Origin of the sequence: Acinetobacter pittii ATCC 19004 = CIP 70.29 (assembly GCF_000369045.1) — a bacterium.
Lineage (GTDB): Bacteria > Pseudomonadota > Gammaproteobacteria > Pseudomonadales > Moraxellaceae > Acinetobacter > Acinetobacter pittii.
The window spans coordinates 1,047,963-1,154,382 of record NZ_KB849786.1 but is presented as its reverse complement, the minus strand read 5'-3'; the positions used below and the strand labels follow the sequence as shown (position 1 = coordinate 1,154,382).

At 37.9% G+C, this 106,420-nt stretch carries 105 protein-coding genes and 1 other RNA gene (1 of these 106 running past the window's edge); 55 read left to right on the top strand and 51 right to left on the bottom strand.

The features are described 5' to 3' along the window. From F928_RS0103725 to F928_RS09515, 13 genes are all read left to right on the top strand, one after another. A partial coding sequence (locus tag F928_RS0103725; RefSeq protein WP_005074052.1) for a hypothetical protein occupies positions 1-300 on the top strand: 300 nt, incomplete at its 5' end. An 11-nt stretch (positions 301-311) separates the two neighbouring features. Beyond that, positions 312-1,121, top strand: a complete 810-nt coding sequence (locus F928_RS09565) for a hypothetical protein (protein ID WP_005074050.1) — start codon at positions 312-314, stop codon at positions 1,119-1,121. A 118-nt stretch (positions 1,122-1,239) separates the two neighbouring features. Beyond that, a complete protein-coding gene (locus F928_RS09560; RefSeq protein WP_005074048.1) occupies positions 1,240-1,617 on the top strand; it encodes a hypothetical protein in 378 nt (125 codons plus the stop codon). 7 nt (positions 1,618-1,624) lie between these two features. Next, positions 1,625-1,966 carry a hypothetical protein gene (locus tag F928_RS09555; RefSeq protein WP_005074045.1) on the top strand — a complete coding sequence of 114 codons (342 nt, stop codon included), beginning with the start codon at positions 1,625-1,627 and terminating at the stop codon, positions 1,964-1,966. A 35-nt stretch (positions 1,967-2,001) separates the two neighbouring features. Further along, the gene (locus tag F928_RS21925) at positions 2,002-2,181 is read left to right on the top strand and encodes a hypothetical protein (protein WP_080632648.1); all 180 of its coding nucleotides are present in this window, start codon (positions 2,002-2,004) and stop codon (positions 2,179-2,181) included. A gap of 3 nt (positions 2,182-2,184) precedes the next feature. Continuing rightward, positions 2,185-4,269, top strand: a complete 2,085-nt coding sequence (locus tag F928_RS09550; protein ID WP_005074042.1) for a hypothetical protein — start codon at positions 2,185-2,187, stop codon at positions 4,267-4,269. A 71-nt stretch (positions 4,270-4,340) separates the two neighbouring features. Further along, positions 4,341-5,513, top strand: a complete 1,173-nt coding sequence (locus F928_RS09545) for a DNA circularization protein (protein ID WP_005074040.1) — start codon at positions 4,341-4,343, stop codon at positions 5,511-5,513. Next, on the top strand, positions 5,503-6,558 hold the full coding sequence (locus tag F928_RS09540) for a phage baseplate assembly protein (RefSeq protein WP_005074038.1): 1,056 nt from the start codon (positions 5,503-5,505) through the stop codon (positions 6,556-6,558). Before F928_RS09545 ends, F928_RS09540 begins: the two co-directional genes overlap by 11 nt. Further along, complete coding sequence (locus F928_RS09535) at positions 6,555-7,034, top strand: phage baseplate assembly protein domain-containing protein (RefSeq protein WP_005074036.1); 480 nt, start codon at positions 6,555-6,557, stop codon at positions 7,032-7,034. Before F928_RS09540 ends, F928_RS09535 begins: the two co-directional genes overlap by 4 nt. A gap of 2 nt (positions 7,035-7,036) precedes the next feature. Next, positions 7,037-7,399 (top strand): phage GP46 family protein, encoded by a 363-nt coding sequence (locus F928_RS09530; RefSeq protein WP_005074033.1) that lies wholly within the window; start codon positions 7,037-7,039, stop codon positions 7,397-7,399. A 1-nt stretch (position 7,400) separates the two neighbouring features. Continuing rightward, entirely contained in the window at positions 7,401-8,447 is a 1,047-nt protein-coding gene (locus F928_RS09525) for a baseplate J/gp47 family protein (protein ID WP_005074031.1), read from the top strand. Next, positions 8,444-8,980 carry a putative phage tail protein gene (locus F928_RS09520; RefSeq protein WP_005074028.1) on the top strand — a complete coding sequence of 179 codons (537 nt, stop codon included), beginning with the start codon at positions 8,444-8,446 and terminating at the stop codon, positions 8,978-8,980. The genes F928_RS09525 and F928_RS09520 overlap by 4 nt, the downstream gene beginning before the upstream one ends. Further along, positions 8,977-10,515, top strand: coding sequence for a hypothetical protein (locus F928_RS09515; RefSeq protein WP_005074026.1), 1,539 nt, complete (start codon positions 8,977-8,979; stop codon positions 10,513-10,515). Before F928_RS09520 ends, F928_RS09515 begins: the two co-directional genes overlap by 4 nt. Positions 10,516-10,558: 43 nt before the next feature. Here the strand turns inward: F928_RS09515 and quiA are convergent, their stop codons facing one another. The 16 genes from quiA to chuA all read right to left on the bottom strand — a co-directional run bounded on the left by quiA (position 10,559) and on the right by chuA (position 28,628). Then, positions 10,559-12,982 (bottom strand): glucose/quinate/shikimate family membrane-bound PQQ-dependent dehydrogenase, encoded by a 2,424-nt coding sequence (gene quiA, locus F928_RS09510; protein WP_005074022.1) that lies wholly within the window; start codon positions 12,980-12,982, stop codon positions 10,559-10,561. Between the two features lie 82 nt (positions 12,983-13,064). After that, positions 13,065-14,384 (bottom strand): carbohydrate porin, encoded by a 1,320-nt coding sequence (gene quiX / locus F928_RS09505; protein ID WP_002120967.1) that lies wholly within the window; start codon positions 14,382-14,384, stop codon positions 13,065-13,067. Between the two features lie 69 nt (positions 14,385-14,453). Further along, positions 14,454-15,908 carry a right-handed parallel beta-helix repeat-containing protein gene (gene quiC, locus F928_RS09500; RefSeq protein WP_005074020.1) on the bottom strand — a complete coding sequence of 485 codons (1,455 nt, stop codon included), beginning with the start codon at positions 15,906-15,908 and terminating at the stop codon, positions 14,454-14,456. A gap of 19 nt (positions 15,909-15,927) precedes the next feature. Then, positions 15,928-16,755: a type I 3-dehydroquinate dehydratase gene (gene aroD, locus F928_RS09495; protein ID WP_080632679.1), complete on the bottom strand. Its 828-nt coding sequence runs from the start codon at positions 16,753-16,755 to the stop codon at positions 15,928-15,930. Between the two features lie 69 nt (positions 16,756-16,824). Further along, positions 16,825-17,454 carry a protocatechuate 3,4-dioxygenase subunit alpha gene (gene pcaG / locus F928_RS09490; protein ID WP_001067208.1) on the bottom strand — a complete coding sequence of 210 codons (630 nt, stop codon included), beginning with the start codon at positions 17,452-17,454 and terminating at the stop codon, positions 16,825-16,827. A gap of 14 nt (positions 17,455-17,468) precedes the next feature. After that, positions 17,469-18,194 (bottom strand): protocatechuate 3,4-dioxygenase subunit beta, encoded by a 726-nt coding sequence (pcaH, locus tag F928_RS09485; RefSeq protein WP_000077913.1) that lies wholly within the window; start codon positions 18,192-18,194, stop codon positions 17,469-17,471. A 10-nt stretch (positions 18,195-18,204) separates the two neighbouring features. Then, entirely contained in the window at positions 18,205-18,618 is a 414-nt protein-coding gene (pcaC, locus tag F928_RS09480; protein ID WP_004701356.1) for a 4-carboxymuconolactone decarboxylase, read from the bottom strand. Between the two features lie 15 nt (positions 18,619-18,633). Continuing rightward, positions 18,634-19,989: a 4-hydroxybenzoate transporter PcaK gene (locus tag F928_RS09475; RefSeq protein WP_005074015.1), complete on the bottom strand. Its 1,356-nt coding sequence runs from the start codon at positions 19,987-19,989 to the stop codon at positions 18,634-18,636. A 42-nt stretch (positions 19,990-20,031) separates the two neighbouring features. Next, positions 20,032-20,817: a 3-oxoadipate enol-lactonase gene (pcaD, locus tag F928_RS09470; RefSeq protein WP_005074013.1), complete on the bottom strand. Its 786-nt coding sequence runs from the start codon at positions 20,815-20,817 to the stop codon at positions 20,032-20,034. Next, a complete protein-coding gene (gene pcaB / locus F928_RS09465; RefSeq protein ID WP_005074011.1) occupies positions 20,814-22,172 on the bottom strand; it encodes a 3-carboxy-cis,cis-muconate cycloisomerase in 1,359 nt (452 codons plus the stop codon). The genes pcaD and pcaB overlap by 4 nt, the downstream gene beginning before the upstream one ends. A 2-nt stretch (positions 22,173-22,174) precedes the next feature. Continuing rightward, on the bottom strand, positions 22,175-23,386 hold the full coding sequence (gene pcaF, locus F928_RS09460; protein ID WP_005074009.1) for a 3-oxoadipyl-CoA thiolase: 1,212 nt from the start codon (positions 23,384-23,386) through the stop codon (positions 22,175-22,177). A 12-nt stretch (positions 23,387-23,398) separates the two neighbouring features. Beyond that, positions 23,399-24,052 carry a 3-oxoacid CoA-transferase subunit B gene (gene pcaJ / locus F928_RS09455; RefSeq protein ID WP_005074007.1) on the bottom strand — a complete coding sequence of 218 codons (654 nt, stop codon included), beginning with the start codon at positions 24,050-24,052 and terminating at the stop codon, positions 23,399-23,401. Positions 24,053-24,070: 18 nt separating this feature from the next. Beyond that, a complete protein-coding gene (locus F928_RS09450) occupies positions 24,071-24,742 on the bottom strand; it encodes a 3-oxoacid CoA-transferase subunit A (protein WP_005074004.1) in 672 nt (223 codons plus the stop codon). 346 nt (positions 24,743-25,088) lie between these two features. Next, on the bottom strand, positions 25,089-25,805 hold the full coding sequence (gene ispD, locus F928_RS09445) for a 2-C-methyl-D-erythritol 4-phosphate cytidylyltransferase (protein WP_005074002.1): 717 nt from the start codon (positions 25,803-25,805) through the stop codon (positions 25,089-25,091). Beyond that, positions 25,771-26,160, bottom strand: coding sequence for a cell division protein FtsB (gene ftsB / locus F928_RS09440; protein WP_005069056.1), 390 nt, complete (start codon positions 26,158-26,160; stop codon positions 25,771-25,773). The genes ispD and ftsB overlap by 35 nt, the downstream gene beginning before the upstream one ends. A 275-nt stretch (positions 26,161-26,435) precedes the next feature. After that, a complete protein-coding gene (gene chuA, locus F928_RS09435; protein WP_005074001.1) occupies positions 26,436-28,628 on the bottom strand; it encodes a TonB-dependent siderophore receptor in 2,193 nt (730 codons plus the stop codon). A gap of 374 nt (positions 28,629-29,002) precedes the next feature. Here chuA and F928_RS09430 point away from each other — a divergent pair, with 374 nt between their 5' ends. Further along, entirely contained in the window at positions 29,003-29,683 is a 681-nt protein-coding gene (locus tag F928_RS09430) for a hypothetical protein (RefSeq protein ID WP_005073998.1), read from the top strand. 365 nt (positions 29,684-30,048) lie between these two features. Continuing rightward, the gene (locus F928_RS09425; RefSeq protein ID WP_002121037.1) at positions 30,049-30,726 is read left to right on the top strand and encodes a DUF421 domain-containing protein; all 678 of its coding nucleotides are present in this window, start codon (positions 30,049-30,051) and stop codon (positions 30,724-30,726) included. 83 nt (positions 30,727-30,809) lie between these two features. Here F928_RS09425 and eno read toward each other — a convergent pair whose 3' ends face one another. The 3 genes from eno to pyrG all read right to left on the bottom strand — a co-directional run bounded on the left by eno (position 30,810) and on the right by pyrG (position 34,688). Beyond that, positions 30,810-32,099 (bottom strand): phosphopyruvate hydratase, encoded by a 1,290-nt coding sequence (gene eno, locus F928_RS09420; RefSeq protein WP_002121066.1) that lies wholly within the window; start codon positions 32,097-32,099, stop codon positions 30,810-30,812. A gap of 63 nt (positions 32,100-32,162) precedes the next feature. Further along, positions 32,163-33,020 (bottom strand): 3-deoxy-8-phosphooctulonate synthase, encoded by an 858-nt coding sequence (gene kdsA, locus F928_RS09415; protein ID WP_002121042.1) that lies wholly within the window; start codon positions 33,018-33,020, stop codon positions 32,163-32,165. Positions 33,021-33,050: 30 nt separating this feature from the next. After that, positions 33,051-34,688 carry a CTP synthase gene (gene pyrG, locus F928_RS09410; RefSeq protein ID WP_002121060.1) on the bottom strand — a complete coding sequence of 546 codons (1,638 nt, stop codon included), beginning with the start codon at positions 34,686-34,688 and terminating at the stop codon, positions 33,051-33,053. A 223-nt stretch (positions 34,689-34,911) separates the two neighbouring features. Between pyrG and F928_RS09405 the strand changes: the two genes are divergently transcribed. Continuing rightward, positions 34,912-35,355, top strand: coding sequence for a hypothetical protein (locus F928_RS09405; protein WP_005073995.1), 444 nt, complete (start codon positions 34,912-34,914; stop codon positions 35,353-35,355). Positions 35,356-35,596: 241 nt separating this feature from the next. Then, positions 35,597-36,442 carry a metal-dependent hydrolase gene (locus tag F928_RS09400; protein WP_005073993.1) on the top strand — a complete coding sequence of 282 codons (846 nt, stop codon included), beginning with the start codon at positions 35,597-35,599 and terminating at the stop codon, positions 36,440-36,442. A gap of 62 nt (positions 36,443-36,504) precedes the next feature. Here the strand turns inward: F928_RS09400 and F928_RS09395 are convergent, their stop codons facing one another. From F928_RS09395 to F928_RS09380, 4 genes are all read right to left on the bottom strand, one after another. Further along, positions 36,505-37,599 (bottom strand): YheT family hydrolase, encoded by a 1,095-nt coding sequence (locus F928_RS09395; RefSeq protein ID WP_005073992.1) that lies wholly within the window; start codon positions 37,597-37,599, stop codon positions 36,505-36,507. Positions 37,600-37,618: 19 nt separating this feature from the next. Continuing rightward, positions 37,619-38,335, bottom strand: coding sequence for an SGNH/GDSL hydrolase family protein (locus tag F928_RS09390; protein ID WP_002121091.1), 717 nt, complete (start codon positions 38,333-38,335; stop codon positions 37,619-37,621). Positions 38,336-38,372: 37 nt separating this feature from the next. Then, entirely contained in the window at positions 38,373-38,780 is a 408-nt protein-coding gene (locus tag F928_RS09385) for a nuclear transport factor 2 family protein (RefSeq protein WP_005073989.1), read from the bottom strand. Between the two features lie 71 nt (positions 38,781-38,851). Continuing rightward, positions 38,852-40,876: an NADPH-dependent 2,4-dienoyl-CoA reductase gene (locus F928_RS09380; RefSeq protein WP_005073986.1), complete on the bottom strand. Its 2,025-nt coding sequence runs from the start codon at positions 40,874-40,876 to the stop codon at positions 38,852-38,854. A gap of 135 nt (positions 40,877-41,011) precedes the next feature. Here F928_RS09380 and F928_RS09375 point away from each other — a divergent pair, with 135 nt between their 5' ends. Together F928_RS09375 and F928_RS09370 are read left to right on the top strand one after the other, a co-directional pair. After that, positions 41,012-41,572: a PadR family transcriptional regulator gene (locus F928_RS09375; RefSeq protein WP_005073984.1), complete on the top strand. Its 561-nt coding sequence runs from the start codon at positions 41,012-41,014 to the stop codon at positions 41,570-41,572. Positions 41,573-41,574: 2 nt separating this feature from the next. Continuing rightward, positions 41,575-42,492: an alpha/beta fold hydrolase gene (locus F928_RS09370; RefSeq protein ID WP_002120883.1), complete on the top strand. Its 918-nt coding sequence runs from the start codon at positions 41,575-41,577 to the stop codon at positions 42,490-42,492. Positions 42,493-42,540: 48 nt separating this feature from the next. Here F928_RS09370 and F928_RS09365 read toward each other — a convergent pair whose 3' ends face one another. The 6 genes from F928_RS09365 to argC all read right to left on the bottom strand — a co-directional run bounded on the left by F928_RS09365 (position 42,541) and on the right by argC (position 48,986). Beyond that, on the bottom strand, positions 42,541-43,596 hold the full coding sequence (locus F928_RS09365; protein ID WP_005073981.1) for a 3-deoxy-7-phosphoheptulonate synthase: 1,056 nt from the start codon (positions 43,594-43,596) through the stop codon (positions 42,541-42,543). 425 nt (positions 43,597-44,021) lie between these two features. Then, a complete protein-coding gene (locus F928_RS09360) occupies positions 44,022-44,384 on the bottom strand; it encodes a YnfA family protein (protein WP_005069026.1) in 363 nt (120 codons plus the stop codon). 3 nt (positions 44,385-44,387) lie between these two features. Then, complete coding sequence (gene clpA / locus F928_RS09355; RefSeq protein ID WP_005073979.1) at positions 44,388-46,664, bottom strand: ATP-dependent Clp protease ATP-binding subunit ClpA; 2,277 nt, start codon at positions 46,662-46,664, stop codon at positions 44,388-44,390. A 9-nt stretch (positions 46,665-46,673) separates the two neighbouring features. Further along, a complete protein-coding gene (gene clpS / locus F928_RS09350) occupies positions 46,674-47,087 on the bottom strand; it encodes an ATP-dependent Clp protease adapter ClpS (RefSeq protein ID WP_002121129.1) in 414 nt (137 codons plus the stop codon). Between the two features lie 9 nt (positions 47,088-47,096). Further along, entirely contained in the window at positions 47,097-47,855 is a 759-nt protein-coding gene (locus F928_RS09345; RefSeq protein WP_014206946.1) for a DUF6776 family protein, read from the bottom strand. A 75-nt stretch (positions 47,856-47,930) separates the two neighbouring features. After that, positions 47,931-48,986 carry an N-acetyl-gamma-glutamyl-phosphate reductase gene (gene argC / locus F928_RS09340; protein ID WP_016805956.1) on the bottom strand — a complete coding sequence of 352 codons (1,056 nt, stop codon included), beginning with the start codon at positions 48,984-48,986 and terminating at the stop codon, positions 47,931-47,933. A gap of 184 nt (positions 48,987-49,170) precedes the next feature. Here argC and F928_RS09335 point away from each other — a divergent pair, with 184 nt between their 5' ends. Further along, entirely contained in the window at positions 49,171-50,691 is a 1,521-nt protein-coding gene (locus F928_RS09335; RefSeq protein ID WP_005073976.1) for a hypothetical protein, read from the top strand. Here the strand turns inward: F928_RS09335 and F928_RS09330 are convergent. After that, positions 50,688-51,368 carry a YgjP family zinc-dependent metalloprotease gene (locus F928_RS09330; protein WP_005073973.1) on the bottom strand — a complete coding sequence of 227 codons (681 nt, stop codon included), beginning with the start codon at positions 51,366-51,368 and terminating at the stop codon, positions 50,688-50,690. The two genes, F928_RS09335 and F928_RS09330, sit on opposite strands and share 4 nt — an antisense overlap. Beyond that, positions 51,368-52,039: a ribose-5-phosphate isomerase RpiA gene (gene rpiA / locus F928_RS09325; RefSeq protein ID WP_002046900.1), complete on the bottom strand. Its 672-nt coding sequence runs from the start codon at positions 52,037-52,039 to the stop codon at positions 51,368-51,370. Before rpiA ends, F928_RS09330 begins: the two co-directional genes overlap by 1 nt. Before the next feature lie 101 nt (positions 52,040-52,140). Between rpiA and ilvA the strand changes: the two genes are divergently transcribed. The 3 genes from ilvA to ntpJ all read left to right on the top strand — a co-directional run bounded on the left by ilvA (position 52,141) and on the right by ntpJ (position 55,839). Next, the gene (gene ilvA / locus F928_RS09320; protein ID WP_170814121.1) at positions 52,141-53,688 is read left to right on the top strand and encodes a threonine ammonia-lyase, biosynthetic; all 1,548 of its coding nucleotides are present in this window, start codon (positions 52,141-52,143) and stop codon (positions 53,686-53,688) included. A 144-nt stretch (positions 53,689-53,832) separates the two neighbouring features. Then, entirely contained in the window at positions 53,833-54,483 is a 651-nt protein-coding gene (trkA, locus tag F928_RS09315; RefSeq protein ID WP_005069007.1) for a potassium channel family protein, read from the top strand. Positions 54,484-54,501: 18 nt separating this feature from the next. Continuing rightward, positions 54,502-55,839: a TrkH family potassium uptake protein gene (ntpJ, locus tag F928_RS09310; RefSeq protein ID WP_005073970.1), complete on the top strand. Its 1,338-nt coding sequence runs from the start codon at positions 54,502-54,504 to the stop codon at positions 55,837-55,839. Positions 55,840-55,878: 39 nt separating this feature from the next. On the opposite strand, the gene pldA is transcribed toward ntpJ, so the two are convergent. Next, positions 55,879-57,033 (bottom strand): phospholipase A, encoded by a 1,155-nt coding sequence (pldA, locus tag F928_RS09305; protein WP_005073968.1) that lies wholly within the window; start codon positions 57,031-57,033, stop codon positions 55,879-55,881. Between the two features lie 21 nt (positions 57,034-57,054). Continuing rightward, positions 57,055-59,994 (bottom strand): insulinase family protein, encoded by a 2,940-nt coding sequence (locus F928_RS09300; RefSeq protein WP_005073967.1) that lies wholly within the window; start codon positions 59,992-59,994, stop codon positions 57,055-57,057. A gap of 382 nt (positions 59,995-60,376) precedes the next feature. Between F928_RS09300 and F928_RS09295 the strand changes: the two genes are divergently transcribed. The 8 genes from F928_RS09295 (at position 60,377) to F928_RS09260 (ending at position 66,053) form a co-directional block, all read left to right on the top strand. Continuing rightward, the gene (locus F928_RS09295) at positions 60,377-61,381 is read left to right on the top strand and encodes an adenosine kinase (protein ID WP_005073965.1); all 1,005 of its coding nucleotides are present in this window, start codon (positions 60,377-60,379) and stop codon (positions 61,379-61,381) included. Positions 61,382-61,397: 16 nt separating this feature from the next. Beyond that, positions 61,398-61,706, top strand: a complete 309-nt coding sequence (locus F928_RS09290) for a Rieske (2Fe-2S) protein (RefSeq protein ID WP_002121079.1) — start codon at positions 61,398-61,400, stop codon at positions 61,704-61,706. Between the two features lie 25 nt (positions 61,707-61,731). Beyond that, on the top strand, positions 61,732-62,340 hold the full coding sequence (locus F928_RS09285) for an OB-fold-containig protein (protein WP_002121106.1): 609 nt from the start codon (positions 61,732-61,734) through the stop codon (positions 62,338-62,340). Positions 62,341-62,718: 378 nt separating this feature from the next. Further along, complete coding sequence (gene cydP / locus F928_RS09280) at positions 62,719-62,913, top strand: cytochrome oxidase putative small subunit CydP (protein ID WP_005073962.1); 195 nt, start codon at positions 62,719-62,721, stop codon at positions 62,911-62,913. Further along, entirely contained in the window at positions 62,913-64,499 is a 1,587-nt protein-coding gene (gene cydA, locus F928_RS09275) for a cytochrome ubiquinol oxidase subunit I (protein WP_005073960.1), read from the top strand. Before cydP ends, cydA begins: the two co-directional genes overlap by 1 nt. Further along, positions 64,496-65,641, top strand: a complete 1,146-nt coding sequence (gene cydB / locus F928_RS09270) for a cytochrome d ubiquinol oxidase subunit II (protein WP_005073959.1) — start codon at positions 64,496-64,498, stop codon at positions 65,639-65,641. The genes cydA and cydB overlap by 4 nt, the downstream gene beginning before the upstream one ends. A 10-nt stretch (positions 65,642-65,651) precedes the next feature. Continuing rightward, positions 65,652-65,753, top strand: a complete 102-nt coding sequence (gene cydX / locus F928_RS09265) for a cytochrome bd-I oxidase subunit CydX (protein ID WP_002120988.1) — start codon at positions 65,652-65,654, stop codon at positions 65,751-65,753. Next, positions 65,754-66,053: a cyd operon YbgE family protein gene (locus F928_RS09260; RefSeq protein WP_004791954.1), complete on the top strand. Its 300-nt coding sequence runs from the start codon at positions 65,754-65,756 to the stop codon at positions 66,051-66,053. Positions 66,054-66,065: 12 nt separating this feature from the next. Here F928_RS09260 and F928_RS09255 read toward each other — a convergent pair whose 3' ends face one another. The 6 genes from F928_RS09255 to F928_RS09230 form a co-directional block, all read right to left on the bottom strand. Continuing rightward, complete coding sequence (locus F928_RS09255) at positions 66,066-66,590, bottom strand: GNAT family N-acetyltransferase (RefSeq protein ID WP_005073957.1); 525 nt, start codon at positions 66,588-66,590, stop codon at positions 66,066-66,068. 78 nt (positions 66,591-66,668) lie between these two features. Then, positions 66,669-67,340: a YccT family protein gene (locus F928_RS09250; protein ID WP_002120898.1), complete on the bottom strand. Its 672-nt coding sequence runs from the start codon at positions 67,338-67,340 to the stop codon at positions 66,669-66,671. A 219-nt stretch (positions 67,341-67,559) separates the two neighbouring features. Beyond that, positions 67,560-68,156, bottom strand: a complete 597-nt coding sequence (locus tag F928_RS09245; RefSeq protein ID WP_002121011.1) for a nitroreductase family protein — start codon at positions 68,154-68,156, stop codon at positions 67,560-67,562. Between the two features lie 189 nt (positions 68,157-68,345). Next, positions 68,346-69,458 (bottom strand): signal recognition particle-docking protein FtsY, encoded by a 1,113-nt coding sequence (gene ftsY, locus F928_RS09240; protein WP_005073955.1) that lies wholly within the window; start codon positions 69,456-69,458, stop codon positions 68,346-68,348. A gap of 120 nt (positions 69,459-69,578) precedes the next feature. Next, on the bottom strand, positions 69,579-69,905 hold the full coding sequence (locus tag F928_RS09235; RefSeq protein WP_002120920.1) for a hypothetical protein: 327 nt from the start codon (positions 69,903-69,905) through the stop codon (positions 69,579-69,581). Positions 69,906-70,004: 99 nt separating this feature from the next. Next, a complete protein-coding gene (locus tag F928_RS09230) occupies positions 70,005-70,364 on the bottom strand; it encodes a hypothetical protein (protein WP_002120892.1) in 360 nt (119 codons plus the stop codon). A gap of 216 nt (positions 70,365-70,580) precedes the next feature. Here F928_RS09230 and F928_RS09225 point away from each other — a divergent pair, with 216 nt between their 5' ends. The 3 genes from F928_RS09225 to F928_RS09215 all read left to right on the top strand — a co-directional run bounded on the left by F928_RS09225 (position 70,581) and on the right by F928_RS09215 (position 71,995). Further along, complete coding sequence (locus tag F928_RS09225) at positions 70,581-70,814, top strand: SEL1-like repeat protein (protein WP_002121063.1); 234 nt, start codon at positions 70,581-70,583, stop codon at positions 70,812-70,814. Between the two features lie 231 nt (positions 70,815-71,045). Continuing rightward, positions 71,046-71,420 carry a DUF2750 domain-containing protein gene (locus F928_RS09220; RefSeq protein ID WP_005802084.1) on the top strand — a complete coding sequence of 125 codons (375 nt, stop codon included), beginning with the start codon at positions 71,046-71,048 and terminating at the stop codon, positions 71,418-71,420. 143 nt (positions 71,421-71,563) lie between these two features. Continuing rightward, positions 71,564-71,995, top strand: a complete 432-nt coding sequence (locus tag F928_RS09215) for a CBS domain-containing protein (RefSeq protein WP_002121094.1) — start codon at positions 71,564-71,566, stop codon at positions 71,993-71,995. Positions 71,996-72,050: 55 nt separating this feature from the next. Here the strand turns inward: F928_RS09215 and argD are convergent, their stop codons facing one another. Then, a complete protein-coding gene (gene argD, locus F928_RS09210; RefSeq protein WP_005073951.1) occupies positions 72,051-73,259 on the bottom strand; it encodes an aspartate aminotransferase family protein in 1,209 nt (402 codons plus the stop codon). Between the two features lie 227 nt (positions 73,260-73,486). Between argD and grxD the strand changes: the two genes are divergently transcribed. Next, positions 73,487-73,828: a Grx4 family monothiol glutaredoxin gene (gene grxD / locus F928_RS09205; RefSeq protein ID WP_002120913.1), complete on the top strand. Its 342-nt coding sequence runs from the start codon at positions 73,487-73,489 to the stop codon at positions 73,826-73,828. A 47-nt stretch (positions 73,829-73,875) separates the two neighbouring features. Here grxD and F928_RS09200 read toward each other — a convergent pair whose 3' ends face one another. Further along, a complete protein-coding gene (locus F928_RS09200; protein ID WP_005073949.1) occupies positions 73,876-74,199 on the bottom strand; it encodes a hypothetical protein in 324 nt (107 codons plus the stop codon). 241 nt (positions 74,200-74,440) lie between these two features. Between F928_RS09200 and F928_RS09195 the strand changes: the two genes are divergently transcribed. Then, positions 74,441-75,340 (top strand): LysR family transcriptional regulator, encoded by a 900-nt coding sequence (locus F928_RS09195; protein WP_002120927.1) that lies wholly within the window; start codon positions 74,441-74,443, stop codon positions 75,338-75,340. A gap of 44 nt (positions 75,341-75,384) precedes the next feature. Here the strand turns inward: F928_RS09195 and map are convergent, their stop codons facing one another. Further along, positions 75,385-76,179: a type I methionyl aminopeptidase gene (gene map, locus F928_RS09190; protein WP_005073947.1), complete on the bottom strand. Its 795-nt coding sequence runs from the start codon at positions 76,177-76,179 to the stop codon at positions 75,385-75,387. A gap of 352 nt (positions 76,180-76,531) precedes the next feature. On the opposite strand from map, the gene brnQ reads away from it, so the two are divergent. The 3 genes from brnQ (at position 76,532) to F928_RS09175 (ending at position 78,955) form a co-directional block, all read left to right on the top strand. Continuing rightward, positions 76,532-77,833, top strand: coding sequence for a branched-chain amino acid transport system II carrier protein (brnQ, locus tag F928_RS09185; protein WP_005073945.1), 1,302 nt, complete (start codon positions 76,532-76,534; stop codon positions 77,831-77,833). A 189-nt stretch (positions 77,834-78,022) separates the two neighbouring features. Further along, on the top strand, positions 78,023-78,442 hold the full coding sequence (locus tag F928_RS09180; protein ID WP_005073943.1) for a GlcG/HbpS family heme-binding protein: 420 nt from the start codon (positions 78,023-78,025) through the stop codon (positions 78,440-78,442). A gap of 258 nt (positions 78,443-78,700) precedes the next feature. Then, complete coding sequence (locus tag F928_RS09175; protein ID WP_005073940.1) at positions 78,701-78,955, top strand: hypothetical protein; 255 nt, start codon at positions 78,701-78,703, stop codon at positions 78,953-78,955. Positions 78,956-78,980: 25 nt separating this feature from the next. On the opposite strand, the gene F928_RS09170 is transcribed toward F928_RS09175, so the two are convergent. Further along, positions 78,981-79,436: a hypothetical protein gene (locus tag F928_RS09170; protein WP_005073937.1), complete on the bottom strand. Its 456-nt coding sequence runs from the start codon at positions 79,434-79,436 to the stop codon at positions 78,981-78,983. 141 nt (positions 79,437-79,577) lie between these two features. Here F928_RS09170 and F928_RS09165 point away from each other — a divergent pair, with 141 nt between their 5' ends. The 8 genes from F928_RS09165 (at position 79,578) to uspA (ending at position 91,254) form a co-directional block, all read left to right on the top strand. After that, on the top strand, positions 79,578-80,438 hold the full coding sequence (locus tag F928_RS09165; RefSeq protein WP_005073936.1) for an alpha/beta hydrolase family protein: 861 nt from the start codon (positions 79,578-79,580) through the stop codon (positions 80,436-80,438). A gap of 316 nt (positions 80,439-80,754) precedes the next feature. Beyond that, the gene (gene ptsP, locus F928_RS09160; RefSeq protein ID WP_005073934.1) at positions 80,755-83,607 is read left to right on the top strand and encodes a phosphoenolpyruvate--protein phosphotransferase; all 2,853 of its coding nucleotides are present in this window, start codon (positions 80,755-80,757) and stop codon (positions 83,605-83,607) included. A 15-nt stretch (positions 83,608-83,622) separates the two neighbouring features. After that, positions 83,623-84,570 carry a 1-phosphofructokinase gene (pfkB, locus tag F928_RS09155; protein WP_005073931.1) on the top strand — a complete coding sequence of 316 codons (948 nt, stop codon included), beginning with the start codon at positions 83,623-83,625 and terminating at the stop codon, positions 84,568-84,570. Further along, on the top strand, positions 84,557-86,275 hold the full coding sequence (gene fruA / locus F928_RS09150) for a fructose-specific PTS transporter subunit EIIC (RefSeq protein ID WP_002121001.1): 1,719 nt from the start codon (positions 84,557-84,559) through the stop codon (positions 86,273-86,275). Before pfkB ends, fruA begins: the two co-directional genes overlap by 14 nt. A gap of 843 nt (positions 86,276-87,118) precedes the next feature. After that, the gene (locus tag F928_RS09145; RefSeq protein ID WP_002121027.1) at positions 87,119-87,583 is read left to right on the top strand and encodes a MarR family winged helix-turn-helix transcriptional regulator; all 465 of its coding nucleotides are present in this window, start codon (positions 87,119-87,121) and stop codon (positions 87,581-87,583) included. A gap of 194 nt (positions 87,584-87,777) precedes the next feature. Beyond that, entirely contained in the window at positions 87,778-87,993 is a 216-nt protein-coding gene (locus tag F928_RS09140; protein ID WP_002120955.1) for a hypothetical protein, read from the top strand. A 579-nt stretch (positions 87,994-88,572) separates the two neighbouring features. Further along, positions 88,573-90,663, top strand: a complete 2,091-nt coding sequence (ykoW, locus tag F928_RS09135) for a putative bifunctional diguanylate cyclase/phosphodiesterase (protein WP_002120960.1) — start codon at positions 88,573-88,575, stop codon at positions 90,661-90,663. 147 nt (positions 90,664-90,810) lie between these two features. Beyond that, positions 90,811-91,254 carry a universal stress protein gene (uspA, locus tag F928_RS09130; protein ID WP_002120966.1) on the top strand — a complete coding sequence of 148 codons (444 nt, stop codon included), beginning with the start codon at positions 90,811-90,813 and terminating at the stop codon, positions 91,252-91,254. A 54-nt stretch (positions 91,255-91,308) separates the two neighbouring features. Here the strand turns inward: uspA and gdhB are convergent, their stop codons facing one another. Beyond that, entirely contained in the window at positions 91,309-92,745 is a 1,437-nt protein-coding gene (gene gdhB / locus F928_RS09125) for a glucose/sorbosone family PQQ-dependent dehydrogenase (protein ID WP_002121021.1), read from the bottom strand. Positions 92,746-93,138: 393 nt separating this feature from the next. Here gdhB and F928_RS09120 point away from each other — a divergent pair, with 393 nt between their 5' ends. Continuing rightward, positions 93,139-93,771, top strand: coding sequence for an SOS response-associated peptidase family protein (locus F928_RS09120; protein WP_005073926.1), 633 nt, complete (start codon positions 93,139-93,141; stop codon positions 93,769-93,771). A 225-nt stretch (positions 93,772-93,996) separates the two neighbouring features. Then, on the top strand, positions 93,997-95,451 hold the full coding sequence (ybaR, locus tag F928_RS09115) for a SulP family inorganic anion transporter (RefSeq protein ID WP_002120970.1): 1,455 nt from the start codon (positions 93,997-93,999) through the stop codon (positions 95,449-95,451). A gap of 45 nt (positions 95,452-95,496) precedes the next feature. Here the strand turns inward: ybaR and aprA are convergent, their stop codons facing one another. The 5 genes from aprA to kynU form a co-directional block, all read right to left on the bottom strand. Continuing rightward, a complete protein-coding gene (aprA, locus tag F928_RS09110) occupies positions 95,497-96,675 on the bottom strand; it encodes a S8 family peptidase (protein ID WP_002120963.1) in 1,179 nt (392 codons plus the stop codon). Between the two features lie 560 nt (positions 96,676-97,235). Further along, complete coding sequence (locus F928_RS09105; RefSeq protein WP_005073920.1) at positions 97,236-97,517, bottom strand: ubiquitination-like system serine protease family protein; 282 nt, start codon at positions 97,515-97,517, stop codon at positions 97,236-97,238. A 605-nt stretch (positions 97,518-98,122) separates the two neighbouring features. After that, entirely contained in the window at positions 98,123-98,869 is a 747-nt protein-coding gene (gene afmid, locus F928_RS09100; protein ID WP_002115660.1) for an alpha/beta hydrolase, read from the bottom strand. 7 nt (positions 98,870-98,876) lie between these two features. Then, positions 98,877-100,283: an amino acid permease gene (pheP, locus tag F928_RS09095; protein WP_005073918.1), complete on the bottom strand. Its 1,407-nt coding sequence runs from the start codon at positions 100,281-100,283 to the stop codon at positions 98,877-98,879. A gap of 40 nt (positions 100,284-100,323) precedes the next feature. Further along, positions 100,324-101,574, bottom strand: coding sequence for a kynureninase (gene kynU, locus F928_RS09090; protein ID WP_005073915.1), 1,251 nt, complete (start codon positions 101,572-101,574; stop codon positions 100,324-100,326). A gap of 147 nt (positions 101,575-101,721) precedes the next feature. On the opposite strand from kynU, the gene gigD reads away from it, so the two are divergent. Next, positions 101,722-102,171, top strand: a complete 450-nt coding sequence (gene gigD / locus F928_RS09085; protein ID WP_002115591.1) for an Lrp/AsnC family transcriptional regulator GigD — start codon at positions 101,722-101,724, stop codon at positions 102,169-102,171. Positions 102,172-102,200: 29 nt separating this feature from the next. Continuing rightward, positions 102,201-102,740, top strand: a complete 540-nt coding sequence (locus F928_RS09080; protein WP_005073913.1) for a GNAT family N-acetyltransferase — start codon at positions 102,201-102,203, stop codon at positions 102,738-102,740. 33 nt (positions 102,741-102,773) lie between these two features. Here F928_RS09080 and F928_RS09075 read toward each other — a convergent pair whose 3' ends face one another. Next, the gene (locus tag F928_RS09075; RefSeq protein ID WP_005073911.1) at positions 102,774-103,067 is read right to left on the bottom strand and encodes a hypothetical protein; all 294 of its coding nucleotides are present in this window, start codon (positions 103,065-103,067) and stop codon (positions 102,774-102,776) included. A gap of 423 nt (positions 103,068-103,490) precedes the next feature. Here F928_RS09075 and yrfG point away from each other — a divergent pair, with 423 nt between their 5' ends. The 4 genes from yrfG (at position 103,491) to recX (ending at position 106,323) form a co-directional block, all read left to right on the top strand. Further along, entirely contained in the window at positions 103,491-104,177 is a 687-nt protein-coding gene (yrfG, locus tag F928_RS09070) for an HAD-IA family hydrolase (RefSeq protein ID WP_002115736.1), read from the top strand. Continuing rightward, positions 104,161-104,589: an RNA-binding S4 domain-containing protein gene (gene hslR, locus F928_RS09065; RefSeq protein ID WP_002115687.1), complete on the top strand. Its 429-nt coding sequence runs from the start codon at positions 104,161-104,163 to the stop codon at positions 104,587-104,589. The genes yrfG and hslR overlap by 17 nt, the downstream gene beginning before the upstream one ends. A 145-nt stretch (positions 104,590-104,734) precedes the next feature. Then, a complete protein-coding gene (gene recA / locus F928_RS09060; protein ID WP_002115680.1) occupies positions 104,735-105,781 on the top strand; it encodes a recombinase RecA in 1,047 nt (348 codons plus the stop codon). Positions 105,782-105,840: 59 nt separating this feature from the next. After that, complete coding sequence (gene recX, locus F928_RS09055) at positions 105,841-106,323, top strand: regulatory protein RecX (RefSeq protein ID WP_005068912.1); 483 nt, start codon at positions 105,841-105,843, stop codon at positions 106,321-106,323. A gap of 13 nt (positions 106,324-106,336) precedes the next feature. On the opposite strand, the gene ffs is transcribed toward recX, so the two are convergent. Beyond that, an RNA gene (gene ffs / locus F928_RS21920) (signal recognition particle sRNA small type) lies at positions 106,337-106,420 on the bottom strand (it continues 13 nt past the right edge of the window).

Here is a 106,420-nt window from a genome sequence, read left to right as displayed (position 1 = left end):
AATGAAATCAGTAGGCCATTAATTGGTTGTTCAGTATCAGGAAAGATTTTTGTTGTTTATCACACGTCAAATATGAATCGTGAAAATGATATTCGTATTATTGATGTCACAACAAAGAATCGTCCGAAAGATTCATGTCTTGCAAAATTTAATACGTATTTGCTGGAGCTTACGTTTAATCCAGACTACATGCTGTTAGATAATGAGTTAGTCATGCTTGCATCAAAAGGCACTGGCGGTAGTAGTGCAGATGCTTTTGCAAATCAACCAATGTATTTACTTACAGCGCCATTACCTTAAGGATCAACATCATGACTCTTCAAAATACACTCGATACCATTGCACCGCTCGGCCACACAATCATTGCTGTATCTGCTCCTCCAGCAACTGGAACTGATACAGCTGCATGGATTGATCACTTAACATCTGTAAGTGATGCAATCAACAAAAAGCCAGCAATTTTGGTGGTTCCATTTACTGACATCGTTGCAGCTGAAACTTTTGCAGATCAGGCTCCACTGAAAACTTGTTACCGTGTGGTGGTGGTTTGCTACCACGGTGCAACAGGTCAAGAACCTGAATTAGCAGCAGCTATGGCCGCAGCTTTGGCAGACTCAAACGATCCAGCATTACCATTCAATGGTGTAAACCTTGAAGGTGTAACGCCTGTTTCAGATGAGTACAAACTGAAGTTTGAGCGTATCAATGCGGCTTTAAACAAAGGCGTTTGCATGATCGAAACTGGAGCTGACGGAAAGCCTGAAATTGTTCGCGCAATTTCTACATTCCGTGTTAATCCAGACTCAGGCGATGCAGATGACATCATGCTGGATATTAATGGCGCTTTGGTTATCGATTACACACGTAAAGTGATTCGCACGGCCTTACGTAAAGAACGTCGGCGCAAAAACACCGCAGCTGCGCGTCGTAATGTACGCTCGGTTATGTTGGCTGAACTTCTTAAACTTGATCGTGCTGAAATCCTTGAAAACGTTGAAGCGACTAAGGATCAGTTAACTGTTATTCAGAATGAAAATAACAAAACTTGGGCTATCGGAAAAATCCCTGCACATTGGGTGCGAGGTATGCACGTAGTTGATGCACAGTTAGACGTCTACTAAACAAATCACTTTAAAAAGGTCGCATTTGCGGCCTTTTTTATTGGGCGGAAGTATTTCCGCCTGATCTTATTTAAATAGTTATTTGACAATGGGTCATCGTTAAAAAGAGAGACACACAATGTCTGAAGCAGCAGTTGGCTCAATTGTAATGAGCTTTAATGGGTTGGATTACGATGTTTCGCGGCTTGGTACAAGTATTACGACTGGGAACCGCCCAATCGCTACGATGAACCGTCAACAGCGTGTGAAGTATAAATCAAAAGGTATTACGACTTATGAACTCACTGCAACTGTAGTTATTCCAGATGGAAAGGACACGGTGCAATGGCTTCAAGTGGATGATGCCCGAATTTCAATCGAATCCCCTTCAGGGAATTACCGTGAAACTTTCATTGACTGTAATGTCACTTCTGTTGGTGCTACTTATGACTTAAATGGCGAAACAGTCCGTGAGCTTCAGTTGTTCTGCTTAGACTATATTGACGAAACATTGTAGGTAGAAGATGAAACAAATCAAAATTGAAGGTTTATTGCCAGTTCCACTAAAAAAATTGGTTGGTCAAACAGATATTAAAAGCCAAAAAGTGGTGATGCGTCAGCTTACAGCAATCGAGTATCTCGAAAGTCAAGCTTCAATTGAGGCAGGACATTTTGTAGCCATTGCAGATTTGGCTTCAATGACAAAGCTTATCGACGATGATGGTGATGAGCATGAAATTACTTACGAAATGCTTGGACATTCATCTCGTGCTAATTTGAAATATTTAGATGAATTGCGTAATCAGCTAGATGCAAAGGAAGCAGCCGAGAGTTCATCCGACGAGCAAGAATCATCAGAAAATTAACAGAAGCTGGTGTTCCTTATGATCAAGCGGCAAATATGCCGCTTGATGTAGTTGCAGCACTACTCAACGATGAGCGGCTTGAAAATACTCATCAAAAGACCCCTTCACAGCAACCGTCATCTTTCACAACTCAATCTCAATCGAATGGATCAAGTTCTACAGTCACAAAAACGTATGTGACCAATGTTCGCAAACATTCAAAACCAAAGGGTTAAGCTATGGGTGGAAGTAATTCAACTGTATCACTGACCTTACAAATAAAAGGTCAACAAGCTGCTCAAGAGCTGAAGCGCATCTCAGATCAGCAAATTCAAGCAACAACAAAAATTAATACTCAATGGACGCAAATTGGTTCAGCTCAAGCCAAATTTGTTAATACAGCTAAAGTTGGTACAAGAGAAACGCTCAATACTGCGCGGGCTGGGGATCAATTGTTACGTACTAATAGGATGCTGGAAGGTGTATTGCGCCAGCAGTCTATACAAACAAAATTGCAAAGCCAGCTATTAAAACAACAAGTTAGTTCTGCCCAGCAATTGGTTAGTTCTGCGAAACAGGTTGAACAATCTAGCAAGCGTACTTATCAATCTACTCAACAGACGATGTCGTTATGGCAGAAAGGTACTGCTATTGGTGGAGCTGTAATTGGTGCTGGATTTGCTCTACAGCAACCAATTAAGCGTACCGTAGATTATGACCGTGATTTGCATTATGCAGCTCAAACCTTTGCTGATCGCCCAGAAGATTGGGGGCCAGCAAAACAATGGATTAATAAAATTGTCACTGGGAATGCTATTAATGGCGGAGTTAAACGGGATGATGCATTTTTAGCAATGGAGGCATTAATTGCCGATGGTTCATATTCTCAAGGAAGTGATTTAAATAAAAATAAAGCAGCATTAGCCAAAGCTCACTTTGATGCTGCTCGTGCGGCATTGGCTTCAGGTGGTGATATGCTTGATTTTGCCAATGTTGGTCTAACTGCACGAAAGCGTGGTCTTGATGAAAAGCTTGTTCAGGCTATGGTGATTCAAGGTGATGCAGAAGGAAGTATGCGGGCTAAAGACCTTGCAAAGGTTATTAACCCTCAATTAGGTTTATTGCCAAAAGATCCAGCAAATAATGCCCGCTCAGTAGCTCAATTGGTAGCATTGAACGAAGTTGCTATGACTACAGCGGGTGATGCAAATGATGCTGGAACTAACGTCAAGAACTTAATTAGTAAATTGTCTTCCAGCGATACTACCAATCGTTTAGCAAAAGAATATGATATTGATTTAACGAAAAGAACTGCCCTAGATAAAGGTAAAGGTAAAACTTCTTTAGATACCTTTCTTGATATCACTGAAGAAATTATTAGTAAAAACCCTGAAATGCGACGAGTAAAAGCTAATTTAGCGAAAGCTAAAAATAGTCAAGAGACTCAAGCAATTTGGGAGAGCCAGAAAGGTGTATTTGAGCAGTCAGGCTTGGCAGGTATTATGCCTGATATGCAGTCTTTATTGGCCTTGGTAGCAGCTACTAACAATCGCAAACTGATGGATCAAATTACTCAGAATGCGATGAATAAAGGTATTGGAACTCTAGACCTCAAAGCTAATTATAATAAAACCCAATTGGCTTCAGTTGGGCTGAATGCATTCGATGTAACCAGACAAAATGCTGAATATCAAACCCTTCAAGACTCAACTAAATTACTCGGTGAAATGGGTCAAAAAGTAGCAGAAGTTACTGAAAAATATCCAAAACTAATCACAGCAATGGGGACAACAGAACTAGCATTAAAGGCTCTTGCCTTTACAGCTGGAGGTGCAGCATTAGCTCAAATGGCCGCTAATAAAAAAGTAGATTTACCTAATTTACCTACTTCAACAAAAGGCGTAGCAACCAAAGCTGTCGGAGGTGCATCAGCTTTAGGTGGTGTTGTAGCTGCTTATGCTGGCTCACAATTAATTAAGCCAATCGATGATGCTGGTTATAACTTTGTAAGCGGGCTTTTAGCGAAAATCGGTATTGGCTCAGGTGGCGAGCGTCCAGACTTTGTGCAGCAAGCCATTGAACAAGGCAAAGCTCAACAAGCTTCAGCTGAAGAAAAAAGCAGCCAATTAATTGCTGAGCAACAAAAGCAAAATCAATTGAGCCAAGAAATGATCAATCGGATTAATGCTTTAATTAATGTCACTGGGCAAAATAAGCCCATGGTATTTAATGGTGGTGGTTCTCTCCTTGATGCCATTTCTCACAATGCAACAACTCAAGAAGCAAGACATGGTGCTCCGCCATTCTATCTTCAGAAAAGATAAGCGGAAGCGTTTCCGCCTTATATCAAAGTCTGACATTTCACAGAATAGCCTCACAATAGTGAGGTTTTTTTATGGGCTGGGATACTGATCTTCAAGACGCAAGTTTTCGTGGTGTTCATTTTGAATGCACGTCTGTGGAAGATGCTATGTCTAAAACGCTTGCAACTAAACAGGCTCCATATTCAAACAAAGCATCAATTGAAGATATGGGTAACGAACCTCTTCGATATTCAGTTAATGCTATTTATTCTGGAACTGACTATAAGCAATCGATGGATGCATTGGTTGCTGCACTCAGGGCAACTGGTGCTGGGGAATTAATTCATCCCGTTCACGGCATTATGAATGTTTATGTGAATACATACCGTTTTCAACATGATGCTAACAACGTTGATTTCTGTGGTATTGCGATTGAATTTGTTGAAGCTGAATCTGAAGAAAAACCTCTATTTATTCCTGTTTCTACCCCTGCAACTATTGCACCAACCAAGATTGTTGATACACCGACCAGCGCGTTAGAAAAGGCACTGGATAAGCTTAAACTCTCTGATAACAACAAACTATTTGAAACAGTCAATCATATCCGCAATGGCCTAGAAACTGCCCGTAAATACATGGGTATTGTCAAAGAAGGCGTAGAGGATATTTTATCGCCTAAAGATTGGGCGGTTGGATTGGTTGATGACATCACTAAACTGGTCACTTTCGACACCAATATTTCTGCCATTTCTCAGTGGCGCGATGTCATTAACCGTGTGAACCGTTTTGAAAAACTTTTTCAAGATGATGAGTCTCCAGAATTACAACAGACATGGCGTGCCACATATATCGCCAGCAATATTGCTGTTGCTCAACAAGTCGTAAGCACTACACGTAAAGAAATGGCTGAAAACAGCACGATAAGCTTCAATCCATTGGAGCTTGCTGTGGTTCGTCAAAGCGTCCGTAAAGCTCTACAACAGGCTATTAATGAAGAGCGTGAAGGTTCTACATTTGAAAATATTGCTCAGATTCAGGTCTATAAAGAAGCTGCTGACCAGATCCATCTTCAAATTCAAGAATTAATAGAAACACGTCCACCAATTACTAAAGTCCGCGTACCTGTTCCATGTACCTTGCATTGGCTTGCTCATTATTTGTATCAGGACATGAGCCGTGCAGATGAAATCTTGCGTTTAAATCAGGATTTGATTAATCCAGCTGTCCTTCAAGTAGGTATGGAGGTCACAGTCTATGCAAGATAACCAAGGCAATGAAATCAAGCTGGTCATTGGTGGATACGAGATTGCAGGCTGGAATAATGCTGTTGCAGACAGCCAGATCGATACTCCAGCTGAGAACTGGAGCCTTAATCTTTTTCATAAAAACGGTCAGCCTTTACCTGAGGGTATTTCTGGTGGTAGTCATGTTCAGCTTTATTTTGCGAATCAACTGATCCTCACATCAATTGCAGACCGTGTGCAGGAAGGAATTAACCGTGATGGCTATGGCCTTGAAATATCTGGTCGTGATTTAGTTGGTCAATTAATCGATTGCTCAGTTCCTATCTTTAATGGCCGTCAAATTACGCTTGAAGAGCTTATTGGTCGTTTTATTTTGAATGGTGACCTTGGTTCACTCTTCCACGATGTTTCTATTCAAAATAATGCTTGGCTGAAGAACAAAGTATCAATAGAGCCTTCAGAATCCTTATGGGATGCACTTATTAAAGCTGCACAGGTCACAGGCCAACACGTTTGGTTAGAGCCAGACGGCAAGTTGGTGGTTGGCGATCCATTCGCAAATCCTTATTACGTTAAAACATCTTTAAAACTGATTAAGCCTTTAAACAACGATAACAACGTTTTAAGCCTGCAATACACCAATGACGTTTCTAATGTTTTTAGTGAAATCAAGGTGCTTAGTCAGGATGGTAACGGTCAGCACATTCTTTCAGAAACCACTGCGAAAACTCAATACAGCTTTAATCGTCTGAAAATCGTCACTTTGAGTGATGTTGAAACCCAAGCTGAAGCTGATGCGGCCCTTGAGAAAATTAAAAAAGACAATGATTTTGAAGCCAACACTATGATTGCCGTTGTTCCTGATTGGCAGATTGATGGAAAGGTTTGGGCTACTGGCTGGTATGTAAACATTGAAACTAATGCTTTAAGCCGTGCCACAGCAAAATGGGCTGTGGTGGGTTGTACTTTTAATTTATCGCGTCAAGAAGGCAAAACCACCAAGCTGCTGCTAAAGCGCCAAGGCGACTGGGCAAATCCTTTAATTTTAAAGGAGAAAAACAAATGATTCAGATGGTGCAACGCCAAATTAACAAGGCTTTAGGCCAAATCAGACAGTCATTTCAAGGCATTGTGGCGCGTGGTGGTTCAAAAGTACTTCAGTTGACAGGTTTACCTGACGAGACCCTTCAGGAAGTCGAATTATTTCAACAAGTCGGTCTTAGCTCTTATATCCCTGAAGGCTCACGTGTTGTGGTGTTACCGCTTCAGGGAAAAACTTCGCGTTCAATTGTCATTGCAACTACGGGTGGCCCTGTAGTTATCAATGTTTCTGAAGGTGAAACCTGTCTTTACGATCAATTCGGTCATTCAATCTGGCTCAAAAAAGACGGCATCAAAATGAAAGGAAATGTCGATGTAGATGGCTATATCAAAGCCACAGAAGACATTTCAGATAAAACAGGATCAATGCAAGAAATGCGTGATGCCTATAACCCTCATACACATGGCAATAGCCCACCACCATCAGAACCTATGGAGTAGTTATGGGAACTATTAACTTAGAAACAAAAGATTATGTGCTACTCAGCCTTGATGAGGCATTTAAAGATGATGTGGTACAGGCTGTTTGTCAGCGTTTAAACATACATCGTCGCAAGTATTGGAAGGATAAAAACATAGGGAGCCGTTCTTATACATTACGTCGTTCAAAGGATGTGCCACGTATTGTCCAGTTAGAGCAGCAATATGCTGAAGAAGCTTTAGCTGACTTAGTGCCAGATCGTCTTGCTTCAGTAGTAGTAAAGGCCACTCAAACGATGCAAAGCCAAGTTGATTTGCTTATTGAAGTAACAAAGCTAACTGGTGAAAAGCAAACAATTCCATATTTTGTGGCTGTAGGTGGTTGATATGGCGTTTTCAATAAAAAGTTTTTCTCAGCTTCGTCAGGATATTGTTCAGGAAATCAGAAACAGGACTGGTTTAACGATTAATGATGATTCCGATGCAGCGATCCGTGCAGATGGTACCGCCTCAGTAGTAGAAGGTTTGTACCATCATCAACTCTACATTCAAAAACAGATGTTCGTTGCTACAGCTGATGAACCTTTCCTTTATTTACATGCTGTACGTCTGGAATGTCCACGCAACGGTGGTTCTAAAGCTACGGGACGTGTCAAAGCCATTTCAAATACTGCTGTAACTATTCCAGCTGGTACAAAACTTACAGATGGCAAAGGTCGTTATTGGCTCACCTTGTACAAAGAGCAACTGAGTGCAAATAAAACAAGAGAAATTCAAGTCATTGCTGAACAGGCTGGCGTGAGCTGGAACTTTGATGGTCAACAGTTGTTATGGGTTAGCCCTTTAGCAGGTGTAGCCGCTCAGGTCGATGTTATTGAAATGTCGGGTGGCATTGATGTTGAGGAAGTAGAAGCTTGGCGTCAACGCATGCAGGCAAAGGAAGCGCTTGGTTTAATTCGTGATCGTGAAGCTGATCTAGAACGAATTGTTAAAGATGTATCAGGCGTTGCAGATGTTTTTATTTTTCCCAAACGTCGTGGCCTTGGTTCATTAGATGTTGCAGTTACAGCTGCTGGTAATCCGCCTAACTCACCAAGTAGTGCTTTATTAGCTGCTGTTCAGGCAGTTTTAGAAGAATATTCAGGTTTCTGGGCTGATGTAAGAGCTTATGCACCAACCAAAGAATATATAAACCTTAGTGTTCTGGTGACAGGCTCTGTTGGGCTGGAAGTTGTTGAGCAAGTTGTACGTGAATATGTCGGGCAATTAAAGCCAGCCGAACCTTTTGTAATAACAACTCTAATCAGCCGTATTAAAGAGTTAGCGGGCGTGGCTGATGTACAGATCACGCCTAATACCAATCTAGCGCCAATAAATACCAACCTTATTACTGGTTGGCTTCGTATTGGTAATTTGACGGTGGATTACGCATGACATTTGATCAAACTGTTGAGCTATATGCTTCAGTACTTCGTCAATTATTACCTGTAGGTGGTTATGACACTTCACCAAATACAAATATTGCAGATGACATCTATGCACACGCAAAAGTACTTGCACAAGCGGATTTGGACGCAAAACGATTGCTTTCATTTATAGAAGGTATTTCTGTTGAGCTACTGGATGAATACGAGCAGTCGTTAGGTCTACCACTCAAATGCACAGTAAATGGCTCAAAAACTATTGAAGAAAGATTACAGATCATTCAATGGGTTCAGAAAACTAAAAACGTCCTTAATCGGACTTATCTAGAAGAACTTTTAGCGCTGTTTGGTGTGGAGTTAATTGATTTAGTACGTTACACGCCAATGCAATGCACAGCACCATGTACGTCTCCAGTCAACACAGAAAGCCTACGGTTTAAAGTCAAACTCATCTTAAAAGCGCCAGTTAAAGCTGACATGGGCTGCATTATTGAAAACTATTTACCAGCATATTTGCGGTATGACATCAAGGAACAAGTATGAAACGAATTGATAGCGTAAACGCACGTCCAGACGTAAACGGAGCTGGTAAAACGGGCTTTCATGACAATTCAGATTTAAGTGGACAAGATGCAACTTATCTCACGCCAGATTTTCTCAATACCATACAAGAAGAATTGGCAAATCTACTTGAGCTTAGAGGCATTACTTTAGATCCAGAGAAACGTCGTCAATTGTTTGATGCATTGGCTGGTAAAGATGATTTAGATGCTGCGGTGGATATCGTTCAATCAATAATTGATAACGAACGTAATGCGCGTATTAAAGCAGATCAAGATCACTTAGATACGTTAAATCCACATCCCCAATATGTAATGAGAAAGGATTTTCGACTTCTATATAGGACTCTAACACCTGAGACCACTGTAAACCCAAAGATTTATACAGATGATCCGCAGAATTGGCAGATTAAACATACAGTAGAAAATATTAGTGCTCATATCATGCCAAATGGTGTTGTTAAACAGACTATTAAAGTTCGCACTGTCTACGGTGACTATAATGCTCAAGTCTATTTACCTATAGGCTTATCTAATATTTTAAATGTCTCTGCACTCTATCAAGGTCAAAGAGAGAATAATGATGCCGAAGACGATTCAGCCATTCGTTTATTAGATATCTATAATGAGATAGTCCCACTGGAAGATGGCTTACAGGAATGCAGAACGGTCATCAATTTCCGTTTTGACTATGTCAGTGCTAACACCCCTGGTCAAAGAGAACGTTTTGCGTATTTAGAAATTACAGGTTTTGGGGCTTCAAATACTGATCTTGAGAACTTAAATAACTACCCATATCCGTATTACAGCAATCAGAATGATTTAGATGGTCAAGTTGTTTATATTGATCAAAATCTTTCTAGTGTAAGCCTACTGGAGCTATTCACTCAGACTTATGGCGCACCAACAGCAGCAACAAGAGCTATTTTTGTTATTGCTTCAGGTGTGACATTGGTTGCCGTTACTTCAGGCAATTGGTTAGCTGGTTCAAGCCGTCAAATCATTAACTATGGTCATATATATGGTACTGGCGGTTCTGGCGGCTATTATGATGACGATACAGCTATGGTCGGTGATGGCGGTACAGCAATCATTGCTCAGAATGCTAGTAGCTTTATTGATGTACGCAATTATGGCCTAATTGCAGGCGGTGGTGGCGGTGGCGCAGCTGGTACATCAGAATATACAATTGGTGCTCAACAGTATTATGCGGTTGGCGCAGGCGGTGGTGGTGTTCCACTCGGCACTGGTGGCAGTAATATCAATCAAACTGCACCTGAAGGCAAAACACTTGAGAACATTGCTGGTACGAATGCAACGCTATCTGTTGTGGGTAGTGGTGCAGATGGAACAGGCTTAGCAGCTGGCGATGGTGGAAACGTTGGTGAGAATGGTAAAGCTAGTGAATCAACTCTTGGAAATGGTGTTGCTGGTTTAGCTGGGTTTATTTACCAAGGTAATGTTACGATCACAAACATTGCAGGTGGACAGGTGAAAGGTAGAACACCTTCTAATTGAAATAATTTTGCATAATGTGCAACGAGATGATGAGGCAATTATCTCAAAAAAATGCCGAATTTATCTCGTCGCGCATCACAGGTGATTGACGTGCTCCACCTGCGGTAACAACCACATACTGTTTACCTGTTTTAGGTGAAACATAGCTTATTGGTGTTCCTTGGCTACCTACTGGCATGCGTGATTTCCACAGTTCCTTACCTGTAGATGAATCAAATGCACGTAAGTAGTAATCTTGTGTTGCAGCAAAGAAAACCAAGCCACCTTGAGTTGCCATCGGCCCGCCAATTGTTGGCATACCAATCGGTGCCTTTAAGCCCATCTTAATACCCATCGGCCCAGTATCTTCCACTGTACCTAATGGTACTTGCCATGCAACTTGACGAGTTTTCATGTCAATTGCAGTCATGGTGCCAAATGGTGGTTTTTGACAAGGAATACTTAGAGCCGACATAAAGCGGTTTTTATTCACTTTATATGGTGTACCTTTCATTGGTACAGCTCCCATACCTGTGTTTACTTTCTCTCCACCATTGGCCTGAATCTTAATATCTTCAGGAGTTTGCTCCATCAATTGAATCCACAAACCAAGGCGCATATCGTTCACGAACATATAACGATGAGTCGGGTCAAAAGCGATGCTACCCCAGTTCATACCACCCAACGAACCTGGGAAGCTTAATGAAACATCAGTACCTGGTGCAGTAAATAAGCCTTCGTAACGCATTGACTTGAAGTTAATACGACACATCAGTTGATCAAACGGCGTTGCGCCCCACATATCTGATTCAGTTAAAGTCTGATTACCAATTTGAGGCATTTCAACTGAACGAGGTTGAGTTAAGCTGTATTGTTCACCCGGAATATTGGCAGGTTTAACTGGTTGTTCAATCACTTTAGTCAGTGGTTTACCCGTTACACGGTCAAGAACAAAGAATTGGCCTGATTTGGTTCCAATGACAACAGCTGGTTTAGTCGTACCATCTTTTAATGGGAAGTCGACTAGACTCGGTTGCATTGGTAAGTCAAAGTCCCATAAATCGTTATGAACAGTTTGATATACCCACTTCTCTTTACCTGTTGTCGCATCAAGTGCTAACACAGAAGTATTGTATTTGTGATCTAATGGATTACGGTTACCCCCCCAAATGTCGACAGATGAACTACCCATAGGTAAGAACACCGTATTCATTTGCGGGTCATATGACATTGCAGCCCATGAGTTTGCCGAACTACGTTTATAGGTTTCACCCGGTTTAAGAACATAGTTAGGATTTGGATTACGCGGGTCAAATGCCCAGCGAAGTTTACCCGTAATCACGTCATAACCACGAATAACACCACCTGGCATATCTGCGGCTACGTTGTCGGCAATACGGCTACCCACCACAATGGTTGTACCCGCAATAGTCGGTGCAGAAGTTACTTCAAAACGTGGCGCTTTTGTTCCAGCCCCAAGACCTTCTAGCAAATCAACCGTTCCATTTACACCAAAATCAGCACAGCGCTGACCGTTATCTGCATTCACTGCAATTAAACGACCATCAGGTGTATTGGTATATACACGGCGTGGACATGCCGTATTGGTTGCAACCGCAGTTACTGCATTTGCACCAGCTAAAGTTGGTTGTACAAGCGGTTTTGTTGAATCAAAGTATGCAACACCGCGGCAACGTTCCCAAGCATCGGCTGTAGAGTTCACCTCAGCTTTCCAGAGTTGTTTGCCCGAGTCGGCATCTATCGCAAAAATGTTGTTATGTGGTGTACATAAAAACACTTTATTTCCAACTTGTAGCGGAGTCATTTGGTCTTCGGCACCATTACCGCTACCCGTTGTAAAGTCGCCCGTTCTAAAGCGCCAAGCTTCTTTTAATTTATGAACGTTATCTCGGTTAATTTGATCGAGAGCAACAAAGCGGCTACCACCTGCATCATTACCATAATTTTCCCAATTTACCTGTTTTTTTGCAGGATCAACTGGTACTAGAGGTAGTTTTTCACCTGAACTTGCTACTGTTGGATGTGGTTGGAACATTTGATAGAGCGCAATCAACATTCCCACAACAACTAATCCACCTACCGCATAGGATGAAGATGCCAAACTCGTTTGAAATTGGTAACGTCGGATTGAAGGCAAAGTAAATAGCAAGGCAGCAAAAAGACCAGCAGGAAACATTAAGCGCGAAAATAACGGCCAAAATTCCCATCCAGCATCAACAAATGACCAAATTACGGTACCAACAAAAACAGCCGCAAAAATCCAGACACCCAGCGCTTTTTTTCGGAAAATACTAATTGCAGAAATGGTAATAAATAATCCTGCTATAAGGAAATACCAAGAACCAGCAAGAGATACTAGCTTTCCACCACCTACGATGTAAAAAACACCAGTAGCCAATAAAACTAGACCTAATATAAAACACCATATTTTGAATAAGATATGAAACTTAGAATCTGACTCAGACATAGATCCTACTCCACATATACTGAACCCGAATAGTTCAAGCATTTGGGCCAGTTAAACTATGTCTAACCAGCCATCAATATTGTTAAAAATTGACTTTCACACTAAGACCAGCCACCCAAGCATCATCAACCTCTTTTACACCAGCAGGTTGATGAATATATTGAATGTTTGGACGTAACATGACGGCCGGAGACCATTGATAGGTATAGTTCAACTCGACATTTAGTTCGTCGTCTTGAATTGGAATATAGTCAGATGCAATCGAATCATAGCTGTAATATCCACGACTTTCGTTTGTTGCGATCTGTTTATCTTTAGCACGGTCATTAACTACATAATTAGCTATACCAAAACCAATCGAATCATTTGGACGGCTATCAAATGGTCCCTTATACCAAAGAGCAAGCTGTTGCGTACTTTGAACAAAAGTTGTTGCCTTATCATTTACAACGCCATTAAAACTTACATATAAACCGCGTTTCGGATCTTGGCCGTTATTCGTCAGTTGTTGTTGTGCATTAATCCAGAAACTTTGTTTTCCGTCATGAACTTTACCCGCGGTTTTAATATCATTCGCTTCTGCGGTTGAATACAGCGCACCTACTTTATATTCACCCGGTAAACCATTAAAAGCAGCAAGTTTTGGTTTCCATGCGAGCTCAACTGGTATGGTTGCACCCTTCACGTTGTTCATATCCAGATTAAAACCATCACTATTTGATTCGGTTTTAATGTTGTCTGGATTTACTTCATAAACACCGACACCCAAAGTCCACTCAGGCGCAAATTGATATTTAACGTTTGCAGCCCAAACACCAACTGGTGAGTTGTACCAAATTGAACCAATTGATTTTCCTAGCTGCCCACCGCAAAGCAATAAGTTCTGAAACTCACATTGAGAACTATTGAAGTCTTCTGACATTCCCATACGGCCAAATTTGACCTGTACAGTATTATCGATAAAGCCCTTCTTCACCCATGCTTGAGATAAACGCCAGATTTTACCGCGACCATAAATCTCTTGAGCATTACCCAATTGGCTAGAACGTGGATCTTTAATACGCTCCAAAGTAAGCGCATTTCCATCACGTTTGGTCACGACTAGGCTCGCTGTTGTATCTTTCCATCCAGCAATTTTTTCTAAATCTAGGTTTGCACCTAAAGAAAGTTGTGCAGCATTTTCAAAAGTATTGCTGTCGTTGTAACCACCATCTAAATTTGTAGCACTTTGGCTCATAATAGAAGCTGTAAATTTATAGCCCTGCTGCTCTAATTGCTGGCGTTTTCCATTCCAGTCACCTAGCAACCATTGACGGTCTTGTGACCAAGGCTCATTCGCGAGCGCAAATTGGCTACCTAATACAGCGAGCGTTAAAACACTCAATTTCATTAAATTTGGCATTTCAAGTCCCTTTTATCATTTCTATATTTCTATGCTGCGCCTCAGTTTGAGGCGCTTTCCTTATTGTTATTATTTAGTTTGCAAGGCCGAACTCAGTTCAGACGTCGCTCCAAAGCGATCAGTTACATTCGCCGTAATTGAGGCAACTTTTACAGACAGCTTCCAATTCGCTTTTGCTTTACCTTGTGCATCTGTAGCTACTGTTATTGTTCCTAAATATTGCTCAGCTTCTTTTGATGCTGCATTTTGGTTGCCAAAAAACTCAACTTGATAGCGTTGATTTGGTAAACCATTGACTTCTACCGCAACTAAACCTTTATTTGCAGTTAATTTAGGCGCTTTAATGCCCTGATTAGGTTGAGCATTACAGCCTTGTTCATTTGGCTGAGTACATGTTTTTTGTTGCTTAGATGGGTCGACAATCACACCACCACCACGAGAACCTACAAATCCGGCATGCTCAAGTGCAGGCACAGCAAATACAATTGCACCCAAACGCTGATCTGGTACACATGAACCACCCGCTTCACAGCGTTTAATATCTTTACCATTGTCCCAAATCAGGTTTTTAGTCAATGTAATTCTTGCATTTGCATCTTTTTCAGAACGGATGGCTACACCAATACGGTTACCATGTACTTTATTGCTATCAAGAATATTGCCATCACCCGTCATGTTGAAACCAATCGAGTTATTGGTCATTTCGTTGTAGGCAATGTAGTTACGCTTACCCCAGTTGATCTGTAAGCCATCGGAGTAGTTTTCGAATTTATTACCAACCACAGCATTGTCATTACCCCACAAGATTTCAATACCTTGTGATGGTTCTGGGTTTGCTTTGGTTGAAACAAAATGGTTATTCGCAATTAAGTTAAACGCAGCACCACGTGTCAGCTCTAGACCATCACCATTGTCTTGGAAAATATTGTCTAAAACTTTGTTGTTATTGGTGGTGGTTGCGGTTGGGTTACCTTGACCATCATCACCCGTCAACATAACACCAGCACCACCGTAGTTATTACTAATACGGTTGTGTTGAATAAGGTTATTGCTTGAACGGTTAATCAATACCCCAATACAGAAGCGATGAATGTCTAAACCTTTTAAAGTGACATTGTTGACGTCACGCAGTACCAATCCCGGTAAAGTCATCGTACGTACATTGGTGCCGTACTGTTCAGGGTTTGCACCAGGGCAAGCTTTTGCACCTTCGCCTTTAATATAATTTGAACCATCAATTGCGATGTATTCGCCAGTTTTATCCCACTGGGTACCAATGATTTTGACAGGTGCTTTAATTTCAGGAAGTGCACTATTTAATTTAATCGCATAAGGCGCCTTGCCTACTGCTTGAATCAAAATGTCGCTAGCTTCGCTTGGGTTTGCATTGGCTTGTTCAATTGCCCAGCGTAAAGAGCCTTTATTGCTATCGTCTTGATAACGGTCAACCACATAAGTTTGAGCCGCAGCTATGCCTGAAACCATCAAACCTAATGCAAGAGTAGTTAAACGTAATGTATTCATTTCATCATATCCTTATGATTTATGGGTTTGTTGGTTGAACTGTTTGTAAAATCTGTTTGAGCTTGGTCACATCAATTTGACCCGGTGCAGAAGCCTGACCAATCATGCCAAAGCTATAACTTCCGCCCATATTGGCAGTCGCAACACGAGAAATCGTACCTAATTGTCCCATTGACATCGTCAATAAAGGTTTAGTGCTTTGCTGGCTTACCTTTAAAGTTGCGTTCATTAAAGTGAAAACATCTTGTTTAGATTTTGGCATTACGGCAATTTTGAGAATATCTGCACCCATTTGATCTTGTTTTAATAAGCGTTTTTCAATTTCATCTTGGCTTGGTGTTTTTTGAAAGTCGTGATTAGACATGACAATCAGCACTTTCTTTTGATGTGCTTTTTGAACAATTTCTGAAACTACTTTTTGATCACGTAACATTTCAACATCTAACCAATCCATGAACGGATTCTTTAAGTAAGCTTGATAAGTCTTACCATAATCCACATCACTAATTTCAAGCTGGCCGCCTTCGTTTTTGGTACGAATGGTGGCAATCATTGGCTTATTGCCCAAAATCTTTTTCAACTCATGGCCCAAAGCAATCACTTGTTTTGTATCACTCGCAAAACTAAGTAAATCGATACGAAACTCTGCCAAATCAGCATCTGCTGTATTTGCAATGACTTGAGCTTGTGCCAAAGCTTGTTCTTTGGTTTTTGCGGTAATCGGAACAATCGTTTTAACGGCTGTATTAGCAGGTTGTGTTTGAGCAGCTAAAGCAACAGGTTCAGCATTCACCTGTGCAGTAAAAAATGGGAGTGCAAGCAAACTTAGGCTTAATAATGTTTTCATGTTCATATCGTTCATCCTTAAAAAGGCTACACGCATCCTTGAATAATCAGGTGTAGCCTTAGGTGTTTCTTAAATATCAAAAAATACAGTTTCGTCATCACCTTGAATACGAATATCAAAGCGGTAAACAACTTCACCATTTTCTTCAAAACGTTTTGCAATAAGTGTTTGGCGACGTGGTGCCCATTCAATGCTATTTAGAATTGGGTCGTTAGCATTTGCTTCAGCTTCATCTTCAAAATAAACACGTGTATGAAGACCTAAGTTAATACCGCGAGCGAAAATGACTAATGCAATATGAGGTGCTTGAGTTGAACCTTTACGGCCTGCTGTCGCGCCCGGTTTAATCGTATTGAAACTCCAAACACCCGTTTCAAAGTCAGCACCTGTACGGCCCCAACCTTGAAATGCTGGGTCAGCTTTTTGCTCACGCGTATCTGCCTGACTTGGATAAATACCGTTCGCATCAGCTTGCCAAATCTCAATCAGCACATCGCGTAGCGGTAAACCCAACCCGTCAAACACTTGGCCTTCAAGACGAATACGCTCACCTTTGGTCTGATCTTGTACTAGCTGGTTATTAAAGTTGTTTTCAAACACTTCAATATTTGCTTGTTGTGGCAATAGCCCAATGTGAACGTAAGGACCACCTGTTTGAGATGGAGTTTCTTTTAGTTCCTGAAAATTCCAGTTATTCATGCTAGTGCTCCCGATTAAGTCAATTCGTTTTCGAAGTAAGTCGCTCGACGGCCACGTAAAGTGATGTCAAAACGGTAACAACGGCTATCTGCTTCGATAAAGTTGTTTTTATCTTCTAGTGCAATCAAGGCACGACGTTGATCTTCAGAAGGAATCGTTTTTAAGATCGGGCAAGTATCAATGAGCGTATCGCCTTCAAAATAAAACTGCGAAATCAGACGCTGAGCCCAACCATCAGCAATTAAAGAGAAATGAATATGTGCAGGACGCCATTCATTAATACGGTTACGCCATGGGTACGGACCCGGTTTAATGGTACGGAAAATATAAAAACCGTTTTCATCAGTTAATGTACGACCACAACCACCAAAGTTAGGATCCATTGCACCAATAAACTTGTCGTTTGGATGACGGTAACGGCCAGAAGCATTGGCTTGCCATACTTCTAGAAGTGCATTTTTCACAGGACGACCAAATTGGTCACGAACATAGCCATGGACAATGACACGCTCACCAATTGGTAAACCATCTTTGGCATAGTTCAAAATCAAATCGTTATCTTTTGGGCCAAACAAATTTGAAGAAAAATGCGGTGCAGTAACTTCAGTTAAAGTCTCATTAATTGAGATCAATGCATTTTTTGGCGAACGTAATACACTTGTTTTATAACCTGGCGTATACGCTGGTGGATGATCATCTGTATTACGTTGGGCATAAGCACCCCAGCTATGTTGTGACATCTTTATCTCCTTAATCCTGTTCTTTCGCTGCAATTGGGTTTACTTCTATCCCCAACTCTTTAAAGACTTCTTCAGCCATATGCATTGCAGCGTTTGCAGCAGGTAAACCTGCATAGAGTGAACTGTGTAAGATCAGCTCTTTTAAATCTTCTTTAGTTACGCCATTGTTAAAACAAGCACGTAAATGCATGCGTAGTTCGTCTTCACGGCCAAGCGATAATAAAATTGCGATAGTGACTAAACTACGTGTATGACGTGGTAAGCCCGGACGAGACCACACCTCACCCCATGCGTAACGGCTAATAAAGTTTTGAAAATCTTGGTTAAAGTCATTTAAGTTCTGCAAAGACCGACCAACATGCTTTTCACCCAAAACTTCAGTCCGCACTTCAATGCCTTGTTTATAGCGTTGTTCATCATTCATTGTGATAGACCTCTATTAAGTTGCATCGGTATGCGCAACAAGTGATTTAACAAATACAGCAAGAGCCGCAGCAGTCGCTGGAATTAGTAATAAACTAAGAATGGCGGTAAACGACCAATCATTGCCGAGTAACACAGCCCCAATCCAAGCACCAAATACCGCACCGAAACGACCAATCCCCGTCATCCAAGACACGCCAGTTGCACGGCACTGAGTTGGGTAGAAACGAGCGCTTAACGCTGGCATTGAAGATTGCGCACCGTTAATTGCGATACCCGCACAAAGCACCAATACTGCAAGTAATGTTGAGTTTCCTAAGCTTTGACCAACAGCAATCGCAAATAGACCAGCAGCAAAGTAGAAAATAGCAATCACTCGGTTCGGGTTGAATTTGTCCATCGCCCAACCAATAAATAAGGCACTTACCACACCACCGAACTGGAACAATCCACCGATAAATGCAGCACGCTCCATTGACGCACCTGTTTCACGCATAAGTGTTGGCAACCAGCTTGTAAGCAAGTAAACAACCACGAGTCCCATGAAATAGGTCAACCAAAGTAAAAGCGTTCCTTTCGCATATGGTTTAGAAAACATAATTCCAAAGACATTTTTCTTTTGAGCTGTCTCAGTTTTCTCTTCAGGTACGTGGAATGCGGTCGCATTTTGAACTTGAGTTGGCGCAATATGATTTAAGATTTTGCGTACTTTTTCAGGATTCTTACCTTTCACAATTAAAAAGCGGTAAGACTCAGGTAAAACCAAAATCACTAAAATCATTAAAATCAAAGGTGACCAGCCACCAAGTAAAAATAGACTGTGCCAACCATAAGTCGGGATCAGCCAACTACTGATAAAACCACCTGTAGCCATACCTAAGTTGTAGCCACAGAACATACAGGTCACGAGTAATGAACGAATGCGTGTTGGACAGTATTCAGAGAATAATGTGGTGGCATTTGGCATCGCTGCACCAAGTCCAATACCTGTCAAAAAGCGTAAAACGACAAGGCTATCTAAGTTGGTTGCATAAGCAGATGCCAAGGTGAACCCACCAAATACAAGCATCGAAAAAGCCAGTACGATTTTGCGACCAAAACGGTCAGCTGTCGGACCAGAAACCAAAGCTCCAATAATCATTCCACCAAGTGCAGCACTCATCACTGGCCCTAACTGAGAGCGATCAACTCCCCAGTCTTGTGCCAAAGCTGGAGCAATAAAACCCATTGCAGCAGTATCAATACCATCAGTAAAAATAATTAAGAAACAGATGATTGCGATCATCCATTGATACTTACTGAGTGGAGCATCATTAATTAATGCTTGAGCATCGATACTTTTATTTGGTGCAGCGTAATCCTGAGACGCCATATTTGCCTCCTTAAGGCCAATTCCTTTTAAATCACTAAGCTATTAGATTTGCTGAATAAACCTAGTCAATTCCTGAGTAAATCTTTGCGGTTGCTCAATATTAGAAAGATGAGATGCTTCCAATTTAGCAATCTGACTATTGTTGATAGCGCACTGCATAAACTCAGCATCTGCTACTGTAGTTACTGGATCTTCTGTTCCCGCAACCAGCAGTACCGGAATTTGGATTTGTGCAATTTCATCTCTTAAATCGGCATACGCTAAAGCACGACATGCATTTGCATAACCTTGTGCCGGTGTGTTTGCAAGACTTTGAATCGTCGTTTGTGCAACCACATTATGTTGATAGTCGAATTTTTCGCTAAACCAACGTGTGTGCGTGGTTTTAACTAATTCAGCCAGTCCATTTTGTTCTACTGATTCTGCGCGACTCAACCACGCTTCAGCCTGTCCAATTTTTGCCGCCGAATTTGCGACAGTAATACTTAGAAAGCGCTCTGGGTAATGGATAGCTAACCAAAGCCCTGTAATTCCGCCCATTGAAATGCCACAAAAATGAGCTTTTTCAATATCTAAGGCATCTAAAATATCAGCAACATCTTCACCTAAATTTTGTAAAGATGTTTCAGCGATCACATCACTTTCGCCATGACCACGTGTGTCGTATGTAATGACATTAAAATGACTTTTAAGCTCATCTACTTGCGGCTGCCACATTCCATGATTTGTTCCTAAGGAGTTAGATAACACAAGTGTTGGAGCATCTTTTAATCCGTCAGTGTATACAGCGAGCTGTTTACCTTGTCGATTGGTTATAAGCTGTTTCACTTTATGTCTCCTCCTTGTGCTTCTTGCAGAACAGCATCAATTTGAGCTTGAATGTTGCCCAAATAGTTTTCTGCTTTAAATATTTCCAAAATTTCTGTTTCACTAAAATTTTCTTTTACTTCATCTAACTGACTAACAACTTCAGATAAATGCTGCTTTTGAGCCACGGCTGTTTTACAAGCTGCTTCAACAACATGATGTGCATTTAAACGTCCAATTTTTGGAGCAAGCGCCATCATCACAGCTTCTGCCATAATCAGCCCGTTGGTACAGTCAAGGTTCTGCTGCATATGCTCAGCATTAACTTCGAAACCTTGTAAAACTTCACCAGTACGAGTTAATGCTCCAGCACAAAGCTGAAAAATTTCAGGGATAGCTAACCATTCTGCATGCCATGCGCCTAAGCTACGCTCATGTTCCTGCACCATGCTTTGATAGATGCTAGACATAAGTGCTGGTACACGATTTGCTGCTGCAAGTACTGAAGCTGCTGCAACTGGATTACGCTTATGAGGCATAGTCGATGAACCACCACGACCTTTCGCGGTTGGTTCAAACAACTCTGCAATTTCAGTTTGCATCATGAGTGACCAATCCCGTGCCATCTTGCCCGTATTCCCGACAATCATGCCAAGCACACTTGCGATTTCTACAATACGGTCGCGCTCACCATGCCATGTGCTTGTCGGTACAGTCAGATTCAGTTGCTTCGCAAATGCATTAACCACAAGTGAACCTTGATCTTGCAAAGAAGCTAATGAACCCACAGCACCACCTAACTGAGCAGTCAGTACACGTGACTTCATTGCTTGAATACGGTCTAAATCACGTTTAAATGCAGAAGCCCAACGAGCAAGTTTATGCCCCAAAGTAATGGGTAAAGCTTGCTGTAACCATGTACGCCCAATCATGACTTGATGGCGATATTGCTTGGCTTGCTGTAATGCAGTCGCATAGCATTGTTGAAGTTGAGCTTCCACAATGTTCAACGCATCACGACATTGCAAAATACAAGCTGTGTCTAAAATATCCTGACTCGTTGCACCCCAATGCACATAACGCGAAGCATCTTCATCAACATCTTTAACAATTGCTGTAAGCTGTTTTACAAATGGAATTGCGATATTTCCAGCTAAGCCAGTTGCGACAGCCAAAGCTGAAAAATCAAACTTTTCTATTGCCTGCTCAGCTACTTGGGCAATTGTATTAGCCGCATTTTGAGGAATCACACCAACTTTTGCCTGTGCTTGAGCTAACGCAACTTCAACCTGAATCATATATTTGATTAAAGATGAGTCACTAAAGATGTCAGTGACGTCTTTTTGATAAAACAAGCTGGCATATAACTGGCTCATGATTAGACTCTCTCAATAATCAAAGCAATGCCTTGGCCCACACCAATGCACATTGAACACAAGGCATAACGACCACCTGTTTGCTCAAGTTGGTTCAAGGCTGTGGTCACAAGGCGTGCACCTGATGCACCAAGTGGATGGCCTAATGCAATTGCACCACCGTTTGGGTTTACCTTATTGCTATCATCTGGCAAACCTAAATCACGGGTCACTGCCAAAGCCTGTGCAGCAAAAGCTTCATTGAGCTCAATTACATCCATCTGCTCTAAAGTCAGGTTGGCTTGTTTAAGTAATTTCTTAATGGCTGGTGCTGGAGCAAAACCCATAATGCGTGGTTCTACACCCACTGCTGTTGAAGCAATAATCTTGGCACGGGGTTTTAAGTTATAAGCCTGAACCGCTTCGTCAGATGCAATCAGTAGAGCTGCTGCGCCATCGTTGATGCCTGAAGCATTCCCCGCAGTCACAGAACCCTCTGCTTTAACCACAGGTTTAAGTTTGCTTAAAGCTTCAAGGGTGGTCGATGCACGTGGATGTTCATCGGTATCAATCACAACAGCATCACCCTTACGCTGAGGGATTTCAACTGCCACGATTTCTTTAGAAAAAAAGCCTTTGGCTTGCGCGCTTGCGGTGCGTTGTTGGCTCACCAAGGCAAACTGGTCTTGATCTGCACGATTGACGTTAAACTGTTCAGCAACGTTTTCGGCAGTCTGGGGCATGGTATCTACACCATACAATTCTTTAAGTTTAGGGTTAATAAAGCGCCATCCCATAGTGGTGTCTTCAATCTTCTGGCTACGGCCAAAAGCACTGTCTGACTTACCCATCACATAGGGTGCACGGCTCATACTTTCTACACCACCGGCAATCACCAAATTCGCTTCACCTGCTTTAATGGCACGGGCAGCAATGGCAATCGCATCGAGTGAAGAACCACACAAACGGTTAACGGTAGTTGCCGGTACCTGATACGGTAAACCTGCAAGCAGTGCTGACATACGGCCGACATTACGGTTATCTTCACCGGCTTGGTTGGCACAGCCATAGATCACATCATCGACCTGTTCCCAATCTACACTTGGGTTACGCTGCATGAGGGCTTTAATCGGCACAGCACCAAGGTCATCGGCACGGACGGGTGCAAGGCCACCGGCATAACGGCCAAATGGAGTACGGATGGCATCGATGATATAAGCATTTTTTAATGTCATTTCCCTACTTCCTTACTCTTGAGTCGCATCAATCAGAGTTGCACCCGTTAAAGCCTGTAACTCATCAAAGCTAAGACCTTCAACTTTCTCAATCACCTTTAAACCATCTTTAGTCACGTCAATCACACACAGGTCCGTGTAAATACGGTCAACACATTTTTTACCTGTTACTGGATAAGTTAGCTCAGCCACAATCTTCGGTTCACCTTGTTTGGTCACATGATCTGTAGTGATAAATACTTTCTTGGCACCCACAGCCAAATCCATCGCACCACCTACCGCAGGAATCGCATCCGGTGCTCCCGTGTGCCAATTTGCCAAGTCACCATTCGCGGCAACCTGAAATGCACCAAGTACTGCAATATCAAGGTGACCACCACGCATCATCGCAAATGAATCACCATGGTGGAAAAAGCTGCCGCCTTCAAGCATGGTCACAAATTCTTTACCCGCATTAATCAGTTCAGGGTCTTCTCCACCTGCAGCTGGCGGTGGGCCAAAAGCCAATAAACCATTTTCAGAATGAAGAAAAATATCTTTATCGTTAGGTAGGTAGCTGGCAATTTTGGTTGGTAGGCCAATACCCAAGTTCACATAGGCGCCATCTGGAATATCTTGTGCCACACGTTGTGCAATCTGGTCACGGCTGAGTTTCTGGTAGCTCATGTTATTTCTCCTTATTGCTTACTGTGCTGGCGCTACTTGTACAACGTGCTGTACAAAGATACCCGGGGTGATAATGTGCTCAGGGTCTAATCCACCTAGCTCTACCACTTCAGAAACCTGAGCAATGGTGACATCAGCAGCCATCGCCATAATCGGGCCAAAATTACGTGCAGATTTACGGTAAACCAGATTGCCCCAGCGATCGCCTTTGTAGGCTTTAATCAAGGCAAAGTCAGCCTTGATTGGATATTCAAGTACGTAATCTTTCCCATCAATCTCACGGGTCTCTTTACCTTCGGCCAAAAGAGTTCCAAAGCCTGTTGGGGTAAATACAGCGCCTAGACCCATACCAGCTGCCTGAATACGGCAAGCCAGATTACCTTGCGGGACCACTTCAAGCTCGATCTTTCCAGCACGGTACAATTCATCAAACACATAAGAATCTGACTGACGTGGGAAAGAGCAGATGACTTTTTTAACCGAACCAGCTTTAAGTAGTTTCGCCAGACCATAATCGCCATTACCGGCATTGTTACTGACGATGGTTAAATCTTTAACACCGAGTTCAATAAGACCGTCAATGAGTTCAGCGGGTTGTCCTGCGGTACCGAAACCACCAATCAGAATGGTTGCACCATCTTTAATCTGCGATAGAACCTCGCTTAGTGAGGACTTACTTTTGTCAATCATTAGACAACTCCATTGTGCTCATTGAAGAAGAGAGATAAGAGAGTTAGGCACACTGAGGCGAGAAGAATAGATAAATATTTCACTCAATCCCGAGTGTTTCCCTTAGATTTCCCTTTTAAACATTTTTGATAATTTTCGTATTTTGATCTAGTAAGCTACATACAGTTTTGTTCGGTATAAATATATTTTGTTCGATGATCGAACATTATCTAAGTAAATTACTCAACTAATCTTATAGACTTGGGATGTAAAAAAACATTAATTCTTATAAATAGATATGTAGAAATGAAATATTTACTTAGGCTATTTTAGAATTAAAACTACAACCTATTATTCGATTTTTATCTTAAGACTGTGATTGTAAAATTAAACGTGCAAGCTCTAAATCATCAGGATAAGTAATTTTAATATTATCAGAACGCCCCATCACAACCTGCACAGTTTCACCCATATATTCGAGTGCGCTTGCCTCGTCGGTAATAGCAATGTTATTTTCTAAAGCGTATTCAATTGCTTTTTTGAGCTTCCCAATTTTAGAAATTTGAGGCGTTTGAGCCTGCCATAATGAATCCCGACTTACCGTTTTATTAATATGATTATTTGCCTCAACCTGTTTTAAAGTGTCACGAACAGGAATCGCTAAAATAGCACTATGATTTGATTCAATTGCATTTGCCACAAGCGCATTTAAACAATCAATTGTTACACAAGGCCGAGCTGCATCATGCACAAGTACCCAATCATTTTCATCAGCAAAAGTTAAAAGATGATTTAATGCGTTTAATACCGAATGGACTCGTTCCGCCCCACCCATACAAAAATGGGCCTTATCTATATCTTGAAATGCGAGAGTCTGAGCAAAAGTATCTTGGGTACCAATTGCCAGAACATAACCATTTAATGGAAGTTGACTTATGCGCCGAACAGTATGTTCTAAAACAGTCGTATTCTGAATATATTGATACTGTTTCAATTCAGTTTTAGAAAATCGACTTCCTGACCCTGCAGCTGGAATAACTGCCCATAATTTAGTCTGGGATATCTGGGGATGCAGGTGTCTCATTCGTTTCCAAATCAACTTTAGCGTTCGGGTCAATATAAATAGGCTTGTAATGGGTACTGATGGTACTCATTTGAACAAATGTCTCATGTGGTTTAACCAAACCAAGATCAAGGCGAGCATGTTCTTCTATTGCTTCTGTACCATTTTTCAGGTCAAAAACCTCTGCTGCCAAAATACGGTTTCGTTCTTTAAGCTCTTCATTTACTTCAGCTTGTTGCTGAATTTGTTGCATGAGAGCTTGATGAGGGAGATAACCACCCTCACCTAACCAAAATTGATATTGCAGTATGGCTACTAAAACAATAACCAGTAGCAATATCAGTTTGCTTGAAGTGGATCGAAATACTTCTAACATATCATTAAGATTTTTAATTAAAAACTTTCGTTAAGAGATTGTATTGTATAGTAATTAAGAAGTAGCATGCGAAATTCCTGCAAAAATTTAAGCAAAATTATTAATGGGCATATTACTTTAATTGACCATTGTGACATGTTTCATTTTGTCAAAAATGAATGGAATTTGAAAGGGAAATAATATTTATAAGTACAACTGCTTATAAATCAATCTACGCACAAAAAAGCCCTCTTTTGAGGGCTTTTATAAATCGGTTACTTATGAGTATGTCTATATCAAAAATTATAACGAACACTCAGCGTTGCATTTCGTGGTGTTCCCCAGTTCATTGAGTTTTCACCAATACCTTCATAATATTTCTCATCAAAAATATTATCGATGTTAAATTGAAGTTTAATATTTTTATCTACTTGATAGCCAAGCATCGCACTTGCTAAAACATAAGCATCTTGCTCAATGCGAGAGCTTCCACTACCCGTATAGTATTTACTCTTATAATTTAAGCCAAGTCCTGCACTCCACTGATTAACTTTGTACTTAACAAATAAATTTGAAGTTGTTCGAGAGTTTGTCGTATTAACCTTCGTACCCTTTGCATCTTTTGCTTCAAAATTAGCAATACCGAAATTAATAGCCCAGTTATCGTTAATTTCCCCATCAGCTTCAAACTCAAAGCCTTTACTTTCAACCCCATCTACAGCGCGATAGGCCTGTTCTGTAGTTTGTATACCATTACGGACAATAAATACTCCAGGTATCAATTCAGCAAAATTAGACTGTTCTATTCGAAATACTGACAATGCTGTATTTAAACGCCCTCCAAACCACTCACTTTTTAAGCCGGTCTCATAACTCTTACCTTTAATCGGGTCAATATATTGATCATTTACATCTTTACGATCTTGAGGTTTGAAAATTTCTGTATAACTCGCATAGACAGAATGATCTTGGGCAAAATCATAAATAGCGCCAATATATGGTGCTAATTCATTGTTAAATTCACGGTTACCTTTGTCATTTTCAGATTTATATTTCCAGTTAGATAAACGTGCACCAGCAATAATTTTCAAAGGGTCCAGAATTTGAAATTTACCCGCAATATATGCAGCAGTTTGTGTGGTTTCATTGAGTGCATTTTTGCCGTTTAAAACAACAGGCTGAAGCAACTCTTGAGCTATATCATTATAGTTAAGCGGACCACCTAAATATTTTTCAATGTCTTGGTTTTTGTTAGATCCACCAAAAAGATCTTTGGTCTTTTCATTCTTATTCCAAGATCCGCCAATAATGATTTCTTGTGGATGATTAAAAAGCGTAAATGGGGCATTAATAAAAATATCAATATTGTTTTCTTCACTCGCAGCTTTTGCTCCATATACAGAAACATAATCAGTTTTATTCTCAGAATTATCATTTGGATTTTCTAATGGACTGGTGTTGGTTGCCTTGTCTACTCTTCCAGCTGTATATAACAACATTGAGTCCGTATCTTCTTTGCGGAAGGTATAAGCAATATTTAAATTAACGTCATTAAATAAATTCTGCTTTAAGTTCGCAAACACTGCCGTTGTATTCACATCCCAATATGTCCAAGGCGCACTTACTGTTAAGCTTCTAGAAAAATTGGTACGGGTCCCATCAGTATAAAAAGCAGGTGTACCACCCCAGCGGATACCATCACGATGCAATTCTTGATAAGTAGCTCCAAGTGACATACTTGTTTTATCGCTCAGATCATAATCAAGGGCACCATAAAATACATTCCGTTCTTTCTCATAAAAATCCATAAATGAATTTTCATCAGAATGCTTCACAAACATACGTCCACGCAATGAACCATCAGCGTTAAGCGGTGCAGAAATATCTGCCGAACTACTCCAAGAGTTCCATGAGCCTAATGATGTACTGACATTACCACTAAGTTCTTTTGAGTTTGCATGTTTACGAATCATGTTCAGCGCCATCGCTGGATTTCCCGCACCTGTGGTTAGGCCATTAGCACCTTTCACCACCTCGACGCGATCATAAATATCTAAATCAAGGTCCCCTGTACCTAAATTGATCGTGCTCGGTATTCCATCTATTAAGTAATAATCTACCTCAAAACCACGCGCATAAACTTTCTGACGCTCATCAGTACGTGACGTCGAAACACCCGTAATATTGTTCATTAAATCTTGAAAAGAATCGATTTTCCGATCATCTAAATATTCACGGGTTAAAACCTTCACCGACTGTGGTGTTTCACGAAGAGATAAATTTAATTTTGTAGAAGTATTTGTGCTTTTTGCTGTATAGCTGCCCGAACCTTCGGTAACAGCGGAATCTTCTTCTGCTTGCACTTTTATCGTTTCTAAAGTGGCTGTTCCATTTGTCTCATCTGCATAAACAATTGAAGGAGCAATTAAAGCCATAGCAAGTGCTAAGGGATGAGATGTAAACGCTTTTCTAAAGGGCGGAGTGTACATAAGAAAATTCCATAATAACCAATGTGCTGTGCGAGATTCCTTAGCCTTTTGCTACTTTGGTCCTTGTTACACAGCAGCAAAAGTCGGCACAAAAATTAACATGAATGATAATTGTTATCAACAATATATTAATAATTATTCCTATTTGTTTAAATTAAATTATCAATGGTTCTAATCACTTATATATTTTCACTCTCTTTAAACCTTGTTTGGTCATCACATCTTTTAAATTTATTGCTCTTTCAATTAGCCAATAAAATGTTATGCACTAGTTTTATGATTAACTCAAAAAATAATAAACTAAACAGTATTTTCTTTTATATTTTATTATTCTTCTCAAACCTCTTAAGAGAGAATAAAAGGTACAAGTTGTAGTGCATAAAGTTTTAGCATTTTCTTTAGTAAGCTTAGGTTTGAGCGCTTGTAATAACCATACTGATGATAGTCCTTCAAAAATAATTAATATGAAGGATAACCATAAGCAACATGAAAAAATTAATACTTATATATATGAATATAATGAAATTATTTGCAAATTAAATACAGAACAAGACCAAACAACTGCTCACTTAAGATTTAAAAAATTATTGAAAAAGATACCTTCTAACGAGAACAACCTAAATATTTTAAAAACTAAACGCAAAATACTTGTACATTTAGGTTGTCTTAATGAAGCATATAGTGTTACCGAAAAAATACTAGCTAAAACAGATAGTTCAAAGCTACAAGAGATGCAATGTATTTTTTTAAGCAAAATGAAAAGAGACCCTTATCAAATAAAAGAATGCTATGAAAAAACTGCAAATAGTTATTTAACCGAGATAAATTTGATCCCAAAAGCTGCTTTAAGATATCAATATGCTTTATGGGGACACTATGCAGCGATGTTCAATGCTGGCCATATAGAATACAAAGACAAACTCCAAGAAATTATCGACTATCATAATATTGAAGATCACAAAAAAACTTATCAACAAATGTATAAAAATATTATGGATCCTCATGCTTTTCAAAAACGTTTAGATGCCATCCCCTATACCTCTAATTGTCGTTAAACTATCTTATTAAATATAATAAATTTTTGATTATTAATCATATTCATATCTTTCTTAAGGAGAATTTATTTAATAATAAGAAATAACTCACAAAGTATATCTTTTATATTTTTTATCTCTCATGTAAATGCAAGCTCATATAAAGTAAAAGTACCTTTTTAATAGATCTACTTTGCAACAAATCAGCTTGGTCACGCTATCAACAGTAAACTTCTTCGTAGAGAATTAGTTGAAATAAATTTATAAAAAGTCACATATATTTCGAGCTTTTAACTAATAACTACCTAAAAAGTATATTTTTTTATTTTTTACTTTGTTAAGAATTTATAAGGATCTCTTCTAACTATTTTAATAAGGAGAAAAAAATGGATTTTTTTAATATTTTCATTGGTGACACGACTTGGAAATTTGTTTTAGAAATTTTGGTTCGATGTACCGTAATGTTCATCATCATTATTAGTTTTTTAAGATTATCCGGTAAACGAGGTATACGTCAGCTCTCCCTTTTTGAACTCGCCATTATTTTATGTTTAGGTTCAGCCGCCGGTGACCCGATGTTTACCGAAGACTTACCTATTGCCCATGCCTTCGTCGCGTTTGTTGTTATTCTTTTTCTTTATCGCTTTGCTACATGGAGTATGGTAAAGCATAAAAAAATTGAAGATTTACTAGAAGGAAAAGCGCTTTGTATTGTTAAGGATGGCCTTGTAGTCTACAAAGATTTCCAAAAACAATCATATTCGCATGATGAGTTTTTCTCAGAAATGCGTCAACAAAATGTTGAGCACCTTGGACAAGTAAGAACAGCCTTGTTGGAGTCGGACGGTATTCTCAGTCTGCTTTATTTTGAGGATGAAGATGTAAAATGGGGCTTGCCACTATTCCCTGATGCCTACATTAAAGCCGATGTACTGAAACTTAATACTTTTTATTCATGTATGAAATGTGGTGAAACAAAAATTTTAAATAAGATCGATCAAGAATGTACCCGCTGTAAACATCACAGTTGGGCTGAGTCTTTAAAAACACGCCGATTAGGATAATAAAAAAGGTGCTATTTCCTATTAAAAACAGAAAATAGCACCTTCAAATGTTAAAAAATTAATTTTAACTTTTTATTTAAAGATTAGTTTAAACCTTTAAATTCAGCTTTACCGCGGTAAGCAGCTTTAGTCAATTCTTCAATACGAAGTAATTGGTTGTACTTAGACACACGGTCAGAACGGCAAAGTGAACCAGTCTTGATTTGACCAGCAGCTGTACCTACTGCTAAGTCAGCAATAGTAGAATCTTCTGTTTCACCAGAACGGTGAGAAATAACAGTCGAATAACCATTTGCTTTAGCAAGATAGATTGCATCTAAAGTTTCAGTCAAAGTACCGATCTGGTTGTATTTGATTAAGATTGAGTTACCAACTTTTTCATCAATACCACGTTGTAAAATCTTAGGATTAGTTACGAACAAGTCATCACCAACCAATTGGATTTTATCACCAAGGATTGAAGTCAAGTAGCTCCAGCCTTCCCAATCAGACTCATCAAGACCATCTTCGATTGAGATAATTGGATATTGATTTACAAGACCAGCTAAATAATCTGCAAACTGATGGCTTGTAAATGCACGGTTACCTTCACCTTCTAAAACGTATTGACCGTTTTTGTAGAATTCTGAAGATGCGCAGTCAAGTGCAAGCATCATGTCTGAACCAGCTTTGTAACCAGTCAATTCAATTGCTTGTAAAATGATTTGAATTGCTTCTTCGTTAGAACGTAAGTTAGGAGCAAAACCACCTTCATCACCCACCGCAGTATTCAAACCTTGTTTCTTTAAAACTGATTTTAAAGAATGGAATACTTCAGCACCAGCACGTAAAGCTTCAGCAAATGAAGTGAAACCTACAGGCTCAATCATGAACTCTTGAATATCAACAGTGTTGTCCGCATGCTCACCACCATTTAAGATGTTCATCATCGGTACAGGCATTGTCAAAATTGTTTGACCACGAAGATCTGCGATGTATTGGAAAAGAGGAAGTTTCTTTTCTTCAGCAGCAGCGCGCGCAGCAGCCAATGACACAGCTAAAGTTGCGTTAGCACCTAATTTCTCTTTGTTTTCAGTACCGTCAAGCGCGATCATTGTATTATCAATGTCTTTTTGCTCAAAAACTGATTTACCCAACAAAGCATCACGAATCAACGTATTAACGTTATTAACTGCTGTACGAACGCCTTTACCTAAGTAACGCGATTTATCACCGTCACGTAGTTCTAAAGCTTCACGAGAACCAGTTGAAGCACCAGATGGTGCACATGCACGACCAACAACCCCAGATTCTAAAATTACGTCTGCTTCGATGGTTGGGTTACCACGAGAGTCCAAAATTTCACGTGCACGAATGTCAACGATTTGGCTCATGAACAATTCCTCTTTGAATGAATATGAGCTGCGGTTAAAGCAGCGTAAGGGTTATAAAACAACTCAATGGGTGTCTAACTTTTTGAATCCTTTAACTAAAGTATCCAATTCTTTGATTTGTGCCAAGAACGGTTCAAGTTGCGACATACGTAATGCACAAGGTCCATCACATTTTGCATGTTCTGGGTCTGGGTGTCCTTCCAAGAACAATCCAGCCAAACCAGTTGCCATTCCAGCGCGTGCTAAAGTTGTAATTTGAGCACGACGACCACCTGCTGAGTCAGAACGACCACCAGGGGTTTGTAATGCATGTGTCACGTCAAAGAAAACTGGCACATTCATTTCTTTCATTGTGTCAAAGCCAAGCATATCTACAACAAGATTGTTATAACCAAATGCTGAACCACGTTCACAAAGAATAAGTTTGTCGTTTCCTGCTTCTAAACATTTGTGCAGGATATGGCGCATTTCATGAGGTGCTAAAAACTGGGCTTTCTTAATATTAATAATAGCCTGTGTTTTCGCCATCGCCTCGACAAGATCAGTCTGACGACTTAAGAAAGCGGGTAATTGAATAATATCGGCTACTTCTGCAACTGGTGCAGCCTGATATGGCTCGTGCACATCAGTAATGATAGGAACATTAAAATGTTTTTTAATATCACCTAACCATTCGATACCTTTTTCAAGTCCAGGACCACGGAATGAATGCAGACTAGAACGATTTGCTTTATCGAAACTCGCTTTAAATACATAAGGAATATCTAAGCGTTTGCAAATATCAACATAGGTTTCTGCAATTTCAAAAGCTAAATCTTTTGATTCAAGTACGTTCATTCCGCCAAATAATACAAATGGCAAATGATTTGCCATTTGTATATCGCCTAAACGTACAACTTCTTGTGGTTTTAATTGTGACATTTAAACTTTCCCAGTTTATTTAAAATCGCATTATTTACTTTTTTGATGCTGTGTTTTTGCAGCGTCAATAAAACTAGCAAATAATGGATGTCCATCACGTGGTGAACTTGTAAATTCCGGGTGGAATTGTACAGCAATAAACCAAGGATGTTCAGGAATTTCTACAGTTTCAACTAAATGTTGTGCTGAAGAGTAACCTGAAATCTTCATACCAGCTTGTTCAATCGACTCGATGAAACGGTTATTCATTTCATAACGGTGACGATGACGCTCAGTGATTTCAGCTTTACCGTAGACTTCACGTGTTTTTGTGCCTTCAACCAATTCAGATTTTTGAGCACCTAAACGCATAGTTCCACCTAGGTCAGACTCAAGGCTGCGTTGTTGTAATTCACCGCGCTCATCTAACCATTCAGTAATTAAACCAATGAGTGGATATTTTGTAGAACGGTTAAATTCTGTAGAAGAAGCTTCTGGCATACCTGCAACATGGCGAGCGTATTCAATAACAGCCAATTGCATGCCTAAACAAATACCCAAGAATGGGATTTTGTTTTCACGTGCGTATTGAATAGCTTTCATTTTGCCTTCAGTACCACGTTCACCAAAACCACCTGGAACTAAAATTGCGTCAGCTGTACTTAAAATAGATACGTCTTGGCTTTCAAGTTCTTCAGCGTTGACATAATCAATTTGTACTTTTACGCGATTTTTAATACCTGCGTGTAATAACGCTTCATTCACAGACTTATAAGCATCTGGTAATTCAACATATTTACCAACCATAGCTACACGTAAAGTGTATTCAGGATTTAGTAATGCTTCGACTACATTATCCCAATCTTCTAGGTTTGCTTCTGGAAGATCATTAAATCCAAAACGCTCACAGATCAAATCATCAACGTTTTGTTCATAGAATGTACGTGGAATTTGATAAATCGTTTTCGCATCTTTACATACCACTACAGCACGCGCTTCTACGTTAGTGAACAATGCAATTTTGCGTTTAGTGTCAACATCCACATCATATTCAGTACGGCAGATAAGAATATCTGGCTGAATACCAATCGAAAGCAACTCTTTTACAGAGTGTTGAGTTGGTTTTGTCTTAAGCTCTGCTGCAGATTTGATATATGGCAACAAAGTTAAATGCATAAGCATGGTTCTTTTATGACCAAGCTCAACCATTAACTGACGAACTGACTCCATAAATGGAAGTGATTCGATATCACCTACCGTACCGCCAATTTCTACGATAGCAACATCGTAGCCTTCACCTGCGCGAAGTACGCGTTCTTTAATGTTGTCAGTAATATGAGGAATAACTTGAACTGTACCACCAAGATAGTCACCACGACGTTCTTTATTTAAAACGTCCTGATATACACGACCACTGGTAAAGTTATTAAGTTTGGTCATTTTCGCACGACGTAAGAAACGTTCGTAATAACCCAAGTCTAGATCAGTTTCGGCACCATCCTCTGTGACAAAAACTTCACCATGTTGGAAAGGGCTCATTGTCCCTGGATCGACATTAATGTAGGGATCCATTTTAACCATTGTGACTTTTAAGCCACGGGCTTCCAAAAGTGCAGCAACTGAAGCAGCAGAAATACCTTTACCTAGCGATGAAACTACACCACCAGTGACAAAAATAAAATGGGTCATTAAGTTTCTCGTACAATCAAGCCGAAATCGGCCTACAATGTTTGGCAATTTTACTGTACTCTGCCCCTATAAAGCAAAGTCAAACCGCATCAATTCAAAGATCATTAAACAACTGGCTATTCTATCAGCATTTTTAATAAAAATTTAGGTCAATCTCACATGATTTTTTCATTCTCTTTTGCTGTTATAATGCCAGCTCCTCAATTAAATGTTGTTTAGGACAATGGCAAATAAAAAACTTTTAATCTGTGCTGCAATTGCTGCTGGACTATTGTTAACCGCATGTGTCAAAAAAGAAACACCTAAAGAAGAAGAGCAAGAAAAGGTTGAAACTGCTGTTTCAGAACCTACACCTGCTGAACCTGCAAAATTTGAGTCTCTAGAAAGTGTTCAAACTGAAGAAGCTCAAACTCAGGAACCAACGCAAGTTGAGGTGCATCGCGAAGAAACAGCAAATACGACAACTGAAATTCGCCGTGAAACTCGCCCTGCGCAAGCTGAGCAAAATTCACAAACAAATGTTTCTGAGCAACCTAAAGCAGAACCGAAGCCAAAACCTGAACCAAAAGCAGAGCCAAAACCATCTAAGCCAGCTGAACCAGCTCAAAGTGAAGATGATGCTGTTGCTGCTGCAATTGCGGCTGCTACTCCAGCGCTTAAGAACTAAGTTCGTATGCGAATATGCCCAAATTGAACCATCAGTTTGGGCTTTTTAAATATTATTTAAATTATCAACACAATAATAAGTTTTACTTTTCTTTCTATTTATCTTTAAAGTTTTCTTAGTTATCAATTAGGGACAATCTACTTTTTCTGCCAAAAAAAGCATTGACGATAGATATAGGGCGATGTAGTTTTTGATCAAGTTCCTTTTTGGAACTTTAATTAAAAGAAGATTGGAGCCTAGAATGAATACAGTATCAAATCGTGCCCCCGCCTCATTTCCAGTCCGTCGTATGGACTATAATTTTGAAAACGTACCTCGCTACTGGTGTAATAACGAGCCTACTTTTACACATTATTTTACTGGTTTATCAACATTGTTCCCTGAAGGTGAATCATATTTTGTTCGCTCTGTTCGAGCTTTACGCGCCAAAGCAAAGTCGAATGAAATTTTAGATCGGGAAATCAGTGCTTTTATTGGCCAAGAAGCAATGCACTCTAAAGAACATCATGCTTTTCATGTAAGTGCACAGCAATATGGTTTAGATCCTCAATCTTTAGAAAAAGTAACTGGCATCGTTTTAAAAACTATTGAAAAAGTTTTTAGTAAAAAATGGAATTTGCTTGTAACAGTAGGTCTAGAACATTACACAGCAGTACTTGTGGTTAGTATGATGCAATCCGTTAATGAATTGATGACGGACTCAACTATTCGCAATTTATGGCTATGGCATAGTATTGAAGAAACTGAACATAAAGCTGTGGCCTTTGATCTCTATCAACATTTATATGGAAGCGGCTTAAGTGCATACCTTCCTCGCATTACAGTCTTTACTTTAAGTCTATTTTTGATTACCGGTTTTTCAACAATTTATCAATTTGTTCTTATGAAACGGGATCATCAACTTTTAAATTTCAAATCTTGGCGTAAGTTCTTTAGTTTTGCGAATAAACAATATAGAACATTGATCCCCCAATTTTTTGATTATTATCGCTTTGACTTTCACCCCAACCAAACAGATGAAAAAGACCTCGTGGCTAGCACAAAAATCAAAATTGGATTAAAAGATCCCACATTGCTTTTATCTTGATCTAATAAATTATAAAGCCCATCTGTTGAATGGGCTTTATTTAACTTATTGCAAAGTTACCGTTATTGCTTATGTTCGACCAAAAAATAATTTGATATTAATTTGGCTGCCCATGAAGTACTTTTCCAACCTTCGTAAAAACCACAATGACTTCCTTTTTTTGTGGTGATTACCGCAATATTACTCATTTGCTGAATCGTTTCTTTGTAAGGCTCCAAATTTTTAATAGAGCAAACAGGATCATCCTCAGCATTAAGAATCATTAATGGTATTTTTACATTCTCAAATACATAAATTGGATTAATGGCTTGGCAATAACTTTGATAATCCTCAAAGCCAGCCATTTCAAAATATTCTTTCTCAAACTCTTCCAGACTTGTGGTCGCCAGAACTTTTTCAATAGAAGAAAGTTGGTTCCATGTATTTTGATAAGGATGAATAAAATACTTGAATAACTTTTTGGTCATCATTTTGCTATAAAACGGATGAACATTTTTAAAGCCAATCTCTGTGTTGTAGCCTGGACACATTGCAAAAGCAGCTTTAAATGGCGTGTCAGTACCTTGCTCTCCTAAGTAGCGAACCAGTAGTCCTGTTCCAGCAGAGGAACCTACGGCGTATAAATCCGATTTAGGGAATAATTTTTGAATATGCTCAAGTTGCTCTTTAAGATCGCTTGTTGACCCAAAAAGAGAAATCTGTGGTACAGGCATAGGTAAGCCAGCATGCCCACGGCGTAAGCATAGAGCTATTCTCCATCCTGTATAGTGATGTATATCTTTTACAAGTTCACGCATACTTTCAGGTGTCCCTGTAATGGTATGCATAATGACAACTGTTGGAATGTCTGAAGGAAGATCATAGCCATACCACGTGATCGCAGTTACGCCACCATCTTTCATGGTGAGCTGATCAATACGATCGTATTCAAGCTTAATGGTTTTTTTTCTAATAATATCAAAATATAAAAGATGCACGTGATTGTTGCTTAACCACGGTGTGGGCCGATATTTTTGCTTGAGCTGGGGCAATTTCTCCAGAATATCTTTTATTTTCCCATTTGGGTCATAATAGATTTTTGGCTGTTCGGCACCTAATACCGAATCGAACAATTCTGAACCGAAAGCTTTAATTTTATTTAAAGTAGATATGCCCATTTCCAATCACTACCTCTGATTATGAGTTAAATGATTGCCGCACTAATGCTGCAACCTGTTGTCCCCAAATTGCATAAATTTCCTTACTCGGATGAAAGCCATCACTTGCCATAGGCAGATTCATCGCTTGAAAATGCCCAATATCATATTGAACGAATCTAAATTGGTTTTGTGATTCTAACCATTTATCTAATGTCTGATTCATTTGTTCCGCATATTTTCCAAACAACCAAGCCAATGGATTTGGTAACGCTGGAAAATGCTGCATAGGTGGTACACCAGAAACAATAATGAGCTTAGGCTGAAAACGTGCCTGTATATATTGAAATAATTGTTTTTGTTGTTTTATCCATGAACTTGCTGAGGTTAATTTTGTTACATCATTAACACCAATCGACGTAACCACCACATCGTAATTTTGTTGCTCTAAATGCTGTACTGCTTGAAAAACCTGCTTAGTTGTATCACCTGTTTTTGCATGTAGTTTCCAGCGTATCGAATATTGATCTTGCAACTCAGAAATGATTGCACCAGATAAAGCATCTTTTTGGTTTTCTACCCCAACACCTGCTGCGGCAGAGTCTCCTAAAATAAGTAATGATAGAGGTCTTCCCTTGCCAACGATGCCTTCTCTATCACCGCTTGCTTCTAGCAGTCGTGGTGTATTCTTACGAACCTTTGTTCCTTGTACAAACAGTACTGGAAGCAATGCTAGAGTTGAAAGCTTTAACCACATTTTATTGATCTCTATCTTACCAGACTATTTACTAAAATTATTGAGGTTGAAACTTAGCAATTCTTATACCCATTTGTTCAGCCAATGCAGCTAAGCCACTCATTGGACGTATCATTACTTCAAAATCAATAATTTTGCCTTGTTCATTAAAACGAATCATATCAATACCTTTTAATGATTTACCACTGACATTCGCACTGAACTCAAGCACTACATTTTCACCGTCTTCTGTGTAGAACTCACGATGATAAGTAAAGTCTTCGAACACCTGAATCACATTGGTAAGAATGAAGAAAACAACCTGCTTTCCTTCATAAGGTTTGTAGGCAACTGGTGAGCGAAAAACTACTTCATCCGCCAACAAATCATTTAGCTCGGACAAGTTACCAGCCTGAACCATTTCATGCCATTTTTCTAAAGACTGTTTTGTTGTTTCGAGTGTCATTGTTTTTATATCCTATAATTTAACCAAAGAAGTAACGGGCATTTCTCTTTAAAAGAAATGCCCATAAAAATTTATAGTGTCGCTGCTAATTCAGCGCCTTGGCGTATTGCACGTTTTGCATCCAGTTCACCCGCCTCTTTAGCACCACCAATTAAATGAACATTTTTTCCATCTGTTTTTAATTGATCATACATTGCAGTAAATGACTCTTGGCCTGCGCAAATCACCACATGATCAACCTCAAGTACACTTGGTTTCCCGTCCACAGTAATATGTAAACCTTGGTCATCCACTTTGTCATATTGCACTCCTGCAAACATTTTGACCTGACGGTTTTTAAGCCCTGTACGATGAATCCAGCCTGTTGTTTTACCTAAACCAGCACCTACAGCAGCAGTTTTACGTTGCAGTAAATAAATTTCTCGTTCAGATGCCTCAACTTTTGGCTGTTTTAAACCACCTACATGTTCATATTGAGTATCGATTCCCCATTCTTCATAGAACTTTTCTGGATTTAAACTGCCACTTTCACCTTCATGAGTAAGATATTCAGCTGTGTCGAAACCAATACCACCCGCTCCAATAATGGCAACACGTTGGCCTACTGGCACACGCTCTTTTAAAACCTGCAAATAGCTCAGCACTTTAGGATGATCAATTCCCTCAAACTGTAATTGACGAGGTGTTACACCTGTTGCAACCACAATTTCATCAAAATTTGCCTGGCTTAATTCTTCGTAAGTTGCTTGATGGTTTAATACAAGTTCAATGTTTGGTCGCAATTCAATTTGACGACTAAAGTAGCGTAAAGTTTCGTAGAACTCCTCTTTTCCAGGAACTGTTTTTGCAATATTAAACTGACCACCAATTTGATGACTTGCTTCAAAAATTTTAACTTGATGCCCGCGATCAGCTGCATATACCGCAAAACTTAAACCTGCCGGACCTGCGCCAATAACAGCGATACTCTTTTTCACCTGAGCTTCTTTAAAGATCAGTTCAGTTTCATAACATGCACGCGGGTTTACTAAACAAGTTGCAATTTTCATTGAGAAAATATGATCTAAACAAGCTTGGTTGCACCCAATACACGTATTAATTTCATCACTGCGGCCTTCACTTGCTTTCAAGACAAATTCAGCATCCGCTAACATTGGTCGTGCCATAGACACCATATCAGCATGACCAGATGCCAATACATGTTCAGCCATTTCAGGCGTATTGATTCGGTTAGAAGTAATTAAAGGGATAGAGACTTCACCTTTAAGTTTTTCAGTTACCCAAGTAAATGCAGCACGAGGAACTTTGGTTGCAATTGTAGGAATACGTGCCTCATGCCAGCCAATACCTGTATTGATAATTGTTGCGCCTGCTTTTTCAATTTCTTTTGCAAGCTGAATCACTTCATCAAAACTTGAACCGCCTTCAACTAAATCAAGCATAGATAAACGATAAATAATGATAAAATTTTCACCAACTAAAGCACGCGTGCGCTTTACAATTTCAATTGGAAAGCGGATACGATTTTCGTAACTACCGCCCCATTCATCATCACGATGATTCGTTCGAGCTGCAATAAATTCATTAATTAAATAACCTTCAGAGCCCATGATTTCTACGCCATCATAACCCGCATACTGAGCAAGTTTGGCGCAGTTGGCAAAGTCATCAATGGTTTGTTGTACTTCGGCAGAACTTAAAGCTTTAGGCTTAATCGGGTTAATAGGGGCTTGAATTGCTGAAGGTGCAACGTTATTTGCCTGATAAGAATAACGACCCGTATGTAAAATCTGCATAGCAATTTTACCCCCAGCTTCATGCACAGCTTGGGTAATCACTTTATGTTTTTCAGCTTCTTCAACTGTATCTAGTTTGGTCCCGTGGCTAAATACAACACCATCATCATTTGGAGAAACACCGCCAGTTACAATTAACCCCACATCACCTTTCGCACGCTCAGCATAAAATGCAGCCATGCGCTCATATCCTTGCGGTGCTTCTTCTAATCCAATGTGCATCGACCCCATAAGCACACGATTTTTTAAAGTAGTAAAGCCTAAATCAAGTGGCTTTAATAAATGTGGATAAGCTGACATATTTTCTCCTATGGCTAGCAATAAGCTTGCTAATGCAACTTGTTGCATAAATTTATAATCAAATTTTGACTTTTATGCAACATGTTGCATAATCTCATGAGTCACACTTTACTTTTGCTTACAAACTGGATTGCCATGTCACTTCCTCATGTTTTATTGACCAGCTTGCTTGAACGTCCAAGTACAGGGTTTGAACTTGCCCGCCGCTTTGACCGCTCAATGGGCTTTTTCTGGAATGCCACTCACCAGCAAATTTATCGTGAACTCAATAACATGCTTAAAAAAGGCTGGGTTTCCACTTTAGAAAATGAAATGGATAATGGCCGAAAAAAAACCTATCAGGTCGAACAACTGGGTCGTATAGAACTAGCCTCATGGATGACGCAACAAAGTGAACCTGCACAGCTTCGTGATGATTTAATGGTTAGATTGCGTGCAGAAGCACAATTGAGCAATAATCAGATATTACCTGAACTGTTAAGGCATCTTGGTTTACATCAAGAGAAGCTCAAACTTTATCAAAGTATTTATGATAAAGATTTTAAAGACAGTGATGATCTAAATGACCGTGTGTTATACATCCACAAAATGATCTTAGAACTTGGAATTACGATGGAAAGTGAATGGATCAAATGGTTGGAACAAGTCATCCCTCAATTAAAACTCTTTGCCCAAGATAACCCATCTGGAGAATAGCCATGCCGTATTACACCATGCCCGATCGGGAAAATTTATTTGTACGCCGTGTTGGTCGTGGTGAGCCTGTTTTGGTTTTATCTGGCCTTGGCATGCAAAGTTGGCAGTGGCTACCGTTTATTTATGCAAACCGTAAAGAATATGAGTTTATTATTCCAGACTGGCGTGGTTTCGGTGGGTCAAAGAATTGTGCAATTCCCGAGCAAGATGCCATTTCTAGTCATTGGCAAGATGTTGCTCATTTGATAGATCAATTAAAACTCGATAACTTTATTTTGATGGGTTATTCAATGGGCGCGACAACTGCCATGCATGGCATGAAACACGCTCAACTGGCACAGCAGTTAAAAGCCTATTTACATATTGATCAGACACCCAAAATATCAGTAGATTCAACTTGGGAATATGGTTTATTCGGCCCTCTTCACACTCAGTTCAAACAACTATTAAATGATATTTATCAATTATTGCTAAAGCATAAAAACGCCAAATATCTTTATGAACTATCTCTTCCAGATCGACAAGAACTAGTCCGTCTATGGGTAGATTTTATTGAGTTACAAAGTAGCAATCCATTTAGTCCACTAGTTTTTAAAACAGCTTTAAAACAGCCTTTTCTACAAAAATACTTATTACCTATTCAACGTTTGGATTACTTGTTTTGGTATGTTGAAAACTATCTTTATCATAATGAAGATTATCGAGAAGCAATTCAGCAGTTAGCATGTCCTACCACTTTCTTTATTGGTCGTAATTCGACACTTTATCCAGAAACTGGTCAGACACTAATTGCACATAGCGTTGAGCATGCAAAAGCAATATATTTTGAACGTTCAGGCCATACACCTTTATTAACCGAGCCTAAAAAGTTTGGGCATGAAATCACTACATTCTTATCCGAACTCAAGCATGCTTCTTAAAAAACAAAGGGATCTATTTACAGATCCCTTTTTAAAGCCCATAAATAATTAAGCGGAATGAGCTAATTCTTTTGTCTTTAATTGCTTCGAGACATTTAATAAAAGCTGCTCTGTTTTTTCCCACCCTAAACAACCATCAGTTACTGACTGGCCATAGGTCATATCACAAGAAATCTTTTGGTTACCATCAACCAAATGACTTTCAATCATGACACCTCGAACTTGTGTTTTTAAACGTTCAGCAACGATTTGCTGTAAAACTTCTGGCTGACGCAACGGATCTTTCCCACTATTACCATGACTACAATCAATCACCAGTGCAGGTAAATTCTGTTTGTACTTTTCGCGTATAGCCTGAATTGAAGCCAAATCGTAATTTGGCCCATGATTCGCACCACGCAAGATCAAGTGAGGTAATGGATTTCCAGCACTCTGAATCACTGAAGGCAAGCCTTGTTGATTCATTCCTAAAAATTGATGTTCATTTTGCGCGGATTGAATCGCATCTAGTGCAATCTGAATAGAACCATCAGTACCATTCTTGAAACCAATACTGTATGGCATATGACTAGAGATTTCACGGTGAATCTGAGATTCGCTTGTGCGAGCTCCAATTGCACCCCAAGCCAATAAATCATCAAAATAGCCAGTTGCCATTGGGCTTAAAATTTCACTCGCAATTGGCAAGCCCTTTTCAATAATTTGTAGGTACAGTTCACGAGATTTTTCTAAACCAAGTTGTAAATTTGATGAGCCATCTAAATTCGGATCATACATGAACCCCTTCCAACCAACTGTGGTACGTGGTTTTTCAATGTATGTACGCATCACGATAAAAATCTGATCTTTAACTTTTTCTTGTAATTTTTGTAGTTTTTCAGCGTATTCAAGTACTGCAACTGGATCATGAATTGAACAAGGCCCTGTAATTACCATTAGACGATGATCTTTGCCGTTAAGAATATTTTGAATAATTTGGCGGTGTTCGGCAATTTGACGTGCGAAAGAGTGTGCAAGCGGGTATTTCGCTTTTAACTGGATAGGTAAACTAACTGGTGTTTCTTTTGTATTGGTTTGAGTCAGTAAAGTATTTAGGGCATTCATTGGTTTTTTCCTTGGGACTGCAATCTACTCAGTCCGATCATTTATTTGAGCGTTTTGGATCTATTCGTTGGTAAAGGTAAGCAAAAGTAAAACCAATAAAAGTTGCTAAAGTACGAATAAGTCATGTTGTTCATTTTAAGTTCCTCGATTCTAAAAAGATAAAGCATAAAAAAACCTGATCGGGGTTGCCGATCAGGTATTAACTGTGATGGGCAACTTTCTCATGCCCGAATACGCTCAGGCAACTATCTAAATTGCCAAAAGTAATAATAAGCGTTAGTGTTCACAGATTGATTTAACATCTTTATCTCAAATATTAAAAAATGTTCCTTAAATCTAAAATACGCATTGTTGATGAGTTTGACAAGTCTTTTTTTTGAAAAAAACTTCTTATTTTCTCGCTTAAGATTTGATTCAATGATGCATTAACGAATCAACCCTTGAGGTTGCAAAATAATTAAACCAGCTCCACAAAGCACAATTAGACCACCTAATATATCCCATCTTGTTAATCCCACCTGATCAACAAAGCGTAGCCACATAAGCGCAGTAAAAATATAGATACCGCCATAGGCCGCATAAATGCGCCCAGAAGCTGCCGGATGTAAAGTCAACAACCATACAAAGATAGCCAGACTTAAGACCGTAGGTAGCCACAGCCAAGCCGACTTACCCTCTTTTAAAATCAGATAAGGAAAATAACAACCAAGAATTTCAGCAATTGCCGTGATAATAAATAACCCGAATACACTGAGTATTCGGGTTATAGCAAGACTATCAATTAACATAAGTTATGCTGGTTCTGCCGTATGATGATCTTCAAACACTTCAAGTTTTAAGCCGACAGCTTTGCCATCTTCTTTTTTCACCGATACAGCCACGTTACCACCATGATCTGCAAGTTCACCAAACAGAATCATTTCAGCGAGTGGTTTCTTCAAGTGTTCTTGAATGAGACGTTGCATTGGACGAGCACCCATCAAACGGTCATAACCATTTGTAGCTAACCAATCTCGTGCACTTTGATCAACATCAAGAACAACTTGTTTTTCATCCAATTGCGCTTGTAATTCTGTCAAGAATTTGTCGACTACAGACTCAATCACAGTTGTTGGCAATGCTTTGAATTGAATAACACCATCTAGACGGTTACGGAACTCTGGAGAGAAAGCACGTTTCATCGCTTCTTGGTTATCAGAACTATGATCTTGTTCCGTGAAACCAATGCTCGCGCGAGAAATACTTTCTGCTCCAATATTCGTAGTCAGAACAATAATCACATTTCTAAAATCTGACTTACGTCCATTGTTATCCGTTAAAGCACCATGATCCATGATTTGTAGCAATAGATTAAACACATCTGGATGTGCTTTTTCAATTTCATCAAGCAACAAGACACAATGTGGATTTTTGTGAATCGCATCAGTAAGCAAACCACCTTGGTCATAACCCACATACCCTGGAGGTGCACCAATTAAGCGTGAAACTGCATGACGTTCCATATATTCAGACATATCGAAACGTACAAGCTCTACACCCAATAATTTAGCGAGTTGCTTAGTAACCTCAGTTTTACCTACACCTGTTGGACCAGCAAAAACAAAACTACCCACTGGTTTATCTGGTGACTTCAATCCAGCACGAGATAACTTAATCGCTGAGCCTAATGCAGTAATTGCTTCATCTTGACCAAACACCACACGTTTCAAATCACGCTCAAGATTTTCAAGCACTGACTTATCATCTTTAGACACAGTTTTTGGTGGAATACGAGCAATCTTAGAAACGATATCTTCGATATTCTCTACAGTAATCAAGCTATCATCACTTTCAGCTTTCAAACGGCGTTGAGCACCTGCTTCATCAATGACATCAATTGCCTTATCTGGCAAGAAACGATCATTAATGAACTTAGCAGAAAGCTCTACAGCTGATACCAAAGCCTTATCGTCATATTGTACGTGGTGAAAATCTTCAAACTTAGTTTTCAATCCACGTAAAATATCAATCGTTTCCGAAATACTTGGCTCATTAACATCAATTTTTTGGAAACGACGTGATAACGCATGGTCTTTTTCAAAAACCTGACGATATTCTTGGAAAGTCGTTGAACCAATACAACGTAAAGTACCATTAGCTAAAGCTGGCTTAATAAGATTTGAAGCATCCATTGTGCTGCCCATACTTGAGCCTGCACCAATGATCATATGAATCTCATCAATGAATAAAATCGCATTTGGATTTTTCTTCAATGCATTAAGCAACTGTTTTAAACGTTTTTCAAAGTCACCACGATATTTAGTTCCAGCAACTAATGCACCAATGTCCAGACTATAAATTTCAGCCTGACTTAAAGGTTTAGGTGCTTTACCATTCACAATTAACCATGCCAAACCTTCAGCAATCGAGGTTTTACCCACACCTGGATCACCCACAAGCAATGGATTGTTTTTGCGACGGCGACACAGAATTTGAGCTGTACGCTCAATTTCTTTTTCACGACCAATCAATGGGTCAGTTTTGCCTTTTTGCGCTTCAACATTTAGATTCAGCGTATAAAGCTCAAGTGGCCCTGCATTGCTTGCGCTAGTTTCACCTTCAATATCTTCAACTTCTTCTTCAACTTGTACTTCGTCTTTACGTGTCCCATGAGACAAGTATTGAGTCAATGTCAAACGATTGATTTGATGACGTTTAAGTAAATACACAGCAAAAGAATCACGCTCTGAATACATTGCGACCAAAACATCTGCACCTTCAACAGTACGATCGCCGCCACTTGATTGCACGTGAAAAATAGCACGTTGCAAAATGCGGTCGAAACTTTCTGTTGGATGAGGCGCTTGCTCGCTATTTTCGCCAAGCTTAGGAGTATGCTGTTCTACATATTCTTCTAATTCTTTACGCAAAGAAACTATATCAGCCCCACATGCTTTTAATGCATTCACGGCTGAATCGTTGTCGAGTAGTGCTAATAATAAATGTTCAACTGTAAGAAACTCATGTCTCTTTTGACGAGCCATGCTAACAGCCAAACGTAATGATACTTCTAATTGACGACTGAGCATGTAACCCCCTTATGCTTTAGGCTCAATCTGGCAAAGTAATGGATGACCTTGCGATCGAGCGTAATTATTAACAAGGTTTGCCTTAGTTTCCGCGATGTCTCTTGGATAGACTCCGGCAATACCTTTACCTTCATAGTGTACTGTTAGCATTACTTGAGTTGCTTGGTCAAGATTCATTGCAAAGTATTGTTGTAAAATTTCAATTACAAAGTCCATTGGAGTGTAATCGTCATTCATTAATACGACTGCATATAATGGGGGACGCTTGAGTTCAGGAGGGGCTGTTTGTACAACAACCTCTCCATCATGATCTTCGTTTTGCGAATCACTTAAGCGTGGGTGGAAGTGCCAATCGACATAGCCAGACTGCTGAAAAGAAGCCTTGATATCTTTTAAGTTTGTTTGACGCTTATTTGTTCGCATAGGATGTTACTATTGTGAATTTGCTTCAGCTTGAGGAATTTCTGCCACGAAAGCAGAAGATGTTTCGACAGGTTTACCACGCTGCCAACTAAAACGTTTAATAATCGGTGTATCAGAGCCACCAGTTAAACGCACTTCAATAAATTGAGGCGTGAAACCTTTAGGCATTGTCCAACGACCTGTTAAGCGCTCAAAGTCAGTAAAGTTAAAGTTCTTCGCTTCAAGTGGTACGACTAAAACCTCAGTATCTTTGATCAATCTGATTTCAACCGATCCTAAAGCACGGCGCTTACTTGGACTTACTTGAACTAAATCTAGTTGATATTCATAAGCATTTTCAGGTAAAGGCTTAATTGCCAGATTTTGGATTGTTAAGCTCAAACCACCGCGCTGTCTCAAAATCTCACGGTAGATATTACTCATACCTTCTTGCTGAGTCTTATCGGCGTTCGCTTGATTAAGCGCTTCAAATAGATCATTTGCATTCGTCACAGCCACATCACGCTCTTGCACCGCTGCATTAAGGCTTTTGTTAACTGCATCTAAGGCTGTTTTTTGCTTTTGCACCACTTCAACCAATTGCTCCGCATCTGCATCGTAACCAACAACAGTTAAACCTTGACGGTGCCCAATTGTATAGCCGAGCGCAAAACAACCACTCATTAAAATAGCAGCACCAATAAACAAAGGCTTATTGGTGTTTAAAAATTTTTTCTTTTGCAACGAACTTTCTGCTGAAGTCGTCTGTCCAGAGTTTTGCATCGTCATCTCAGTGTTCAAGATCAGAGTCAAGACACACATTTAAATCGAAATTTAAATGTGTGTGAAGCAAAAAAGAGTTTTTTATGGTAATAAACCAATCCCTTGTAAGCCTTCATCTTCATTAAAGCCAAACATAAGGTTCATATTTTGTACAGCCTGACCAGATGCACCTTTTACAAGGTTATCTTGAGCCGCCAAAATAATCAGTTTATTTGGTTGTGGTTTATATAATGCAATACGAAGTTCATTCGCACCGCGTACACTACGTGTTTCAGGTGAACTATTTGCAGGCATAACATCTACGAATTTTTCATTAGCATAGAAGTTTTCATACAAAGCTTGTAAGTCTGTCTGCTTACCAGCTTCTGTCAAATCTACATAAATTGTACTCAGCATACCGCGAATCATAGGTACTAGATGAGGAACAAATAAGAGTCCATCAAACCCGCCCTTTTGTCCTGCAATATTTTCTAAGGCTTCTACAATTTCTGGATGGTGACGATGACCTGCAACACCATATGCTTTAAAGTTATCAGCGTTTTCACTATAAATCATGCCCAAGCTTGCTTTACGGCCAGCACCCGAAACACCAGACTTCGCATCAATAATAATATTTTTGGTTTCAATGAGTGCTTGTGCTGATTTTAATAGTGGCGCTAAACCTAATTGAACAGTCGTCGGATAGCAACCAGGGTTACCAATAACTTGAGCTTGTTTAATTTTTTCGCGGTTTAACTCAGTTAGACCATATACAGAATCTTTTAGTACATCTGGGCAAGCATGCTCCATACCATACCATTTTTCAAATTGTTCAAGATCTTGTAAGCGAAAGTCTGCTGCTAAATCAATAACTTTAGTTCCAGCTGCAATTAAATCTTTGGCATGTTGCATGGCAACACCATGTGGCGTTGCAAAAAATACAACATCACACTCTTTTAATGCATCAATGTTTAAATCTGAAAATTGAAGATCTGTATGTCCACGTAAATTAGGGAACATATCTGCAACTGGTTTGCCCGCTTCTGTACGTGAAGTAAGAACTCGAACCTGCGCTTTAGGATGTCGTAATAAAATACGTAATAGTTCAACGCCTGTATAACCTGTTCCACCAACAATTCCGACAGAAATCACGTGCATTACCTCAATTTTTGAATCTATACTTGGGCAGTAGTATGACAGGATGTCCAAGCTTACAAAACCATTTCATGCTTGGTAATTTTAATTTTTTTAATTTTAGCGACAATCAGATAACACTTACTGGACTGTCATAACCACATAAATATCAGCAAATAAATACCAGATTAATTTTTGGAGAGCTAGGATGCTTCAACAATCAAAAGAAACAAAATTACGCACATACCTTGGCTTGAGCACATTCATTTTAAGTGTAGCCCTTACTGGTTGCGGAGGTGGAGGTAGTAGTGGAGGCAGTTCACCCACTACACCAACGCCCGTTGACCCTACACCTGAAGCAACAACTGAGGTCACTTTAAAAACCCCTGTAGAAATGCGTAATATCCAGCTTAAAGTATATGACAACACCAACAACGCTGTTCTAGTGGATACTCCAATTGCGAGTTTAAATAGCTTTAATGTCAAAATTCCTACTGCAAAATTGAATCGTTTATATCGCGTAGAAATTACAACTCAAAGCTCATCTCAAGTGTTTGACCCCATTACTCCACAATACCAAACCTTGTCAGGTATTTATCATGCATTTATTACACCAAACAGTGTAAGTGGCAGAATCCAATTCATTAGCCCAAGCAGTGAAGCAGTTTATCAACGAGCTGCCATACGTTCGGGACAACTCCCTCAAGAAACGATTGACCCAACCCGTATTGAGCAATTACATGTAGATTTAGCTTCTCAAGATGTCTACAAATCGTTAATGAATGCGTTTAAAGATGGTGACATTCCAAGTTTAAGTCCAGCTAATTCCCTTCTGAATTTAACTTTGTTGCGATACTCAACTACTAAACCTAGTACATATGTAGATAGTTATCTTAGCTTTGGTTACTTACAATATTGGTCAACCATTCATGGCGGAGCAAATACCTACCAAGAACTTGTTAAAAGTTTAACAACTGATTTAAAAGATGGCTTTTTGGATGGGAAAAAACTTCATGGGGATCAAACATCCTTCACTCCTATTTTCACACCTGCTCCAGATAATATTGATCCAATCAAAAACACCCTGTTAGATATTGCAACCAATCAAAAGGCGACACGTGATTATTTTGCTACCAATCTACGAGCAGCCACCTTACAACTAGCAGTTTTGCAAGACCAACCTCGTCTTGACCAAATAGGATATGATCTTTTAAAAAATAAACAGTACTCAGGAATTGTTCCTACTGTAAATTCAACAACATTCATTCGCATTGACGGTGCTGGAGATTATCGTAGAGCTGTTGGATTTACTACCACAGCGATTTGTAATGGATCAACCTATCCATGCAAACAAGGCTTAACCAGCATCAATCTATCAGATCCAAACCTACCAGCTACAGACTATTTAGTGGGTCACTATGAAGACACCTCAACTGGATGTCAGCTTAATTTTCGCGCGAACGGTCAAATCGACTTAAGTAAAGGTTCACAAATTTATCGTGCTGCTTTAAGTGCTGATAGTACCGATAATTTATTGCAAACAGATGCTGCTAGTTCAAGTTATTTACTCAATTCAAGTTCAGCCGAACCAAATAACACGACGCAACAATACAACTTTATCCAATTATCTATTAAAGCAAATAAAATTATTAGTGCTAAAGCAGGTTTAGATAGCCGGAAAGCACCCGATAGCTTACAAACGCCTCAACTAGAATGTACCTTTAGTTAAGCTGAAACATACCACCATGCAGGCAATGGATTTGATTTAAGTTGTCTGCGGTGTTTTTGAAAATATGGATCGTATTTTTCAACTTCTGCCCAAAATGCAGGACTATGGTCAAAATGTTTAGTATGCGCCAACTCATGAATAGCCACATAGCGAGCAATTTCATGTGACATAAGCACCAGTCCTGCATGTAGCATAATATTATGCTGACTACTACAACTTCCCCATCGAGTTTTCGGGCGACGAATTGTACACTCCCTATAAGCCAAATGAGTGTGCTCACTTAATTCTTTCAAAAGCTCTGGTAATTCTTGTTTCGCATAAGCAATAACTGCGTTTTGCAATGCCAAATATGGCTGTGTGTCTTTAATAAATAAAGAATTGTTTTCCCAGTCGAATTGAAAAACACGATGCTGCTTTTGAACAACGACTTGAAATGGCTGTTCTTTATTAAAGAAATAAATTTCCGAAGGAATTTCAATGGATGCCGATTGGACGTTTTGTTGCTTATTCCATGTCTCGGTTAACCATTGTTCAGATTGTGCTAAAAAATGCTGAATTTGTTTTTTACTACAAAATAAAGGAACCGTAAGACGGATTGAAGCAGGCTCAACACGTAAGCGCAATTTTCGTGCTCTTACGTGTCGAACGATTTTAATCTCTGGCATTTTTGCAGACATTACTGTGCTGTACGCTCTTCAATACCATTATTCGTTGCAACAATTGCAATCGTTGCAGGATTTAAGGCGAAGATACCGTTAGTTACCACACCAGGAATATTGTTAATTGTTTTTTCCAGTTCAATAGCATTTAAAATATTAAGATTGAAAACATCCAAAATAACATTACCGTTATCTGTAACTACACCCTCACGATAAACTGGGTCACCACCTAAACTTACCAATTTACGAGCTACAGCCGAACGCGCCATTGGAATAACTTCTACTGGAAGTGGAAAATCACGTCCAAGTTGATCAACCCATTTTGAATCATCAACAATACATACAAATTTCTTAGCGATTGATGCAACAATTTTCTCACGTGTTAATGCAGCACCGCCACCTTTAATCATATGCATATGACGGTCGATCTCGTCTGCACCATCAACATAAGCATCTAGGCTACCTACATGGTTCATATCAACCACTTCAATACCAAGTTTTTTAAGACGATCAGCAGTTGCTTGAGAACTTGCCACAGCTGCTTCTAATTGTAACTCAGGGAGTAAATCAATTAGAAAATTTACGGTACTTCCAGTCCCAACACCCAAAATGCCACCTTTGGGTAAGTGTTTTAAAGCAGCTTTCGCAGCAGCTTGTTTCTTTTCATCTTGGGTTGCATATAGGCTCATTACATCACTCAACTATTTTTTGACATTTATGCGCCAATAAACGGCGCAAATGCACAAGGGTTTGCTACAATAATTTCCTATTTTAAACTGTTATAGGGAAGATGAACATGCTGTCTCGTGTGGTACGACAAATTTTACAAGCAACGGTTTATGATGTTGCAATTGAAACACCTCTCGAAGCAGCTCCACGAATTAGTCAAAAATTAAACAATACAATTCGTTTTAAGCGTGAAGATTTACAACCCGTTTTTTCTTTTAAATTACGCGGTGCCTATAACCGTATTAGTCAATTACCAAAAGAACAACTTGAACGCGGAGTAATTTGCGCCTCTGCTGGTAACCATGCTCAAGGCGTAGCTTTGTCAGGACAAAGATTAGGAATTCCCGCTATTATTGTTATGCCAAGCACAACACCTGACATTAAAGTTCAGGCTGTTAAACGCTTAGGTGGTCAAGTCGTATTACATGGCGATAGCTTTGATATTGCAAATAAATATGCTCAACAACGTGCAGAAGTTGAAGGTCTTGTATTTATTCCACCCTATGACGACGAACTTGTCATTGCAGGTCAAGGCACTATTGCCAATGAAATATTACGTCAATGGCGTGATGTAGAGTACGTGTTTGTTGCCGTAGGTGGTGGTGGTCTTATTTCAGGCGTAGCAGCTTACCTTGGAGAAGTTGCACCGCACGTAAAAGTTATTGGCGTTGAATATGAAGAGTCAGCTTGTTTAAAAGCAGCTTTAGAAGCAAATGAACGTGTAATTTTGCCACATGTAGGCCTATTTGCAGATGGTACAGCTGTTGCCCAAATTGGTGCTTTACCATTTGATATTATTCGTTTGCGCAAATCTGATAACTCAGGCCCGATTGTTGACCCTGATATTGTCACTGTAAATACAGATGAAATCTGTGCAGCAATTAAAGACACATTTGATGAAAACCGCAGCATTGTTGAACCTTCTGGAGCAATGGCATTAGCGGGTATCAAAAAATATATTCACGAACATAAAATCAGTAATAAAAATATGGTGTCGATTGTGTGCGGCGCCAATATGAATTTTGATCGCTTACGTTATATTGCTGAGCGTACGGAGTTAGGTGAGCAACGCGAAGCGATTTATGCGGTTACCTTATCTGAAGAAAAAGGCGCATTCTTAGGCTTCTGCCGTGCTTTACAAGGTCGTAATATCACTGAGTTTAACTACCGCGCAAACAATACAGACGAAGCGCAAGTATTCGTCGGTATTAGTTTAAAAGGTGGAGATGCAGAGCGCCATGAAATTTTGGAACAATTAAAACAGCAAAATTATGTAGTTGATGATCTCTCTGACGATGAGGTTGCCAAATTACATATTCGTTATTTAATTGGTGGTCACGCAAACCTAGATGATGAAAGATTGTTCCGTGTTGAATTCCCTGAACGTCCGGGTGCGCTCTTAACCTTCTTAACTCGTTTAGGTCCAACCCACAACATTACCCTCTTCCATTACCGTAACCACGGCGCTGCTGAAGGTCGTGTACTAGTTGGCTTACAAGCAACAGATGCTAAACAAAACCCTGATGGATTGATTGAGACTCTCGAGCAGATTAATTATCCGTATGCAGAAATTACTGATAACGTCGGCTATAAACGCTTCTTAAAATAATCTTTAATTTTGATGAAGAAGCCGACAAAGTTGTCGGCTTTTTTATACAATCTTTTTATATTTCTATCATCTTTACATTGCATCTCTTTATCTTAAAGAAAATATCCTTAAAAATAATGATCTAACTCGGAAAAAAGGACCAACATGGCACAGTTCGCAGTCATTGGCTTAGGTAGTTTTGGAGCAACGGTAGCTCAAGAACTCACAAAATTAAATCATGATGTTATTGGCATTGATACGGTAAAAAAGAATGTCGAAAATCTTGCTGACGTTTTAACTCATGCCGTCATTGCTGACGCTACTGACGAACATGTGCTTGATGAATTAAACATTCAGAACTGTGATGCGGTCGTTGTTGCAATTGGTGAAGATATTGAAGCCAGTATTTTGTGTGTGCTGAACTTAAAAAATCTCGGCATTGATAAAATTTGGGTAAAGGCAAAAACCAAAGCTCATCACACCATTTTGTCACACCTTAATATCAATAAGATTATTCATCCTGAAGAAGATATGGGAGTAAGAGTTGCTCAAGCCCTGAATTACCCAATGGTAAGTCGCTATATGTCTTTAGAAGATGATCATTACATTATCAAAATTGAGATCCCAGATAAGCTTAATGGCATCAATTTATATGGCATTATGCAGCAAGCTCCTCAAGTCAAAACATTGCTCGTGAAAAGACAGCAACAAATTTTGTTTGAGACTGAAGAAAATTTCACTTTGCAAACACATGATATTCTTATTTTAGAAGGTCATTTATCACAGTTAAAGAAACTTTCTAATTGCTTCTTATAAGAAAACGAACTCTAGAATATGTCCATATATCCCAAGCCTCATAAAACGTTAAATTTAAGCCCTCCTTCTCTTTTAGCGCTAGGGTTTTTAGGCTTTATTACTTTTGGCACTTTATTGCTTAAATTGCCATTTGCGAATACAGGCAATGTCAGTTGGATGGATGCGCTTTTTACAGCCACCTCAGCAGTTACCATTACCGGTCTATCCGTTTTAAATATTCATGAGTCTTTTACCCTCTTTGGGCAAACTATTATTTTATTGCTGATCCAGTCTGGCGGTTTGGGATTTATGACTTTTGCGATATTGGCAGCATTAAGTTTGTCACCAAAAGTTGGTCTTAAACAGCAAATGATGGCTCAAGATAGTCTCGGGCAAACGAGCCTATCTAAAGTTACTTTTGTTGCTAAAGGCGTTGTCACCTATACTCTTATTTTTGAGCTGATTGGTACAATTATCCTCACGACTGCTTTTACACCAACATACGGGTTTGCACGTGGTTTATATTATGCAGTTTTTTATAGCATTTCCTCATTCAATAATGCTGGTTTTTCATTATTTTCCAATAGTTTAATGAATTTCCAAAGTAACTATATTATTTGTATAACCATTAGCATCCTTTACACTTTAGGTGGTCTTGGTTTTTTAGTACTCATGGATATTAAACAAAACAAAAAATGGAAAAAACTAACACCCAATAGCAAGCTTATTCTTACCACTATTGCAATTATCAACCTCGTTGCGTTTATTTTAATATGGGCCTTAGAAGCTCAAAATCCCGCGACTTTAGGGACATTAAACTCAGGTGAACAAGCCTTAAACGCTTGGTTTCAAGCAACAGTCCCTCGTTCCTCTGGTTTTAATACCATTGATACAGGTGCAATGACCAATAGTAGCTCCTTACTCATGATGTTATTGATGTTTATTGGTGGTGGCTCACTGAGTACAGCGGGTGGAATCAAAGTTGGAACCTTTGTCATTTTAGTACTTAGTGTAATTTCATTTTTACGCCGTACAGATGAAATTAGAATATTTAACCACTCTGTATCTCACGAAACGACCTATAAAGCATTAGCAGTGACTGCTATTACGAGCATACTGATTTTTATAGGCTTCTTTACTCTTTTGCTCTTAGAACCTAAAGCAGATTTTATGAACTTGCTTTTTGAGGTTGTTTCAGCGGCATGTACAGTGGGTCTCTCTCGTGGAATCACACCAGATTTACATAACGGTAGTTTATTCATTTTAAGCCTACTCATGTTTGCTGGAAGGCTTGGACCTTTAACACTCGCCTATTTAATCGCTACTCCGAAAAAGAGTCGACTCAAACATCCTCAAGCCAATATTCAAATTGGATAATAAAAAAGCCGCTTTAAAAGCGGCTTTTCTTATAGCTTCTTAGTACCAATTCAAGAGCGATACACCCAAACCAGCATAAGTTGCTCGATGGTTATAATCAATTAGGCTTTCACCATAACCGTTAAACAACTGGAAATGTCCGCGTAACTTGCCACTGATTGGAAAAGCCCAATCAAATTGCACAGCACCATGAGAGTCATCACCACCTTTCAATGAATGACGCAGCATTAAAGAGAAGTCATTCTGCTTCCACTTATAAAACGCTGTTAAATCACCACGACCAATGTAATCTTCCATATCCGGATTATTATCATCTTTACTATCTTCTTCAAGACGAATCCATGGACGAAGCATTAAAGCAAAATTACCACGCTCCAATCCAACATTAAAGATTACACGGTTCCAGCTACGAGATAATGGATCTGAGCGACCATTTGACTGATGGTTTAAGGTAACTCCAAGCAAACGCCCATCTAAACCAAGCAACTCGTAGTTCGTTCTAAACATTAAACTTGCTTCTGGCTCATAGTTCGTTTCACGGAATGGGCGAGATTCTTCAGCATTGAACGTCTGCCAGCGTGAAGATTGTGTATACCCTACCCACAAATCACCATTATTTCCAAAAATATTTTCCCAAGCTTTGGTTTTCAAAGAAATCTGAAACTTACTTTCTGTTGATTTCAGATTCTGAGCATCCGTTACAGTGTTATTTGGATTTGGACTACTCGGGAATTCATTCTTGTCACTAGTCCAAAATACAGGTAGTAAATAGACTGGCTGATAAGCACGAATATTCCAAACACCGAGTTTACTTTTTTCAGATAACTCCCAACGTTGATCTAGCAAAGAAGTAGTAGGCTCAAGTGTAGGTGCTTTACCAATCACTTTAATATTACTAACTGTCTCTACCACCTTCTCTTTAAATGTTTCTGGTTGAACAGCAGGCTGATCGATTTTTTTAACAGGCTCAGGTACTACTACAGCGGCTTGCACAACAGGTAGAGCTGCTGGTTTAAATACAGAGTCGTAACAAGCCAGACGATCGGCATTCGAAGCAAGAGCAACACATGCATCAACTGTGGCAGGGTTTGCTGGAGCTAAGGTATCAGCATATGTTACAGACGCACATAAACAGCTAAGCACGATTCCCATGCTTAGCTGTAAAGATGTGCGTTCAAATTGTTTGAACGCCATGTTCAATCTCCAATTTTTATTTTAATTAACTTGTTGAATGGTAAAACCTAATTGCTGCAATTCATCACGCTTAGCAAATGGCGCAACTACAGCTTTTACAGGAGTTTGCTCTACTAAATATTGACGAGCAACACGTTTTAAATCATCCAATGTTACATGCAACAATCTTTCACGCAAAGTACGACGGAAAGCTGGTGTTCTCGCATGCAACAATGCATAACATGCTGTAATCGCTTCACCCGCTGGAGAGCCTGGTTTATCCATACTTGCCACTAAACCAAGAATCGCTTCTTCAAGCTGATGAGGTTGTTGCTCTGTATTTAATAACCATTGCACGCTTGCCTCAAAGTCTTTAAACGTCTCTGCTAAACGTGGGTCACGATAGCTAAAGAAACGGAATGAGCATGCATTTCCATCATAACTAGCACCGCCGCCATAAGCACCACCTTTTTCACGGATAGCGCTGTGCAAGAATCCGTTACGTAAATAAGCTGCCAATACCATTAATGGAGCCGCATCTGGATGCGATACTTCTACAGCTTGATATGCAGAAGCACAGAATTGAACATTGGCCTGAATTAACCAAGCTTCATGATTATTATCATTAGCTTGTTCTACTTGAGTTAACTCAGTTGTAGCTGTATCAACATTCAATTTATCCCAAACATTCTGGATTTCTTCAACCAAACGTTCAGATTGATGTTCTTCACACACTAGTAAGAACTGTTTAGGTGCTTGCAACAACTTACTATGAATACGTTTTAATTCTGCAATCAGCTCATCGTAAGCGGCATCATCTTGAGTAATTTTAGTAACAAGCTCACCCAGCCAGTTCAATGCACCTAAACCTGTGTTTTGATAGTCACGTTGAGCCAAGGCACTCATGTTACGAGAAGCAATCTGCATCGCATAGCTATGACCTGATCCAGAGAGACGAGATTGCCAACGTGTTTTACGTTGTTGCAGTAACTCGATAATTCGTTCTTTCTCATCAAATCGTAGATGTTCAAATGCTAATTTTAATAAATGAATTGCATCAAATTTCTGAGTCAACGATTTAGTCGTTAAAGTCAACCAAGCACTAATTTTATCTTTATCATCAACTTTACTACGTAAAGAAGCGCCCATTCCTAAACCACCACTTACAGCAGTTTGTAAGTTTTGTAGTTCAAGATAGCCATATTCGCCTGCACCTACTTCACCCATCAAAATAGAAAGCAAATTGAAGTAAGGTGACTTCACAATATCTTCAGGGATCTGGATAAGTACTTGTTGATAGTAAATGCCGTTAGTACCCGCATGGTACAAGTTCAACGGCGTATCCATACGATTACAAATAATTTCGCGTAACTGACCTTGCACAATATGCAAGTCAGCAGGTACATCTTCCAAACCTACTTTTGGCAATAACTCAAGATTATCAGGAGTGTCCTGACGTTCCTCTAAAGCCTTAGTCTTAGCAATGATTTCAGCCTTATCAGCATCTGTTAGCTTTTCACCAATAGCCGCTAAACGAGCTTTTTCCGCTTCCTGCTCTTTTACAGACTTGGTCGGGTCTGGAACTAAAGTCATTTGTACGCGATGAGGGTTGTCGAGCAAATGTGTTTGAATCAGATTTGATAACCACATTGGGTCTTTCAACTCTTCTTTAACTTGTGCAATTGCGCTGTCAACATCCCAAATTTGGATTGGATCATTATGGTGAATCGCACCACTTAAGCCATTTAAAATTAGACTTAAACCATAAGGTGTGCCGTCACCATTAATTTCACGTTGATGTAACTCGATTTGATGCAAAATTGCATCGACTAAATTACTGTCAATTGGTTTAGCAGCAACATCACGCAGAATATTTAAAACACCATCTCTAAAGCTTTGCGCATGTTCAGGATTTGAACCTTGAACACCACAGTAGAAAGTCATTTCAAAATTACTATCGTCTACGCCCATTAATGGACCTGTAGATTGAGCATAACCACAAGTTTCTAAGTAATGACGAAGTGGCGAAGCCGAATTTTCTAATAAAATTCCTTCAACTAAACGCATTCCTAAACGCAATTTAATGTCATTTGCTTCTGGTAATAACCAAGATAGAACATGATAAGTTTTATCTTTTAAATCATCACTATCAACACCGTAGTTCTCTGTTACTTCAATTGGTGCAGCTAAACGTTTTTCAGGCTTAGAGTATAAAGTTGTTCCCGCAGAAAACTTGTGTAGAGCTAGTTTTTCAAATTGCTCTTGTAATTCATATGCTGTCTGATTACCAAAGGTCATGAATACAGCATTACTTGGATGGTAATGTACTTTATAAAAATCGACTAACTGCTCATACGTTAAATCAGGAATATCTTTCGGGTCACCGCCTGAGTTGTAATGGTAAGTCGTTTCAGGAAATAAATGATGGGCCAACTGATGATAAAGTTGGTCAGACGGCGCACTCATCGCACCTTTCATTTCATTAAAAACAACACCTTTATAAACAGGTTGACCATTTTCCAGTTCAATACGAATACCTTCTTGAGCAAAATCAAGTGGATTCAAATTGGCAGCAAATGCCGCATCAAGATAAACAGAAAGTAAGTTTTGAAAATCTTTTTTGTTTTGAGTAGCGAATGGATATGCTGTCCAATCTGCTGCGGTAAATGCGTTCATAAAAGTATTTAAAGAACGACGAATCATTAAAAAGAATGGATCACGTACCGGAAACTTTTCAGATCCACACAAAGCCGTATGTTCTAAAATATGTGCCGTGCCTTTAGAGTCCATAGGCTGGGTTCTAAAAGCAACAAGAAATACATTTTCATCATAATCAGTTGCCAAGTGATAATGCACCGCACCTGTGACTTTATGCTTATATTCAGACACTAAAATATCTAATGCTTCTACATGGTGCTGACGTAGCAACTGAAACGCAGGGTGAACAGTTTGAGAAATGGTTTCAGTGACATCTACAGTCATGTGATCTCCTAACATATCGGATAAGTGAATAAGTCTCATTATAGCCTGAGTCAGCTTGAGATTGGCGAACAAAAGCCAAGTAAAATACTATGTTTTTGTTGAGTATTAGTTTTCATTGGCACAGCTTTGATATCAAACACATAGCCATGAATGTTTTATCCTAACAGAACAAAAGCTTTTAATTCTATGTATATGATAGACATTGAATTAAAAAGCTTATCAATTTTATCTTAACGAGCTATTTTCGAATCTAAAGAATATTCACACAACAATATTTTTCCACTAATTTTTGATTTAACTGAATTTTATTCAACAAACTACAGCAAATCCAAGCAATGGTGTAAACTTAGCAACCTGATTTTTTTATTTTGTGACAACACATATGGCAACTGTAGATCTTTTTGCAATTGGTAATGCATTAATCGACCAAGAATTTAAAGTGTCTGATGATTTTCTTAGTCAACAAGGTTTGCAAAAAGGCACCATGCAGTTGTCCGATGGCGACACTCAATCTGCTCTTTATGGGGAGTTAAAACAGCATCAAGATTATAAAGGTCAAGCAAGTGGTGGTTCTGCTGCGAATACTACTGTAGCCTTTAGCGCATTAGGTGGAAGTGCTTTTTATGGTTGCCGCGTTGGTAACGATGATTTGGGTTCAATTTATCTGCAAGGTTTAAATGAAGCTGGCATCCAAACCACTCCAAAATCAATCAGTGAAGGCGTGACAGGTACCTGCATGGTACTCATTAGTCCTGACTCTGAACGTACAATGCATACTTATTTAGGCATCACTGCTGAACTTTCTCAAGATCAAATCGACTTTGAACCGTTAAAAACAGCAAAATGGCTTTATATTGAAGGTTATCTTTCTACAAGTGAAACAGCGCGCAAAGCTGTAAAACAAGCCAGAGAAATTGCAAAAGCAAATGATGTTAAGATTGCTTTATCTCTTTCAGATCCTGCCATGGTGCAATACGCTCGCGAAGGCTTAGAAGAGCTCATGGATGATGGCGTAGATTTACTATTTTGTAATGAACAAGAAGCCTTAATGTATACAAATACAACAACTGTTGAAGATGCTCTTGCTCAATTACGTTTTAAAAATCATACAGTAGTCATTACACAAAGTGCTAAAGGTGCTTTAGTTTCTAACTCTACTCAACATTTCCATGTGGCAGGTCGCCACGTAGAAGCCGTTGATACCAATGGTGCGGGTGATGCATTTGCAGGCGCATTCCTATACGCCCTAAACCATCATCAAGATTTGAATGCTGCTGCACAGTTAGCTGTCTTAATTTCTAGTGAAGTTGTTTCTCAATTTGGCCCACGTTTAGCAATTAATGATTATACTAAACTTCTTGAAAATTTTCAGAAGGAATGTGCTTGAAATGGAAAGGATCTGTATGACGGAAGAAGTTCCTGAGCGTGAAGCTAGAGCTTTTGACACTTTACAAGGAACGACTATTTTCATTACGCAACGTGATGGCGCATTCTATGCTTACCAAAATTTATGCCCTCACTTGCAAACAGAGCTTGAATATTTAGAAAATCAATTTCTTGATCAAGACCAAGAATATATTCAATGTTCTACCCATGGTGCTTTATTCACTGTGGAAACAGGCGAATGTATCTCAGGACCATGTTTAGGTGATTTTTTAAATAAAGTTGAGATTAAAGTACATTCAGATGGCGGTATCTATATCGTAGACTGAAGCGATCAACATTAGAGTTTCTGCCATGGCTGATTTCTTTTTCAATTATTATCTTATGCCATTTCACTTAAGTGTAGTGGCTTTGATATTACTCAGCGTGGTAGAAACCATTGGGATGTATATTGGTCTTCGTCCAAGTCAATTACTCAAAAAAATTGCGCCTGTTTGGCTTTCTAATTCACCACTACTTAACGTTAAATTTTCTAAAGCTTTAATTTTCGTTTTTTTACTTATCAATTTTAGTTTTGCAGGCTATTTTTTACAGCTCTCTTTCTTTGCAATCCAGCATTATTTTATTTCACCATTTTATTTAATCGTACCAGCCCTTGTCATCGCAATCTTTTTTACTGTGTTCATGATTCACTGCCTTGACCAAGTAATTAAACCAAAGCTTACTCATACAAACTATAATCTTTTAGGACGATTAGCGACGGTTTCCAGTGGTAATGCTAGACCTGGGTTTTCTGCCCAAGCGCGAGTGCGTGATGAATTTGGCCAACTCCACTACGTTCAAGTCGAACCAGAATACGGTGAACTCGAATTATACTCTCAGGTTATCCTTGTCAGAGTGCATAAAAGCCATTATGTAGCCAAGAAAATTTCTGTATCAAACGATCTTTTCGCCCCCGATTAAATTCTCACTACTATTCTATTTACTTGCTGCTTTTTGCAGACTTTATTACGTCTATATTTTATTATTTTCTTTTTAATTAATTATTTATTATTCCAACTTTTTTAGTTTGAAATAGTATTTATAAATATAATATACAACCATTTTAGTTGGTATTAAATTAAAACAAACTATTTTAATCAACTTAATATTTTTATTTACAAGTGTTTTAGTAGGATTTAATAATTAATTCAAACTATTTTAGTATAGTATTTATTTTAAAATATTAAGTAATTGTTTTATATAAATTAATTATTTAAATATTCATTTAAAATATATTTAATGTTTATTTTTATTATATTTTGATTAATAATAAAATTAATATCAAATTAGGTTTAATTTATGAGCCTTAATTTTAAAAATCTTAATGGTCGTTTAGTTAAAGAAATCACTATTATTCTAATAATAAAAATAGTGCTTCTCTTAACGATCAAACATATTTGGTTTGATGCTCCCACCATCCCCAAAAATTTTGACAATCAGGTCGCCGAGCATATTGCTGGCGATAATATTTCCCACATTAAGGAGACACGTTGATGATTTCTGAAAGCGTGGTTGATCTTTCGCGGTTTCAATTTGCGATGACCGCAATGTATCACTTTCTTTTCGTCCCTTTAACTCTAGGTTTGGCATTTATCCTTGCCATCATGGAAACCACTTATGTCATTTCCGGTAAAGAAATTTACAAGGATATGACTAAATTTTGGGGAAAATTATTTGGTATTAACTTTGCGTTAGGGGTAACAACTGGCTTAACAATGGAGTTCCAATTTGGAACAAACTGGGCTTATTACTCACACTATGTAGGTGATATTTTTGGTGCTCCATTAGCAATTGAAGGCCTTATGGCATTCTTTCTTGAGTCTACATTTATTGGTTTATTCTTCTTCGGATGGGACCGTTTAAGTAAGGTTCAGCATCTAGGCGTAACGTGGTTAGTCGCTCTAGGTTCTAACATGTCAGCACTCTGGATTTTAGTGGCGAATGGTTGGATGCAAAACCCAGTAGGTGCTGCATTTAACTTTGAAACCATGCGTATGGAATTAGTTGATTTCGGCGCACTTATCTTTAATCCTGTAGCTCAGGTGAAATTCGTACATACCGTTTCTGCGGGCTATGTAACTGGTGCAATTTTTGTACTTGCCATCTCAAGCTATTACTTACTTAAAAAACGTGATCTTCCTTTCGCACGTCGCTCATTTGCAATTGCTGCCATTTTCGGTCTTGCATCTACACTTTCAGTGATTCTGTTAGGTGATGAATCTGGCTATGAACTCGGTGATGTTCAAAAAACTAAACTCGCAGCGATCGAAGCCGAATGGGATACTCACCCTGCTCCTGCTCCGTTTACTTTGTTTGGTGTACCAAACCATGAAGAAATGCGGACAGATTACGCAGTTAAAATTCCATATGCATTAGGTTTAATTGCAACTCGTTCAACAACCAAAGAAGTTACTGGTCTTAAAGATCTCATGCAACAGCATGAAGTCCGTATTCGCAACGGTATGCTTGCCTATGCCGAACTTGAAAAATTACGTGCAGGTGATCGTTCACCAGAGTTATTAGCCTCTTTTGAAAAAAATCAAAAAGATTTAGGTTATGGCCTACTTCTTAAGAAATATGCACCCAATGTAGTTGATGCAAGCGAGCAAAATATTAAAGCTGCTGTAAAAGATACTGTTCCAAATGTTACAGCGCTATTTTTCTCTTTCCGCGCAATGGTTGCCTCAGGTTTCTTAATGCTATTACTTTTCATTTTAGCGACTTGGGCTGTAGCAAAAAGAAATGCTGAAAATAAACCTTGGCTCCTAAAATATGCATTGTTTGCTCTTCCGCTTCCTTGGATTGCTGCACAAACTGGTTGGTATGTAGCTGAAGGCGGTCGTCAACCATGGTCAATTGGTGAAATTCTACCAACCCACCTCTCTACTTCTAGTTTAAGTACTGGTGACGTATGGGGTTCGATTATTGCGCTAGCAGCGTTCTACACTGCTCTTTTGATTATTGAAATGTATTTAATGATCAAATTTGCTCGCTTAGGACCAAGCTCTCTACACACTGGCAAATATCATTTTGAAAAGCAAGAACCGAAAGAAGCGGTTAATGGGGAGGCCTTATCATGATTGAATATGAATTATTGAAAATCATTTGGTGGGTGTTAGTTGGTGTACTACTCATAGGCTTTGCTCTTACCGATGGCTTTGATATGGGGTCTATGGCTCTCATGCCTTTCGTTGGAAAAACCGATAGCGAACGCCGTGCTGCAATCAATACAATTGCCCCACACTGGGATGGTAATCAGGTCTGGTTTATTACGGCAGGTGGGGCACTATTTGCTGCATGGCCAATGGTTTACTCAGTCGCTTTCTCGGGGATGTACTGGGCACTGTTGTTGGTTCTATTTGCACTTTTCCTAAGACCTGTAGGTTTCGATTATCGTTCTAAACTTGAAAATACCAAATGGCGTAACTCTTGGGACTGGGGTCTGTGCATCGGTGGTGCTGTTCCAGCGCTTGTGTTTGGTGTAGCCTTCGGTAATTTATTTTTAGGCATTCCTTTTAGTTTAGATAGCACATTACGCTCTGAATATACAGGCAGCTTTTTTGCTCTTCTTAACCCCTTTGCTTTAGTTTGCGGTGTTGTAAGTCTGTCTATGCTGTGTGCACATGGCGGTGCATGGCTCATGCTACGTACTGATGAAGCTTTAAAACAGCGCTCTGCCAAAGCCACTCAAATTATGGCGATTATATTTTTAATTTGTTTCCTTGTAATTGGAGCATGGCTGTATTTTGGGCAAGTTCCAGGTTATAGCTATGCTGTTGCTATAGACCCAAATACTGCGCTTAACCCTTTAGCTAAAGAAGTGGTTACCAATAGCAATCCTGGTTGGATGAACAATTACAGCACCTATCCAGTGACTAAAATTGCCCCTGTTCTTGCCATATTAGGCGCAATCATTGCAATTTTTGCTTCTTCAAAAGTAAAAGCAGGCTTAAGTTTTACTGGTACAAGTTTAATGATTGTAGGAGCAATTTTAACTGCTGGTTTTGCCCTATTCCCATTCCTACTTCCATCTAGTATCAATCCTAACTCTAGCTTGACGATGTGGGATGCTGTATCAAGTCACCTTACTTTAGGCGTTATGACGGTTGCTGCCTGCATTTTTGTTCCTCTTATTTTGATCTATACCAGTTGGTCTTATTACAAAATGTGGGGAGTCATCACTAACAAACATATCGAGTCAAACTCGCATAGCTTGTATTAAGGAGAAAACTATGTGGTATTTCGCATGGATCCTAGGCATTTTGATGGCATGTTTTGCGGGTGTACTCAGCGCGCTTTATATCGAACATCATCAAGATTTAGATGAGGAATAAATGATGGCAAAAGCAATGACAGCATCAAATCATCGAAAAGCTCAAGCATTTGCAATGGCCCTTTCTTTTCTGTTGGCATTGCCGCTTGCTGCAATTTTGTTAGTTTATCCTTCACTCATGCTTGATGCTAACGGACACTACAATCATAGCCAACTTATGCTGGTGATGATTGGTATATCTGGTGGATTTATTTACGGAGTAGGTTTCGTACCCAACTTCTGGTTATGGAAATGGCTATTTAGCCCATGGGTAGCTTGGCCTCTCATGCTTTTAGGTTATTACATCTGGTTTCTAACCTAAATCAAAAAGACCTCATCTGAGGTCTTTTTTCATTTCAACCAATTTAATAGGGACCCTTGGCAACCCTACATTTGCTTCAACCGGATATGGCTGCTTATTATCCGTTTTCATATATCCACGTCTTTCATAATAAGCGATCAATTCAGAACGGACATCTAGCACATACATTAAGGCGCTGGTCAGATGGGGATCTTCTTTCAATGCATATTGCTCTGCATATTCTAAAACAGATCGACCCACTCTCATATTTTGAACTTGAGGATCAGTACAAAATGTTCCAATCTCAACCTGATTATTTTCAAATGTAAGCCCAATACAAGCAATAAGCTTGGAAGCAGAAGTTTCCGCTATCAATAATGTTGAATTCCTAAGTTGTAGTTGTGCTTCTAATTGAAACTCTGTAATACGCTGTCCTTCTACCCAATCAAGTTCTGTTGTCCAACTTCTATCTTGTTGTTCTCGATAGGACTTATTAATTAAAACTACGAGTTGTGGAATATCAGGAAATTGAGCTGAACGGAAATTTAAATTATTCATAAAATATACTTAGGCTATTTATAAAAATTCTAAAAATAAAGCCGATATTAAATCGGCTTTATTTTAAATAGCAATAAATTAATTTGATTGTTCAGCTAACCACGCCATAAATTTTTGACGCTCAGCTTTAGAAGCTTTTTGCCAAGTTTCTACTAAACGTTGATCATTCGTTTGGGCTACGCCTGTTACAGGCATAGATGTTGGAGCTGGTACAGCCACCTGAACAGAAGTAGGTTTAGCAGAGGCATACACTGCCTCAGGCTGCGATTTAGATGATTTAGTCGTAAAGTCAGTGACTTTTCCTAATAAACCCGTTGCAAACCATGGTTTTGCCTCATTGTTTGCACCAGTTTGCTGTACGATTAATTCATTATTTGCGCTGTACAAAGCCACAGTTGGTTGCTCAGCATATTTCTTTGCTTGTTCAAATTGCTTTGGTGCATCTACCATTCTGAGCTTATAAGTTTGCCCATCTTTGAGTACTGGAGTTTGAATTGTGACTACTCCAGATTTAACAATGTCATGCTCCCCGCTTAAATGTTCAAAGTATTCTTGATAGCGCACACTTAAGCTTGTTTCACCAGCATCGACTTTATAATTATTTTTAGATGAACGAAATAACCCAGAGTTGACTTCCTGACCATTCACCGCAAGGATTACAATTTCCTCTGGTGCTGTAATTGTAACTGCTGAAAATACCGAACCGCTGAGTAATAAACCAATTGCAGCAACACCTAATCTTAAAGTCATCTGTCTCTTTCTCTGTGTTTGATAAGCTATTAAATCATGAGCAATATGCAATATGATTGTGACTATTTTATGACAAAGCAGTTATCGACTAATTTCTTGATTTATTATTTTGAAATATGCACTTGAATTTCATAAATTTTCATTTTATGTATTCCTCCTATTCATTCTAAAAACATAAAAAAAGCACCTAAAATAGGTGCTTTTTTAATTTCAATTAAATTAATTGAAAGTTTTAAAACGATCAGCATCATTAATAAATGCTTTTTCACCTGCTGGTGCTTCAACCGAACCAAATACTAATTGAGCACGTAATTTCCAAGTTGCAGGAACATCAAATGCTTCAGCTGCGTCTGCATCGACAATTGGGTTATAGTGCTGTAAAGAAGCACCTAAACCAAGCTCTGAAAGCGCAGTCCAAGTTGCAAATTGAGCAATCGCACTTGAGTGTTCAGACCATACTGGGAAGTTGTCTGCATATAGTTCGAATTGCTCTTGTAAGCTTTTAACAACAGCTTGGTCTTCATAAAATAAAACCGTACCAACACCAGCTACAAAGCTATCAATTTTTGCATTTGTACCAGCAAAAGCTTCTGCAGGAACAATTTTACGCAACGCTTCACGAACTAAATTCCAGAATTTAGCATGAGATTCACCGTATAGTGTCACTACACGTGAAGATTGTGAGTTAAAAGCTGAAGGACTATGTTTAACTGCTTCACGGATAGTTTCTTCAATTTTAGTGCGATCTAATGCAACGTTTTTACCAATTGCATAAATTGTACGACGGTTTTTAATTTTATCTAAGAAAGTAGACATTTTGTTATTTCCTACCTATTGATTTGACCAAGGGTCGTTGTTTGGGAATGAGTACAGTGTATTAAAGTCATTTTTCATAATCAGCATTAAAAATATGACAGTTCGTTTTATTTTCGCAACAATAATAAAAGATATACATATAAAAAAAGCTTCACGATTTAGTGAAGCTTTTTAGGGTTACCAATCAATTTACTTATCAGTTTCAAACAGCGCAGCAACAAAAGATTTAGCCGAGAATGGTCTTAAATCATCAATTTTTTCACCTACACCAATAAAACGAATTGGCACATGGGTACGGCTTGCAATATTAAAGAGTACACCACCTTTAGCTGTTCCATCCAACTTGGTAATGGTAATACCCGTTAAACCTACAGCTTGATCAAACTCTTGTACTTGATTAATCGCGTTTTGACCTGTTCCTGCATCTACCACCAACATAATTTCATGAGGTGCAGTTGCATCAATTTTTTGCATAACACGTTTAACTTTTTTGAGTTCTTCCATCAAGTTACTCTTATTATGTAAACGACCTGCCGTATCCGCAATTAATACGTCAATTCCTTTAGCACGAGCACTTTCAAAGGCATCAAAAATAACAGAAGCACTATCAGCTCCATGACCTTGCGCTACTACAGAGATATCGTTACGCTCACCCCAGATCTGTAATTGCTCAGTTGCTGCGGCGCGGAATGTATCACCAGCAGCCAACATCACTTTTTTACCTTCACCTTGTAAACGTTTCGCCAACTTACCAATTGTTGTAGTTTTACCCACTCCATTTACCCCAACCATCAAAATCACATAAGGTGATTTATTAGGGTCAATATGTAATGGCTTAACACGTGGAGCCAACAAAGCAACCAACTCTTCTTGTAACGCTTTATATAAAGAGTGAGAATAGATCAAATCACCACGAGCTGTACGCTCTGTTAAATTGGTAATGATAGTTTTAGTTGCTTCAACACCAATGTCTGCAACCAATAATTGCTCTTCGACTTCTTCAAGTAACTCATCGTCAATTTCCTTTCCACCAATCAAGATATTGACCATACCATCAGCGAAATTACGACGAGTTTTGGTCAAGCCTTCTTTCATCCGGCCAAAAAAACCAGTTTTTGGTTGTTCAGCCGCTGTTTCTGTAGAAGCTACTTCTTCTTTGGCTACTTCAATATTTTCTTGTGATTTAGCAGGAGATTCAACGATGGGAACATCGATAGCAGGTAAATTAGGTAATGTGACATCGTCATCACCGATCTCAGCATCTATCAAGAATTTATTTTGCATATTCGATTGTTGCTCCATGCGGATTCCTTGAAAAGCAGCGCGTTTAAAAAGATAAAGTTTAGCATAAATTCAAAATTTTGCCTGCCACAATAGTGCTCAAAAAGCTTTGGAAACCAAGATTTAGCCTGATTACCCTATTTACTGAGTATCTTCCTGAGCAAGTGCTGGATATTGTCTAATATGAGCACCTTCAAATTGATATGCATGCATTAACTTTAAATACTCTGCTCTATGAATTTCTGATTGAGCTATTAACAGCTCAGCCATATCCTGAGTTTTAGGATAAGTGGCCTGATGAGAGAGTTGTATAATTCGTTGATATTGTTCCGGACTAATAGGCCGAAGTAATGCTAAATATGACAGCACAAAAATACAGCCAATGACAATAACCACAAATAGGTTAAAACATTGATCAACTTTTAACTCAGATTTTAATTTAAGAAAATTTTGTTTGAATATGAGCATGACCTACCTCGAATTAGTGTAGTGTAGGGTTCAATACTCATAAGCACAAGATCAAACATCCAGTAAGGCCAAGAATCGTACCTTACTGGATCATAATACTTAGCTTATTAGTGAACGAATGACGGAAAAGTATAAAATTGCTGCAATAATCACCAAGACTAAAAACATCGCAAAAATACTTAAACCTTCTTCAGCATCGGCTGGATGCAGTTCGTCTTCGTCGGCAATTTTTCTCAGTTCACCATCATAAACTTGATAAAACCAGTTTTTTTGTGCAGGTTCCAAATGCCTTGCAAAGTCAAATACTCTTTTGCGCTGAGCAAGACAATAATCCCCTAAATGGATCTCTTGATGAAAGATCGCTTCATCTAATAGTTTACGATGATAATGGGCTAGTTCTATGATTTGTTCCTCTCTAGGTGGAGTATCAAAAACAAAGCCATCGATAGTATTTGTCATATTTTATTCTCCTTGTCTTTTATTCTCATATTGATTTTACTCAAAATTATTTGTGAATAATGTTTAATCATGTATCCTAATAGTGAATTAACTGGTGTGCACCAATAGTTGACAAATCCATTAATTTGTAATATTAGTTTAATAATTCTAAGTTAAATTAATTTAAAGGCAGTGGCCTTTAGAAAAAGTAATCATAATTACAATAAGGAGTTTTCTATGATTCAACGTATCTCTCATCATGATTTAGAACATGTGTACGCAACTGCAGTAAACACAATTCACTCTCAAATGAATTTTCAGGATGCAGTTGCACAGTTAGAAGAAGTTGCTCGCGCTGGGCACGGTAAAGCTGCTCTGTTTTTAGCAGAATTGTATTATCAAGGTTTCCGTGTTGAACGTGACTCACTTAAAGCACAATATTGGCAAAAGTTAGCCACAATGCAAGCATAAAGAAACGTCACCTAGGTGGCGTTTTTTTACGTCTATAAAAAAATTTCTCTAAATATAATTCACTACACACTTGGTTTGCATTGTATTGCACCACAGGCTCTAGCCACTTGAAGTAAAAGACATGAATTTCACAGCTGGAATATTTGTTTACGATTTGATACCTGTTTAAACTGAAATGTCATCTGATTTTTTTATAATAAGCAAGACAAGTTAGAACCTTTAAAATTCACAATGAAAAGTTTAAGTAATCTACAACCGGTTTCAAGAGACTTGATGATTAAGATTTATATTTTAAGAACCATGATGTATTGCGGGGTTCTTTGGGGTTTATTTCATCAAGGATGGGCAATTAAATCAGATCAAGAAGACTTTATTTTTCCTTTTTGGCTTAATGGCTTACAGGCACATCGCTACGCAAAAGAGCATTGGCCACATTACAAACCAAGAAGAATTACACCTAAAGATTTCCATGAGTCTTTATTACCAACTTTAACTCGACTCAACGTCACTCCTGCTTTGTTTAATTCATCTCATAGAAAATTAAAGTTATCTACTCAGCAAATGCAACATTTCTTTTTCAAACATCCGAATTGGCAAGGAGCGTAAACTTTTCTTTAGATTCTTAATCTCTATTAGAATGCTTTTTGAACGCTTGAGTGTGAAACTTGTATTTAATGACTATCCAGTCTTTGCATTTTTATAAAATCAAGCTAATTTAAAACAAAATGATAAAACACAGGACAGAAGAAATGACAATCGTTGCACAAGTAATCAAGAACAAAGCAGAGCAAGATATTTTTACAATTTCTCCAGAAGCCACTGTCCTTGAAGCAATTAAGATTATGGCGGATAAAGGAATTGGTGCGCTCGTCGTAGCTGAGGGTGAAAAAGTTGTCGGAATTTTGTCTGAACGTGACTACACACGAAAAGTAACGCTTATGGAACGTTCATCATATAGCACTACCGTTGCTGAAATTATGACATCTAAAGTGCTTACAGTAAGCCTAAACAATACAGTTGAAGAGTGCTTACAGCTTATGACAGATCGTCACTTACGCCACTTACCTGTATTAGACAATGAAAAACTAGTTGGATTTATTTCTATTGGCGACTTAGTAAAAGCTGCGATGGAAGATCAGAAAAATCTCATTGAACAATTAAAACAGTACATCTCTGGTTAATTATTTCATATAAAAAATGGGCATTTATATGCCCATTTTTTATTGATGTAAAAACTTAAAGATAGTTATTAATTAAAGCAACTAAACGCTCTAGCAAGTCATCAGCCTGTGCTTGAGTCATGTTAATTGGTGGCAATAAACGCACTACTGAACCAGCTGTAACATTAATAATAAGTTTATGTTGATCTCGAGCTATTGCAACGAGCTCAGCGCAGTCTCTAGGCAATTGAATACCAATCATCATACCAAAACCACGTACTTGCACATCTTTATGTGCCAATTGCGCACGTAATTGATCAACAATATAACCACCAACAACTGCCGCGTTTTCTACAGCATTCTCTATTTGGATTGTATCAATTACTGTATAAACCACACGAGAACCTAGCACTGTGCCACCGTAAGTAGAACCGTGACTACCAGGTCCTAATAAGCCAACAGCTTTACCTTGTGTCATTACAGCGCCTACTGGAAAACCATTACCAAGCCCTTTTGCAGTGGTAAGAACATCAGGCACAATGTTTGTATGCTGATAAGCAAAATACTTACCGGTACGGCCGTTACCTGTTTGAATTTCATCTAGCATCATTAGCCAGTTATGTTGATTACATATGGTGCGGACTTCTTCAAGATAGCTAAAGCCTTGAGGTGCTGTATTAATACCACCCTCACCTTGAATAGGTTCAATCAAAATCGCAACAATATCTGGGTGCTGCAAAGCAGCTTCTTGAATTGCTTCTATATCACCAAATGGCACACGAATAAAATCATTGGTTAAAGGAGCAAAACCATCTTGTACTTTCTTATTACCAGTAGCTGAAAGTGTTGCTAAAGTACGACCATGAAATGATTGCTCTGCCACAATTATCTTTGGGGAGCTTACACCTTGTTGAGTACCAAATTTACGAGCAATTTTAATGGCGCCTTCATTTGACTCTGCACCACTGTTTGAAAAGAAGATCTCTTCCATCCCTGAAACTTCAGCAAGCTTCTGAGCAGCTGCCGTTTGCCAAGGAATCTCAAATAAGTTACTCGTATGCACAAGTGTTGCAGCTTGTTCAGCAATTGCTTCTGCAATGACTGGATGCGCATGACCCAAACCACATACAGCAATACCAGTTAAAGCATCTAAATACTCTGTGCCATCTTCGGTATATAGATATGCCCCTCGGCCTCGTACAAAACTGATCGCTTGGCGACCATAAGTAGCCATTAAATGTGATGGTTGATCAGGTTGTATTGGAGCTAGGGTAATATCATTCATAACGAACTCTGTCTGTATGAGGTTTTAAGAAGGGTTTATATAAGCAAAAACTGGCTCTGATGAAAAGTCTCATCACTCATTTATCTAAAATTTCGTCCGCTTTTTGTTATCGCTTCGGTTTATACAATAAAATATTGAATATTCAATGCAACTTTAAGTAATCAGGTGGTTTGCAAAGCGGTGTGAACACCCCCTATAATGCTGCTAGATTAGTTGAGGATCTCTTTATGACTGAACAAGCACGTGATACTGAAGCGTTAATCCGCGATCAAATTGCGAAGCATCCCGTTTTACTTTACATGAAAGGCACTCCACAGTTTCCACAATGTGGTTTCTCCGCACGTGCTGTAGAGGCGCTCAGTCAAATTGGTCGTCCATTTGCATATGTAAATATTTTGGAAAACCCTGATATTCGTGCAACCTTACCAAAAATTGCGAACTGGCCTACATTCCCGCAACTTTGGGTAAATGGCGAACTTATTGGCGGTAGCGATATCATGCTTGAAATGTTCCAAAATGGTGAATTAAAACCATTAGTTGAACAATATAGCGCAGCGCCAGAAGCGTAAATAATGAAAAAGCCAATCAATAGATTGGCTTTTTTATATTCTCAATTTTAACGATCACTTACCCCGACATAGCGAAATAAATTTTCCACACCTAAATCAGATTTTAAAATAATTAGATTTTCATAAGTTGTTGTCGTGAGAGCTTCAAAAATATTCATATTCGGATCTTCGTGCAACTCATCCACATTTTGATCCATACACTCTTCAAATCGATCAGCAATAAATTCAAACCCCAAATCCATGGCAATAAATAAAGTATGTTCACATGGCTGAACATATTGTTCTTGCGCCCAGTCAATTATTGCTTGTTTGCAAAATGGACATTCAATATTCGCAGAAGCATCGTTAAGTTCAATTAATTGATAGTGCATTAGATTTGAAAAGAATAGAAAATTGTAGTGTAAAAGAAATTAATTGAAAGTTCTAGAAAAGGCTAGAACCACTCATCAAAAACACACAATAAAATTACATTGTAATGACAATATAATTTCAAATTCTCAGTTAAAGGAAATATCTTAGTATATGTTTTAATTACAAAAAATTTAGTTTAAAAATTATCGTTGCAAAAATAATAATGTAAAATCATGGTTGTTGCAGAAATAGGATATTTTAATGCTCACTGATCTTGATGATTTTTATTGTTTTGCTCTCGTCGTTGAGCATGGTGGTTTTAGTGCCGCTGAGCGTGTAACGGATATACCAAAATCAAAACTAAGTCGTCGTGTATATAGCCTAGAAGAAAACTTAGGCGTTCGCCTGATTCAACGCAGCTCTCGTCATTTTGCTGTTACAGATATTGGGATGGATATTTATAGACATGCTCAAGTCATGATGAATGCTGCACAGGCTGCTCATGATTTGGTTGATCATTTAAGTATTCAACCTAGAGGTGTTGTAAAGGTTAGTGTTCCTGTTGATATTGCTCAAAATCAACTGCCTAAAATTTTGCCTGCTTTCTTAAAAAAATATCCAGAAATTCGTTTGCAACTTATGGTCAGCAATCGTCGAGTAGATGTCATTAATGAAGGAATTGATATTGCTTTACGTGTTCGCTCAAAACTAGATGATGATCCAAGTTTAGTTCTTAGACAGTTTGCACTTATTGAACAGAGTCTATTTGCAAGTCAAGCATATCTAAATGAATTTGGAGATATAAAAAATCCAGAACAACTTAGTGAGCATCGCATTTTAAGTTTGTCAGAAGAGCATCTTGATCAACAATTCCTTTTGCATGGTCCAGACAATCAGCAAAAGAAAATCAAAGTCAGCCCTATCGTAATGGGTACAAATATCCATATGTTAGCGCAATTAGCGAGTCAAAACTGTGGGATCGCTTTACTACCAGAGAGCGCAGCAGAAGATTTTCTAAAATCTGGACAGCTTGTACAAATTTTACCGGAATGGAAAGCTCCTCACGGTATATTACATGCTGTATATCCATCACGCCGAGGGTTATTACCTGCTGTACGAGTATTTATTGATTATTTGGTAGAACATCTTTCTGAGCATTAAAATGAATTTAAAAAAGTTCGATAATTATCGAACTTTTTTTATTTTTAAATTACAGGATAGTTTCCTACACCTTCAGGCCAAGGTGTTAAGAGTTCAAAGCCAGTGTCAGTTACAGCAACCATATGTTCCCATTGCGCAGATAACGAAAGATCTTGAGTAATAACTGTCCATCCGTCATTTAATTCTTTAACCTGTGGTCTACCCGCATTAATCATCGGTTCAATCGTAAAGACCATACCTTTTTTTAATACTAAGCCTTGGCCGCGCTGTCCATAATGTAAAACATTAGGTTGTTCATGATAAACCTTACCAATCCCATGACCACAATATTCTCGAACAATGCTATACCCTTCTCGATGAGCAACTGACTGAATAGCATAACCAATATCGCCTAGTGTAGCTCCTGGCTTAACAGCATGAATCCCAGCAACCATCGCTTCATAAGTTGTATCAACAAGTTTCTTTGCTTGCGGGTTTACATCACCTACAAAATACATGCGGCTCGTATCACCAAAATAGCCATCTTTAATAATTGCGACATCAATATTAATAATATCGCCATCTTTTAAAATCTTATTCGGTGACGGAATTCCATGGCAAACTACTTCATTTACTGATGTACATATTGTTTTAGTAAAACCATGATATCCCACATTCGCAGGAATAACTTTTAAAGTATTTACAATATAGTCATTACACAGGTTATCTAAATATTCAGTAGATACACCCGGTTTAATATATGCCCCTATCATTTCTAAAACTTGTGCAGCCAAGCGTCCAGAAATTCTTAACTTTTCCAGATCTTGTTCAGTTTTCATTGTAACAGTAGAAGCTCTCATTCAGTTTTATCCTCGTAGGCACTGCTTTTACCACGCCTACAAAAATGTAAGTTAATTTAGAATATTCTAGAACGGATATAGGATAGGCTGGAAGCATTAAATGCCCAAATATTCAACATTCATAATAGAAATTCATACTTTTATTTTTGCATAATTTCTTTAAAAAGTCAGAGACAAAAAATGATTTCCTAATTTCTTTCAATGGTTTTTCAAATACATACCTTAACCAGTTGATATTTTTAATATCTATTAAAGGTTTTTATGCTCTGAAAAAAATCTTTTTCACATAAAATACCGCTTGATCATGATCTCTTTTGCTCTAAAATTCCTTCTTTTTTATTAATTTTAATTTATGCAACATCTTCGTACTGGAGATATTATTGCCCTAGGTTTTATGACCTTTGCTCTTTTTATTGGGGCTGGCAATATTATCTTTCCTCCCATTGTCGCTCAACAAGCCGGTGATCATGTATGGCTAGCCGCTATAGGCTTTTTGATTACTGCAGTTGGTCTACCTGTAATTACCATCATGGCACTCTCTCGTATGCAGGGTTCCATTGAAATTATTAGCTCTCCTCTCGGTCGAGTAGCAAGTCTGATTTTAACCGTTGTTTGTTATTTATCAGTAGGCCCTTTATTTGCTACTCCACGTACAGCTACTGTTTCTTATGAAATTGGTTTTTCATCTTATTTTGGAACATCAAGTAGTAGCCTTTTAATTTACAGCGCAATTTATTTTTCATTTGTAACTGTAGTTTCACTTTATCCAAACAAGTTATTAGATACTGTTGGTCATGTGCTTGCTCCCCTAAAAATTATTGCTTTAGCAATTTTAGGTATTGCAGCAGTTATGATCCCAGCGGGTTACGTCCCTGCTCCAATCAACCATTACGTTGAATCTCCAGTTTCGGAAGGTTTCGTAAACGGTTATCTCACTATGGATACTTTAGGCGCATTAGTATTCGGTATCGTAATTATTCAAGCGATTTATTCGCGTGGTGTTACCGATAAAAAATTAGTCACTAAGTATGCGATTATTGCCAGTCTTATTTCTGGTGCAGGTCTTACTTTAGTCTATTTAAGCTTATTCAAATTAGGTGTAGGTAGTCATGAAGTAGCACCAAATGCTGCAAATGGTGCAGTAATTTTACATGCATATGTTCAACATGCTTTTGGCAATATGGGTTCATTATTCTTAACTGGACTAATTTTTCTAGCATGTATGGTGACAGCGATTGGCTTAACTTGTGCTTGCGGTGAGTATTTTGCTCAGTTAACTAAATTACCTTACAAACTTTTAGTATTCATTTTAGTTGGTTTCTCTTTCATTATTTCTAATCTTGGATTAACCAAACTTATTGCCGTATCAGTACCTGTTTTAAGTGCAATTTATCCACCAGCCATTGTTGTGATTATGCTGAGCTTCTTTTGGAAATTTTGGCACAAACCCTCTTTTATTGTCGGTTCAGTAACAAGTATTGCTTTAATTTTCGGTATTATTGACGGTATTAAAGTTGCTGGTTTTGGTGATTATTTACCTGCATTTCTTCAACATTTACCTTTAAATGAACAAAACTTAGCTTGGTTGATCCCATCTTTAGTTGTTCTAGCAATTACCGTAATTATCGACAAAGTTAAATTTAAAAACATTTAATCTAGTGTCTCTTTTGAAATCGAGTTTTACCCAAACATGATTTTATATATTGAATAAAATGCTGAGTTTACCCAACCGGCATTTTATTTCCACACTACTTTCAATGACAAATCAACTATAGATATAATCAGTTTTTACTGTAAAATTACACTAAAATAATTTTTAGCTTACTAGGAAAGAAGAGCAACAATGAAAAGTAAATATTACCTAACACAAGCAGATGCAGAGTTTTTAATGGAAGAAGCTCAAAAATATGCAATTGAACACAACTTTAAAGTCAGTATTGCTATTGTTGATGAAACAAGTTCTCTTCTGATGATGAAACGTTTAGATGGTGCTTCACCTTTATCCTCACATTTATGTTTAGAAAAAGCAAAATGCTCTTCAATATCAGGTAGACCTTCAAAATTTTATGAAGAACTTCTGCAAAGTGGACGCTTAGGTTTTTTAAGTATGCCTAGTGCTCAAGGAATGTTAGAAGGTGGAAAACCCATTATTTATGACGGACAAGTTTTAGGGGCGATTGGCGTTTCTGGTGTCCAATCTTTTGAAGATGCAGAAATTGCTCAACATGCGATTGATACATTTTTAAAAAAACAAAACAGCTAACCTGAAATGATAGAAAAGAGAAATTATTACACTTTTCATTAAATATTTTCTCTTTTCTAAAATATTAAGTATTTTATACAAAAATATTTAATATTTACTTTTTTAATACCTTAACCTTTTATAAACATAGAGTTTTTTATAAAACTGTTCAAAAAATTTTCTATTCACTATTGAATTGAATTAAAAATAGAAGTACAACATTAAACTTATTCTTGACTAAAACATTCGGTTTTAGCGCAACCACAAGGAGGGATGGAGATGTTATCATTACATTTCAACAAACAAGTCTTCATTAACACTCTGAACAGCAAAGATTCAGTTGTTTATGGAGTAACACCGCTTGCTCTTATGCTGACTTTACTGTTTCAAGGTATGATTAAAGGAAATCTGAAACCCGAATACTTTATGTATGCGATGGTTGTTTCTTTCATATTTTGTGTGTGGGCCTTTGTCGACCATAAGATGCGAAAACTAGCTAAAAGACGTCTTAGTCAACAAAACTTGAATACTTAAAAAATGGATGAGCAATCATCCATTTTTATACATCCAAAAATAAAAAAATTGTTCCGATAACTAAAATAGCTGTAGCTAATAATTCAGTCAAAATTAATCCCACCATCATTAAATTCATCATCCATGAAGGTAAGCTAAAACGACCTAGCTTGTGAGGACGTTTGAATTGATTTGTTGTGTCCTGTAAATAGCCATGTATGATATAAACCAGAATTGAAAAACTAAAAAATAGAATATTTGCGAACACACACCATAAAGTAATATTTTCATTTAAAACAGTAAAATAGCTTAATACAGCTAAAATTAGGCTAGCAGCTGCATATAACAAACTACTTCGATGAGCGATATCCACATAATAATGAGCACGACTTAATTCTGAACGGCGTATTTGCCAATATTTCCATACCCCAGTGAGCATCCCTATCCATAAAAATATGCCACTAAACACAATTGCGAGCTGTACAGCTTTCGGTAAATCCATCTTTTTTCCAATTATTTATTTTATTCAAATTTAATGAGCTATATAACATAAATATTGACTTTATAGTCACATTTTAACCAAGTTTCATTTCAGAACTCGTGTAAATTAAAGATATCAATAAACCAATCACTACGAAATATTATGGATAACACTTTTGAATCATTTTGGATGACCTGTAAAGATGATTATCAACTTGCTGCACATTTTTATCCAGCTCAATCCCCAAAATCAGCAAATCCCGTATTGATCTGTCCAGCAACAGGTATTACTAGAAACTTCTATCATTCTTTTGCTACATGGTTAAGCGAACAAGGATATGACGTATTAAGCTTTGATTTCCGTGGAATTGGAGGCTCTTTACACGGGTCTTTGAAGCAAAGTACAGCAAGTATTAATGATTGGGGAGTTCTCGATATTCCTTGTGCAATTGATACGTTATTAGAAAAAACTAAAGCAGAACAAGTTACCCTTCTTGGCCACAGTGCTGGTGGGCAGCTATTAGGAATTGTTCCTAATTTTCATAAAGTAGCAAAAGTTATCGCGGTCGCAGGTTCCACTGGCCATGTAAAAGGTCTTAAAGGTAAAACCAAGTTTTTAGCACCGGTAATGTTCAATGTCATCTTTCCAATTTCTAGTGCTTTTAAAGGTTATGGTGCTACTCAATTTATTGGAATGGGAGAAAACTTACCTAAAAAAGTCGCCCAACAGTGGCGAGAATTTTGCAGCCATCCTGGCTATGTGAAAAATGCTATAGGTAAAACAGTCCATCATGATTTTCATAGTGAAATTATCTGCCCTATTACTTCAATTTGGGCAAGTGACGATGAAATTGCAACCGAGCGTAACGTTGAAGATTTATTAAAACTTTATCCTAATGCGCCCACAAAAATGCTAGAGCTAAATCCCATGAAACTTGGGCATAAATCAATTGGGCACATGCTAATGTTTAAAAAATCACATCAAAACTTATGGTCACTTTTAGAACAGGAAATCCAACACTAATCTATTGATCTTTTACTTTTGCCTCTATACCCGTAATCCGGTATAGAGGTTTTTTTTAATATTAATACCCACTTCTTTTATAAAGTTAGTTTATTAACCTAATAATTATCATAAGAAAACAAAATATATTAATCACATATTCCTTTGTATTAAAAACAAGCATTATTTACGTAAATACGTCGATATAGCTTTAAAGTTCTGCTATCGTTATTTATACGAAGCTGTTGTTTAAAAACGGTTAAACTAACCTTTTTTTAATACTAACAGCTTCTTTTTTTCTGTTTAGCTAAACCAAAGAAATTGTTCAAGGATAAGTATGCTAGCACTAGAGCCTCGACATATTCATATGAATCAACATGCTGTTGATAAAAAGCATGCATTACAGTGTCTAGTAGATATATTGGTAAAAGATGGGTTAGTTACACCTGACTACATTACAGGACTCATTAATCGCGAACAACAAAGTGCCACCTATTTAGGTCAAGGCATTGCTATTCCCCACGGTACACCCCAATCTCGCGAATTTATTCTAGAAACAGGTATCCGTTTAGCTCACTTTCCAGAAGGAATTATATGGGATGGTGAAAACAGAATTTATTTAGCTGTTGTTATTGCAGCAAAATCTGATGAACATTTACAAGTTCTACAAATATTAACTCGAGCTTTAATGCATGATGTAAGTGAACAGGTAAAAAATGCTAAACAACCTGAACAAATTATTGAAATCTTACAAGCTCAACCATTATCTTTAACTTTGCATGAGAATTTAATTCAAACTGAAATTGAATCTCAAGATATTGAAGATTTATTTTGGTCAGCATCTCAGATTCTAAAAAAGCACAATTTCGTAAAGTGCGGCTTTCTAAGTTCACTTGACCCTGATCAAGTTATTCAACTACAAGATCAAATCTGGTCTATTTCAAGTAGTAAGTTTGTTCAACAACCAGCAATCAGTATCGTAAAGCCTCGCCATGCTTTAGAGCTAGGTGAAAAAAAGTTAAATACGCTAGTTTGTATAGCTGCCAATGAACAATTAGATAGCCAGAGATTTAATCGACTGATTGATATTCTGTTTAATCCAGAGCAAGTTGCACAATTAGACCAAACACAAGCACCAAATGAAATTGCTAAAATCATTGGTGCAGATGTTATTCCCGATTGGCCCCACCGTTCTGTTGTACTCGCTAATGCACATGGATTACATGCTCGACCAGCAACTCATTTAGTAAACCTAACAAAAAGTTTTCAAGGTGATATCCAAGTCGCAGTAGATGAAGGCAATTTTGTTTCAGCTAAAAGTTTGACACGTCTCTTAGCTTTAGGTTGTAAACGCGGCCAAACTTTACGTTTCATTGCTGAACCAGAAACGGATGCAGTTGAAGCTTTAGATAAAGTTATTCTGGCAGTACAACAAGGCTTAGGTGAAGAAGTTGAACCTATAAAATCTTCAGACATCAAAGTAGAGCAACCTAGTGAAATCCCAAGCCATTCAAAACCACTTAGCACAAATACAGGAATTGCTGCTTCAAGCGGTTTAGCTTTTGGCCCTGTACATGTAATTAAACCTACGGTTTACCAATATGAACGCATGGGCTTAAGTGTCAAAGCAGAAAAAGAAAAACTTGATATTGCACTTCACGCAGTTAAAAACAATATTCACCAAGTTATTGCAAAATCTGAAGTGGCTGAAATTAAGCAAATCTTCCAAGCACATTTGGAAATGCTTGATGACCCAGATCTTATTAATGGTGTTTATCAAAAGATTAACCTAAATCTTTCTGCTCCTGCTGCCTGGCATGAGCATATTGAAGCAGCAGCCAAAGAGCAAGCAGCTTTACCAGATCGATTATTAGCTGAGCGTGCTACAGACTTACGTGATATTGGTGATCGCGTTTTGGCTCAACTCTGCGGTGAGGTCATCATCGAAGAACCTAAAGAACCTTATATATTGATCATGTATGACGTGGGACCAAGTGATGTAGCCCGCCTTAATAAAGATCGTGTAGCAGGTATTTTGACCGCCGTAGGTGGTGCAAGCGCTCATAGTGCTATTGTTGCTCGTGCTCTAGGTATCCCTGCAATTGTTGGCGCTGGTGATCAAGTACTAGATATTGAGCAAAAAAGTTCTCTTTTAATTAATGGAGACACCGGAGCTTTTATCTTAAATCCTAATGCTCAACAAATCGAACAAGCAAAACAAGAACGAGACCTTCAGAAAAAAATTCGTGAAGAAGCTGAACGTCACAGCCAAGAACCTGCGATTACTCTAGATCAACATCAAATCGAAATTGCTGCCAATTTAGGAAAAGTTCAAGCAACAGCCCATGCGGTTGAATATGGCGCTGAAGCAATTGGCCTACTCAGGACTGAGCTTGTTTTTATGGCGCATAGTAGCGCTCCGAGTGAAGCTACCCAAGAAGCAGATTATCGTATTGTTTTAGATGCTCTAGCGGGCCGCCCTCTCGTAGTACGTACGCTAGATGTAGGTGGTGACAAACCGCTTCCTTACCTTCCAATTGCTGAAGAAGAAAATCCATTTTTAGGTCTAAGAGGTATCCGTTTAACGCTAAGACAGCCTGAATTGTTGCGTCAACAACTTATTGCTTTGCTTAAAGCTGCAGATGACCGCCCTCTAAGAATCATGTTTCCAATGATTGGCCGTGTGGAAGAATGGCGTGCTGCAAAAACTATTCTTGATGAAGTTAAAGCTGTACATCCATGCACCAACTTACAAGTTGGTATCATGATTGAAGTTCCTTCTGCTGCTTTACTTGCACCTATTCTCGCGAAAGAAGTGGACTTTTTCAGTATCGGAACAAATGACTTAACTCAATATACTTTAGCTATTGACCGTGGTCACCCTATCCTCTCGGCTGAAGCAGATGGCCTCCACCCAAGTATTTTGCAATTGATTGATCAAACTGTAAAAGCTGCACATAAGTATGGTAAATGGGTTGGTATATGTGGTGAACTCGCAGCCGATCCAAAAGCTGTACCTATTCTGATGGGCTTAGGAGTGGATGAGCTTAGTATGTCACCGAATAGTATTCCTTTGGTTAAAGCCCAAATTCGTACACTTAACTACAGTCAAGCTCAAGTGCTTGCAAAGCGTGCACTTGAATGTGATAGCGCTACTGCTGTACGTCAGTTATCCGAACAAGAAATGTAAAGATTAGGAATGGTAATGGCTAAAGTTTTAACAATTACTTTAAATCCTGCAATTGATGTGACTATACAACTCAAAGAGTTACAGATAGGTCAAGTAAACCGCCAAGAATCTGTAGAAATACACGCGGCAGGCAAAGGTTTAAATATTGCACAAGTTTTAAAAGATTTGGGACATGAGGTTATTGTTTCTGGTTTTCTAGGAGCAACAAACAGACAGATTTTCGATGATCATTTTAAAGAAGCTCAATTTCAACCTGAATTTATTTATATTGAAGGTGAAACTCGCCAAAATATAAAAATTGCTGAACATTCGGGACGTATGACTGATTTGAATGGAAAAGGTTTTTTCATATCTGAACTAGATAAGAAAAACCTCTTTCAAAAAATCGAGATGATTTTGCCTCAGGTAGATGTGGTTGCTATTGCTGGAAGCCTACCACAAGGTTTTAGTGTTGATGAGTTACAGCAACTTATTAAGCTCATTCAACAGCAAGGAAAAAAAGTTGCACTTGATACAAGTGGTAAAGCGTTGGTGGCTGCAATTGAATGTCAACCTTGGATGATTAAACCAAATACAGATGAGTTAGTAGAAAGTTATCAGCTTCCTGCTACAACCTATGCTGAACAAAAAAAACTTTTTGCAAACTTAGCTAAAATTGAACATGTCGTTATTTCGATGGGTGAAGACGGTGTAAACTGGTTAAATGACACTCACCCACTTCATGCCACAGCACCTAAAGTGATAGTTAAAAGTACAGTTGGTGCGGGTGACTCTCTTTTAGCAGGGATGATTCATGGCTTATTGGGTGGCTTCTCTGCCGAAGAAACATTAAAAACTGCTACCGCAATTGCAAGCCACGCTGTAACACAAATAGGCTTTCGTATTCCTAATACTGAAAAGCTAAACCAATTAAAAGCCCAAACAACAATCAATTCATTGAGTGAATCTGATGCCAACTACTAAACGTTTATTATTTGTTATTAATAGTCCGCAACAGCAAGTCAATGCTTTGATTTTAGCTCGTAAACTTGCACAAGTCGCGTCTCAACAGGGTTATCAAAACAGCATTATTTCGCTTGATGAATTCGAGGTGAATGAAAGCTTTGACCAAGTTATCGTTGTTGGACAACGCCCGAAAAATCTTAATATTTTTAGTACACACCCTTTATCTTTCATTAACATTGAAGAGATCAAAAGTGATACTGATTCAGCTCTTCAAACTGCTTTAGATCATTTTAAATCTGCTCAAGACTGGCAAAATGATAATAGCTTATCAGCAACTACAGCTAAAAAATTTGTTGCGATCACTGCGTGTCCTACGGGTGTCGCGCATACTTTTATGGCAGCCGAAGCTTTACAGCAAGGCGCAGAAAAGCTCGGTTATGAGATTGAAGTAGAAACTCAAGGTTCCGTTGGCGCAAAAAATATCTTATCACCTCAAGCTATTGCTGATGCGGACATCGTCATTCTTGCGACTGACATTGAAGTTAATACAGACCGTTTTGTAGGTAAACGTGTTTATAGATGTAGTACAGGTTTTGCTCTAAAGCAAACAGATAAAGCTTTTGCTGAGGCAATCAGCAATGCGCAAGTTTTAGAACAAGGTAAGCAACAAACTTCTGCAGAAAACAAAGATAAAACCGAAAAAGTTGGCGTATATAAACATCTCTTAACGGGTGTCTCTTATATGTTACCTATGGTGGTGGCGGGAGGTCTTTTAATTGCTCTGTCTTTATGCTTTGGCCTTAATGCAGCTGAACAAGCAGGCAGCTTACCGGCTATATTAAAACAAATTGGTGCCGCTGCATTTATGCTTATGGTTCCAATGTTATCTGGTTATATCGCCTACTCGATTGCTGATCGTCCTGGCCTCGCACCTGGTTTAATTGGCGGCCTACTTGCTTCTCAGTTACAAGCAGGTTTTTTAGGAGGTATTGTCTCAGGTTTTCTTGCTGGCTATATCGCGCTTTTTATTGCAAAAAAACTCAAACTTCCTACAAGTTTAGAAGCACTTAAACCTATTTTAATTATTCCGCTATTAGGTACTTTATTTGTTGGTCTGATTATGTTCTACGTGGTGGGTCAGCCAGTAGCACATATTTTTGAGCTAATGAAAGACTTCCTAAACAATATGGGTACAACAAATGCCGTGTTAATGGGCATTATATTAGCAAGCATGATGTGTATTGATTTGGGTGGTCCAATCAATAAAGCAGCCTACGCTTTTACTGTTGGACTGCTGACAACAAATACTTATATGCCTATGGCAGCCACGATGGCAGGCGGCATGGTCCCTGCTATTGGTATGGCTATTGCAACTTTCATTGCTAGGAATAAATTTAGTACTGGAGAGAAAGATGCCGGAAAAGCAGCTTTCGTATTAGGTTTATGTTTTATTTCTGAGGGTGCTATTCCCTTTGCAGCTAAAGACCCAATGCGTGTTATTCCAACTTGTATTTTAGGTGGAGCTGTGACTGGAGCACTCGTTGCCCTATTCCATTGTGAGTTGGTTACTCCTCACGGCGGTGTATTTGTACTTTTAATTCCCAATGCGATTAATCATGCTTGGTTATATCTTGCTGCAATTGCTGCTGGTAGTATCGTTACAGGGATAAGCTATGCCATTGTTAAGAAAAAAATAGAAGAAAAAGCTGTGACTGTTTCATAATTAAAAAGGGAGAATATAAATTCTCCCTTTTTTTATAAATTATATGTGCCTGATCTCATAAAAATTTAAACTGAAAACTATTTAATATTTAATTTTCTTTCTCTGAGACTTAAATCATTTAATCTGAATAGCTCTTGCCATAATCTGTGTTGGCACTTCTTCTGCGAGTATTACGGTTAGATTGGCTCTTTTGAAATTTAATGGATAAAATTTATTGAAATTATAATTTATAGACAAAAATACCTCTATTTCAAAAGCTTAGTATTTAAAATAATGTTTGAAATTTATTAATAAAAATCAGATATTTAATATAGAAATCTAATTTTATTTTACTAAATAATAGATGTTTCATGTTAAATGTATGGTAAATTTCTCTCACACCAAAACAATATAATGTCATGATATATATAAATATTTTTTATTTAAATATCTTGATTTTTCATAGTTATGACTTTAGAGACAAAAACTTTCTCGTTCAATGCCACGTTCAAATCATAATTTTTTTTCTACGATGCCCTTGCAAGCAATATCGTTCAATTAACGATCAAGCAAGCTTAGATGCAATCTTACATATCCACTCAAAGAGTTTCAGGTACGGCTTTGTTAAACAGTTTTTACCTTTAATAATCTTTGATTATAGCTGAAGAGTATTTAAAGTTCGTAAAGTTATAGGAACGCTTTATAAAGTTAAGGACAATTAAACCATGTCATTGTTAAATGAAGCTATATAACTTTTGCTCATCAAGTAAAGTCCTGCTATAACTTGCTTGATGAAACTATATTTTTCAACTATTAAAGATAGTTCACCAGGAATGCGATCCACCAAGGTATGGGGAAAAGTCAATGACAAAGAAGTATGCGCGTTTTTTACCTACAACAGAATCTTTTACTCTTGAAGATTTTCCATATTATTGGATTACTCAAGTACATGCTCAATATGTACAAAACATTGATAATGCTTTAAAAAAATATGGTTTAGATAACTCACGTCGACGCATCATGTTGGCTTTAAGCAGCAAGCCCCATGCAAGTGTTTCTGAACTCTCAGATATGATTATTTCAAAAATGTCGACTACCACAAAAATTGTTTATCGTTTGAAAGATGAAGGTTTGGTTGAAACTTACTCTTGCCAAACTGATGGTCGTATCACTCGTGTAGTACTTACAGAAAAAGGGACTGAAATGATCAACAAGATCAATGATCTTACAAGTGTAGTACTTGAGCAGTCTTTTGAAGGTATTACTCCCTTACAGCTAGAAAAAATGATGGAAAGTTTAAAATTACTTTTAAAAAACCTTTCTCGCTAAGATGAAATAAGAATCTATTTATACCCAATAGTTAAGCTCTCATTATGAGAGCTTAACTATTTTAATGTCTCTACTTTAATATTGAGAGAAATGGCATCCCACATAAAATAATCAATTAACCTTCTATCTGTTGACTTGAGCTCTTAACTCCAGTAGAAATTCTCTTTCAATAACTGAATAGCAAATTTCGGAAAATGGCTAAAAGAAAATACAAAAGTGACAAATTTCAGGTACGTCGTATTAACCGTAGCTGGTGGGTACTTGAAAAAGACCTTGAATCAAACTGCTATTTAAAACATGAGCAAGTGGCAACAAAAACCTTAGCAAACAACTATGCTGATGATTATATCGAACAGTACTATATGAATCTGTACATACAACAACAGTTGAACAAGCCAGAAACTGTATAAAAAGCCATTTTGGCTTTTTTTATTTTTATAATTAAAATCTATAAAAATTATGCATAAAAAAAACCTACATCTTGGGGAAAATGTAGGCTATAAAATGCACAAAAAGGAAATATATATCCTTTTTGACAAAAACAATTTTACGATAATACAAGCTATTATTTTATATTACTTTTGTAAACTTAATAGCGATTATTGTATTTAATTAACCTCTTTTGAGAGCTTCTTTGTTTATATTATGAATAAAATTTGATTTATCAAATTCTTTATTTTTTATCTTTACTCCTTCTACTTTCTTAGTTTTATTTTTAATATGACAAATATATATGCATAATTATAAGCTGCTGTTTTAATAAGTTTTTTACAAAAATAAGCATAAATATTTTTTTAAAGAAAGATAAATAAAAATTAATAAATAACAAAAACATAAATTAAATCTTTAGTATATATTAGTTTTAATAACTCAATTTTAGTTCAAAAAAAATACACATAAAATTTATTATTTGCTGTTTTGCTTACTACAGAAAGATTACAATAATGGCTAATAAATAGATTAATCAACACAATCTTTCTAGGCATGTTATGACTTCAATGTCGAACAACACCCAAAAGCATTTTATTGTTGAGCAAATTCCACTCCCAACTTGGGTGAGTGATGAAAATGGCTTGATATTATATTGCAATATAGAGTGTACAGAATATTGGTTGGATACTTTTTCTCCATTGCCAGCGCAATGGCTAGATTTTATTTATCCTACCGATTTAGATGAAGTCAAAAACAGATGGCTCGAAGCAATTCGCCTACAAAAAAGAATCGAATTAAAATGTCGACTTTTACGAGCTGGAAATCAATATAGATGGTGCAAACTATCGATTCAAGCATCTAAGTATCGCAGCTCCTCACAAACTAGCGAATGGTATGTTAGCTTTTTAGATATAGATCACGATATTCAAGAACAACAAAACTTGCAAAAGAACATTGAAATACAAAATCAGATGTTAGATATCAGTGTAGATTGCATTAAAGTTTTAAATGTAGACGGCACACTTTCTCACATGAACAAATCAGGGTGCCTCGCTTTAGGTGTACCTGTTGATGAAACAGAATTTGGAATGAAATGGCTCGAACTATTACCACCGCACATTCGTAAACGCGGTCGAGTCGCTTTGAAAAAAGCTCTTCAAGGTAAAGTTGCTAGATTTGCAGGAATGAGCTGTTTGCCAGATCAGGATCCTGAGTATTGGGATAATATGCTTACCCCGATTCATCGGGAAAATGGTGAAATTGGACAAATCCTTTGTGTCTCACGTAATGTTACTCAACAACATTTGGCAGAAAACCAGCTTAGGAATATGAGTGAGAGAGATGAACTGACCGGATTATATAATCGGCGTTCATTTAAATTTCAACTTAAGCGTACTCTCTCATATTCAAAAGACACTCAAACAAGTGTAGGGTTACTTTTAATTGACCTCGACCACTTTAAACATATTAACGATACTTTAGGGCATAGCGCAGGCGATCATCTATTAAAAGTTCTCTCCAAACGCTTTAGTCATTGTGTAGATGATGAAAAGTGCGTTGTCGCGCGACTAGGCGGAGACGAATTTGCGGTTATTATTAATAACCTTAATTCTGAAAATGATGTCCGAGAGTTAGCAGCCATTTTACTTCAACAGTTAAATCAGCCGATTACCTATTTAGGTAATGTCTTAAATGGTGGGATGAGCATTGGCTGCGCAATTTACCCGCAAGATGCCGTAGACCAGTCAGGTTTGCTCAGTTGTGCCGATATGGCATTGCATGATTTAAAAGCGCGTGGTCGTGGTGGTATTCGCATGTATGATCCATGCATGATGCAAATGACTGAAACTGTCGCTTCTCAGCTTAATTTAGCTCGTCAGCTGATTCGCCATCATACCATCCAACCCTATTATCAACCTAAAGTAGACCTAAATACCCATCGTGTAGTGGGATTTGAAGCTTTATTAAGATGGCATACAACCTCAGCTCAAAGAGGCTACCCAGCACAAATTGCGGAAGCTTTTAAAGATTATAATTTAGCGAGTAAGATCGGTGAAACGATGCAACACCAAGTTTTACGTGATATCGCTAAATGGATAAATCTTGGTATTACCCCACTCCCTGTTTCACTAAATGCTGCACCAGTTGAGTTCTTAAGAGATAATTATGCTGAGAGACTTTTGAAAAAGGTTAATCAATTTCAAATACCGACGCATTATATTGAAGTGGAAGTCACTGAGCACATGCTAGGCGACCGAGGCTCGGAATATGTGATCCGTGCACTTAATAAATTAAAACAGCATGGGGTACGTATTGCACTTGACGACTTTGGGACAGGTTTCTCATCGCTAACCCATATTCGCGATTACCCGATTGACAGTTTAAAAGTAGATTGTAGCTTTATCCAAAAGATGCAACATGACCCATCAATTTATGCGATTGTCCAAGCAATTGGTTTACTCGCTCCAAATTTATCACTCGGGCTTATCGCTGAAGGAATTGAAACTCCTGAACAAGAAGAACTACTTCGACAATTTGGTTACAGCATAGGCCAGGGGTTCTTGTTTGAATCTGCTATAGATGCTACTCAGGTTATTTCCATACTTAAACAAAATCAGCCTTACTTAGAAAGTCATTACAATCTTTGAAAATAAGATGTTTAATGAACCTTTTAGTTTTTATTCATACTAAAAATAAACAATAATTTTTTAAAAACTGTTCATAATATAAGCATAAAGATAATAATTTCGGTGTTTCCGCACCATACATTGTCACAAGACAATAAGGAGCAATATATGAGTTATCACCATATCTTGGTTCCAGTCGATGGTTCTCCTACTTCACTTATTGCCGTTAATCATGCAACAGCAATTGCTAAGGCCTTTGGCAGTAAAGTGACTCTAGTATATGCACTTACCATAGATCCTTTCATTTCTGTAGAATTCATTGATAGTACAGAATTAGCACAGGATTATTTTAATAAAGCTAGAGCATCGATTCAGAGCATTTTAGACCAAGCTAAAGAACAATTTAGCCAACATGGAATTTCTGTTGAAACAAAAATTGTTGAGGGTCAAACAATCCACACAGAAATTATTAAAGCAGCTAATGAGCTAAAAGCAGATTTATTAGTGATTGGCTCACATGGGCGAAAAGGGTTTAAAAAGTTCTTCTTAGGAAGTGTGACTCAAGCCCTTTTAGGAGAAATTCATTTACCGGTATTAGTCGTAACTGAATAGTTTTCTAAAACTAAAAAAACCGATCTTTATAGATCGGTTTTTTAATGCACTGTATTACTTAGCCTTATAGGTGAACTTAATGAGAGATCCTGGGTTTTCTAATGTATTTGTTACTGAGCCATCATCTTTTTGGACATTTCCGGCAGTATCAGTTAATACATATAAGACATTCCCATCTGGACTTGCAATCACATCACGATAACGGTTGTTGCTCTTAAACATCGGTACAGCGTCATCATAAGTAGTGCTATAAGTTGGATCTAACTTAATACGGAAAATGACACCACGTTTTAAAGATGGAACCAATAATGTATTTTCCCAACCAGTAATTGCTTTTTTACCGCCCTTATAGACATAGGCAGATGACGGTGCAACTGTTGGCCAGCAAATGTAGGTCATCTCTCCACAAGTTGGATCGTTATAGTTGTAGGTATCTTGAACGGTATATAAAGTTTTTAATGGTGGGACAAAGTTTTTACCAGTCCATTCAGATTCTTTCGTCACAGGGACCCCTGCGGCTACTTTTACTCCATTTTGAGCTAAATCCTTAATTGACTTATTGGCTGCTGCTGAATAATTTGCATAAGCATAGCCACTATCATCTTTATAACCTGCTACATTCGGCCAACCATAATTGCCACCTTTGACAATGAGGTTAATTTCATCGTCAGAGTTTGGGCCTTGTTCAGACTGCAATAATTTACCATTTGGAGTGAATGCTAAGCCCTGCGGATTACGATGTCCAAGTGTATAAATATGGCTAACCACCCCGTTAAAACTTGGATTATCCTTTGGAATACTTCCATCAAGATTTAAGCGTAGTACTTTACCCATATAGGTGTGATAGTCTTTACCATTCAGTTCTTGTTGAGTTGGCGTATGTTGTGCTTGATTTGGCAAGAACAAATAAGCAAGCTGGTTACGCCCTTGGTCACCAATCGTATAATAAATCTTTTGATCTGGCCCAATGACAAGACGACCTGACTGATGGTCTTTTGATGAAGGTAATCCTGCTAATAAATCGACTGGCTTCTCGAGCGTATCTGTTGATTTATTATAGGTATAACGACGAATAATCGTTTGGTTCGGTAATTCTTTATCTGTAGATTTCGGATTTTTAAATGTACCTGAAATATAGATATAAGGATTATTTTTAAAATCAGGATGGAAGGCAAAACCTAATAAACCATTCTGCCCATCAGCATCATTGACAATCTCTGGTACCTGAAAAACTGTTTTTACACTACCCGACTCTGGATTAACTCTTAGAATCTTACCTGTTGCTCGCTCAGTTAACCAAATTTGATTATCTGGTCCCCATAACAAAGCATGCGGCTTATTTAGATTAGATAGAATAACTTTCTTGTCAAAGTTCTCTGATTTCGCTTTAGCAAATTGAGATGGAGTTAGAGGAACATCAGCAAATGCTGAGAGTGTAACTAGCTGAACAGCGCTTAATAAAGCAATTTTAGCCAATAAATGTTTATTCATGTGTCCACCTTATAAATTGTCAAAATTTTCCGAGAATTTTTAAACCTCTAATAAAGGGTTTGTACGAGTTCTCTATATGATTTGTATTATGATGAATAACGAATCTATTAAAATCTAAATTTCTGAAAGGCTCTGTTGCATAAAAGTAGCTATTAAAACTGAATAAACTCTCTTTAAGATGAGCAACTTAACTATACGATTTATCTATTCTATTAATTTTATATCTGAAACTTTTTTGAAATGTCCATGAGTTAAATAAATATTTATTAACGAAGTAATTGATAGTTAAAAATTAATACTCAAAGAGACAATTCTAATTATAAAAATATACATCACTAAAGACTAAAAATTAGAAGCTGTAATTGAGAGCTATTTTTACAACGAAGGTGTCTTATGTGTGCAAACTTTAAACCTATTAAGAAAATACATGCTAATCAATTAGAGTTATTTGAACCCACTTTTGAATATAAGATGGATATTTTCCCAAGTGATGATTGCCCACTCATTTTATCGAATGAAAATGAGCTTGAGTGGAGAAAAGCTAAATTTGGAATGCTTCCCCCTTATACCAAAGAAATTGCATTCAAATATGCAACGTATAATGCCAGAACAGAAACAGTACAACAAAAGCGCTCTTTTAAACATGCTTGGTTAAATGATCAATTTGCGCTTATTCCTGTTGAAGCCATTTATGAACCTAAATATGTCAATGGAAAAGCACATTGGTATGGTATTTTCCGGCAAGATGGGCAACCTTTTACCCTTGCTGCGATCTTTGAGGAAACACTTATTGATGGACAGAAAATTAGGTCAATGTCGCTATTAACAATTAATGCTGATCATCACCCTTTCATGAAACAATTTCACAAACCTGATGATGAAAAACGTTCGGTTATTGTGATACCTGATAATCTTAGAAATGATTGGCTCAACTGTACTCATTCTGAAGCCAAAGATTTTTTCTTAGATATGCCTGCGAATGAATTTGCCTCAATGCCAAAAGCTGAAATGAAAAATTATAATTAAATCGGTTTAGTCGACTTAGGTTAGTCAGCCTTAAAAACTTATGCTATTCTTCGGGCACTTTTAAATGCCTCAAACTCTCTATACCTATGATACTTACGCCACCTTAAGTTTATTTACCCCTATCCCTTGTAAATAACTCATCACTGTTTAGTGATGTGGTGTAGTCGTTTGTGTTGGTATATCACATCACTAGCCTTTCAAAATTTAGAACTTAGGCTATTTCTCATGTTATCGAATGTCCGAGAACAATGGTTCTCTAATGTCCGCGCAGATATTCTTTCCGGTCTTGTTGTGGGTCTTGCTTTAATTCCAGAAGCAATTGCATTTTCAATTATTGCGGGTGTAGATCCCAAAGTCGGTTTATATGCATCCTTTTGTATTGCCGTTATTATTTCTTTCGTAGGCGGTCGTCCAGCTATGATTTCGGCAGCTACGGGTGCCATGGCTTTGGTTATGACAACGCTCGTAAAGGAACACGGGCTTCAATACTTATTCGCTGCGACAGTATTAACTGGCGTCATACAGATTTTGGCCGGATATTTTAAACTTGCCAAACTCATGCGTTTTGTTTCTAAATCGGTGGTTATTGGATTCGTTAATGCCCTTGCCATACTCATCTTTATGGCTCAATTACCAGAATTGGTAAATGTGACGTGGCATGTCTACTTACTAGTAGCAATTGGTTTAGGAATTATTTACCTTTTCCCCTATATTCCAAAAATTGGAAAGTTCTTTCCCTCGCCCCTTATTTGTATTGTAGTAGTAACATTACTCGCTATTTTTTTAGGGTTTGATGTTCGAACTGTTGGTGATATGGGTTCATTACCAGATACGTTACCTATATTTCTAATTCCGAATATTCCTTTAAATTTAGAAACCCTCCTTATTATTCTTCCATATTCTTTAACCCTTGCCGCGGTTGGCTTACTTGAATCAATGATGACTGCAACAATCGTTGATGAAATGACAGATACATCTAGTGATAAATTTCAAGAATGTAAAGGTCAAGGCATTGCAAATATCGCTTCAGGTTTTATGGGCGGCATGGCTGGTTGTGCCATGATTGGTCAATCAATGATTAATGTAAAATCGGGTGGTCGCACACGTTTATCCACTTTCTGCGCAGGTATATTCTTACTTATTTTAGTTGTATTTTTAAGTGACTGGTTAAAGGTTATTCCCATGGCCGCTCTGGTTGCCGTCATGATTATGGTATCAATTAGTACTTTTGAGTGGAGTTCACTGACTCAATTTAAAAATAATCCTAAAAGTAGTAATGTCGTTATGATCGCAACCGTTATTGTAGTAGTTGCTACCCATAACTTAGCGTTAGGTGTATTAACTGGAGTATTACTTTCAGCACTTTTCTTAGCAAATAAACTTGAAAATGATATTCGTATTGAAACTTCATTCGAGGGTCAAGCTCGTCTATATGAATTAAGAGGTCAAATATTTTTTAGTTCATCTGAAAAATTTATGCAAGGTTTTAACTTTAAAGAAGATGTTAAAGAAATCATTATTGATCTCACCCATTCTCATATTTGGGATGTGACTTCAGTTGCCATGTTAGATTCAGTTGTGAATAAATTTCAAAAGAACGGTATTCAGGTAACGGTTCGCGGTTTAAATGAAGCCAGTTCAATCATGATTGATAAATATGGTACTCATGCAAAAATCTAAAAAAGGTCCTTCAGGACCTTTTCCAATTTCAAGACATACTTCTTATTAAGGTGATTTATATAACAATCGATTTGGGCTACCAGAAGGATTTTTTACCACATTACTACTTGCTTGATTTAAAAGATTGGTCGAGATTGTCTGAGGTGTTGTAGTAGGCGTACTTTGCAACATTTCAGCTACGACACCGACAACATGTGGAGTTGCCATTGAAGTTCCATTCAAAACTTTAGTTGCTGTATTACTCCCAATCCAAGAAGAGTTAATCTGGCTTCCAGGCGCAAAAATATCAACACAACTTCCATAATTCGAATAACTCGCTCGAGTATCTGTACTATCTGTAGCAGCAACAGTAATTGCCTTACTTACTCTAGCAGGTGAAGTACTACAAGCATCTGTATTCGAGTTTCCTGCAGCCACAACCATTACATAACCATTATTAAATAAATTTTCTACTGCACTATCCAAAGATGCGTTTGCTTCACCACCTAAAGACATATTCACTACAGCTGGCTTTTTACCATTTTTTAATATCCAATCTAGCCCCGCAATCACATTACTCGAAGCACCAGAACCATCACATCCTAAAATCCGAATAGGCACTAAGCTTACATTCTTGGCAACCCCATAGGTACTACCACCAACTGTTCCTGCCACATGTGTACCATGACCATGACAGTCACTTGTTCCATTACCATCAGATATCGCGGTATAGCCACTTAATACCCGTCCAGAGAACTGTTGATGTGTAGACAATATTCCTGTATCAACAATATAAGCGGTTGTACCTGAACCTGTTTGTGAGTACGAATAGGCTGAATCTAGAGGTAAGTTTTTTTGGTCAATACGATCTAGTCCCCAATCTGGGTTACTTTGTGTAGTGGCATCAATTTTCATGATTGTGTCATTTTCAACTGAAACGACTTTCGGATTTTTTTTCATTGCTTCAACAAAAGCAGTACCAGCAACATCGGGTAAATAAATTGCAAATCCCTTAAGTACAGCATCATAGGTCTGTAATACCCTCCCGCCATGTTGTTTAGCAATACCTTGTGCAAACTCGTTAGAAGAACCCACATCCTTATTAAGAATAACAATATATTGATTTTTAATAATTCCTTTTGCTTCAGATGAGCCTAATACAGAATTTGTTGTAGCAGGTGCAGCATAGGTTAAATGGCTCAGCGCTATTGTTAAAAGAAAAGTCGAAACTTGACAAAACTTCATAGAAAATCTCCATATTTTTTACTTTAGACATCATTGTTATGATCAGTACAGTCTTTATATTTAGGCATTAACATCTTTAGAAAGGAATTTTTATTATATTCTCCATATATTATAACCACGTCATGTTTTCATAAAACTTGGACCTATACAATGCTATTATCTTTTTTCATTTAAAATTGAGAACCAATTCAAATAAACCAATACATCAAACATTTTAGAATAAATAATTATCTTACTTTATTTATAATTTAGTTTAGGTAGGATGTATAATGTAAAAATATATAATCATTAAAAATAATATAAATGTAGAAATAATGAGATATGTTCCAGTTGTATTAAAGCTTTTTAAAAATTTCCAGATATCCATAAATAAAAATATAAAACAGTAAGTTATGAAAATTCTTGCAAATTATAATATAGCCTTCAACTAAAAGAGATTTACAATTTTTTAAACTATATGTGTTCAGTATCAAATATGTAAAGATATATTGCAAAAATATGTGATAATTAAGGAAATGTGCAGTCCTTTAAATGGCATAATTAATAAATACCAAAATCAATTATATTCTATAGTTTTTTAATTTTAGTTCTGGCAGCTCAACCTTACAACCAGCTAAATGATGCCTACAATTAACGCTATATTCGATAAAGCCATCTTTAATAAAGTAATTACAATATTCATTTATACTTATGATGGGATCAAATGTCGGTTTTTCCAAGTTACCATTAAAAAACCATTGGTTGCCGTTAGAGAAAGGATAATGTACAGGAATATAATGAAGATATCCGCAAGCAGGACACATATGTTTATACATGCCTCCTTCGAAATACTGTACTTTCATTAACACTCCTTTAAAAATAAAAAAGCCAACTCATAAGAGCCGACTAAACCATTTATTTACAGATGCTATATATTATTAAATTATGTGCTATAGCCTTCTCTCTTTTATTTTTCTGTTTTTAATTTATCTAACCTATATGACAAATTCATGAAGTTCCGAGTGTAATCTCACACTTTGTTAGTTTGGTAAAATATATTTTATATAATCTATTAATTAAATGATAATTCCAGTTAAATAATGAAAAGCAAATACTAGTTTGTTTCTTATTTGGCAGAGGGCTATGTGATTAACTCATATTAATCATTAAATAGATATTACCGCCATATCCAAGAACAAAATTCGATTTATCTTATTGTTTTAAAAATCAAATAAAAAAGTCCGCATCTTGGGAAGCTACGGACTTGAAACTCAACTAAACAACAGCTAAACATTTTGCCGCTTAGTGAGAAAGCACTATCTTTTTAATCTAATTAAGTTCTATAGTCAGGTCAATAAGGATACTTAATTTTTATAAAAATTAGGTTGAGTTGTGATTTATCTCACATTTTATCTTCTAATAAGTTTAATCTGTTTTTCTTTACTCAATTACATTCTATTTCAAACACTTAAATTAAAATATTATTAAAGTAATGATTTAAAATAGAATAATGGTTAATTTTAGGAATAAGCTTGAAAGAAACAAAATCCTGATCTTGCCTTTTCTTCATTTCAAAATAATTTTGGCTTTGCCATTTCAACTCATCAAGTTCGAGTTCACCACAGAAAATTGAACATGGAGTGGTAATTCGTTTTGACTGATGAACAGGGCTGTATTTTAAGATATCTTCGCTTGAAAGATTGAGAGCATGATTTAAATGGGTACTTTGTATAGGCTCTAGATCATAAATTCCACTTAACAAAACCATCTCAGATATCAGTGGATGATCTAATGACAAAGCGGCCAGATGTGCTCCTGCCGAATGCCCAACTAAAACCACCTCATCAGTTTTCCAGCCTTGCTCTCGAATAAAATCGAGAGCTTGATTAACTTGAGAAGCAATATCTGAAATTTTACTTTGTGGTGCCAAATCATATTCTAAAAGAACGCACTGGACTCCTTTTGCTAGAACATACGGTACGATGAATGCAAAATCTGATTTATCACACCATTGCCAATAACCACCATGAATAAAAATAACAGTCTTTTTGGCTTGCTCTAATGGAAATAAATCTAAAGTCGACCGTGAGTGCTTACCATATTGGATATCTGCAATATGGGTAAATTTTTGATAGCTCACTAAGCTTGTTCTTTTAAATTCTGCCAATATTTCATGTTCATTCGCTACGGTTCTAGAATTGTCATATGGTCGCATAGATCTCTCACTTCAATGATTCTTCATGAGCATTTAAAGTAAGCTTGGCTGATGATCGCTTTAAATAGTAAAAAACCGTAAGAACAACAATTAATGGCACTCCAAATTGTAAAGTTGACTTAAATTCATTGGTAAACCACGTTGTGATCGTAATACTCAAAATTGCGATTAATCCCAACAGTGAAATTAACAGGCTCGCTGGAACCTTAAACTTTAATTGCTGGCCTTGTTGTGCCATTTTCCGTCTAAAAAACATATGAGTAATGAAAATACTACCCCAAGTGAACAATGCACCAAACATAGATAAAGCAATCATGATCGGGAATGCCGAGCTCGGATTAATGGTATAAACAATACTAGCAACACCAATACCAACAACTGACAATAACAACGCATTAATTGGTACGCCATTGTGACTAATACGACCAAATAGTTTTGGCGCATCCCCTGCTCGTGACAAGCTAAATAGCATACGTGTTGAGATATATAGCATACTATTCATGGCTGACAAGGCCGCGACAATTACAATAAAATTTAAAATACTGTCTGCATATGGAATCCCTACAATTTTCATCACCATCACAAAAGGACTGGTCGCGTCAGCTCCAATTAAAGTTGTCCAAGGAACAAGTGCCACAATAAGAAATAAAGACAGTAAATAAAATAGGATTAAGCGAATTGCAGTACTTTTAAAAGCTTTCTTAACGGCTCTTTCCGGATCTTTAGCCTCACCTGCTGCAACAGCGATCATTTCAATACTTAAATAACTAAATATTGAAATGATTACTCCAATCCAGACTCCACTAAAACCATGAGGGAAAAAGCCCCCATGCTCAGTTAGATTAGAGACAACCTGAGCTGTTCCTCCATGACTTTGGGTCAAAATACCAATTGCTAAAAGAATAAATACAATAATTGCAAAGACTTTTATGGTCGAAAACCAATATTCAACCAATCCAAAAGCTTTAACACTATATGCATTAACCACAAGTAACGTCAGCGAGAAAAACGCAATCCAGCCCCAAGAACCTACATGAGGAAACCATAATTTCATATAGTCAGCCACCGCTGTAATTTCTGTACCGACCGCTAATACAATACACGCCCAATAACAATAACGGACTAAAAACCCAGCAAGCGGACTTACATAATGCTCAGCATATGCCCCAAATGAACCTGACGTAGGGTGCTGGACTGTCATCTCAGCCAAACAAGCCATAATAGCAAATGCGATTAAGCCTCCAATGGCATAACTCACAATGACAGCTGGGCCAGCAAAGCTAATTGCGAACTTGCTTCCCATGAACAGCCCTGTACCAATCGCTCCACCAATTGCAATCATTCCCATCTGTTTTGCGGATAATTTTTTATGTAAACCCGCTTCTCGATTTTGTATTTCATCAAAACTGCTCATAGGCCCTCCTAGCCATTTTTCTAATGTTGATATCTAACGATCAGGTCACTTCACTGCGCACCAGATAACGTTCATTTTTCCATTCACTATTCAGCATAATTTGCATAAGTTGTTGTACGGCATTCCAAATATCTTCAAATCCTAGATATAAAGGTGTAATTCCAAAACGTAATACTTCCGGCTCTCGGTAATCCCCAATCACACCACGAGCAATCAGCGCTTGAATAATTTCATAACCAAACTCATGTCTATAACTGACATGACTGCCACGATATTTATGATTTAAAGGTGTAATCAGTTCAAAACCAAACTGGGCACACTCTTGTTGAACAAGTTGAATAAATAAATCAGTTAATTTGAGTGATTTCTCGCGTATTTGTTGCATATCAGCTTGTAAGAAAATATCGACACCACATTCGATTAGGCTCATAGAAATGATGGGTTGAGTTCCACACAAATATCGACGAATACTGTTAGCTGGTTCATAGTGCTGAGCCATATCAAATGGTTTCTTGTGGCTCCACCAGCCTGAGAGAGGTTGCCAGAATTGATCACGATGCTTTCGATTTACCCATAACAACGCTGGAGAACCTGGGCCACCATTTAAATATTTATAAGTACAACCGATGGCAAAATCACTATTGCTCTGATTAATATCCATAGGCACCGCACCAACTGAATGACATAAATCCCAAATAATCAAAGCATCTTTAGCGTGAATTTGTTGATTAATAGATTCCATATCATAGAAATATCCAGTCCGATAATTCACATGAGAAAGAACAACTACCGCCACATCTTTTGCTAAAACACGAGATAAATCATCGGCCCCATCAATCAATTCAACTTGATAACCCTGATGAATCAAATCGATAAAGCCTTCAATAATATAAATATCGGTTGGAAAGGCATCTTTTTCTGCAACAATAATTTTACGTTCCGGAAATTTTTCAGCTTGAATTTTTACCGCTGCTGATAAAACTTTGAATAAATTTAGGGTCGTTGAGTCTGAAATAACGACTTCACCTTTTTCAGCGCCGATAAGCTGCGCGACTTTATCTCCGAGTCTAGTCGGTAGTCCCCACCAATCTGCTTTATTCCAACTATTAATGAGGTCCTCACCCCACTCTTTTGCAATAATATGCTGAGCAACCTCTAATGATTTTTTTGGTCTTGCACCCAAAGAATTACCATCTAAATAAATGACATTTTCTGGTAGTGCAAATTCGTCTTTAAACTTTTTGAGTTCATCTTCCTGATCCCAATAGAGGCATTGTTCGTGAGTAATCATTTGTTATTTCACCTATTTTCAACATTTCCTTTGTATTTGAATTTTATCACGCTAATTCTTTCGATTTATTCGATAATATTTGATTAAAATTTGCTATTTTCGTATAAAATTCGAATTAAAATTATAAAACATGGATGAAATTCGAAAATGAATGTAGATGCAATTGATCTTAAAATTTTAAAACATTTACAAGATAATGCTCGGTTAAGTAACCAAGAACTGGCCGATCTCGTTAACCTTTCGGCTTCAGCTTGTCATCGGCGAGTTAAAATTTTAGAAAGCAATGGTGTAATTGAAAAATATCAAGCGAAAGTTAATTATGAAAAACTAGGTATAAAAATTGAGGCAATTGTCGAAATAAAGCTTGCCCAACTCACAGAAAATGATCACAACTTCTTTTTAAGTCAGATCAAAAATTTTGATGAAGTCATTAATGCTTATATTATTACTGGTGAATCTAATTATGTTTTACACATTGCGACCAAAGATTTGAGTTCTTTTTCTCATTTCGTCATTAATACCTTAAATAAAATAAAAGGTGTAGTGAGCATCAATTCCAAGATCATTTTACAAAAGATTGTGCAAAAGCCACTTTGATCCCTTATTTTTAATTAAAGAGACATCTCATGATCGAAACAAAACGTTTAATTTTAAGACAATGGAAAGAAAGTGATGTTGAGCCTTTTATAACAATGGGCTTAGATCAAGATGTTATGCAATTTTTCCCAAATCTATTACCCCCCCAAGAAAGCCATAATTTAATCCAAAAAATTTCATCTCTAATTGATGAAAATGGTTGGGGCTTCTGGGCAGTAGAATTAAAAGAAACCCATCAATTTATCGGGTTTATTGGTTTACATAGCCAACCTGAACAATTTGACTTTTCTCCATGTGTGGAAATTGGGTGGCGACTTGCAAAAGACTTCTGGAAACAAGGTTATGCAACTGAAGGAGCAAAAGCGGCTTTAGACTATGGTTTTAATGTACTGAATTTAGATAAGATCGTTTCATTTACCGCTAACATAAATACACCCTCTCAAGCCGTCATGGAAAGACTTGGAATGCACAAAGTTAAAAACTTTGATCATCCCAAGGTTCCTCTCCATCACCAACTAAAAGCACATGTGTTATATGAAATTACAAGCTCTTCATTTATTTTTGATTAAAGTCAAAATTTTAAATTATTAATAAAAATTTTCTTAATCATCGAAATCATAGCCAACAGATGTAGAGGACTCCCAATACTCATGGATTTTACTTGCGATATCATCTTTTCCCATTGTAGTGAGTACATAAAAGAGTTTAGCCTCTTTATTTTTTCTTAGTATTAATAGGTTGTAGTAATCATACTCAGGCCCATTAAGACCTAATGTTGGCTGTGATTCACAGTGCTTTTCTGCTTTGTAATGCCATTCAAGCTTATAAGTATCAAGGCCATCAGCAGCATTGATTACAATACCGTCATTGGCTCCGCCAATAAATCCAATTTTCATTGCTTTCTCTAAATTCTTATTAGGGTTAATTTTAAATATAACTTTAAACAAGTATCCTTCAATTTATAAAATGTATGTCAATACGTATCCTATGTAAGCAAAATTAACTATAAATATAGATGACTTTTAAGATTTCTTAATTGCAAAACTTTGGCTGCCTATTTTTACTTTAAACACAGTAAAAGTTATCCACTAAAAAGCATTTATTATTGTTTTTTGTTTTTCAAAATTACACGCTATAATTTTCAAATCATTTATCCTCCCTACCCATCACATTAATCAAAACACCTTTTGAAAGAATTAATGGGTGGAGTTTTAAATTAATTTTATATTTCAAAGTTTCTTTAATTAATGATTTTAAAAGGATATATGGTAGATGCGTCTTAAAAAATTTGCTTTAAATGATTTTGGAGATATTTATATATGTCTAAAATCGTAATGTTTGACATGGATGGTACGCTATTAGATCTCGCTTTTGATGATTTCATTTGGAATGAATGTCTTCCTAAGCGACATGCAGAGATACATCAACTTCCGCTCACCCAGAGCCAAAAAATACTATATCAGTTTTATCAAGCACATAAGCATACACTTGTTTGGTATTCATCAACTTTTTGGACTAAAACTGTAGGTGTAGATGTACTCAAATTACAGAAAGAATTTCAGACAAAAATTCAAGCTCGCTCAGGTTGTATTGAGCTTCTGCAGGAACTGAAAGAACAAGGATATAGTTGTTGGTTAGTTACAAATGCTGACCGTGCAAGCTTACAGTTAAAGCTCGATAATATTGCAATTGAACACTTCTTTGACGTAATCGTATCGAGTGAACAAATTGGTTATGCAAAAGAAGATATTCATTTTTGGCAAGAGCTCCAAAAATTACACCCTTTCGACCCAGACGCAACCATTTTTATTGACGATACAACTCCTGTACTAAAAACAGCTGAAAAATTTGGTATCAAACACTTGTTTACTATCTTGCAGCCCTCAAGTCTAAAGAATGCAAGAAAGCATGAAGATTTAGAATATAAAGCACTAGATCGACTTACAGAATTGCTGTCTATATTGAATCAAATTGATAGAAAGGATAATGATGTCAAAATTGCTTGAAAACGATGCTGTAGAGACCATGCGTATCGACAAATGGTTATGGGCTGCTCGTTTTTTTAAAACTCGTTCAATTGCTAAAGCAGCAATCGAAGGAGGTAAAGTACATCACAATAATGAGCGTGTAAAAGTTTCCAAAGAAATTCGTGTTGGAATGGAACTGATTATTCAACAAGGTTTTGATAAAAAAACCGTTGTAGTAAAAGCGCTTTCCAACACACGTGGTCCAGCACCAGTTGCCCAGCAACTTTATGAAGAAACAGAAGTAAGTATTGCTAAACGGGAGTTGATTGCATCCCAACGAAAATTGCATAATCTTGCTCGACCTGATCATAGACCGAGTAAAAAGGATCGTAGACAGATTAATCGGTTTAAACAGGACAATGATCAACACTGGTCGTATGGTGATGAATAAAAACGTCGAGTTGTGTCGCACACACACAGACAACACATAGAAGCTATAGAAAAAATCTGTCACTATTAGCCCTGTGAAACAAGTTGAGATTCAATACATCCACTTGGGTTAAACGTGATGAACTTAGAGTATTGAGGTTTTTGAGATGGATGAGAATAAAAGCAAAGCATTACAAGCCGCGCTAAGTCAAATTGAGAAGCAATTTGGCAAAAATACGGTGATGCGTCTCGGTGACAACACTGTTCAAGCAGTTGAAGCTGTATCTACAGGTTCTTTGACTTTAGATATTGCATTGGGGATTGGCGGTTTACCGAAAGGTCGTATCGTTGAAATTTATGGTCCAGAATCTTCTGGTAAAACCACAATGACTCTCCAAGCGATTGCACAATGTCAAAAAGCTGGTGGTACTTGTGCATTTATCGATGCAGAACACGCATTAGATCCACAATATGCACGTAAGCTGGGCGTGGACATTGATAATCTACTTGTATCGCAACCAGATAACGGTGAACAAGCACTCGAGATTGCAGACATGCTAGTTCGCTCTGGTGCAATTGATTTAATCGTTGTCGACTCAGTTGCTGCTCTTACTCCTAAAGCAGAAATTGAAGGCGAAATGGGTGACTCTCACATGGGCTTACAAGCTCGCTTAATGAGTCAGGCATTACGTAAAATTACGGGTAACGCTAAACGCTCGAACTGTATGGTTATTTTCATTAACCAGATCCGTATGAAAATTGGTGTAATGTTTGGTAGCCCTGAGACTACGACTGGTGGTAACGCATTGAAGTTCTATGCTTCTGTACGTTTAGATATCCGCCGTATTGGTCAGGTCAAAGAAGGTGATGAAATCATCGGCTCTGAAACTCGAGTTAAAGTTGTTAAAAACAAAATGGCTCCTCCCTTTAAAGAAGCTATTTTCCAAATCCTATACGGTAAAGGTACAAACCAGCTTGGCGAACTTGTAGATTTAGCTGTACAACAAGATATCGTGCAAAAAGCAGGCGCTTGGTATTCATATCAAGGCAATAAAATTGGCCAAGGTAAAAACAATGTTATCCGCCACTTTGAAGAAAATCCTCAAATGGCTGGAGAAATTGAAAAGATTATCCGTGAACAACTGCTAACTACGGGTACTAATGGTGCTGTACAAGTGGAAGATGAAGAAGAAGATCTTCTATTAGAGTCTTAATTACCGCTAATAAGTCTTAAAACGCCCTTCGGGGCGTTTTTTACAAGGAAATATTAAATATGTTCAAAAGAACAGAAGAACAGCCCCAACAACGCGCTTTGCTAACAGGTCAACGTTTGCGCTCATATGCTTTTGCGTTATTGACTCGTCGAGATTATTCGAAAGCAGAACTTATCGAGAAATTGAATCGTTATGCACAAAACCCTGAAGAGGTTAAGCAACTTGTTGAAGAGTTATCTGAGCAAAATTATCAAAGTGACCAACGCGTTGCAGAACTAACATTGGCTAGCCAAATTCGTAAAGGCAAAGGGCCAAAACGCATCAAACAAGCTTTAAAAACTAAACAAATCGAAAATGATTTAATTGCAGATGAAATTCATAATATTGATTGGGTGGAACAGGCTTATCAACTTAAAGTGAAAAAGTTTGGTGAAGAAGTAGAAAAAGATCCTAAACTTAAAGCAAAACAGATGAGGTTTTTACAATATAGAGGATTTGATTTAGATGTAATTATGAAGGCAATCCAACGGAGATCGGATTAGAAGATGGTGGCAACCCCACTAGCAAAACTTCGGCACATCATAGATCTGCTACCGTTGCTACCTTCCGGTCCTGGCGGGGTTCACAGAGTACAATTGC

Bases quoted from the DNA above. Each gene is read 5' to 3' on its own strand.
- F928_RS09515 (WP_005074026.1), top strand. From the start codon at position 8,977: ATGAAACGAATTGATAGCGTAAACGCACGTCCAGACGTAAACGGAGCT.
- ntpJ (WP_005073970.1), top strand. From the start codon at position 54,502: ATGTCCATATATCCCAAGCCTCATAAAACGTTAAATTTAAGCCCTCCT.
- aroD (WP_080632679.1), bottom strand. From the start codon at position 16,755: ATGAAAACATTATTAAGCCTAAGTTTGCTTGCACTCCCATTTTTTACT.
- hslR (WP_002115687.1), top strand. From the start codon at position 104,161: ATGTCAAAATTGCTTGAAAACGATGCTGTAGAGACCATGCGTATCGAC.
- F928_RS09105 (WP_005073920.1), bottom strand. From the start codon at position 97,517: ATGAAAGTACAGTATTTCGAAGGAGGCATGTATAAACATATGTGTCCT.
- pheP (WP_005073918.1), bottom strand. From the start codon at position 100,283: ATGAGCAGTTTTGATGAAATACAAAATCGAGAAGCGGGTTTACATAAA.
- recA (WP_002115680.1), top strand. From the start codon at position 104,735: ATGGATGAGAATAAAAGCAAAGCATTACAAGCCGCGCTAAGTCAAATT.
- F928_RS09140 (WP_002120955.1), top strand. From the start codon at position 87,778: ATGGCTAAAAGAAAATACAAAAGTGACAAATTTCAGGTACGTCGTATT.
- pldA (WP_005073968.1), bottom strand. From the start codon at position 57,033: ATGGCGTTCAAACAATTTGAACGCACATCTTTACAGCTAAGCATGGGA.
- F928_RS09370 (WP_002120883.1), top strand. From the start codon at position 41,575: ATGCCGTATTACACCATGCCCGATCGGGAAAATTTATTTGTACGCCGT.
- pcaF (WP_005074009.1), bottom strand. From the start codon at position 23,386: ATGACATTAAAAAATGCTTATATCATCGATGCCATCCGTACTCCATTT.
- pcaG (WP_001067208.1), bottom strand. From the start codon at position 17,454: ATGAATAACTGGAATTTTCAGGAACTAAAAGAAACTCCATCTCAAACA.
- ispD (WP_005074002.1), bottom strand. From the start codon at position 25,805: ATGAGACACCTGCATCCCCAGATATCCCAGACTAAATTATGGGCAGTT.
- ilvA (WP_170814121.1), top strand. From the start codon at position 52,141: ATGAACATGCTGTCTCGTGTGGTACGACAAATTTTACAAGCAACGGTT.
- F928_RS09380 (WP_005073986.1), bottom strand. From the start codon at position 40,876: ATGTCAGCTTATCCACATTTATTAAAGCCACTTGATTTAGGCTTTACT.
- quiX (WP_002120967.1), bottom strand. From the start codon at position 14,384: ATGCCAAATTTAATGAAATTGAGTGTTTTAACGCTCGCTGTATTAGGT.
- afmid (WP_002115660.1), bottom strand. From the start codon at position 98,869: ATGCGACCATATGACAATTCTAGAACCGTAGCGAATGAACATGAAATA.
- F928_RS09565 (WP_005074050.1), top strand. From the start codon at position 312: ATGACTCTTCAAAATACACTCGATACCATTGCACCGCTCGGCCACACA.
- F928_RS09425 (WP_002121037.1), top strand. From the start codon at position 30,049: ATGGATTTTTTTAATATTTTCATTGGTGACACGACTTGGAAATTTGTT.
- ykoW (WP_002120960.1), top strand. From the start codon at position 88,573: ATGACTTCAATGTCGAACAACACCCAAAAGCATTTTATTGTTGAGCAA.
- F928_RS09365 (WP_005073981.1), bottom strand. From the start codon at position 43,596: ATGAATGCCCTAAATACTTTACTGACTCAAACCAATACAAAAGAAACA.
- F928_RS09195 (WP_002120927.1), top strand. From the start codon at position 74,441: ATGCTCACTGATCTTGATGATTTTTATTGTTTTGCTCTCGTCGTTGAG.
- gigD (WP_002115591.1), top strand. From the start codon at position 101,722: ATGAATGTAGATGCAATTGATCTTAAAATTTTAAAACATTTACAAGAT.
- kynU (WP_005073915.1), bottom strand. From the start codon at position 101,574: ATGATTACTCACGAACAATGCCTCTATTGGGATCAGGAAGATGAACTC.
- F928_RS09165 (WP_005073936.1), top strand. From the start codon at position 79,578: ATGGATAACACTTTTGAATCATTTTGGATGACCTGTAAAGATGATTAT.
- F928_RS09200 (WP_005073949.1), bottom strand. From the start codon at position 74,199: ATGCACTATCAATTAATTGAACTTAACGATGCTTCTGCGAATATTGAA.
- pcaJ (WP_005074007.1), bottom strand. From the start codon at position 24,052: ATGAGCTACCAGAAACTCAGCCGTGACCAGATTGCACAACGTGTGGCA.
- F928_RS09330 (WP_005073973.1), bottom strand. From the start codon at position 51,368: ATGTCTGCAAAAATGCCAGAGATTAAAATCGTTCGACACGTAAGAGCA.
- F928_RS09225 (WP_002121063.1), top strand. From the start codon at position 70,581: ATGATTCAACGTATCTCTCATCATGATTTAGAACATGTGTACGCAACT.
- F928_RS09170 (WP_005073937.1), bottom strand. From the start codon at position 79,436: ATGGATTTACCGAAAGCTGTACAGCTCGCAATTGTGTTTAGTGGCATA.
- yrfG (WP_002115736.1), top strand. From the start codon at position 103,491: ATGTCTAAAATCGTAATGTTTGACATGGATGGTACGCTATTAGATCTC.
- F928_RS09215 (WP_002121094.1), top strand. From the start codon at position 71,564: ATGACAATCGTTGCACAAGTAATCAAGAACAAAGCAGAGCAAGATATT.
- trkA (WP_005069007.1), top strand. From the start codon at position 53,833: ATGGCACAGTTCGCAGTCATTGGCTTAGGTAGTTTTGGAGCAACGGTA.
- ybaR (WP_002120970.1), top strand. From the start codon at position 93,997: ATGTTATCGAATGTCCGAGAACAATGGTTCTCTAATGTCCGCGCAGAT.
- F928_RS09475 (WP_005074015.1), bottom strand. From the start codon at position 19,989: ATGGCGTCTCAGGATTACGCTGCACCAAATAAAAGTATCGATGCTCAA.
- ftsY (WP_005073955.1), bottom strand. From the start codon at position 69,458: ATGGAGCAACAATCGAATATGCAAAATAAATTCTTGATAGATGCTGAG.
- chuA (WP_005074001.1), bottom strand. From the start codon at position 28,628: ATGTACACTCCGCCCTTTAGAAAAGCGTTTACATCTCATCCCTTAGCA.
- rpiA (WP_002046900.1), bottom strand. From the start codon at position 52,039: ATGAGCCTATATGCAACCCAAGATGAAAAGAAACAAGCTGCTGCGAAA.
- F928_RS09300 (WP_005073967.1), bottom strand. From the start codon at position 59,994: ATGACTGTAGATGTCACTGAAACCATTTCTCAAACTGTTCACCCTGCG.
- F928_RS09220 (WP_005802084.1), top strand. From the start codon at position 71,046: ATGAAAAGTTTAAGTAATCTACAACCGGTTTCAAGAGACTTGATGATT.
- clpS (WP_002121129.1), bottom strand. From the start codon at position 47,087: ATGCGAACAAATAAGCGTCAAACAAACTTAAAAGATATCAAGGCTTCT.
- F928_RS09335 (WP_005073976.1), top strand. From the start codon at position 49,171: ATGCTTCAACAATCAAAAGAAACAAAATTACGCACATACCTTGGCTTG.
- F928_RS09295 (WP_005073965.1), top strand. From the start codon at position 60,377: ATGGCAACTGTAGATCTTTTTGCAATTGGTAATGCATTAATCGACCAA.
- clpA (WP_005073979.1), bottom strand. From the start codon at position 46,664: ATGCTCAGTCGTCAATTAGAAGTATCATTACGTTTGGCTGTTAGCATG.
- quiA (WP_005074022.1), bottom strand. From the start codon at position 12,982: ATGTCTGAGTCAGATTCTAAGTTTCATATCTTATTCAAAATATGGTGT.
- argD (WP_005073951.1), bottom strand. From the start codon at position 73,259: ATGAATGATATTACCCTAGCTCCAATACAACCTGATCAACCATCACAT.
- kdsA (WP_002121042.1), bottom strand. From the start codon at position 33,020: ATGTCACAATTAAAACCACAAGAAGTTGTACGTTTAGGCGATATACAA.
- pfkB (WP_005073931.1), top strand. From the start codon at position 83,623: ATGGCTAAAGTTTTAACAATTACTTTAAATCCTGCAATTGATGTGACT.
- pcaC (WP_004701356.1), bottom strand. From the start codon at position 18,618: ATGAATGATGAACAACGCTATAAACAAGGCATTGAAGTGCGGACTGAA.
- eno (WP_002121066.1), bottom strand. From the start codon at position 32,099: ATGAGCCAAATCGTTGACATTCGTGCACGTGAAATTTTGGACTCTCGT.
- F928_RS09525 (WP_005074031.1), top strand. From the start codon at position 7,401: ATGGCGTTTTCAATAAAAAGTTTTTCTCAGCTTCGTCAGGATATTGTT.
- pyrG (WP_002121060.1), bottom strand. From the start codon at position 34,688: ATGACCCATTTTATTTTTGTCACTGGTGGTGTAGTTTCATCGCTAGGT.
- F928_RS09395 (WP_005073992.1), bottom strand. From the start codon at position 37,599: ATGGGCATATCTACTTTAAATAAAATTAAAGCTTTCGGTTCAGAATTG.
- F928_RS09390 (WP_002121091.1), bottom strand. From the start codon at position 38,335: ATGTGGTTAAAGCTTTCAACTCTAGCATTGCTTCCAGTACTGTTTGTA.
- F928_RS09360 (WP_005069026.1), bottom strand. From the start codon at position 44,384: ATGTTAATTGATAGTCTTGCTATAACCCGAATACTCAGTGTATTCGGG.
- F928_RS09535 (WP_005074036.1), top strand. From the start codon at position 6,555: ATGATTCAGATGGTGCAACGCCAAATTAACAAGGCTTTAGGCCAAATC.
- F928_RS21925 (WP_080632648.1), top strand. From the start codon at position 2,002: ATGCCGCTTGATGTAGTTGCAGCACTACTCAACGATGAGCGGCTTGAA.
- aprA (WP_002120963.1), bottom strand. From the start codon at position 96,675: ATGAAGTTTTGTCAAGTTTCGACTTTTCTTTTAACAATAGCGCTGAGC.
- F928_RS09550 (WP_005074042.1), top strand. From the start codon at position 2,185: ATGGGTGGAAGTAATTCAACTGTATCACTGACCTTACAAATAAAAGGT.
- F928_RS09560 (WP_005074048.1), top strand. From the start codon at position 1,240: ATGTCTGAAGCAGCAGTTGGCTCAATTGTAATGAGCTTTAATGGGTTG.
- cydP (WP_005073962.1), top strand. From the start codon at position 62,719: ATGAGCCTTAATTTTAAAAATCTTAATGGTCGTTTAGTTAAAGAAATC.
- F928_RS09250 (WP_002120898.1), bottom strand. From the start codon at position 67,340: ATGACTTTAAGATTAGGTGTTGCTGCAATTGGTTTATTACTCAGCGGT.
- F928_RS09230 (WP_002120892.1), bottom strand. From the start codon at position 70,364: ATGACAAATACTATCGATGGCTTTGTTTTTGATACTCCACCTAGAGAG.
- F928_RS09175 (WP_005073940.1), top strand. From the start codon at position 78,701: ATGTTATCATTACATTTCAACAAACAAGTCTTCATTAACACTCTGAAC.
- F928_RS09260 (WP_004791954.1), top strand. From the start codon at position 65,754: ATGATGGCAAAAGCAATGACAGCATCAAATCATCGAAAAGCTCAAGCA.
- F928_RS09290 (WP_002121079.1), top strand. From the start codon at position 61,398: ATGACGGAAGAAGTTCCTGAGCGTGAAGCTAGAGCTTTTGACACTTTA.
- F928_RS09285 (WP_002121106.1), top strand. From the start codon at position 61,732: ATGGCTGATTTCTTTTTCAATTATTATCTTATGCCATTTCACTTAAGT.
- fruA (WP_002121001.1), top strand. From the start codon at position 84,557: ATGCCAACTACTAAACGTTTATTATTTGTTATTAATAGTCCGCAACAG.
- F928_RS09245 (WP_002121011.1), bottom strand. From the start codon at position 68,156: ATGTCTACTTTCTTAGATAAAATTAAAAACCGTCGTACAATTTATGCA.
- F928_RS09180 (WP_005073943.1), top strand. From the start codon at position 78,023: ATGAAAAGTAAATATTACCTAACACAAGCAGATGCAGAGTTTTTAATG.
- cydA (WP_005073960.1), top strand. From the start codon at position 62,913: ATGATTTCTGAAAGCGTGGTTGATCTTTCGCGGTTTCAATTTGCGATG.
- grxD (WP_002120913.1), top strand. From the start codon at position 73,487: ATGACTGAACAAGCACGTGATACTGAAGCGTTAATCCGCGATCAAATT.
- F928_RS09375 (WP_005073984.1), top strand. From the start codon at position 41,012: ATGTCACTTCCTCATGTTTTATTGACCAGCTTGCTTGAACGTCCAAGT.
- F928_RS09530 (WP_005074033.1), top strand. From the start codon at position 7,037: ATGGGAACTATTAACTTAGAAACAAAAGATTATGTGCTACTCAGCCTT.
- F928_RS09075 (WP_005073911.1), bottom strand. From the start codon at position 103,067: ATGAAAATTGGATTTATTGGCGGAGCCAATGACGGTATTGTAATCAAT.
- argC (WP_016805956.1), bottom strand. From the start codon at position 48,986: ATGCACGTGATTTCTGTCGGAATTGTTGGTGGAACAGGTTATACAGGC.
- cydX (WP_002120988.1), top strand. From the start codon at position 65,652: ATGTGGTATTTCGCATGGATCCTAGGCATTTTGATGGCATGTTTTGCG.
- F928_RS09120 (WP_005073926.1), top strand. From the start codon at position 93,139: ATGTGTGCAAACTTTAAACCTATTAAGAAAATACATGCTAATCAATTA.
- F928_RS09385 (WP_005073989.1), bottom strand. From the start codon at position 38,780: ATGACACTCGAAACAACAAAACAGTCTTTAGAAAAATGGCATGAAATG.
- F928_RS09345 (WP_014206946.1), bottom strand. From the start codon at position 47,855: ATGACGATGCAAAACTCTGGACAGACGACTTCAGCAGAAAGTTCGTTG.
- uspA (WP_002120966.1), top strand. From the start codon at position 90,811: ATGAGTTATCACCATATCTTGGTTCCAGTCGATGGTTCTCCTACTTCA.
- F928_RS09400 (WP_005073993.1), top strand. From the start codon at position 35,597: ATGAATACAGTATCAAATCGTGCCCCCGCCTCATTTCCAGTCCGTCGT.
- brnQ (WP_005073945.1), top strand. From the start codon at position 76,532: ATGCAACATCTTCGTACTGGAGATATTATTGCCCTAGGTTTTATGACC.
- ptsP (WP_005073934.1), top strand. From the start codon at position 80,755: ATGCTAGCACTAGAGCCTCGACATATTCATATGAATCAACATGCTGTT.
- F928_RS09450 (WP_005074004.1), bottom strand. From the start codon at position 24,742: ATGATTGACAAAAGTAAGTCCTCACTAAGCGAGGTTCTATCGCAGATT.
- F928_RS09145 (WP_002121027.1), top strand. From the start codon at position 87,119: ATGACAAAGAAGTATGCGCGTTTTTTACCTACAACAGAATCTTTTACT.
- pcaB (WP_005074011.1), bottom strand. From the start codon at position 22,172: ATGAGCCAGTTATATGCCAGCTTGTTTTATCAAAAAGACGTCACTGAC.
- ftsB (WP_005069056.1), bottom strand. From the start codon at position 26,160: ATGTTAGAAGTATTTCGATCCACTTCAAGCAAACTGATATTGCTACTG.
- F928_RS09405 (WP_005073995.1), top strand. From the start codon at position 34,912: ATGGCAAATAAAAAACTTTTAATCTGTGCTGCAATTGCTGCTGGACTA.
- F928_RS09540 (WP_005074038.1), top strand. From the start codon at position 5,503: ATGCAAGATAACCAAGGCAATGAAATCAAGCTGGTCATTGGTGGATAC.
- F928_RS09545 (WP_005074040.1), top strand. From the start codon at position 4,341: ATGGGCTGGGATACTGATCTTCAAGACGCAAGTTTTCGTGGTGTTCAT.
- recX (WP_005068912.1), top strand. From the start codon at position 105,841: ATGTTCAAAAGAACAGAAGAACAGCCCCAACAACGCGCTTTGCTAACA.
- gdhB (WP_002121021.1), bottom strand. From the start codon at position 92,745: ATGAATAAACATTTATTGGCTAAAATTGCTTTATTAAGCGCTGTTCAG.
- F928_RS09255 (WP_005073957.1), bottom strand. From the start codon at position 66,590: ATGAATAATTTAAATTTCCGTTCAGCTCAATTTCCTGATATTCCACAA.
- quiC (WP_005074020.1), bottom strand. From the start codon at position 15,908: ATGAATACATTACGTTTAACTACTCTTGCATTAGGTTTGATGGTTTCA.
- F928_RS09080 (WP_005073913.1), top strand. From the start codon at position 102,201: ATGATCGAAACAAAACGTTTAATTTTAAGACAATGGAAAGAAAGTGAT.
- F928_RS09520 (WP_005074028.1), top strand. From the start codon at position 8,444: ATGACATTTGATCAAACTGTTGAGCTATATGCTTCAGTACTTCGTCAA.
- pcaH (WP_000077913.1), bottom strand. From the start codon at position 18,194: ATGTCACAACATAGCTGGGGTGCTTATGCCCAACGTAATACAGATGAT.
- F928_RS09555 (WP_005074045.1), top strand. From the start codon at position 1,625: ATGAAACAAATCAAAATTGAAGGTTTATTGCCAGTTCCACTAAAAAAA.
- cydB (WP_005073959.1), top strand. From the start codon at position 64,496: ATGATTGAATATGAATTATTGAAAATCATTTGGTGGGTGTTAGTTGGT.
- F928_RS09235 (WP_002120920.1), bottom strand. From the start codon at position 69,905: ATGCTCATATTCAAACAAAATTTTCTTAAATTAAAATCTGAGTTAAAA.
- map (WP_005073947.1), bottom strand. From the start codon at position 76,179: ATGAGAGCTTCTACTGTTACAATGAAAACTGAACAAGATCTGGAAAAG.